The following is a 115,343-nucleotide window of genomic DNA, read 5'->3' as shown; positions in this document are numbered from 1 at the left end:
TACACGTCGGAGAGCGCGTTGGCGGCGGCGATCCGACCCCAGTCGTACGCGTCGTCGACCACCGGAGTGAAGAAGTCGGCGGTGCTCACCAGGCCGGTCCGCTCGTCCAGGCGCACCACCGCCGCGTCGTCGCCGTGATCCAACCCGACAAGCAACTCCGCGGTGCCGGTCGCCGGGCCGAGACCGGCCACCATGATCTCCAGCTCGCCCGGCGGGATCTTGCAGGCGCAGCCACCGCCGCGGGCGTACTTGGTCAACCGTACGGGTTCGGTCATCCACCCATGATCTCGACAACGCGCCACGATCGCCACCGTCGACGCCAATACCGTGACCGAAATCGGACGCCCGAGAACGATCGTGACCGGTGTTACCGCTCCGTGACCCGCTGGGTTGCGTTCTGCCACATCAGGCCGCCTACAGTGGCCGCACCGGGGGTCAACCGACCCCGATCCGGGAGACGACAGGGGACGGTGGACGACGTGACGACGGGCGAACCGCTCATCGTGCTGGACGCGGTCAACAAGTGGTTCGGGCCGCTGCACGTGCTGGACGACGTCTCACTGTCGGTGGGTCGGGGCGAGGTGGTCGTGGTGATCGGCCCGTCCGGCTCCGGCAAGTCGACGCTGTGCCGCACGATCAACCGACTGGAACCGATCAACTCGGGCACCATCACCTTCGATGGTCAGCCGCTGCCGGCCGAGGGCAAGCCCCTCGCGAAGCTGCGCAGCGAGGTGGGCATGGTCTTCCAGTCCTTCAACCTCTTCGCGCACAAGACCATCCTGGAGAACGTCACCCTCGGCCCGATCAAGGTCCGCAAGGAGAAACCGGCCGCTGCCCGCGAGCGCGGCCTGGCCCTGCTCGACCGGGTCGGCATCGCCAACCAGGCGGACAAGTTCCCGGCCCAGCTCTCCGGCGGTCAGCAGCAGCGGGCGGCGATCGCCCGGGCGCTGGCCATGCAGCCCAAGGCGATGCTCTTCGACGAGCCGACGAGCGCCCTGGACCCGGAGATGGTCGGCGAGGTGCTCGACGTGATGACCTCACTGGCCAGCGACGGCATGACGATGGTCGTGGTGACCCACGAGATGGGCTTCGCCCGGCATGCGGCGAACCGGGTCATCTTCATGGCCGACGGGCAACTGGTCGAGGACGCCCCACCTGCGGAGTTCTTCGCGAACCCGCGCAGCGAGCGGGCCCGAGACTTCCTCTCCAAGATCCTCACGCACTAGGCGTCCGTAGTGGAGCGCGCCGCACTCGGTGGGCTCCGTTGAAGAAGGAGAAGAGTATGCGTATCACGCGCGTTGCGGCAGTCGCCGCGGTCGCCGCTCTGGCGCTCGGCCTCACCGCCTGCGGTGGCGACGACGGCGGGGAGGGCACCGGCGCCGGCAGCAAGTCCTTCACCGCCGGCACCACCATGGAGAAGCTGAACAAGGCCCAGAAGATCAAGGTCGGCACCAAGTTCGACCAGCCCGGCTTCGGCCTGAAGGGCCTGTCGGGCAAGCCGGAGGGCTTCGACGTCGAGATCGCGAAGATCATCGTCAAGGAGCTCGGCATCCCCGAGGACAAGATCGAGTGGGTTGAGGCCCCCTCGAAGGTCCGCGAGGACGTGATCGTCAACGGCACCGTCGACTTGGTCGCCGCTACCTACACGATCAACGACAAGCGCAAGGAGCGGATCGCCTTCGCAGGCCCGTACTACGAGGCCGGCCAGAACATCCTGGTCAAGAAGGACGACACGACCATCACCGGTCCGGACTCGTTCAAGGACGGCACCAAGAAGGTCTGCTCCGTCACCGGCTCCACCCCGGCCGAGACGATCAAGCAGTACGTCAAGGACGTCGGCTCCCAGCTGGTGCTCTTCGACACCTACGACAAGTGCCGGGACGCCCTCAAGGGCGGCCAGGTCAACGCCGTGACCACCGACAACGTGATCCTGCTCGGCTACATCGCCAAGGACGAGGCGTCCTTCAAGCTCGCCGGCAGCAACTTCACCAAGGAGCCGTACGGCATCGGGGTGAAGAAGGAGGACGCGGACTTCCGCAGCTTCATCAACGACACGCTGGACAAGGCGGTCGCCGACGGCAGCTGGAAGAAGGCCTGGGACAGCACCGCCGGCAAGTTCGGCGCGGAACTGGGCTCGGCGCCCACCATCAACCGCTACTGATCTGATCCTTCGATCTGGAGGGTGGGGAGGAACACCGACCCGTGAACGTGCTCATCGACAAGTTCGACGTCTTTGCGGGTGGTTTCTGGCTCACCCTCCAGATCTGCATCCTCGCCGCGATCGGTGCCCTCGTCCTGGGCGCCATCGTGGCGGTGCTGCGCATCTCACCGGTCCCGCCGCTACGCGCACTCGGCACCAGCTACGTGAACGTCTTCCGCAACATGCCGCTGACCGTGGTGATGTTCTTCGCCGCGTTCGGCCTGCCGGCGCTCGGCTCCAACGCGGACTTCCTCCGCATCCCGGTGATCGACTCGCTGTTCACCCGGCTCGGCACCGATCTTCCGTACTTCCGGTTCGCGCTGATCGCCCTCGTGCTCTACACCGCCGCGTTCGTCTGCGAGGCGCTGCGCTCCGGGGTCAACGCGGTGCCGGCCGGGCAGGCTGAGGCGGCCCGGTCACTGGGCCTGACCTTCGGGCAGAACCTGCGCCACGTCGTGCTGCCGCAGTCCTGGAAGGCCTCGGTGGTGCCGCTCGGCTCGGTGATCATCGCGATGATCAAGAATTCGGCGCTGGCCGGCTTCTTCGGGGTGGTCGGCGACCTGTCGGCCAGTGCCGACCAGCTCACCGGGGCCGAGGGCTACGCGTTCGTCCCGGTCGCCATCGGCATCTCGCTCGGCTACCTGATCATGACGGTGCCGCTCGGCGCCCTGCTGGACCGGATCGAGAAGCGACAGGCGGTGGCCCGATGAGTCAGCAGACGAGCGTCCTCTACGACGTTCCCGGGCCCCGGCAGCGGCGGATCACGCTGATCAGCAGCATCGTCGCCGGAGTGGTCCTGGTCGTCGGGGCGTACTTCCTGATCTACCGCCCGCTGAACGACAAGGGCCAGCTCTCGATGGAGCTGTGGGGCCCGTTGCTCGACCCCTCCAACGAGAACTTCTCCCAGGTGTGGGACCGGATCGGCCTCGGCTTCAAGAACACCCTGATCGCGGCGGCTCTGGCCGTCGTCTCCTCACTGCTGCTGGGCACCCTGCTCGCCGTCCTGCGGATCCAGCTCAAGAGCCTGACCCGGCTCCGGTTCACCGGCCTGGCGACGCCGGTGGCCTACCTGCTGCGTGGCGTGAGCACGCTGCTGTCGGCGGTCACCCGGGTCTGCGTCGAGGTGTTCCGTGGCCTGCCCGTCGTGCTCACCATCTTCTTCGTGGCCCGGGGCTTCCCCGAGTTCGGTCTCTACCTCGACAACCTCTGGTACCTGGTCATCGGCCTCACCATCTACAACTCGGTGGTGATCGGCGAGATCCTCCGCTCCGGCATGGAGGGGCTGCCGGGCGGCCAGGCGGAGGCGGCCGCCGCCATCGGGCTGTCCCCGGCACAGACCACCCGGATGATCCTGCTGCCGCAGTCCTTCCGGATCATGCTGCCGGCACTGATCAGCCAGCTGGTCGTGGTGCTCAAGGACACCTCGCTGGGGTTCATCATCAGCTACGAGGAGACCCTGAACATCGGCAAGCAGATCATCGGCGTGCTGGGCAACCCGATCCAGGTCTACGTCGTGATCGCCGTGCTCTTCATCGTGGTGAACTACTCGCTGTCGAAGCTCGCCCAGTACGTCCAGCGGCGGCTCGCCAGGGGCCGCAAGACCGCCGGCACGCCAGCACAGAACCCGCCGCCGGCGGCCCTCGTGTCCCAGGCCGAGGGCGGCGGAGGCGGAGGCGGCGGAGGCGCCTGAGCCACGCCAGACCGATCAGAAGGCCAGAAGGCCGCCCCGACTTGCTCGGGGCGGCCTTCGGTCATCTGCCAGTGTTCGCCCGGCGAGGGCTGCCGGTCTGACTCAGCGGGCGATCTCGGTGACCCGGGACTCGCGGACCACCGTCACCCGGATCTGACCCGGGTAGGTCAGCTCCTCCTCGATCTGCTTGGCCACGTCGCGGGCCAGCACGGCCGCCCCGATGTCGTCCACGTCGTCCGGCTTGACCATCACCCGGATCTCCCGGCCGGCCTGCATGGCGAAGACCTTGTCCACGCCGAGCTTGCCGGCCGCGATCTCCTCGATCCGTTCCAGCCGCTTGACGTACGCCTCCAGGCTCTCCCGGCGTGCGCCCGGTCGACCGCCGGAACAGGCGTCGGAAGCCTGGGTGAGCACGGCCTCGATGGTCTGCGGCGGTACCTCGTTGTGGTGCGCCTCGATGGCGTGCACCACGTCCTCGTGCTCGCCGTACTTGCGGGCGAGGTCCGCGCCGATGATGGCGTGGCTGCCCTCCACCTCGTGGGTGAGCGCCTTGCCGATGTCGTGCAGGAACGCCGACCGCTTGATGATGGGCACGTCCAACCGCAGCTCGGCGGCCATGATGCCGGCGATGTGAGCGGTCTCGACCAGGTGCTTGAGCACGTTCTGCCCGTACGAGGTGCGGTAGCGCAGCCGGCCGAGCAGGGTCACCAGCTCCGGGTGGATCTCGGTGATGCCGACCTCGACCAGGGCGTCCTCGGCAGCGCGGAGGCAGAGCTGTTCCACCTCCTGCCGGGCCAGGTCGTAGACCTCCTCGATCCGGTGCGGGTGGATGCGCCCGTCCAGGACCAGCTTCTCCAGGGTCAGCCGGCCCACCTCCCGACGGACCGGGTCGAAGCAGGAGAGCAGCACCGCCTCGGGGGTGTCGTCGATGATCAGGTTGACGCCGGTCACCGACTCGAAGGCGCGGATGTTGCGCCCCTCCCGGCCGATGATCCGCCCCTTCATCTCGTCACCGGGCAGGTGCAGGACGCTGACCACGCTCTCCGCGGTCTGCTCGCTGGCGACCCGCTGGATCGCGTCCACCACGATGTGTCGGGCACGCTGCTCCGCCGTGTTGCGCGCGTCGGACTCGATGTCCCGCACGAGCAGCGCCGCTTCCCGCTTGGCCTGCGTCTCGATGGCGTCGACCAGCTCCAGTCGAGCGGAGTCGGCGGTGAGCCCGGCGACCCGCTCCAACTCCCGGCGGCGCAGCTCCTCCGACTCGGTCAGCTCGGTCTCCCGCTGGGCGAGCGTGGCCTCCCGGGCGGCGAGGGCGGCCTTCGCGGCGGTGAGCTGCCGCTCCCGCTCGGCGAACCGCTCCACCTCCTCGGTGTGCATCCGCTCCCGCTCGTCCATCCGAGCTGCCCGACGTTCCACCTCGGCAGCCTGCTCCCGGGTGGTGGCGGCGAGGACCGCGACCTCCCGCTCGCCGCTGCGCCGGGCCGCAGCCCGCAACTGCTCGGCGTCCGCCTCGGCCTGCTTGTGAGCGCGCTCCAGAACGGTGTCCGCCTCGGCCCGCGCGTCGTCGAGGACCCGACGCGCCTCGGCGCGGGCCGCCTTCGCCTCGGCCTTCGCCGCCGCCGCCTCGGTACGGGCTGCGGCGGCCGCGGACTTCGCCACGTCGATCGTGCTGTTCGCCTCGTCGGCCGCGCTCCGCAGGGCGGCCAGCGACTGCTCCTGGCGGTCCTTCTCCGCGATGAAGGCGGGATCCTCCGGAGCCGGCGCGGCGCCCATCCGGCGCAGTGTCCGGATGCCGACCAGCACGGCCCCGATCACCACCACCGCGAGGACGAGGACGGCCGCGAGGAGCACGACGTCGAACGCGTTCATGCCGGGACCCCGTCGGGTCTACCGATGAACCTGTGCCGCCGCCCCGCCATGGCCGCCTCCCCTAACGTCGAGACCGCAGCGACCGTGCCGGGGGCACACTCCTGCGGCTGTGGACGCCCGACCGGAGCGGCTGGCCGTGGGTAGCTTTCTCCGCCGGCGGTGCCCGGTGGGCAGCGTCGGCGACCGGGTGCAGTTGTCGCAGCGTTCCGGACCGGCCTGTCCGGAACTGCCGCCAAAGGCCGCGGAGTCGGCCAAAGTGATGCTGTCTTGTTACGCGATCTATGTTGTGCGCTTAGCCTGCGCTGGTCGGGCAATGTGAGCCTGTATGGCGAGGCTAGGTCGCCGGGGGTGCTCTGGTCAAGGACTCATGATCAAACCCCCCGAACGGAGAGAAGTTGCACAGTCACCGCGCGCTGATATCGCGCCGGACAGGAGGGGACAAACTCCGCGAGGTGCGCTGCTCCCTGGACGTGTCGGGCCTGCTCAGCCCCACCCAGCCGGTTGTCAGACAACGCCGACGGCCGAGCGAGGTGTGACCCAACCGTCTAACCAGACGTCAGTTGGCAGCCACTGCCACCGCTGCCGCGATCAACGCCGTTTTGTCCGCAACGGGTCGGCCGCGCCGGTCCCTACTCGACCAGACGGTTGTCGCGCTCCAACTCGCCCTCCGCCTCGGCGAGCGCGTCGGCGTCAATCTGCTCGGCGAACTCGGCCGCCTCGGCGCTCTGCGCGGCGAGCGCGTCCTTCACCGCCCGGATGGCCACGCCAGGCGGGTAACCCTTGCGGGCCAGCATGCCCACCAACCGGCGGAAGACCGCGTCCGGCTCACCTCGGGCGGTGCGCAGCTTGCGCTCCACGAGGCCCCGGGCGGTGTCCGCCTCGGTCTCCTCGTCCAACTCACCCAACGCCTCGGTGGCCACCTCGCCGTCCACACCCTTACGGCGCAGCTCGTTGGCGAGCGCCCGGCGAGCGAGGCCGCGCCCGGCGTGCCGGCTGGACACCCAGGCCCGGGCGAACGCGGCGTCGTCGATGATGCCGACCTCGTCGTACCGGTCGAGCACCTCGGCCGAGACCTCCTCGGAGATGCCCCGCTTGGCCAACGCCCCGGCCAACTCGGCCCGGGTGCGGGGCCGGACGGCGAGCTGGCGCAGGCAGATCTCGCGGGCCACCTCGGACTCGTCGCGAGGAGGGGCCGGAGACTCGACGGTGTCGGCCTCCTCGGACCCACCCCGGCGGCCTCTCCGAGGGCGGGGTGGATCGGTGGCGTCGCCCGTACGAGGCGGACTGGCATCCCAGCCCCGCCCCGTACGAGCGCGTCGTCCTGCCATGGGTCAGCGACCTGTCAGAAGTCGACAGGCGGCAGCTCCGGGCCACCGGCGGCGTCACCCGCGCCGACCCCGACGCCGAGCTTCTCCAGGATCTTCTTCTCGATCTCGGCGGCCACGTCCGGGTTCTCCTTCAGGAACTCCCGGGCCTTCTCCTTGCCCTGCCCGAGCTGGTCACCGTCGTACGTGTACCACGCTCCGGACTTGCGGATGATCGCCTGCTCCACGCCGACGTCGATCAGCGAGCCCTCGCGCGAGATGCCCTTGCCGTACATGATGTCGAACTCGGCCTGCTTGAACGGCGCGGCGACCTTGTTCTTCACGACCTTGACCCGGGTGCGGTTACCGACCACGTCGGTGCCGTCCTTGAGGCTCTCGATGCGTCGCACGTCGAGCCGGACCGAGGCGTAGAACTTCAGCGCCCGACCACCGGTGGTGGTCTCCGGGCTGCCGAACATGACGCCGATCTTTTCCCGCAGCTGGTTGATGAAGATCGCCGTGGTGCCGGTGTTGCTGAGCACACCGGTGATCTTCCGTAGTGCCTGGCTCATCAGCCGGGCCTGGAGGCCCACGTGGCTGTCGCCCATCTCGCCCTCGATCTCGGCGCGCGGCACCAGGGCCGCCACCGAGTCGATCACGATGATGTCCAGAGCGCCGGAGCGGATCAGCATGTCCGCGATCTCCAGCGCCTGCTCGCCGGTGTCCGGCTGGGAGACCAGCATCGCGTCGGTGTCGACACCGAGGGCCTTCGCGTACTCCGGGTCGAGCGCGTGCTCGGCGTCGATGAAGGCGGCGATGCCGCCGTTGCGCTGGGCGTTGGCCACCGCGTGCAGTGCCACAGTGGTCTTACCGCTGGACTCGGGGCCGTAGATCTCGACCACCCGGCCACGGGGCAGGCCGCCAATGCCGAGGGCCACATCGAGCGCGATGGAACCGGTCGGAATGATCGCGGTCTGGACGACCGGCCGGTCACCCAGCCGCATCACCGAGCCCTTGCCGAATTGCTTGTCAATCTGAGCGAGAGCAAGGTCGAGTGCCTTCTCCCGGTCAGGCCCTGCTGCCATGGTTGCCACCCCTGCCTTCGCCGGCGTCTTTGCTGAGCTTCGCGTCACGCGGACACGCTAGGCGCTAGGTCCGACAGAAAACCAGCCGACGGGCCGCGAGCTGTGGACGAGCACCCCGCTGTGGACAATAGCCGAACAGGTGTACGACTCGACAAGCGACACGCGGAACCGACGAAAAGGCTGCTCAGCGTAGTCGGGCGGGCACGCGGTCGGGGTACGCGGCACAGACCGCCCGCCACACCACGTGCGTCTGCTCCCCCGATGCCAGCGCCTGCTCGATGGTCCGTCCGCCGAGCTGGGACAGCACCTGATCGCGGGCGATGCTGGCCGCGTAGCCGGGCCCGAACGCCTCGTCCAGCCGCGTCCAGAAGTCGGTCAGCCGCACAGTGATCAGCCCTCCTCGTCCGGTGCCCCGGTCGGCACCGGGCGCAACGCTAGCGCCACCAGGGGCGCCGCCGCGACCGCCGCGAGCAGGGTGAGCACGGGATAACCGGCGAACTGCATGACAAACCCGCTGACCACGGCGGCCCCCGCCCCGGCCAGCCCCATGATCAGATCGGACAGCCCCTGGACGCTCGGCCGCACACCGGCCGGCACCGACTCGGACAGCAGCGTCGAACCGGCCACCATCGTCCCCGACCAGCCCAACCCGAGCAGGACCAGACCGACCGAGAGCCGCGGCGTGTGGTGCCCGGCGGTGCCGGCGACCGCGCAGGCGGCCAGCAGCAGCCCGACCCCACCGAGGATCACCGCCCGTCGACCGAGCCGGTCGGTGAGCCAACCGACCACCGGGGAGAACGCGTACATGCCGGCGATGTGCAGGCTCAGCACGATGCCGACCAGCCGCAACACGTCGGCGTCGGCGTGCGACTCACCGAGCCGGACCGGAGTCATCGCCATCACCGCCACCATCACCAGGTGACCCACCGCCACGGCGGCGATGCCGAGTCGGGCGGCGGGCTGTCCGCGTACCACCGACCAGGCCGCACGCATCCCGGCGCCGCGGGGCGCGCGCACCTCGACCGGCGTCGCACCGCCGCCCGCCGCCGGCGCCTCGGCCGCCACGGCGGTCGCCGACGCGGCGGCCGGCGGCAGATCGGCGGCCGGCGCGTCGGCCGCCGCGAGCCGCCGCGCGGTGAGCAGCGGGTCTGGCCGGAGCAACCCGAGGAGTACGACGGCAGCCAGCACGAACGCGGCCGCGCTGAACGCGAACGGGCCGGCCAGCGGGGGCAGCCCCCAGCCGGTGGTGACCCGGTCGGCCAGCGCGGCGAAGTTCGGCGCGGCCACCGCACCGATGGTGGTCGCCCAGACGATCAGGGAGAGCTGCCGCCCCCGGCGGGCCGGCTCGGCGAGATCCACGGCCGTGTAGCGGGCCTGCAGGTTCGCGGCGGTGCCCCCGCCGAAGAGCAGCATGCCGAGGAAGAGCAGCGGCACCCACCGGGTGGCCGCGGCCAGCACCACCAGCACGCCGCCGACCGCGCCGATCGCGTACGCCAGCACCAGGCCCGGCCGGCGACCGTGCCGCGCCATGATCCGGGTGACCGGGACGGCGAGCAGCGCGGCGCCGACCACCCCGGCGCTCTGCGCGACGCCGGCCACCGCGGTCCCGGCGATCCGGGCCGCGAGCAGCGCGCCCACGGCGATGCCGATGGTCACGCCGATCCCGCCGATGATCTGGGTGGTGAAGAGCAGCCGCAGGGTGCGCCGCTGGATCGACGTGACGTCGGGTCGGGCGGCGGTACGCGGCGCGGTCAGGTCGGTCGCCATCGGCGCTCCTGTCGGAAGGGGTGACCCATCCTCGCGCACCCGCCCCGACCAGCGGCAGTGGGTCTCGCGGCGCCTTTGCCGACCACCTCGGCCCCGGGCCGACCCCCGGGGTGCCCTGATCCGCGACGCACTGTCAATCTTGGACAGTTTCCGTCAGCGGCTGACGGAAACTGTCCAAGATCTGAACAGGTCACGGCGGCACGCAGGGTCGCTGGCTAGCCGGGCAGGGCGCGGGTGACGACGGTGAGGTCGGCAACCAGCCCCTCGTACGCCTTGTCCTGGTCGTCGGCCCGCAGCACGGCGGAGGGGTGGATGGTGGCCAGCAGCCGGGCCGGCGGCGCGTCGGCCCGCTTTCCGGCGTTGTCCACCGGCATCTGCTCGAAGTCCGCGGGGTGTTGGGCCGACTCCGGCCAGGGCAGCAGCTCGCCCCGCTGTCTGGTGACCCGGAAGGACGGGCCGAGCAGCGCCTTGGCGGCGGTCGCGCCGAGCACCACCACGATCTCCGGACGCAGCCGGGCGAACTCCGCGACCAGCCACGGGCGGCAGGCGGTGATGTGCGTCTGGTCCGGGGTCTGGTGGATCCGTCGCTTGCCGCGCAGCTCAAAACGAAAGTGCTTTACGGCATTTGTGAGGTAGAGGTAACCCGGGTCCAGCCCGGCGTCGTCGACCGCGCGACGCAGCAGGCGTCCGGCCGGGCCGACGAAGGGCAGTCCCTTCTGGTCCTCCATGTCGCCGGGCTGCTCGCCGACAAGCACCACCCGGGCGCTCTCGTCGCCCCGGCCGAAGACCGTCTGCGAGGCGTCCCGGTACAGCTCACAACCCCGGCAACCGCCAGCGGCGGTACGCAGGTCGTCGATGGTGTCGGCGTCGGGCGGGATGAACCGCTGGGCGCCCGGAGCGCTCCCGGTCTGCTCGGCCATGCCGACTGTTATATACCCGTTGGGTGCTCGCTGCCGGATACGCCCCGGCGCACCCGGGCGCTTCGCGTCAGTACCCGTTACCGCCTCCATCGCCGCCGGACGCGATCGCGATCAGCACGATGACGATGATGATGATCGCCACCGCCACCGCGATCCAAATCCCCTTACGAGCCCCACCAGAAGCCATGTCCCCCACCTCCAGGCGCCCGCATACCCGTCCCCGCCGTCCTGAATCCCCACGATCTCGCACTTTCTGTCCCGACGAATCAGCACAGTTCCGGCATTTCATCAACACAAACTGCAAGATCGCGACGAGAGGGTGGGGTGGGTGGGTCAGGTGGGGAAGCCCTGGGTGGGGGGTGGGTTTTCGGCTTGGGCCAGGGCTGCGGCAAGGGGGACCAGGTCGGTGGTGTCCAGGGAGCTGACGGTGATGCGCAGGGCTGGTGGGGCGGCGATCCGGTAGAGGGCGCCGGGGGCCACCGCCCAGCCGGCGTCGCGTAACGCGGTCACCGTGCTGGTCTCGTCCGCCACCGGCAGCCAGACGTTGATGCCGCTGCGACCGTGTGCGGTGAGGCCGCGCTCGGCCAGCGCGGCGAGCAGCCCCTCGCGCCGCTGCTCGTAGCTCTGCGCCGCCCGTTGCACCAACTCGGTGACCGCCGGGTCCCGCCACAGGGCGAGGACCAGGCGTTGCAGCACTGTGGAGACCCAGCCGGCGCCGACCCGGGTACGGCCGCTCACCCGGGCCACCGTCGTCTCGTCGCCGACCAGCACCGCGAGCCGCAGGTCCGGGCCGAACGGCTTGCTCACCGAGCGGAGGAAGGCCCAGCTCGCTGTCGCACCGGCAAGCGGGTGCAGGGGTACGCGGGCCAGTTCGGCTGCGTGGTCGTCCTCGATCAACAGCAGGTCCCGGCGGTCGGCGAGCAGCGCCCGCAGCGCCTCCGCACGGGCCGCGGAGACGGCAGCGCCGGTCGGATTCTGCGCCCGGCTGGTGATGATCAGTGCTCGCGCTCCGGCAGCGAGCGCCGCGGCCACCCCGGCGACCAGCGGCCCCTCGTCGTCGAGCGGTACGCCGATCGGGCGCAGGCCCAGCGCGGCGACCAGGTCGAGCAGGTTGGCCCAGCCCGGGTCCTCGACCGCCACCGCGTCGCCGGGGCGCAGGTGAGCGCCGAGCAGCCGCTCGATGCCGTCCAGCGCACCGCCGGTGAGAGTCAACTCCCCGGTCGGTACGCCGTCGGCGCGCAGCCGGGCGCGGGCCGCCTCGGCCAGTTCGGGCAGCACTCCGGCATCGGAGTAGCCGATTGACGGGCCACCGTCAGTCGCGAGCCTCGCCAGGTGTGGGCCCAGCGGAGGGAGCAGCCGGGGGTCGGGTTCGCCCCGGGACAGGTCCCGGGCGCCGGGCAAGGGTGGAGGGCGCAGCGCGGAGCGGCGGGCGGCCACCGGCGGGCGGGGGCGTACCCGGGTGCCGTGCCGACCGGCGGTGGCGAGCAGGCCGCGCTGGCGTAGCTCCTGGTAGGCGCGGGCGACGGTGGCGGGGCTGACCCCCAACTCCGCGGCGAGCGCCCGCACCGGCGGCAGGGCGGCCCCCGGTGGCAGGGCGCCGGTACGGATGCCCGACTCGATGCTTGCCGAAATCTCGACCGCTGTCGTACCGGTGAGCTGATAGTGTGCTGACACAAATACGGCATTGTACTAGAACAAAGGGGCGAGCGCATGTATCCACCCACCGCCCGGACCACACCCCACCGCTCCCGCGAGAAGATGAGCTACGACCAGGCCGCCGCCCACGCCGTGCTCGACGAGGCGTACGACTGCGCGCTCAGCTTCACCGTCGACGGCCAGCCACGTGTGCTGCCCACCCTGCACGTTCGCATCGGCGACACGCTCTACCTGCACGGCTCCACCGGCAGTCGCCCACTACTCGCCGCCCGGGGCGACGACGGGCTGCCGGTCTGTGTCGCGGTGACAGTGCTCGACGGGCTGGTCTACGCCCGCTCCCAGTTCCACCACAGCGCCAACTACCGCTCGGTCGTCGCGCACGGCACCGCCCGCCTGGTCACCGACGAGCGGGAGAAGCTCGCCATGCTCACCGCGCTGGTCGAGAAGGTCGGCGCGGGACGCAGCACCGCCACCCGCCCGCCGAGCCGCCGCGAACTGGCCGAGACCGCCGTCCTGGCGCTGCCACTGCGCGAGGTGTCCGTCCGGGCCCGCACCGGCGGGGTCCGCGAGGACGAGGCCGACCTGCACCTGCCGCACTGGGCCGGCGTGCTGCCGCTGCGACTGACCGCCGGGGCACCCGAGCCGGACGCCGGGGTCACCGCGCCCCTGCCGGCGTACCTGCGGACGCCCCGCACGCCCTGGCACGACCCGGCGCCGCTGCACGGTGAGCACGTCCGGCTGGAACCTTGGAGCTGGCGCACACCGACGAGCTGCACGCCGCCACCGCCGACCCGGAGGTCTGGCGGCACCTCACCGTCGCGCCGCCCACCGCGCCCGCCGAAACCGCCGAGGTGATCGGCACCGCCCTGGCCGCCCAGCACCGCGGCGAGCGGGTGGCCTGGGTGCAGCGGTGCGCGGCGACCGGGGCGGTGGTGGGCAGCACCTCCTACTACGACATCGACCCGGAGCGGCGGGCGGTGGCGATCGGGCACACCTTCCTCGGCCGACCCTGGTGGCGTACCGGGATCAACACCGAGGCGAAGCTGCTGCTGCTCAGCCGGGCCTTCGACGACCTGGGCGCGGTACGGGTCGCCTGGCACACCGACATCCGCAACGTTCGCTCCCAGGCGGCCATCGAACGGCTCGGCGCGACCAGGGAAGGGGTGCTGCGGATGCACAGGCAACGCCCCGACGGCTCCTGGCGGGACACCGTGCAGTACGCGATGACCGTCGACGAGTGGCCGAACGCACAGGCCAGGCTGCGAGAAAGACTTCTGCGGACGGCACCGGTGGCGTGATGATGGCGGGCGTGCTGGGGATCACCGACATCTGGACGTACGTGCTGGGCACCGTGGCCATCATCCTGCTGCCCGGGCCGAACTCACTCTTCGTGCTCTCCACCGCGGCCAAACGGGGCGTCGCGGTCGGCTACCGGGCCGCCGGTGGCGTGTTCGTCGGCGACGGGGTGCTGATGGTCCTCTCCGCCGCCGGGGTGGCGTCGCTGCTCAAGGCGTACCCGCCGTTGTTCATGGTGATCAAGTACGCCGGTGCCGCGTACCTCGGTTATGTCGGGGTGACCATGCTGCTCGGTGCCGCGCGGCGCTGGCGCGACCGCAACGACCCGAGCACGCCGCGGCTCATCGACGCCGCGGAGCCGGCGGCGATGCGCAGCCCGTTCCGCAAGGCACTGGTGATCAGCCTGCTGAACCCGAAGGCGATCCTGTTCTTCATCTCGTTCTTCATCCAGTTCGTCGACCCCGGTTACGCCTGGCCGGCGCTGTCGTTCCTGCTGCTCGGACTTATCGCGCAGGTGACAAGCGCGCTCTACCTGACCGCGTTGATCTTCGCGGGCACCTTCCTGGCCGCCCAGTTCCGCCAACGCCGACGCCTGGCGGCCGGCGGCACCACCGCCGTGGCAGCCCTGTTCCTGGCCTTCAGCCTCAAGCTGGCCACAGCCAGCGCCGGCTAACCCCCGCCCTACCCCGCCCTACCCGCCCTACCCGCCCTACCCGCCCGCCCGCCCCCGCGCCCCCGCCCGCGGCGATCTTGCACTTTCGGTCGTCGAAACGCGCACTCTGAGCCCGATCTGTCGCCGCAGAAACGGCAAGATCGCGGGGGTGAGAGGGCGGGACGGCGCGGGGTGTGGGGGGTGGGGTGGGGTCAGGTGCCGTCGCCGCCGGAGCCGCCGCCTCCTACGCCCGCGCCGCCGGCGGTGCCGCCCAGGCCGTAACCGGGTTGGATCGGCTCGTCGGGATGGCGGCTGACGTGGGCCGACCCCGCGATCTGCGCGGACCAGTCGGCGTGCGCGGCTGCGGCGGCGTGCCGGTTGATCGCCTGGCGGATCCAGCCGTCCACGGTGGCGACCCAGTCCCGCCGGTCGGCGTCCTCGTGCCAGATCCGGAACCGGCTGATGCTCTGGTGGGTGATTCCGGCCAGCGCCAGCCGGCGATCCATCCAGAGGATCGCCTCCAGGCCCGCCGAGTTGGTCACGAAGATCACCTCCAGCTCGGTGATCGGGCCGGCGTAGAGCGGCCCCACCCAGTAGCCCCAGCGCTGGTGCAACGGGAGGGTGTGCTCCACCCCCGGCAACCCGCCCTCCTGCAACCCGGACTGGCGGATCATGAAGCCCAGCGTGTCCAGCGCCGCCAGCACGTGCTGCTGGGTGGGGATCGGGTGCACGAAGACCGGCACCATGGCCCCCTGGTCGAGGTCCGGGTCGAGCGACACCTCGGTCCGCAGGCCCATCCGCAGGCTCAGCAGCGGCACCCCGCCGAAGATGGTCACCGGGGTCTCCCACGGCAGCGGGAGCGCGAAGTCGACAGCCCGCCGCCGACCGGCCGGTACGACGAACCGGCCGGCGATCGGCAGTTGGTGGAACTGCACGAGACGTCGGGCTGCGGCCGGGTCGTCCGGCTCGACAGTGGTGACGAGGCCGAGCCGGATGTGCCGCACGAGCACGTCGTCCGGGCCGGCCGCGAGGGTCACCCGCCCGGGCAGGCGCAGGCCCGGGCGGGTGCTCGGGTTGGGGAGCGTGGTCTGCACCGAGAGCCCGGTCCGACCGGACTCCGGGGACACTCCCGTCAGCCGCACCGCGCCCTCCGCCAGGTCAGGCTCAACAACCTCACCCCCGTGAGGTCACCTCAACTCTCGCCGACCGGAAGCGAGACCACCCCAAACATCCGCGGATCCGACGCGAGACCACCCCAAACATCCGCGGATCCGACGCGAGACCACCCCACCATCCGCGAATCCGGCACGAGGCCACCCCTCCATCCGCGAATCCGGCACGAGGCCACCCCAACGTCGACGAAGAGGGACCACCCCTCCGGTTTCATCTCATGCGCCGCCCGCGGGGCACCGTGTCGGTCTCGTCGTCGAACTCCCCGATGACCTCCTCCAGGAGGTCCTCCAGGGCCACGAAGCCGATCGGACGGGCCGGGCCGCCGCCGTTGCGCACCAACGCGAGCTGCGACTGCCGGGCCCGCATCGCCGCCACCGCCTCGGTGACCGAGGACGTCGCAGGCAGGGTGAACGCGGGCGTCATCAGCTCCCCGGCGGTGGCGATCCGGCCGGTGGTGACCACCCGTACCGCCTCCCGGACGTGCACGAGGCCACAGACGTCGCCGGCCTCGTCGAGCACCGCGAGTCGGGATCGGCCGCTGTCCCGGCTCACCTCCTCGATCCGTTCGGCCGGGTCGTCCCGGCGGACGGTGACCATGGTGGCGAACGGTTCCATCACCTGCGCCACCGACGTGCCCTGCAACTCCAGCATGCTGGTCAGCAGCTGGTGCTGCTCGGCACCGAGCAGCCCGTGCTCACGGGACTGCTCCAGCAGGATCCGCAGCTCGTCCGGGCCGTGCACCTGGGCGAGCTGGTCCTGCTGGTTGACGCCGAACAGCCGCAGGATCGCGTTGGCCAGGGCGTTCAGCGCGGAGAGCACCGGCCGGGAGACCCGGGCGAAGGCGCGGAACGGCAACGCGAGCAGCGTCGCCGAGCGTTCCGCGTCGGTGATCGCCCACGACTTGGGTGCCATCTCCCCCACCACGAGGTGCAGGAAGGTCACCACCCCGAGGGCGAAGATCAGCGCGATCAGGTGACTGGCCGCGTCCGGTAGGCCCACCGCGTGCAGCAGAGGGCTGAGCAGGTGCTCGATCGCCGGTTCGGCCAGCGCACCGAGACCCAGGGTGCACAGCGTGATGCCGAGCTGCGCGCCGGCCAGCATCAGCGACAGCTCGCGGACGCCGTCGAGCGCCGCCCGTGCCGCCCGACCACCGTTCGCCGCCGCCTGCTCCAGGCGGTAGCGCTTACTGGCCACCAGGGCGAACTCGGCGGCCACGAAGAACCCGTTCAGCGCCAGCAGGATCACCGAGCTGAACAGTGCGATGCCGGGGCTCATGCGGTCACCCCCGGTTTGGTCAGCTGCAACCGCACCGAGTCGGCCACGTGCCGGTCCACGGCCAGCACCTCGACCAGTGCCCGGGGCTCCGCCTCGTTGTCCTCGCCGTCCGCCCCCTCGGGTTGGAGGCTGATCTCCAGCCGGTCGCCGACCTCCGGCACCCGGCCCAGCTCCCGCATCACCAACCCGGAGAGGGTGTCGTACTCGGGGGCCTCGGGCAGGGCGATGCCGGTGCTGTCCGCGACCTCGTCGATCCGCCAGCGCGCCGGCACCACCCAGGACCCGTCGTCCTGCCGGGCCGGTGCCCGCTCCGGTGGGTCGTCCTCGTCGCGGATCGGGCCGACCAGTTCCTCGGCGATGTCCTCCAGCGTGATGACGCCGGCGAAGCCGCCGTACTCGTCGACCACGCACGCCATCTGCCGATGCCCGGACCGCAGGCGGTCGAGCACCGTGGGCAGGGGCAACGTCTCCGGTACGAGCAGCGGCGGCCCGGCCACCGCGCTCACCGGGGTGGTGGCCCGCTCCCCCGGGGGTACGCCGAGCACGTCGGCGATGCCGACGATGCCGAGCAGGTCGTCGACGCCCTCCGCGCCGCGTACCGGGAAGCGGGAGTGGCCGGTGTCCAGCAGCTCGACCACCCGGCTGACCGGCTCGTGCGCCCGTACGGTGTGCACGTCGACGCGGGGCACCATCGCCTCGCCGGCGGTCAGCTCGCGGAAGTCCAGACCTCGGTCGAGCAGCGTGGACATCTCGGCGTCGAGGCTGCCCTCCTCGCGGGACTCGGCGATGATCTGTTCGAGGTCCGCCGGGGTGGCGCCACTGGGCAGCTCCTCGATCGGCTCGATGCCGATGCGGCGCAGCAGACGGACCGATGCCCGGTCGAAGAGCCGGATGAGCGGCCCGGCGACGGCCAGGTAGATCAGTGTGGACCGGCTCAGCGCCCGGGCCAGTTGCTCGGCCCGCGCGATGGCCAGGTTCTTCGGGGCCAGCTCACCGAGGACCATCTGCACGATGGTGGCGATGACCAGGGCCAACGCCACCGACAGCGGCAGGCTGACCGCCTCGCTGACGCCGGCCACGCCGAGCAGGTCGGCGAGGCCACCGCCCAGGTACGGCTCGGCGACGTAGCCGACGAGCAGCGCGGTGACGGTGATGCCGAGTTGGGCGCCGGAGAGCATGAAGGAGAGCCGGCTGGTGACGGTCAGGGCCCGGGCGGCGGCCTGGTCGCCGTCATCGGCGAGCTGGCGCAGCTTGCCCCGGTCCACGGCGACGTAGCCGAACTCCTGCGCCACGAAGTAGCCGGTGGCGGCAGTGAGAACGATGATCAGAAGGAGACCAACGACGATCAACACGGGTCGCTCAGGGCTCCCGGGGTCGTTGGGGAGGGGATACGCCGGGCAGGACCCGGCTGGCTACTGCTGCCCTCCTGGGCAGAAGAGTCGATCATGCCGCTATTTTATCGGCGCTGGCTGGGACTCCGCTGGGGGTGGGCCGAAGGAGCGAATCGTCCGGTTCAGCGAGTGCCGCCGGTCGTCACGCCGGACCGGCCGACCCACCGCCTGGTCCGCGTTCGGCCAGCTCGTCGGCGTCGAGCAGGCCCCGGTCCAGCCGCCCCGACCGGTACGCGGCCCGCCCGATCATCTGCGCCGCCACCGGCGCGGTCGCCAACTGGAAGACCGCCACCAGCAGGACCATGCCGAGGTCCGCCGGGGACCGCAGCCGCAACGCGATGCCCAGCAGCAGCAGGAGCACCCCGAGCACCTGCGGCTTGGTGGCCGCGTGCATCCGGGACAGCGCGTCCGGGAAGCGCAGCACACCGATCGCGGCGGCCAGGCCCAGCAGCGCGCCGGCCACCAGACAAGCGGCGCCGAGCCAGTCCGCGATCGTCGCGATCACTGCTGCTCCCGGACGGCGAAGCGAACCAGCGACACCGAGCCCACGAAGCCGAGCAGGGAGAGCACCACAAGCACGGGCAGCGTGGTGGCGTGCCGGTTGACCGCCGCCTCGGCACCCACCGCCCCGATCATCGTGGCGAGCAGCATGTCCGCGGCGATCACCCGGTCCACCAACGACGGGCCACGGTAGAGGCGGGCCAGCGCGAGGAGCGCGGTGACCGACAGCAGTGCGGTGAGGACGACGGCCAGGAACGTGGTCACGGACGGGTTCCCTTCTCGGGTGGGGTGACGTCGAGGTGGCGCAGTTCGGCGGTGGAGCCGACCGCGCGGACGATTCGCCGCTCGACGGTGAGCGTGCGTTCCCGGGCCACGTCCAGGTCCCCCGGCCCGTGGGTGTCCAGGACGTGCAGGTAGAGCGTTCCGGAGTCCCGGTCCACCTCGAGGATGAGCGTGCCCGGCACCAACGAGACCGCCTCGGCGGTGAGAGCCAGGTTCAGGTCGGTGGACACCCGCAAGCGGACCGCGATGATCGCCCCGCGCGGCCGGTAGCCGGGCTGCACGGCGATCCGGGCGACGTGCAGGCTCGCGCTGACCAGCTCGACGGCGAACCGGCCCGCGAACACCAGCAGCGCCCACGGCCGCAGCCGGCCACCGAAGCTGACCGCCGGCAGCGGGAAGAACACCAGCACGGCCGCACCCACCACCAGGCCACCGACCAGGTTGGCCCAGTTGACGTCACCCCAGAGCAGACTCCAGACCACCACCAGCCACCCGAGCGCCACCGCCTGGTCCCGCCAGCGCCCGAGCCGGCCGCGCCCCACCACGGCAGGCCCGGGGGTGTCGGGAGCCGGCTCAGGGGAGCCGGTCACGGCACACCTCCGGGCAGCACGGCACGGACGTACGGGGTACGCAGGCGCAGGTCCGCCGCCGCGTCGGCGGTGACGTCGAAGAGCGGGCCGGCCAGCACGGTCAACGCCAGCCCCAGCGCGACCAGGGCCACGGTGGCCCCCACCATCAGCTTCGGCAGCCGGACGGCCGGCTCGCTGGTGGCCAGCCGGGGCGCGCGCCAGAAGGCGATGTTCCACACCCGGGACGCCACGTACAGGGTGAGCAGGCTGGTCAGCGTCCCGGCCGCGACCAGCAGACCGGGCAGCGGGCCCCCGGCCGCGACCCCGGCCTGGAGCAGCCCCAGCTTGCCGAGAAAGCCGGAGAACGGTGGCACTCCGGCGAGGTTCATGGCCGGGACGAAGAAGAGCACACCGAGCAGCGGCGCCACCCGGGCCAGCCCGCCGATGCGGCGCAGGTCGGTGCTGCCGGCGCGCTCCTCGACCAGCCCGGCGACGAGGAACAGCGTGGTCTGGATGGTGATGTGGTGCACCACGTAGAAGATCGCGCCGGAGAGCCCGGCGGCGGTGCTCAACGCCACCCCGAAGATCATGTAGCCGATGTGACTGACCAGGGTGAACGAGAAGAGTCGCTTCAGGTCGGACTGGGCCACCGCACCGAGGATGCCGATCACCATGGTCAACCCGGCGACGACCATGAGCAACACGTCGGCACGCCCACCGGGAAACAGCAACGTCTCGGTCCGGATGATCGCGTAGACGCCCACCTTGGTGAGCAGGCCCGCGAAGACGGCAGTGACCGGGGCCGGCGCGGTGGGGTAGCTGTCCGGCAGCCAGGCCGACAGCGGAAAGACCGCCGCCTTGATCGCGAACGCCAGCAGCAACATCAGCTCCAGGGCCAGCCGGACGCCGTCGGGCAGATCGTCGAGGCGCTGGGCGAGCTGGGCGAGGTTGAGCGTGCCGGTGGCCGCGTACACCAGACCCACCGACGTCAGGAAGATCATCGAGGAGAGGATGCTGACCACCACGTACGTCGACCCGGTCCGGATCCGGGTCTCGGTGCCACCCAGGGTGATCAGCACGAAGCTGGCGGCCAGCAGGATCTCGAACCCGACGAAGAGGTTGAACAGGTCACCCGCCAGGAACGCGTTGGTCACGCCGGCGGTGAGCACCAGGTACGTCGGGTGGAAGATCGACACCGGCGAGCTCTCGCTCGTCTCGCTGCGACCCTGGCCGATCGAGTACAGCAACACGCAGAGGGTCACCGCCGACGACACCACGAGCATCAGCGCGGCGAGCTGATCGGCCACCAGGACGATGCCCACTGGCGCCGGCCACGCCCCGACCGCCACCACCACCGGCCCGTACCGGTACGCCTGCACCAGCAGCAGCACCGCCACCGTGAGCGTGCCGCTCAGGCACAGCACGCTGATCGCGCGCTGGAGTCGGGGCTTCCCGGCCAGCAGCAGGGTCAGCGCCGCACCGAGCAGCGGCACCACCACCGGCAGTGGCACCAGGGTGCTCATCACGCGTCATCCCCGCGGCGCAGCCGTCGGCGGGCCGGCTCGGGATCGACCTGCTCCGGGTCACCGTTCGGCCCCTCCCCACCGAGGTCGACCGCGCCCACCTCGTTCCGCCCGGCCCGGCGGATGATCTGCCGGTCCTCCAGGTCGTCGGGCACCTCGTCGTCGCCGGAGAGATACCAGCTGCGGTACGCCACCGCGAGCAGGAACGCGGTGAACCCGAAGGTGATCACGATGGAGGTCAACACCATCGCCTGCGGCAGCGGGTCACTCATCCGCCCCACCGGCCCGGTGCCGACGATCGGCGCCCCGCCCGACCGTCCGCCCAACAGGATCAACAGGTTCACCCCGTTGCCGAGCAGGATCACCCCGAGCAGGATCCGGGTCAGGCTGCGCTCCAACAGCAGGATCACCCCGCACCCGACCAGCACCGCGACAGCCAGCACCAGCACCAACGTCGGCCCCGCACCGCTCGCCGTCATGGCGCCACCTCGGTTCGCGACTGCGGGGCTCGCAAACCCGGCCCACTCCTCACGCTCACGCCCGCTCTCCCTTGTCGACGGCCAACCCGCCGGTGGCCGCGCCGGTCGCCTCGATGTGCCGATCCACCTCGGCACCGAGGCTGCGCAGGATGTCCAGCACCAGCCCGATCACGACCAGGTAGACGCCGATGTCGAAGAAGAGCGACGTGACAAGGTGGGCGTCGCCGATCAGTGGCAGGGTCCGGTCGACCTTCGCGCTCTCCAGCACCGACCCACCGACCAGCAGCGCCACCACGCCGCTGCCCACCGCCACGGCCAGCCCGGCGCCGAGAATCGCGCCGGCGCCGATCGGGGCCGCCTCGGTCAACTCGTACCGGCCGCCGGCCAGATAACGGACCACCAGGGCGAGACCCGCCACCAGCCCGCCGGCGAACCCGCCGCCCGGCGCGTTGTGCCCGGAGAAGAGCAGGAACAGCGAGAACAGCACCACGGTGTGGAAGATCAGCCGGATGACCACCTCCAACACGATCGAGCGGCGCTCCTCGTAGAGGGTGGGGCCACCGCGCAGCCACACCGGCCGGCCGCGTCCAACCTGCTGGTCCGAACCCGGCCGGCGCGGCCGCGGCCCGGTGCGGGAGCGTTCGAAGATCAAGCTGGCCACCCCGGTCGCGGCCACCACCAGCACCGCCAGCTCGCCCATCGTGTCCCAGGCCCGGATGTCGACGAGGGTCACGTTGACCACGTTGCGGCCGTACCCGTGCGCCACCGCCAGATCCGGGAAGGCGGCGGAGATGTCCGGCGCCCGGCGGGCACCGACGGCGGTGAGGGCCAGCCCGGCCGCCACCACACCCGCCGCCACCCCGATCACCCGACGGACCCAGCGGGTACGGCGCAGCGGACGGGCCGAGAACCGCTCCGGCAGGCGACGCAGCACCAGCACGAAGACCGCGATCGTCGAGGTCTCCACCAGAAACTGGGTGAGCGCCAGGTCGGGCGCTCCGTGCAGCACGAACAGCATCGCCGTGCCGTAGCCGGTCATGCCCACCAGCAGCATCGCGGTCAACCGGCGACGGGCACCGACCGCCAGCACCGCCGCCACCGTGATCACCAGCACGACCACCGGTTGCAGCAGGCTGTCCCAGAGCGGAAGCCGCGCCCGCCAGGGGCTGGCGGAGAGCATCGCCGCGCCGGGCACCAGCACCAGGGTGATCAGGATGATGCCCAGGTACTGCGGCAGGGAGCCGCGCTGGGTAGCGCCTGTCACCTCGATGGCCAGCCGGTCGAACCGGCCCACGACCCACTCGTACCCCTGGTTGCCCCCCACCGGCGACCGGAGTCGGGCGAGCACCGGGGCGAGCGGCCCACGCACCGCGAAGAGCAGGCCACCGCCGACGAGCGCCAGCACCGACAGGCCGAGCGCCGGGGTCGGTCCGGCCCAGAGTGCCAGGTGCGCGTCGACCCCGCCGAGCAGATCGGCGTACGGGCGCAGCAGGTCGTCCAGCACGCTCGCGGCCGGGCCGGCGAGCAGACCGACACCGGCCAGCACCGCGGGCGGGACCAGCAGCGACGCGGCGATCGACCCCGGCGGGACCGGCGCCACCCCCGGCCGGTCGGCGAACGCGCCCCAGAGGAACCGGGCGCTGTACGCGACGGTGAGCACCGTCCCGGCGACCAGGCCGGTGAGGAGCACCGGGTGGTCGGTGAACGCCCCGAACACCGCCTCCTTCGCCACGAAACCGACGAGCGGCGGCACACCGGCCATCGACGCAGCGGCCAGCACGGCGACCACGAACAGCGGCCGGGACCAGTGCCGCAGCCCGGACAGCTCGCGCAGGTCACGGGTGCCGGCACCGTGGTCGATGATGCCGACGACCAGGAACAGCGCCGCCTTGAACAGGGCGTGTGCCAGCAGCATCGCGGTGCCGGCCAGAGCCGCGTCCGGGGTGCCCGAGCCGGTCACCGCGACCAGCAGACCGAGCTGACTGACCGTCCCGTACGCCAGCAGCAGCTTGAGGTCGGTCTGACGCAGCGCGGCCCAACCGCCGAGCAGCATTGTCGCCACGCCGGCGACCTGCACCAACGGCCGCCACGGGCCGACCGTGGCGAGCACCGGCGCGAGCAGCCCGACCAGGTAGACGCCGGCCTTGACCATGGCGGCGGCGTGCAGGTACGCGCTGACCGGTGTGGGTGCCGCCATCGCGACCGGCAGCCACGAGCTGAACGGCAGCACCGCCGACTTGGACAGCGCACCGGCCAGGATCAGCAACACCGCGCCCACCAGGTACCCGCCTCCGGGCAGCGGCTGCGCGCTGATCTCCGACCAGCGGTAGGTGCCGGCGTGCTCGCCCAGCATGATGAAGCCGACAAGCATGGCGAGCCCGCCCAGCGTGGTGACGGTCAACGCCTGCGCCGCCGCCCACCGGCTGGACCGCCGTTCGGTGCTGTGCCCGATCAGCAGGTACGAGAAGATCGTGGTCAGTTCCCAGCCGACGTAGAGCAGCAGCAGGTCGTCGGCGAAGACCAGGACGAGCATCGCGCCGGCGAAGGCGACCAGGACCGCGGCGAACTGCGCCAGCCCGGTCGAGCCGGCGCTGAAGTAGCGGGCGCTGTAGACCAGCACCAATGCGCCGACGCCACCGATCAGCAGCGTCATCAGCCAGGACAGCGTGGTGAGCCGGAACGCGATGTCGAGGCCCAACTGCCCGATCCACGGGTACGTCTCGACCACCGCACCGCCGTCGGCGACGGCCGGGGTGCGGGCCACCGCCCAGCAGAACGCCGCAGCCGGCGCGAGCGCCAGCGGGTAGCACGCGCGCGGACCCCACAGGCGGACGAGCAGGGGCGCGGCGAGGGCCGCCACGAGATGGAGGATGAGCAGTACCAGCACCTGCGCGCTCCCGATCGACATGGCCGACGCCCGTGGCAGCGGTGGCGCCTAGCAGCGATCAGACGACAGTTCATCCTCCGCCGGGCGGTTTTGCCAGAATTCGCCCGATCGTCGCCGCGCGATGCCTGTGGCCGGATGCCGTCAGGTCAACAGGGCGCTGTTGAGGGGTTGCGCGTCGTCGGGTGCGGGGCGGTCGCGGCGGAGCTCGGCCAGCAGGTCGGTACGGCCGAGTTGGCGGGCGACCCGGTCGACCACCCGCTCGGCGGCGGTCAACGACCGCACCGAGAGCAGGCGACCGCGGCTCTCGCGACGCAGCACGAAGTAGTGCACGGCGACACGGACCTGACCCCGGTCGGCGGCGCTGGCCTGGGCGGTGCAGAGGACCAACTCACGCAGGCAGCGGGCGAGACGTTCGGCGAGCTCGAGCTCGGGGCCGTGCAGGCCGGCGCGGAGCGCGGCGAGGTGGCTGTCGACCTTGCGAATCAGCACGTCGGTGCCCGGTTCGACGGTGCGCTGCTCGCCGGCCATCAAATCCCCTCACCCCGGGTCGCGTTGCGAGTGAAGTTACTTTATGTTGCTCCTCAGAAGCAAGCAGTTAAGTGAGACTTAACGTATTAAGCGCACGTTCCACGCTTTTTGCCGTTCCCGGGCTCATTCCGCCGTCAGCTCCTCGTGGATGTCGGACCGACGGGGCACGATGGACCGGTGACCGGGGCAGACGCAGACGCCGGCGCGGTGCTCGCCGGGTTCGGCCCGGCCACCCGCGCCTGGTTCGACAACGCCTTCGCCGCCCCGACCGCCGCACAGACCGGCGCCTGGCGGTCGGTCGCCGCCGGTCGTAACGCGCTCGTGGTGGCGCCCACCGGATCGGGCAAGACGCTCGCGGCCTTCCTCTGGTCCCTCGACCGCCTCGCCCGCGAGCCGGCACCGGCCGAGGCCCGCCAGCGGTGCCGCGTGCTCTACGTGAGCCCACTCAAGGCCCTCGCCGTCGACGTGGAGCGCAACCTGCGCGCCCCGCTGGCCGGCATCCGGCAGGCCGCCACCCGACTGGGCGTCGCACCGCCCGACATCACCGTCGGCATGCGCACCGGCGACACGCCCGCCGACGAGCGACGAGCCTTCGCCCGCACCCCGCCCGACATCCTCATCACCACGCCCGAGTCACTGTTCCTGCTGCTCACGTCCGCGGCTCGCGACTCGCTGCGCGGCATCCAGACGGTGATCGTCGACGAGGTGCACGCGGTGGCCGGCAGCAAACGCGGCGCCCACCTCGCCCTCTCCCTCGAACGCCTCGACGAGCTGCTGCCCGCCCCGGCGCAGCGCATCGGCCTCTCGGCCACCGTCCGGCCGATCGACGCCTGCGCGCAGTTCCTCGGCGGCGCCCGCCCGGTCGACGTGGTGCAACCGGCCACCCCGAAGACCATCGAGGTCAGCGTGCAGGTCCCGGTGGAGGACATGACCCGCCTGGACGAGCAGGAGCAGCCACCGGAGGACGACCTCGGCGGCCCCGGGCCACGTCGGGCGTCGATCTGGCCGGCCGTGGAGGAGCGGGTCTTCACCCTCATCGGGCAGCACCGCTCGACGATCGTCTTCACCAACTCCCGCCGCAGCGCCGAGCGCCTCTGCGCCCGGCTCAACGAGCTGGCCGCCGAGGCGGTGGCCGCATCCGCGTCGGGCGAGGACGCGATCGGCGTACCGGAGGGGTTGCCGGCGGGCGACGACCCGGCAGCCGACGACGGCCCGGCGGCCGGCGCGCAGCGTTGGGGTGGCCCCGCTGGTCCGGTGCGCAACCGGCCGCCGGCCGAGGTGATGGCCCAGTCCGGCGCGGCCACCGGCGCGGCACCCGTGATCGCCCGCGCCCACCACGGCAGTGTCTCCCGGGAGGAGCGCAAGCACATCGAGGAGGCGCTCAAGTCCGGCCAGCTCCCGGCGGTGGTGGCCACCTCCAGCCTGGAGCTGGGCATCGACATGGGCGCGGTCGACCTGGTGGTGCAGATCGAGGCGCCGCCGAGCGTGGCCGCCGGGCTGCAACGGGTCGGCCGGGCCGGGCACCAGGTGGGCGCCGTCTCCCGTGGGGTGGTCTTCCCCAAGCACCGCGGCGATCTGCTCTCCTGCGCGGTGGTCGCCGAGCGGATGACCGAGGGCGCGATCGAGGAGCTGCACTACCCACGCAACCCACTGGACGTGCTGGCCCAGCAGATCGTCGCGATGGTGGCGCTGGAGCCGTGGGCGCTCGGCGACCTGTCCGTGCTGGTCCGGCGGGCCGCGCCCTTCGCCGAGCTGCCCGACTCGGCGCTGCACGCCGTACTGGACATGCTCTCCGGCCGCTACCCGTCCACGGCCTTCGCCGAGCTGCGCCCACGACTGGTCTGGGACCGGGCCACCGACCAGCTCACCGGCCGACCCGGCGCGCAGCGACTCGCGGTGACCAGCGGCGGCACCATTCCGGACCGGGGCCTGTTCGGGGTCTTCCTGGCCGGGGCCGAGCGCGCCGCTCGGGTCGGCGAGCTGGACGAGGAGATGGTCTACGAGTCCCGGGTCGGCGACGTCTTCCTGCTCGGCTCCTCCTCCTGGCGGATCGAGGAGATCACCCCTGACCGGGTGCTGGTCTCGCCGGCACCGGGGCAGGCCGCGCGGATGCCGTTCTGGAAGGGCGACCAGCTGGGTCGGCCGGTTGAGTTGGGCCGGGCCATCGGCGCCCGGGTGCGCACCCTGCTGCGGCAGACCGACGAGGCGGCACTTTCGGCGCTGCGCGACGGCGGGCTGGACGACTGGGCCGCCGGCAACCTGATGGCCTACCTGCGCGAGCAGCGGGAGGCCACCCGCTCGCTGCCCGACGACCGCACCGTCGTGGTCGAGCGTTTCCGCGACGAGCTGGGTGACTGGCGGCTGGCCGTGCACAGCGTGCTCGGCGCCCGGGTGAACGGACCGTGGGCGCTCGCGGTGGGCCGCCGGCTGGCCGAACGGTACGGGGTGGACGCCCAGGTGATGCCCTCCGACGACGGCATAGTGGTGCGACTTCCGGACACCGCCGACGAACCCCCCGGCGCCGACGTGGTGGTCTTCGAGCCGGACGAGATCACCCAGCTCGTGGAGGAGTCGGTAGGCACCTCCGCCCTCTTCGCCGCCCGTTTCCGGGAGTGCGCCGCACGGTCGCTGCTGCTGCCGCGCCGCGACCCCCGCCGCCGCCAGCCGCTCTGGCAGCAACGGCAACGCGCCGCGCAACTGCTCGACGTCGCCCGCGAGTACGCGGACTTCCCGGTCACCCTGGAGGCCGCCCGGGAGTGCCTTCAGGACGTCTTCGACCAGCCGGCGCTGGCCGGGCTGATGCGCGACCTGGCCACCCGCAAGGTACGGCTGGTCGAGGTGGAGACCAGCGCGCCGTCCCCGTTCGCGCGGTCGCTGCTCTTCGGCTACGTCGGCGCGTTCCTCTACGAGGGTGACGCCCCGCTCGCCGAGCGCCGCGCCGCCGCGCTCGCCCTCGACTCCACGCTCCTCGGCGAGCTGCTCGGCCGGGTCGACCTGCGGGAGTTGCTCGACCCGGCGGTGCTCGCCGAGACCGACAGGCAGCTGCGGTGGCTGACCGAGCAGCGCCGCCCCCGCGACGCCGAGGACGTCGTCGAGCTGCTGCGGGTGCTCGGTGACCTCAGCGACGCCGAGTTGACCGAGCGGGGCGCACCGGAGTCGTGGCTCAGCGAGCTGGAGGCGACCCGCCGGGTGCTGCGCGTCCGGATCGCGGGCGAGCAGCGCTGGGTGGGCGTCGAGGACGCCGCCCGCCTGCGCGACGCCCTCGGCGTGGCGCTGCCGATGGGGGTGGCCGAGGCGTACCTCGCCCCGGTGGCCGATCCGCTCGGTGACCTGGTGGCCCGCTACGCCCGCACCCACGGGCCGTTCGCCGCGGCCAGCTGCGCGGCCCGCTTCGGGCTCGGGGTGTTCGTCGTCGAGCAGGCGCTGCGCCGGCTCGGCGCCACCGGGCGGGTGGTCTCCGGGGAGTTCACACCGGATTCGGCGGGTGCCCAGTGGTGCGACGCCGAGGTGCTGCGGATGCTGCGCCGCCGTTCGCTCGCGGCGCTGCGCCGCGAGATCGAGCCCGTGCCGCCCCGGGCGCTGGCGACGTTCCTGCCCCGCTGGCAGCAGGTCGGCTCGTCCGCCCGAGGTGTGGAGGCGCTCGCCGCCACTGTGGAGCAGTTGCAGGGCGCGGCGGTGCCGGCGTCCGCCCTGGAACGTCTGGTGCTGCCCGCACGGGTCGCGGACTACTCCCCCGCCCAGCTCGACGAGTTGTGCGCGAGCGGGGAGGTGCTCTGGGCGGGGTCCGGCGCGATCTCCGGAGGTGACGGCTGGGTCACCCTGGCGTACGCGGACGCCGCGCCACTGCTGCTCCCACCGCCCGACGAGGCGTTGACCCGCACTCCGCTGCACGACGCGGTGCTCGACGCGCTCGGCGACGGGCAGGCGCTGTTCTTCCGCCCACTGGCCGACCGGGTCGGCTCGACCGACGACGCCGCGCTGACCGGGGTGATCTGGGACCTGGTCTGGGCGGGGCACCTCAGCAACGACACCCTCGCCCCGCTGCGCGCGGTGCTCGGCGCCGGGGGCGCGCACCGCTCCCGGCCGTCAGCGCCCCGCACCCGTTACCGGCGGCCCGGTCGGGTGGCGCTGCCGACCCGGGGTGGCCCGCCGACGGTCGCCGGCCGCTGGTCACGCCTCCCGGAACGGGACCTCGACCCGACCCGGCGGGCCGCCGCACTCGCCGACCTGCTGCTGGAGCGGCACGGGGTGGTCACCCGGGGAGCGGTGATGGCCGAGCAGGTGGTCGGCGGCTTCTCGGCGGTCTACCCGGTGCTGTCGGCGCTGGAGGAGCGCGGTGCGGCCCGCCGGGGTTACTTCGTCGAAGGGCTCGGCGCGGCGCAGTTCGCCGTACCCGGTGCGGTGGACCGGCTGCGCGCGCTGGCCGAGCCGGCCGACGGCGCCCGGGGCCGGGGCGCGGCGGCCACCGTGCTCGCCGCGACCGACCCGGCCAACCCCTACGGCGCGGCGCTGCCCTGGCCGGAACGGGTGGTCGACTCCGGCGACGGGGCCGCCCCGGCGACCGGGCACCGGGCCGGTCGTAGGCGGGCGCCCTCGTGGTGCAGGTCGGCGGCGACCTCGTCCTCTACGTCGAGCGCGGCGGCCGGACGCTGCTCTCCTTCAACGACGACACCGACACGCTCGCCGCGGCCGGCAAGGCGCTCGCCGACGCCGTCCACTCCGGGGCGTTGGGCGCGATGTCGGTGGAGCGGGCCGACGGCGAGGCGGTGCACTCCTCGCCGCTGCGTGACGCGCTGACCGCCGCCGGCTTCCGGGCCACCCCCCGCGGCCTCCGCCTGCGTGGTTGACCAGCCCAGGGTCGTCGCGGGCACGGCTCGGTGCTCAGCGGAGGCCGTTGAGCACCTTCTCGTAGCGCGGGCGGTCGGCGGCCGGGGTCTTCGCCTCCAGGTAGTTCAGCACCACCGCGCCACGCTGGTACGACTGGCCGCCCCAGGTCTCCGCGATGTCACTGGCGCTTGTCTCGTCCGGGAACACGTAGACGGTGACGGCGTCGGTGGCCATCAGCTCGGAGCAGCCCAGGCCGAGGCCGTCCGGCCCGCAGTCGACCGAGCGGTCCTTCGGGCGCGGGACCTTCAGGCCGGCCGCCCGGAAGGCCTCGACGACCTGCTTCGCCCCGGGGGCGCTGGCCGGGCGCTTGGGCAGCACCACCGGCGGCGCGCTGGCCGGCCGCCGCTGCGTCGTGCCCTGCGCCCCCGCCGGCGGCGAGGTCGCTCCGTCGGCACTGGGCGAGGCCGGGGGCGTCGGCGGACCGGTCGGGGCCGCTTCGGACGAGACGGACGGGTTCGCGTTCGGGCTGCCGTCGTCGTCACTGCCACAGCCGGCGGTGAGGGCGACGGCGACCAGCAGGATTCCGACTGCGGGGAGGTTCCGAGTTGTCACCAGGGCAGTCTGCCCAACGCCATCCGGCGGCGGGAGGGGCCGGTCGGTTACTGCGCTGTCCCGTATCCGCCAGCACAGCCCAGTTCTACTAGCCTGCGGGCATGTCCGCCGTGCCCTGGATCTCGCTGACCACCGACTACGGCCTCACCGACGGCTTCGTAGCCGCCTGCCACGGGGTCGTCGCCCGGATCGCGCCGGCCGCCCGGGTGATCGACGTGACCCACCTGGTGCCGCCGGCGGATGTCCGGCGGGGCGCCGCCGTGTTGGCGCAGGCCGTGCCGTACCTGCCGGTGGGAGTGCACGTGGCGGTGGTCGATCCGGGCGTCGGCACCAGCCGACGGGGCATCGCACTGGCCACCCCGGGCGGGCTGCTGGTCGGCCCGGACAACGGGTTGCTGCTGGACGCGGCCGACGCGCTCGGTGGGGTGACCGCCGCGGTCGAGCTGACCGAGCCGCGCTGGCTGGCCACCCGGGTGTCCAGCACGTTCCACGGCCGGGACGTCTTCGCGCCGGTGGCGGCCCGGTTGGCGCTCGGCGCGCCGCTGGCGGAGGCGGGCCCACCTGTCGACCCGGCCGGGCTGGTACGGCTACCGACTCCGACGGTGACGCGGGACGCCGACGGGTTCACGGCCGAGGTGTTGACAGTGGACCACTTCGGCAACGTCCAACTGGCCGCACCGGCCGCGTTGCTCGAACCGCTGCCTGCCACGCTCCGGGTGGGTCCCCCGGGACCGGTACCGGCTCGTGCGGCGGTGCACGGACGGACCTTCGGCGACGCTCCGGCCGGCGACCTGGTGGCGTACGTCGACTCGGCCGGTCTGGTCGCGGTCGCGGTCAACAGCGGGCGGGCCGCGGACCTCCTCGCGGTGTCTCCGGGGGACCTCCTGCGGGTATCGGGCTGATGTTCGACTGTGGAATGCTTCTCCGGTGGGTGAGCATGTGGTTCCTGTGGGCTGTCCCTGTTGTGCATCCCAAACCGGCGGGGGGACCTGCCCCGTCTGTTTCTGGACCGACGACGGCCAGACCGACGCCGACGCCGATGCCGTCCGGGGTGGCCCCAACGGCGACCTGAGCCTCTCGCACGCCCGCCTCAACTACGCCGTCTACGGCGCCAGCCACCCCCGCTACCAGGACATGGTGCGGACGGCTCGCCCCGACGAGCGCCCCTGACGCTGACGCGGCGCCCGACGGGGTGAGCGTGGTTCAGCAGACCGGCACGCTGCCGCCGTACACGCTGGAGATGTACGCGTGGCTGACGTACTGGCCACTGGCCAGACGGTTCCAGCGGGTGGTGGTGCGGTAGGGGCCGGCGACCGACTGACCTGTCACGTAGCACTGGATCGGCACGTGGGCCAGCCGGGCGGCGAGGCCCCGCGTCGCGTACGACGTGCTGGCCCCGGTGCGGATGTTGAGCGGCCCGTCACCCACCACGCCGCGCGGCCCGCCTCCGGTCCACAGATAGGCGACGTCCACCCAGGCGTTCGTGGTCAGTCGTAGCCCGTCCCAGAACGTACCGTCGGCCAGGTCGATGCCGGCCGGGTTGAGTACGGTCCGCCCGAACTGGTCCCGTCCGCCGTTGTAGCCGGACTGGTACGCGGCCTGCGCCTCGGGCCGGCCCTGCGGCAGGTTCTTCCAGTTCTCCCGGACCGACGAGGGGTTCCAGTAGTCGTCGCGGGTGTTCCACGGCCCGACGTCCCAGACCGGGGCGTACTCGCAGCGGGAGCCGTTGGTGGTGCAGACCCGCACCGTGTAGTCGCCGGTGTTGATCGGGGAGAGACCCCGCCGCGACGGCAGCGCCGCGAAGTGGTCCCGGGGTTGCACGGTCCGGCCGTTGGCGGTCACCTCACCGACCAGCCCGATCCGGGTGGCGTACACCCGGTAGGTGCGGCCGGGCGTGGCGGCGGACACGGCGGCGTTCGCGTCGGCGGTGAGCTGCACGCCCCGTACCGTCGCCGTGGCGCCGCGGTCGGGGGCGGTGAGCACCACCCGGGTCTGTACCCGGGTGACCGGCCGGTCGAAGACCACGCCGGCGGTGGCCGTCCGCCACTCCGTCCAGCCTGCGGCCCGCCAACCGCGGACCTGCGCCTCCACTGTCGCCCCGGTCGGGACCGCGGCGTTGATCTCGGCGCGGACCCGGGTGGCCGGCCGGGCGAGGGTGCGGGGAGCGGTCAGCAGCATCCCCTCGGCGACCGCGCTGTGCGGGCTGCGGGCGCCGCGCCCGGTGGGCCGGACCTCCCGCAGTCGTAGGCCGGCGGCGGTGCGCCGGACGTTGACATCGTCGCGGTCGACGACGGTGATGTCGGCGCTCCACCGTTCGTCGTCGGGTGCGGCGGCGACGAAGGCGATCGGAGCGCCGCTGGATGCCGCCGGCACAGTGCCGGTGGCGGGCAGGAGCGCTGCGGTGAGCAGGAGCGTGAGGGTGGCGATGAGGGCGACGGATGGGATACGACAACGAGGTCGCGTCATGGGCATTCTCCTCAGAACCCCCTGACCTTCGCATGTCAGGAGATCATGAGGAACCTGTGTACAAATAGCGACACATGCGAATCTTGCTCGAAAGAGGGAGGATGGCAGGGTGCCCGAAGGCGACACCGTCTGGAACACCGCGCGCGTGCTGCACCGCGCGCTGGCCGGCACGCGGATCACTGGCAGTGACTTCCGGGTGCCGCAGCTGGCAACCACGGACCTCACCGGCTGGACCGTCCGCGAGTCGGCAAGCCGGGGCAAGCACCTGCTGCTGCGGCTCAACGCCCCGACCGGGGCGCACTGGACCCTGCACTCCCACCTGCGGATGGACGGCGCCTGGCGGGCGTACGCCCCGGGGGAACGCTGGACCGGCCGACCCGCGCACCTGATCCGGGTGGTGCTGCGCAGCCCCGGCGCTGTCGCTGTCGGTTACCACCTGCACGACCTGACCCTGGTGCCGACCGCCGAGGAGGACCAACTGGTCGGCCACCTCGGCCCCGACCTGCTCGGCCCGGACTGGGACCCGGCCGAGGCGGTCCGCCGGCTCGCCGACCACCCGGAGCAGACCATCGGCGAGGCGCTGCTCGACCAGCGCAACCTGGCCGGCGTGGGCAACCTCTACAAGTGCGAGGTGCTGTTCCTGCGCGGCGTGTCACCGTGGACCCCGGTGGGCGCGGTGCCCGACCTGCCGGGCCTGGTGGCCCTCGCCCAGCGGCTGCTCGCCGCCAACCGTGGTCGGTGGACGCAGAGCAGCACCGGCTCGCTGCACCGGGGGCAGACCAGCTACGTGTACGGCCGCCGCGCCCAGCCCTGCCGCCGCTGCGGCACCGCCATCCGCAAGGAGGAGTTGGGCGAACGGGTCACCTACTGGTGCCCGGTCTGCCAGCCCGAGCACCCGGATCCGCCGCCGTCCGGCTGACCAGGCTCGCGCAGAACGAGACCCAGCACAGAAACGGACGATTGGGTAATTCCTAACTGGCCGCCGGAGTCGCATGCTGCGGTTAAGCGCTCACCGACCGTCAGCAGAGTGCCGAGGTCCCCACGCCGGGGTGACGGACCTCGCGCCCCGAACCGGGGAGAGTCATGGCGATGTTCCGCAGACTCCGCTCCACCTTCTTCGAGCGGACCATCCGCGACACCGACGCCCCCGCCGACGGGCGGACGGCGTCCGTGCCGGCCGCGCGTACCGCCGAGGAGGCAGTTGCGACGCCGAGCCTGGACCCGGCCGTCGTGCCCCGCTACTTCGGTCCGGTGCCGAACTTCGCCCACAGCCCTCGCCCGACGCGTGACCCCGACGGGCGGGTGGCGGCCGGCACCGGGCTGCGCAAGTTCATCGACCCGCTGCCCGTCCCCGGCCAGCCGGGCCGCGGCGATCTCGGCAGCCACCTGCCGGTGGCAGCACCGGACACCATCAGCTATCCGGGCTGCGACTACTACGAGATAGGTCTCCAGGAGTACGCCCAGCGGCTGCACCGGGACCTCCCGGCCACCCGGCTGCGCGGCTACCGGCAGCTCAACCTGGGCACCGACCCGGCCGGACACAACACGGTGGCGCCTCCGGAGCGCCCCTGGCACCTCGGGCCGATGATCCTCGCCCGGCGGGGTCGACCGGTCCGGGTGAAGTTCATCAACCAGCTCCCCACCGGTCGGGCCGGCGAGCTGTTCCTGCCGGTCGACGACACCGTCGAGGGGGCCGGCCTCGGCCCACTGGACGGGCCGGCGCCGTACCCGCAGAACCGGGCCGTGCTGCACCTGGCCGGGGCGCAGACCGGCTGGACCAGCACCGGCAACCCGGGGCAGTGGATCACCCCGGCCGGGGAGATCACCCCGTACCCGACCGGGCCCGGCCTGGCCCACGTGCCGGACATGCCGGCGCCCGGCGCCGGGGCCACCACCCTCTACTTCCCGAACGAGCAGAGCGGCCGGCTGCTGTGGTTCCACGACAACACCCTCGGCCTGGCCCGGCTCACCGTCTACGGCGGACAGCTCGCGCTCTACCTGCTCACCGACCCGGCCGAGGACCAGCTCGTCGCCGACGCGGTGCTGCCGGCCGACCAGGTGCCGCTGGTGGTCGAGGACAAGACGTTCGTTCCGGACGACACCCAACTCGCCGCCGAGGACCCGACGTGGGACCGGGAGCGCTGGGGCGCCCGGGGCAGCCTCTGGCACCCGCACGTCTACCAACCCCGGCAGAACCCGTACTCCTCCGGCGGACGCAACCCCACCGGCCGGTGGGACTACGGCCCCTGGTCCCGCAACTCCGCCCCGGACGACGCCCGCACCGACGGCTGGGTGCCGAACCCGTACCACGACCCGGTCGGCGCGCCGGACGAGCCGCCGCTGAGCCCCGGCGTACCGCACCCGTCGGCCGTCCCCGGGGCGTACGGCGACACCCCGCTCGTCAACGGCGTCGCGTACCCGTACCTGGAGGTGCGACCGCGCGCGTACCGGTTCCGGATCCTCAACGCCTGCCTGGACCGCAGCCTCAACCTCCAGCTCTACCGCGCCTGCTCCGACACGGCGATGTGGACGGCCGACGGCGTGCTCGCCGACCCCGACGCCGGTGAGGTGCCGATGGTGCCGGCGGCGCGCGCGGCGGACCGTCCGGCGGGGTGGCCGACCGACGGACGCGACGGCGGTGTGCCGGACCCGCGCGCCGCCGGCCCGGAGTTCATCCAGATCGGCAACGAGGCAGGCCTCCTGCCCGCGCCGGTGGTGCTGCCGAACCGACCGATCGGCTACCGCTACGACCGGCTCGACCCGACAGTGCTGAACGTCGACGGGCACACTCTGCTGCTCGCCCCGGGCGAACGGGCCGACGTGCTCGTCGACTTCTCCGCCGTGCCGCCGGGCAGCACGCTGATCCTGTACAACGACGCCCCGGCCCCGCTGCCCGGCTTCGACAGCCGCTACGACCAGCACACCGACGCCCCGGACCGCAGCGCCGAGGGCGGCCCACCCCCGACCGAACCGGGGTACGGCCCGAACACCCGCACCCTGCTCCAGTTCCGGGTCACCGGGACGCCGGCGCCGCCGTACGACCTGAGCCGGCTGCGTGAGCGGCTGCCCCAGGCGTACGCGGCGAGCCAGCGCCCGCCGATCGTCCCGCAACCGGCGTACGACCCGGCGTTCGGGACCCGGACGGCGGCGCGGACGACGGTTCCGGTGCACGCCACCACTGTGACGTTCAACCCGACGGCCGGCGCCGGCCCGGTGACCCTGCCGATCGCGGTCAAGGCCGCACAGCAGATCTTCGAACCGGACCACGGCCGGCTGGCGGGCCGGCTCGGTGTCGGGCACCCGCACGCCGGGCCGCTCGACCCGATGACGCTGCCGCTCGGTGCGGCCGACCCGGTCACCGAGGTGCTCTTCGCCACCGACCCCGCCGTGCCGGTGGGCGCCCCCACCGACGGCACGCAGCTCTGGCGGATCAGCGGCAACGTGCGGCAGACCGAGCCGCTGCACATCGGCGGCTGCGACGTGCAGGTGATCAACCGGGTCGGCTGGGACGGCACAGTGCGACTCCCGCACGGCAGCGAGCTGGGCTGGAAGGGAATCATCCGGGTCAACCCTCGGGAGGACGTGCTGGTCGCGCTGCGCCCGGTCGCGCCGGCGCTGCCGTTCAAGCTGGGTGACAGCGTCCGTCTGCTCGACCCCTGTCGCCCCGCCGGTGCCCGGACCGGGTCGACGCCGGTCAGCCCGGCCGACGGGCGACCCGCCACGGTGGTCAACCAACTCGTCAACCTGGGCTGGGAGTACCGCTGGCACAGCCAACTCGCCGGCCACCGCGACGGCGGGATGACCCGACCGCTGGTACTGCGGGTGTCGCCGAAGGCACCGACCGGGCTGACCGCCACACCGGTGCCCGGCTCGGCCACCGCGCTACCCGCGATCGCCCTGGCCTGGACCAGCAACGGCGGGCGACCGCCCGCGACCAGCCACCTGCTGCAACGGGCCACCGACGCGACCTTCGGCGGCGAGGTCACCACGATCACCGTCGCGGCCGCCGCCACCCGCTACACCGACGCGACAGTCACCCCCGGGGTGACGTACCACTACCGGATCCGGGCCGAGAACGCGGTCAGCTACTCGTCCTGGTCGAACGGCGTGCCCGCCTCGGTGCACCTGGCCGCGCCGAGCGGTCTGGTCGCGACGCTCCCGCCGGCCGCGCCGCTACGCGTGGCGCTGCGCTGGATGAACCGGTCGTTCGCCACCGGCATCGACGTGCAACGGGCCACCAACCCGACGTTCACCAGCGGCCCGGGCACCACGGCGATCGGGGTCGGCGACAACCACCTGGACGCGACAGTCGCACCGGACACCACGTACTACTACCGGGTGCGGACCACCTACCTGGGCGCCGCCTCGGCGTGGTCGACTGTCGCCACGGTGACCTCACCACCCGCGCCGGGCACCCCCACCGGGGTGAGCGCCACCGCCACCGCACCGGGGCCGGACACCGCGACGGTGATCCTGGCCTGGGCGGCGAGCACACCCGGAGGCCCGGGGTCCGGGTTCACCGTGCAGCGGGCCCTCGACCCGGCCTTCGACAGCGAGGTGGCCACCTTCACGGTGACCGGCCGCGGCTTCACCAACACGGGGCTGTCCCGGGGCGTGACCTACCACTACCGGATCCGGTCGTTCAACGTCGTGGGCACCTCGCCGTACACCGGACCGGTCCTGGTGACGACACCACCGTGACCGGCCGCGCGGACTCGGCGCGGGGTCGCGGGGCGTACGCCGTGCGCGTGTCGGCGCGGGGTGTGGGCGTGCGCCGTCAGCGCGTCGGCGCGCGCAGCGGGGTGCCGACGGCGCGCAGCTCGGCAAGGGCCCCGGCGACCCCGTGCAGCAGATCGGTCGCCTCGGTGAGCCGGTCGGCGGCCGGGTGGGCGGTCTCCGGTCGGGAGTCCTCGGCCAGATAGCCGGCCGCGGCGACCACCAGCCGTTCGTACGCCGCCACCCCGCCCTCCAGTTGAGCGGTCAGCGCGGCGTGCGCCTCGGCCAGCGGCGGCCGGGCGTCGGCCGGGGCCAGCCGCAGCGCACGTTCGACGCTCGCCACCCGTGCGGCCAGGTCGCGCAGCGAGCGGTCGGCGGCGGCAGCCTCCAGCACCGCAGGTTCGGCCAGCCCGGTGAGTCGGGGGCCATTCCGGCCAGGGTGAGCGCCGCCCGGTCCAGTCGGGCCCACTGCTCCCCGGCGCTGGTGCCGCGCAGGGCGATCCGGGAACGGACCCGGCGCACCTCGGCGAGCACGCCCGGGCCGACCGGCAGCCGCTCGACGGCGGCGATCAACCTGGCCCGCGAACGGGCCGCCGCCTCGGCCGGGTCGAGCGCGGGGGCGCCGGCTGGGCGGCCAGGGCACGCACGTCGATCCAGCGCCAGGCGGCGAGCGCCACCGCACTGCCCGCAGCACCCGCCCAGGCCGCGTCGGGCAGACCAAGGCCGGCGTACGGAGTCAGCACCGCCGCCGCGCCGCCGAGCCCACCGGCCAGCACGCTCCACCGTCGGGCCGACCGGCGAAGCCGACCCAGCCTTCGGAAGTACCGTGTCCGCTCGTCTGCCACAGTGGCCCCCTCGGTCCGGTCGTTCAGCCGGCGGCGGTCGGGTCGCCGGTGCCCCGCTCGCGGGCCATGCTGGCGCGCAGCTCGTCCAACCGGGCGGCGGCCGTCGGGTCGTTGGCCGGGCCGGTCTTCTCGGCCTGCGGCACGGCCTGCCGCTGGGCCGCGCCGCCGAGCTGCTCCCCCGCCATGCTGGACCGGATCTGCTCCAGCCGGGCGGAGCCGGCCGAGTCGATGGTGGCCTTCTGGATTTCCAACATACGGCCCTCGACGGAGTTGCCGGCCAGTTCGGCGCGACCCATCGCGTTGGCGTACCGCCGCTCGATCCGGTCGCGCACCTCGTCCAGCGACGGGGTGTTGGTGGGCGCGGTGAGCGACGACATCGACTCCAGTGAGCGGGCCACCGTCTCCTGCATCTTGGCCTGCTCCAGCTGACTGAGCAGCTTGGTGCGCTCGGCGAGCTTCTGCTGGAGGATCATCGAGTTGTTCTCGACCGCTCGGCGGGCCTGGGCGGCGGCACCCAGCGCCTGGTCATGCAGGGTCTTCAGGTCCTCGGTGGCCTGCTCGGCGGAGACGAGCTGGCTGGCCAGCGTCTGCGCGGACTGCTCGAACCGCACCGCCTCGGCCTCGTCGCCCTTGGCCCGGGCCTGGTCGGACAGCACCAGGGCCTGCCGGGCGTTGCCCTGCAACCGCTCGACCTCGGTCATCTGCCGGGACAGCTTCATCTCCAGCTGACGCTGGTTGCCGATCACCGCGGCTGCCTGCTGGACCAGCGCCTGGTGCTGCCGCTGGGCATCCTCGATGGCCTGCTGGATCTGCACCTTGGGATCGGCATGCTCGTCGATCTTCGCACCGAAGAGCGCCATCAGGTAGTTCCAACCCTTGACGAACGGGTTCGCCATCTCCGTGGTATCCCCTCAGTAGCGTCGCTCCACCACGGCCGGGCCGGCTGAACCGACCGACCGTGACCGGCCGGTCTCCATCGTCCCAGCCGAACGCCAACGAGGCATCCGTACCGGGCGGTCGACAGCACCGGCGGCTCCTGCGAGCAACCCTACGCGGCCGGGGCCAGCCAGCCCATGGTCGAACGGATCGGCGGCTCAGGCGGCGCAGACCACGTCCCGGTCGCGCTCGGTCGGGCGGACCCGGGTGCTGCGCAGCGTGGCCTTCAGCGGCGAGTCCTGACGGACCGAGACAGCGACCTTGCCGTCGGAGGTGACCTGGCGGACCCCCCGGTTGGTGTTCTTGGCTGCGGCGTCGGCCGGCTCGTCCTGCATCGAGACGAGCACCTCGGGCATCTGCTCGGCGAGCGCCACGGTGTCGCTCACCTCCCGCAGCAGCTCGGACAGGCGGGCGCCGAGGGCGTCACAGATCGCGGCGAGCAACTCGCTCGACGGCTCCTTGTGCCCCCGCTCGATCTCGGAGAGGTAACCCAGGCTGACGTTGGCGGCGGTGGAGACCTCACGCAGCGTGCGCTGCTGGCCCTGCCGGCGCGCTCGCAGTGCGTCACCGATCACCCGGCGTAGCAGGATCATCGCACCTCCCCCTGAGGGATACCTCGCGCCCGGCGCTGGGCAGCCGGTCGCGGCGGACCGCGCCGACCCCGAACGTCGGAGCCTTCCCGCAACCGTACCCGTTGCGGGCCCGGGCGACATCCCGCCCCGCCCGTCGGTTCGCCGGGGGCGGGCCTCCCCGGGGCGCGCCGCCGCCCGTGTGGGGTCGGCTTGGGTGGCTCTGACCGCTTCGGCCCTGTCGATCACGATGTCGCGGTGGCCAGCCGCTCGGCGAGCAGCCGCAACGCCTCGATCACCGCCGCCGCGCGGACGTGGTCCCGCCCGCCGACCAGGTCGAGCTGGCGGACCGCACCGCCGTTCGGGCCGGCGACCGCGACGTAGACCAGGCCGACGGGTTTCCCGTCCTGCGGCTCGGGGCCGGCGACTCCGGTGGTGGCCAGCCCCCAGTCCGCGCCGCACCGCTGCCGGCCGCCCTCGGCGAGCGCCGCCGCCACCTCCGGGTCCACCGGCCCCCGCTCGGACAGCAGATCGACGGGTACGCCAGCCAAGGTCGCCTTCAACTCGGTGGCGTAGACCACGAGGCCGCCCCGGTAGACCGCGCTGACCCCGGCGATGTTCACGATCGAAGCGGCAAGCGACCCGCCGGTGAGCGACTCGACTGTGGCCAGGGTCTCGTGCCGCTCGGCCAACCGGTGCACGACCCCCGCCGCCGCACCGCCCACCTCAGCCCCGTCCGCCGACACCCCAACCAGTCCTTCCCCACCCACCGGTCCCCAACCCCCCACACGACCCAATCGCGTCGATCATGAAGTTAGCGTCACGACACGCCGCGCGGGATGGCAATAACCTCATGATCAACGGCGGTAAGGGGTGGGGGTTAGCGGGGGCGGCGGCGGAGGCGGACGGCCTGGGCTATGTAGTCGAAGCCGGTGGCGACCGTGACCAGGACCGCGGCGGCCATGATCCAGGGGCCGACGGCGGCCAGCGCGGCCGGCATCGGCCAGAGGTACCAGGCGATGGCCAGGATCTGGAGCGCGGTCTTGACCTTGCCGCCTCGGCTGGCAGCGATCACACCGTGCCGGATCACCCAGAACCGCAGCCCGGTGATGCCCAGCTCGCGGACGAGGATCAGCGCGGTCACCCACCAGGGCAGTTGGTCGTACCAGGAGAGCAGCACCAGCGCGGCGCCGGTGAGCGCCTTGTCGGCGATCGGGTCGGCCACCTTGCCGACCGAGGTGACCAGCCCGAATCGGCGGGCGATCCAGCCGTCCACCAGGTCGGTCGCCGAGGCCACCGCGAAGATCAGGCAGGCCGCCATCCGCCAACCGGCGTGGGTCATCCCGGACATGATCACCGAGGCGGCGAAGACCGGCACCAGCACCAGCCGCAGGGCGGTCAGCGCGTTGGCCGCGTTGACGACGGGCACCACGGCCACCACCCGGGCCGGCGTCGACTCCGTCGCCCCGGTCACCGCCGCACTCCGCTCGGGCCGCCGTGGCGTTCCCGGCACCGCACCACCTGGCTCCCCCGCTCCGCTCGGGCCCGCCGTCACCGTGCCGCGCCGGGCGCCGCCGAGATCATCTCATCCGGCACAGCGAGCAGGTCCACCCCTTCGGTGCCGGTCACCGTTGCGCGCACCAGATCACCCGGGCGCAGCGCGGCCAGGTCGACCCCACCCTCGGCCGGGGCGACCAGGGTGGTGGAACCGTCCACCTCCGGCGCCTGGTGGGCCGCCCGGCCCTCCACCACACCGTCCTCGATCGAGTCGACAAGCACCTCGACGGTCGAGCCGAGCCGGTCCTCGGCCCGCTGCGAGCAGAGTTCGTCGGCGAGGGCACTGAGCCGGTCGTAGCGCCGCTTGATCGTCGCGGCGGAGACCTTGCCGGGCAGGCCGGCGGCCTCGGTGCCGTCCTCGTCGCTGTAGTCGAACATGCCGATCGCGTCGAGCCGGGCCTCGGTCAGGAACCGGACCAGCTCGTCGACGTCGGCGCGGGTCTCGCCGGGGAAACCGACGATGAAGTTGCTCCGGGCGCCCGCGTCCGGGGCCAGGGCGCGGGCGCTCGCCAGCAGCTCCAGGAACCGGTCGGTGGAGCCGAAACGCCGCATCCGGCGCAGCACCGGCTCGCTGGAGTGCTGGAACGACAGGTCGAAGTACGGTGCCACGCCCGGGGTGGTGGCGATCGCCTCGACCAGCCCCGGCCGGGTCTCGGCCGGCTGCAGGTAGCTCGCCCGCACCCGGACGATGCCGGTCACCGCGGCGAGCTGCGGCAGCAGCTTCTCCAGAGCGCGCGGGTCACCCAGGTCCTTGCCGTACGAGGTGGAGTTCTCGCTGACCAGCACCAGCTCCCGTACGCCGGTCTTGGCCAGCCACTCCGCCTCGGCGAGCAGCTCGTCCGGCGTACGCGAGACGAAGGCACCCCGGAAGGCCGGGATGGCACAGAACGCACAGCGGCGGTCGCAGCCGCTGGCCAGCTTCAGCGAGGCCACCGGACCGGTGTCGAGCCGTCGGCGCAGCACCTGACGCAGGTGCGCCGGGGTGTGCTCGTCGGTGTCGACGACGGTGCGGGTCACCGTGCCGTGGCCGGGCAGCGACACCCCGCTGTCACGGCGCTGGACCGGGGTCAGCGGCAGCAGCTCGCGCCGGTCCCGTGGGGTGTGCGCGGTGATCTGCTCGCCGGCGACGACGGCGTTCAGCCGGGCGGCGATGTCGGGGTAGTCGTCGAAGCTCAGCACCGCCTGCGCCTCGGGCAGGCTGTCGGCCAACTCCCGGCCGTACCGCTCGGCCATGCAGCCCGCGGCGACCACCTTGGCGCCGGTGCCGGCGGCGGCGAGCAGGGTCTGGATCGAGTCCTGCTTGGCCTTCTCCACGAAACCGCAGGTGTTGACGACCACCACGTCGGCGCCCTCGCCGTCGGTGGTCACCTGCCAGCCGTCGGCGTGCAGGCGGGCGGCCAGCTCCTCCGAGTCGACCTCGTTGCGGGCACAGCCCAGGGTCAGCAGGGCGACGCGACGGCCCTCGGCGTGGTCAGCGGGAGAAGGAGAGGTGGCAGACACCATCCGAGGGTACCGGGCCAGCCGGGGAAGCCCACGCACGCGGGCGGCCGGCGGCCCGGTGGAGGTCGCTCAGCCCACACCGTCGGGCTGCGGCGCGGGCTCACTCGGCGGCGCGGGCTCGGGTGCGGCGCGCTGGAGGGTCACCCCCAGCACCCGCCGGGTCCACGGCCGGACCTGGGCGGTGATCACGTCACCGAGCCGGCACTCCCCGGCGATCTGCCTCGGCAGGATCCAGGCGCGGAGGCTCTCGGCGTGCCCGTCGTCGACGACCAGGTAGTGGTTGATGATCCGGCCGGGCCCGTCGTCCGACGCCTGCCGCTGCCACACCTCGTGCCAGAGCACCTCACCGCTGACAGTGGTGGGGGTGACCAGGTCGAGGAGCGCCCGGAGGAGGAGGTAGCCGGCGAGACCGAGCAGCGCGAGACCCAGCAGGACGATGCCGGGCGTCACCGGGTTCAGGTCGGCCAGCCGCGACCCGCCGGACGACGGCCGCGCCGCGGTGACCAACGACCCGCCGGCCAGCCGGACGAATGTCCAGCCCAGCACGGCGGCGATCAGCCCTTGGAAGACGATCCAGCCGAGCGCCCGACCGTACCGGGGGAGCCCGCTCGGATAGCTGACGTCGACCTGCCGCCACCCGCCCCCGTACGACGACCAGAGCCGCCGGCGGTCGGCCACCCCGAGGTCGATCACGTGCGAGGCCACGCGGGTGAGACCGAGCGCCGCGCCGTACGGCAGGCGACGGCCCCAGACCGCGACGGCGGCGGGCGGCTGGTCGCCGAAGCTCTCGTGCTGGGCGAGCGCGGCGCGTAGCCCCAGCCAGCGGGCGGCGGCAGCGTGACCGGCCGGGGTGTCCCGCTCACCCAGGTCCCGGCGCGCGAGGCTGACGAGCCCGGCCAGGGGGACGAAGAACGCGGCGACGACGCCGAAGGTGTCCTGGCCGACGCGATCCACGTAGTGCCAACTGCCCACACCCACCCCGGCGGCGACGACAGCACCGAGCATGGTGAGCAGCACGACGAGCGGGCGGGAGGACCGCGTGCGGGAGAGCCCGCGCCGCTGGGCGTCGGCCACGACGGCCTGGCGCAGCCGCCTGGACCACGCGGCGGACCGTCCCGCGTCGGCGAAACCCAGGGCGGTCAGCGGTACCACCCCGTCGACCGCGCGCTCGGCGACCCGGTCGAAGACCTGTTGCTCGTACGCGTTGAGATCGTCGGTGGCGCGGCCGGTCAGGTGCACCGTGGTGTGCCGGGGGTCCGGGTCGGCCTGGCGCAGCTCCAGGTAGCCGCGCGCGGCGAGGTCGAGCACTGTGCTGTCGGCGGCGTCCGGCGTGTACCGCCACCTGTTGACGAGCAGACTGACCACGGCCGGGGGTTCCGCGCCGGGGAGATCCATGGTGCCCGGGGCCGCGCGCACGACTGAGGGTCGGCTGGTCAGCAGGGTGAGCCCGTAGACCACTGCCCAGAGGGCGAGACCCGCGACCGGCAGGCCGATCTCGATGACCGGGTCGGGAAGGTCGATCAATCGAATGTCCAGTACCAGCCCGAGGACCATGGCACCTCACGTTCGGGTTGCTCCGCCAGCGGTCGCGACGGGCACCCTCATCATGATCGTTTCGCCGGACCGGCGACCCGCCCGGTCGCTCAGGCGGTGGTCCACTGTTCGGCCAGTCCCGCCGACCGGCGGGCGGTCAGCGGGCCGCCGCGGCCACCCTGGTCAGCGCGTCGAGCAGGAACACCTCGGTGCCGGCCAGGCCGGTGGAGCAGAAGACGGAGACCTGGTCCGCTGTGGTCCGGCCGGTGACCGCGCCGGCCAGGATGCCGCCCAGGTCGCGCAACCGCCCGGAGTACGGGGGTGTGGCCGCGAGCATCGGCGGCTGGTAGTCCGCCGCCTGGGCCGGCGAGTCGGTGACCAGCAGGTCGGCGGTGTCCAGCAGGTCGGTGCCGAACTCGCTGCGGTCGCGCTGCTTGAAGCCGACCGCGTTGACGTGGGTGCCGGGGCTGAGGTCGGCGGCGTGCAGCACCGGGGTCGGGCTGGTGGTCGCCAGGACCACCACGTCCCGCCCGGCGACGGCCGAGCCCGGGTCGGCAGTCGCGCGGGCCGGCACGCCCAGTTCGGCACGGACCCGGGCGGCGAAGGCCTCCCGGCGAGCGGCGGACCGGCTGTGCACCACCACCTCGCGCAACGGGCGGACAGCGGCGGCGGCCCAGACCTGGGTCCACGCCTGCCGGCCGGAGCCGATCACCGCGAGGGTGGCGGCGTCCGGACGGGCCAGCGCGTCGACCGCGAGGCCCCCCAACCCTCCGGTACGACGGGAGCCCAGCTCCTCGCCGACCGCGACCGCCCGGACCGCCCCGGTCCGGGCGTCGTGCAGCACCACCAACTGCTCGCCCTGCGGGTGCCCGAAGGTGTCGTACGAGCGGAAGCCGTACCACTCGCCGACCAGGTGCCCGGCGGTGAGGACCATCCGCCCGCCGTCCAGCGGTGCGGCGGCCCGGGGCGGCGCGATCAGGCGTCCCTCGTACGCGGCCAGGAGGGCGGCGCGCATGGCGTCGACCGTGGTGGCGGCGTCCAGCGCGGCGGCGACCTCGGGGTCGGCGTAGAGCATGGTCATGCTGCCGATACTGCAAGTTGAAGTCAGGTAGAGGTCAACGGGCGGTGGCGATGGTCACCGCCACGCCGCCCGGGTCGGTGCTAGCGTCGAGACCGGTGGCCCGGATGGTCGTGGCCGCTCCGGACGAGTGGTGGGCGTACCCGGTCAGGCCAAGACGCCCCGCGTGACGTGCAGACTCGACTCGTCCCGGCGCGGCAGCCCCGGGCGCTCCCGGTGAGGTGAACGATGGCCTGGCTCGTACTGGTGATCTCAGGACTGCTGGAGACGGCCTGGGCGATCGCCCTGGACCGCAGCGCCGGTTTCAGCCGGCTGATCCCGTCCGTGGTGTTCGCGGTGACCCTGCTCCTGAGCATGGCCGGGCTGTCGTACGCGCTCCGGGACATCCCCGTCGGCACCGGCTACGCGGTCTGGGTCGGCATCGGCGCGGTCGGCACCGCGCTGGTCGGGATGCTGGCGCTCGGCGAGTCGGCGAGCCTGCCCCGGATCCTCTGCCTCCTGCTGGTGGTCGCGGGCGTGATCGGTCTCAAGATCTTCCACTGAGGTGCCCCGTCGGCAGGCGTGACCAGCGCCCACAGTGGGTAGTGATCGATCTGTCACGACAGGCTCTCACCCGGAGGAAGACATGGCCGACATGCCGAGCACCGCCCGTCCCCGCAGCAACGCCGCCCGCATCCTCACCATCGTGGGCTTCGTCTTCGCGGTCCTGGCCCTGCTGCTCAACCCGATCATCTTCGGCGTGCTCGGCGTCATCGCGGGCGTCGTCGGCGCGGTGCTCGGTGACAAGCCGCTGGGTTGGTACGCCGCTGTTGCCAGCGTGGTAGCCGCGATCATCAGCCTGGTGATCATCGGCGCTCTGATCAACAACTGATCGCTTCCCACGTCACGGGCCCGCCGGAATCCGGCGGGCCCGTCGTGCGTCCGGGGTCGGCCGTCGGTCAGCCCTCGTCGCCGCGCAGACCCATCAGCACCTCGTCCAGCTCGTCCGGCTTGACCAGCACGTCGCGCGCCTTCGACCCCTCGGACGGCCCGACTACGCCGCGGGTCTCCATCAGGTCCATCAGGCGGCCCGCCTTGGCGAAACCGACACGCAGCTTGCGCTGCAGCATCGAGGTCGAACCGAACTGCGAGGTCACCACCAGCTCGACCGCCTGCACCAACAGGTCCAGGTCGTCGCCGATGTCCTCGTCGATCTTCTTCTTGCTCTCCTGAGCCGGGGCCAGCACGTCCTTGCGGAACTCCGGCTCACGCTGGTCCTTGCAGAACTTCACCACATCGGCGATCTCGCGCTCGGTGACCCAGGCGCCCTGGATGCGGACCGGCTTGGAGGCGCCCATCGGCAGGAAGAGCCCGTCACCACGGCCGAGCAGCTTCTCCGCGCCCGGCTGGTCGAGGATGACCCGGGAGTCCGCGAGGGACGACGTGGCGAACGCCAGCCGGGACGGCACGTTCGCCTTGATCAGACCGGTCACCACGTCGACCGAGGGGCGCTGGGTGGCCAGCACCAGGTGGATGCCTGCGGCTCGGGCCAGCTGGGTGATCCGGACGACCGAGTCCTCCACGTCGCGCGGCGCGACCATCATCAGGTCGGCCAGCTCGTCCACGATCACCAACAGGTACGGGTACGGACGCATCTCACGTTCGCTGCCCGGCGGAGCCTTGATCTCGCCGTTGCGGACCTTGCGGTTGAAGTCGTCGATGTGCCGGACCCCGTTGGCGGCGAGATCGTCGTAGCGCATGTCCATCTCGCGGACCACCCAGTCCAGCGAGTCGGCCGCCTTCTTGGCGTTGGTCACGATCGGGGTGACCAGGTGCGGGATGCCCTCGTAACCGGTCATCTCGACCCGCTTCGGGTCGATCAGCAGCAGCCGCACCTCGTCCGGGGTGGCCCGGGTGAGGATGGACACCAGCAGGGTGTTGAGGCAGCTCGACTTGCCCGCGCCGGTGGCGCCGGCGATCAGGATGTGCGGCATCTTGGCGAGGTTGGCCACCACGTAGCCGCCCTCGATGTCCTTGCCGAGCGCCACGACCATCGGGTGGTGATCGCTGGTCGCCGCCCGCGAACGCAGCACGTCACCGAGGGCGACGTTCTCCGGGTCGGTGTTCGGGATCTCCACGCCGACGGCGCTCTTGCCCGGGATCGGGCTGAGGATCCGTACGTCCGGCGACTTCACCGCGTACGCGATGTTGCGGGACAGCTGGGTGATCCGCTCGACCTTGACGCCGTGCCCCAGCTCCACCTCGTAACGGGTGACGGTCGGGCCACGGGTGAAGCCGGTGACCGCGGCGTCCACATCGAACTGGTCGAACACGCCGGTCAGGGCGGCGATCACCTCGTCGTTGGCCTTGCTTCGGGTCTTCGCGGCGGCCCCGGCGCTGAGCATGTTGGCCGGCGGCAGGGTGTAGTCCCCGGCCAGCCCGGTCAACGCGAGCTGCTCGGCCCGGGTCGGCGCGGGCGAGTGCTCGGGCGGCTCGGCCGGTGGCTTTCGGCTCGCCGGCACCTTCGCCGGCGACTTGCGCGGCAGCACCATGGTCTCCTGGAGGTCCGCGCCGTCCAGGTCCTCGAAGTCGTCCGGGTCCAGTGGCGGAGGCATCCGCTTCGCCTGTCGCCTGCGCGCCGGCTTGGCGGACGGCTCGTCCGCCTCCTCGCCGGTCTCCGGTGTGCTGACCAGGCCACCGGCGAGCAGCCCCAGCCGCTCGGGAATCTTGTTGATCGGCGTCGCGGTCACCACGAGCAGGCCGAAGAGCAGCAGCAGGATGAGCAGCGGCACCGCCACCCAGGCGGTCACCGCCCGCTCCAGCATCCCGCCGACGCCCGCGCCGACCAGGCCGCCCGCGAAGTCACGTTGCAGGGGGTCGGCCGGGTCCTGACCGATCTGGAGCAGCGCGGCGGTCGACACGAGCAGCGAGCCCCAGCCGATCAGCCCACGGCCCCGGTGCTCCGGATCCGCCGGCTGACGCATCAGCCGCCACGCCCCGATCATCAGCAGCACCGGGACGACCACCGAGATCGCGCCCAGGAACAGCCGGATCGTGTCGGCGAGTTGGGCGCCCACCGGCCCCGCCCCGGACAGCCAGAGCGCCACCGCGGAGAGCAGGGCGAGCCCGAACATGAGCAGACCCGCACCGTCTCGACGGTGCTCGGGGTCGAGGTCGCGGGCCGAGGCGGCCTGCCGGCCGGCGGCCCGCACCGCCCAGCCCATGCCGTGCGCCAGCCCCATCCACAGTGCGCCGACCGCGCGGCCGACGTAGACCGCCGGGCCGGGCCGGGGCGGCGTGGTGCGACGTCGGACCGGAGCCCGGGTGGTCTTCTTCGCCGGCTGACGGGCACGACTGTTGGTGCCACCGCGCGGCGACGCGCCGCGTCGCCGGCTCGCCTGAGAGGTACGGCCCGCCATAGAGTCACGGTAACGGTGGGGCCGGGCAGAACCCCGCTTTTCCGGGTCGTGTCCGCGCGTCGTAACACGAACCCCACCGCCGGTCGTGATATCCGCCTCAGAAGGGATGCCCCCATGGCGTCGCCGGAAATCGAGGGCGATCCGGACGATCCGCTGGCCGGGCACCCTGGCGCACTGCGTCCGCTGACCGGTGAACTGGTCGCCGCGGTGCTCGCTGCCCGCGGCCGGTCCGTCGGCCTGACCCTGGACGGCGACCTGGTGGGCCACTTCGACGACAACATGATCTGGTTCCTCCGCGTCGGCGGCGATGGGGAGCTGCTCCAGATCCGCACCATGGTCGATCCGACCTTCGGCATCGAACGGGTGCCCGACCTGTACGCGTTCTGCAACTCCTGGAACCATGACCGGCTCTGGCCGAAGGCGTTCGTGCACGTCGACGACGACGGCCGGGCCCGGGTGTACGGCGAAGTGATCACCGACCTGGAACGCGGGGTCAGCCCACACCAGCTCGACCAACTGCTCGACTGTGGCATCTCCACCGGCTGCCAACTGGCCGTGGCGGTCCGTCGACTGCCCGGCGCGGTGCCGTCGTGACCGGCCGGGACGAGTTCACCGGCAGCCGTACCGGCACGCCACCCACCGGCCCTGCTGACCGCCTCGCGCGGGGCCGCGTACCGGCGCTGGAGGCCGCGCTCGCCGACGCCCGGGACCTCCCCGACGGCCCGGCCCGGCAGGTGGCCCTGGAACGGCTCGCCGAGCGCGCCGACGCGGCCGGCGACGTCCGGTCCGGGATGGACGCGCGGTTCGCGCTGATCGAGGCGTACCTGCTGCACGGGGAGCGCTGGCGTCTGGTCGAGCCGGTACGGCGCTGCCGGGCCGCCGCCGACCACCGACCCGACCTGCTCACCGACACGGAGACCGGTCTGCTGCTGCGCTACCAGCGGTACGCGGTGGAGGCGCTGCTCGGCACCCCCCGGGTCGGGCTGGACCAGACCCGGTCCCTGCTGCACGACCTGGCCCACCGCGTCGGCGCGGATGGTCCGGACACCCCGACCGTCGCGGAGCTGCACTGCCGGATCGCCGACCACCTGGGCGACGAGCCCACCGCCCGGCACTGGTACGAGCGATGGTCCGGAAAACGGCCCGGCCCGGCCGGCGGCTGCCCGGGCTGCGCCTCGGCCCGGCGCGCCGAGCTGCTGGCCGGCTGGGGCGAGTGGACCGCCGCGCTCACCGAACTCGCCGAATCCGACGGCGACCCGCAGTCCTGCACCGACCAGCCGGAACGGGACCTGGTCGCCGGTCTGCTGCCCGAACTGCGCACCGGCGAGCCGGCGCGGGCGGCGGCGGCACACGTGCGGGCGTACCGCCGGCACCGGCGCGAGCGCGCGGCGTTCCCGCATCTCGCCGCGCACCTGCGGTTCTGCGCGCTGGGCGGGCACCTCGAACGCGGGCTGACCATTCTGGCCGAGCAGCTCCCCCGGTTGGACCGGCCGACCGACGACCTCGCCGCCATGGAGTTCGCCGCCGCCGGGGCACTTCTCTGCGGGCTGGCCGTGGAGGCCGGGCTGGGCGGGCGGACGATGCCCCGCCCGGCGTACGGCGAGCGGACTGCCACCGAGTTGGACGTCACCACGCTCGGGGCGCTGCTGCTGGGGGTGGCCAGCGAGTTGGCCGGCAGCTTCGACGCGCGCAACGGCACCGGGCACCACTCCGGACGGATGGCGGCCTGGTTGGCCGAGCGCCCGCTCGCGGCACCGGTTCCGTTGCCGACCGACGACGAACCTGACGCGCCCGACGAGCCCGACACCGACCGGTCAGAGGCCGAGGCTGAGCTGGGCGACCGCGAGTTGTCCGCGCTCTCCCTCCCCATGATCACCGCGGTCCTGGACGGGCGCGGCGACACGTACCTGGTGGACGAGGGCGAGACAGTGGTCGGCCACTGGGACGGTGTGGTGATCCAGTTCCGGCGGGCCGGTGAGCGCGGTGAGGTGCTGCACGCCCGCGCCATGGCCAACCGCCGGCTGCCAGCGGCCCGCCGTGCCGAGGCGTACGCCTTCTGCAACGCGTGGAACCACGACCGGCTGCTGCCCAAGGCGTACGCGCACGACCTCGGCGACGAGTTGGTCCTGGCCGGCGACGTGGCCACCGACCTGGCGCACGGGGTGGCCCCGGCGCAGTTGCGGGTCCTCATGGATGCCGCCATCGCCACCGGCGTCGCGTACGCCGAGGCGGTCTCCGCGCTGCCCTGATTCGCCAGGGGCGCAGAAGGTTGCGGTTGCCGCGCGACTGCACGACATCCGACAGCGCGCAACCGGGAGTACGGCACCGATGTGATACCGCCGTCAACCCACCGCAACCCCTCGGGAGTCGTCATGAACCGCCCGCTCCGGTCCGGCATTCTCGGTGCCGCCGTGCTCGCCCTGTCCGCCCTGTCCGCCCTCGCCGCCCCGACCGTCGCCGCTGCGGAGCCGACCGTCTCGCCGAGCACGACGGCCGGGACCACCGCGCCGACGATCCTGGCTTGGGCCGACATCGTCTTCCTCGGCGGCGACCCGTGGCACGCGTCGGGTCCGCTGGAGGTCAAGGTCGTCAACGAGGGAGGGACGGCCGCGAAGGGCTTCTTCGTGCTCCGCCTGCCACCGGATGCCGACCTGACCTCGCGGGGCGACTGCCGGGCCGTCGACGGTGCGACGAGGACCTGGGTCTGCGGCGGCGCGGAACTGCCCGCCGGGGGCGATCGGACGTACCGCCTGACGGTGACCTCATCGGCCGCGCAGCCGGTCTTCGGGGTGACCGGGTGGGGTTCCGTCGCCGGTCAGGACGCCGCTGGCCGCACCGACCGACCCACGGACTTCCGGATCAACTGGCCGGACCGCACGTCGCTGCGGCTACAGGCCACCGCCGGCCCGGTCGTGGACGGCGCCGCGACCATCCGGGTACGGGTCACGAACACCGGCACCTTCGACATCGGCGGGTACTCGTTGAACATCGCCACCCCGGACGGGGCGCGGGTGACCGCGCCGGGGTGCTCCGACAGCGGCCGGATGAACGGCGTGGGCTGCGAGATCCTGCGCGAGCGCCGCCTCGCGGACGGCGCCACGGACAGCTTCGACGTGCGGGTGTCGGCCACCGGCGGCACGACGAGCGTTCGGCTCTGGCTCGCGCCGACCAACAGGTACACCAACCGGGACACCTCGGTGACGCTCCGCCTGACCGGCGGCGGCTCCGGCGGCGGGGCCACCACCGCGCCATCGGCCGACCCGACCACGCCGCCGGCCACGCCCGGCCCGGTGGCCGACCCGACCACTCCGCCGGCCACGCCCGCCCCGGTGTCGGCGGAACTGCCGCGCACCGGCACGGACGCCGTCGCGTACAGCCTGATCGGCGTGTCACTGCTGACCCTCGGCGGCGGGCTGCTGCTCCTGCTGCGACGCCGACTCCAGCGCGGCTGACCCGCAACGGCGAGTCCGGCCGTGAGACAGCGACGCCCGCCCGCGCACGAGGTGCGGGCGGGCGTCGTGACGCGTGCGGTCAGACCTCGACCACGGTGGGCACGATCATCGGCCGACGACGGTACTTGTCGTTGACCCACCGCCCCACGGTCCGGCGGACGATCTGCTGGAGCTGGTGCGGGTCGGTGATGCCGTCCGCCGCCGCCCGGTTGAGCGCCTCGGTGACCAGCGGCACCACCGGGTTGAACGCCTCCGGGTCCTCGGAGAAGCCCTTCGCGGAGAGCGTCGGGCCGGCGACCACCTTGCCGGTGACCGAGTCGACGACAACCGTGGTGGCGATGAAACCGCCGTCACCGAGGATCCGCCGTTCGGTGAGCAGCGACTCGCTGACGTCACCGACGGCGAGGCCGTCCACGTAGACGTACCGGCTCTTCACATGCCCGACCAGGCTGGCGCGGCCCTCGACCAGGTCGACCACGTCGCCGTCCTCGCAGAGCACCACCCGGTCGGCGGCAACCCCGGATTCGATGCCGAGCCGGGCGTGGGCGCGCAGGTGACGCCACTCGCCGTGCACGGGCATCAGGTTGCTGGGCCGGACCACGTTGAGCAGGTAGAGAAGTTCCCCGGCGGGGGCGTGCCCGGAGACGTGCACCTTGGCCACGTCCTTGTGCACGACCACCGCGCCGGCCCGGGCCAGCCGGTTGATCACCCGGTAGACCGAGGTCTCGTTGCCGGGCACCAGTGACGAGGCCAGCACGACCGTGTCGCCGGGGGCGATGGTGATGTGCCGGTGGTCGCCGCTGGCCATCCGGCCCAGCGCGCTCATCGGCTCACCCTGAGACCCGGTGGACATCAACACGATCTGCTCCGGCGGCAGCGTGGTCGCCTCCTCGATCCCGATGACCAGGCCGGCCGGGATGTTGAGCAGGCCGAGGTCCCGGGCGATGCCCATGTTGCGGACCATGGACCGGCCGATCAGCGCGACCTTGCGGTCGTGCTCGGCGGCGGAGTCGAAGACCTGCTGCACGCGGTGCACGTGCGAGGCGAACGAGGCCACGATGATCCGACCCTTGGCCTTCGCGAAGATCGAGTCGAGCACCGGCCCGATCTCCCGCTCCGGGGTGACGAAACCGGGGATCTCCGCGTTGGTGGAGTCGGACAGCAGCAGGTCGACGCCTTCGGCGCCGAGCCGGGCGAAACCGGCCAGGTCGGTGATCCGACCGTCCAGCGGCAGCTGGTCCATCTTGAAGTCGCCGGTGTGCAGCACCAGGCCGGCGGGGGTGCGGATGGCCACCGCGAGGGCGTCCGGGATCGAGTGGTTGACCGCGAAGAACTCACACTCGAACGGGCCGAGCCGCTCGCGGCCGCCCTCCCGCACGGTCAGCGTGTACGGCTGGATCCGCCGCTCGGCCAACTTGGCCTCGACCAGGGCGAGGGTGAACTGTGAGCCGACCAGCGGGATGTCGGGCTTGTGGGCGAGCAGGTACGGCACCGCGCCGATGTGGTCCTCGTGACCGTGCGTCAGCACGATCGCCTGGACGTCGGCCAGCCGGTCCAGGATCGGACCGAAGTCGGGCAGGATCAGGTCAACACCCGGCTGCTCGACGTCGGGGAACAGGACCCCGCAGTCGACGATCAGCAACTTGCCGTCGTACTCGAAGACGGTCATGTTCCGACCGATGGCGCCGAGCCCGCCGAGCGGGATGATCCGCAGGCCGCCTTCCGGCAGCGGCGGGGGTAGTTCCGCCTCGATGTGCGCCTCGGTCACGCGTCCACCTCATTCTGCGACGCCGTCACTCGACGTCCATCGTGTCGTTCGTTCATTCGGGCAGCTCCAGGCCCGCTGCCGCGAAGTCCGCGCGCAGCTGGGCGATCTCGTCGTCGGTGGCGTCCACGAGCGGGGGTCGCACCGGGCCGGCCGGCAGGCCCAGCGACGCCAGGCCCGCCTTCACCAGGATGGTGCCCTGAGTGCGGAAGATGCCGGTGAACAGCGGCAGCAGCCGCCGGTGCAGGGCCAGCGCGGTGAGCATGTCCCCCGCGTCGTACGCCTCGATCATCTGTACGGTCAGCGCCCCGGTGAAGTGCGTCGAGGTGCCGACCACGCCCACGGAACCGACGGCCAGCGCCGGCAGGGTGAGGGCGTCCTCGCCGCTGTAGAAGGCGAGGGCGGTCCGGCTGGTGACCCAGCTGGTGGCGGTCAGGTCGCCCTTGGCGTCCTTGACCGCGACGATCCGGCCGTGTTCGGCGAGCCGGACCAACGTCTCGGTGTCGATCGGCACGCCGGAGCGGTGCGGAATGTCGTACAGCATCACCGGCAGGCCGGCGGCGTCGGCCACCTCGGTGAAGTGTCGCAGCAACCCGCTCTGCGGCGGCTTGTTGTAGTACGGGGTGACCACCAGCAGGCCGTGCGCACCCGCCTTCTCGGCGGCGGCGGCCAACTCGATGGTGTGCCGGGTGTCGTTGGTGCCGACGCCCGCGACCACCTTGGCGCGGTCACCGACGGCCTCCACCACGGCCCGGATCAGGTGCTCCTTCTCCGCGTCGGTGGTGGTCGGCGACTCGCCGGTGGTGCCGTTGACCACCAGCGCGTCGTTGCCCTGCTCGTCGACCAGGTAACTCGCCAGCCGGGCGGCGCCGTCGAGATCGAGGGAACCGTCGGGGGTGAGCGGGCTCACCATGGCTGTGAGCAGCCGGCCGAAGGGGCGGGACGCCGGTCGGGCCGCGGCGTCGAGGTGGTCGTGCGTCATACCCTCCAACCTAGCGGACGACCAGCCGGGGCCCGCCGGGGAAGGGCTCAGGACGCCTCGTGCGGGCTGGCCGCCACTTCGGTGCCGTCCGGCAGCGTCGAGATCACGAAGTCGGCGAACACGTTCGGGGCGACACCCTGGAGCTGGCGCAGGCACTCCACGGCCAGCTCACGGATCTCCACGTCGGCGTGCTCGGTGGCCCGCATCGCGATGAAGTGCCGCCAGGCCCGGTAGTTGCCGGAGACCACGATCCGGGTCTCGGTGGCGTTGGGCAGGACCGCCCGGGCGGCCTGCCGGGCCTGCTTACGGCGCAGCGTCGGGTTGGGCTCGTCGGAGAAGCGCTGCTCGAGGCCCTCCAACAACTCGGTGTACGCCCGGACGCTCGCCTCGGCGGCCTCCACGAACTTCTTGTGCAGCTCCGGGTCGTCGGCGATGACTGCCGGCTCGACCATTGCCGCGTCCCGCTCCGGGACGTAGCGCTGGGACAGCTGGGAGTACGAGAAGTGCCGGTGCCGGATCAGCTCGTGGGTGAAGGAGCGGGACACCCCGGTGAAGTAGAAGGTGACCGACCCGTGCTCCAGCACGCTCAGGTGGCCGACGTCGAGGATGTGCGCCAGGTAGCCGGCGTTGGTGGCGGTCGCCGGGTTCGGCTTCTTCCATGACTGGTAGCAGGCCCGGCCGGCGAACTCGGCGAGCGCCTGGCCACCCTCCGCGTCGGTCGACCACGGCACGTCGTCCGGGGCCGCGAATTGGGTCCACGCGATCAACTTGACCTGGGGCTGCACCATGTCCGGCATTCCTGGGACTGTAGTAGTGCGGTGCCTGCCGGCCCAACTCAGGCGCGCCCCCTGCAATGTCGATCACTCAGGCAGCGGCAGAGCCGACGACGCCCCCGGCGTGGGCCGGGGTTCCGCGCATCGTCGTCGAGGCCGGCGCGGACATTCCAGGCGGCGTCCTTTGGAGCTGAACCGTTTACGACATCAGCCCTGGCGGATGGGCCGCATCAGCCCTGGCGGATGGGCCGCATCAGCCCTGGCGGATGGGCCGCCCAGGCGACCCGAGCGACCCGAGCGACCCGAGCGACTCGTCACCCGGTCCCACCCGCGAGATCGCGCGCTCCCACCCGCAAGATCGCGCAACATCATGGATGTAGTGGCATCCGCCGCGCCCGACACCACTACATCCAGGATCGAGCACGATCTTGGGGCGAGGAGCGCCGGGCGAGGAGCGCCGAGGGCGAGGAGCGCCGGGCGAGGAGCGCCGAGGGCGGGGTGCGCCGGGCGAGGTGCGCCGAGGGCGGGCGGCGCGGCAGCAGGTCAGACGTAGAGCGAGGTGAACGGCGCCCAGGGCAGGTTGCGGAGCACCGAGAAGGCCAGCCACGCGGCCAGGAAACCGCCGATGACCTTCGAGCTGATCCGCAGCTCGGGCAGTCGCCAACCGAACGCCTGGCTTCCCGCCCAGGCCACGAAGAGGTACGCGAGGAACGGCAGCGCGAAGACGAACAGGAAGTGGTGCCGGGCGGCGGCCGGCAGGTCGCCGTGCAGCACGTACCAGAGTGCGCGGGTGCCGCCACAGCCCGGGCAGTCCAGCCCTGTGGTCAACTTGAGCAGACAGGTGGGTGCGGCGTCCGGGTCGGCGTGGGTCGGGTTGCTGAGCAGCGCGTAGCTCATGCCGATGGCGACGCAGCCGAGCGCGGCCAGCGGCACCGCCCAGCGCGGGGAACGTTCATAGAGCCGCAGCACGAACCGGGTGAGCCGATCCGGCTCAGGCGCCGCGTAACCACCCGGTGGGGTCGTCGGCCACACCTCCGGACCCGAGCCGCCGGGCCCGAAGCCGCCGGGGACAGCGCCACCGGAAACCGCGCCGCCAAAAACCGCGCCACCGGAAACCGCGCCGCCGGGCACAGCGCCGCCAAAAACAGCGCCGCCGGGACTCACGTCGCCGGGACCAGTGTCGGCCTGAGCCGTGTGGACCGCGCCGGGGGCGGGCTGCGGCTGGTCGACCGGTCCGGGAGCGCTCGTCACGCGCTCACGGTACACCGGACACGCCCGCCAACGCGGCGGTGAGCGGACCGGCCAGGTCGCCGGCCGCGGGCGGTGCCACCGCGTCCAGGCCGAGCCAGCCGGCGAGCCGGTACAGCTCTGCGGCGAGCGCCACGGCGGTCTCCCCCGGGTCGGCGCCGGGTTCGAGCCAGGCGGCCGGCACCAGCAGCACCCCGGCCTTGCGGTCGGCCTTCAGGTCGACCCGGGCGGTGAACCGGTCGCCCTGCAGGAACGGCAACACGTAGTAGCCGTAGACCCGCTGTGGCGCCGGGACGTAGATCTCGATCCGGTAGCTGAAGTCGAACAACCGCTCGGTACGGGCGCGTTCCCAGATCAGCGGATCGAAGGGGCTGACCAGTGTGTTGCCCCGCACCCAGCGGGGCAGCCGGGCGGAGGTGTGCAGCCACGCGGGCTGTCGCCAGCCCGGCACGGTGACCGGGAGCAGCTCACCGGCCTCGGCCAGCTCCGCGACGGCCTGCCGGGCGCCGGCCAGCGGCAACCGGAAGTAGTCGCGTAGCTCCGGCTCGGCGGCCACCCCGAGCGACCGCGCGGCGAGGGCCACCAGCGTGCGGTACGCCTCGGCGTCGGTCGGGGTGGGCGCGGCCAGCACCGCTGCGGGCAGCACCCGCTCGGGCAGGTCGTAGCGGCGGGCGAAGGAGGTGCTGCGCTCGGCGGCGACCACCTCCCCGGCCCAGAACAGGAACTCCAACGCCCGCTTGACCGCCGACCAGTTCCATCCCCAGTTGCCGGTCTCCCGGGGCGCGTCGTGCTCGATCTCGGCGGCGGTCAACGGCCCTCGGGCGGCCACCTCGTCGCGGACCCAGGCGACCAGCTCCGGCTGCTCCTGGGCGATCCGCCGCATGCCGCCCCAGGATTCGCTGTGGGCGCGGGCCATCCGCCAGCGCAGCATCGGGTGCAGCTCCACCGGGACCAGCGACGCCTCATGCCCCCAGTACTCGAACAGCTCCCGCGGGCGTCGGTAGGCGGCCTGGTCGAGCAGGGTGGTCGGGTAGGGACCGAGCCGGCTGTAGAGCGGCAGGTAGTGCGCGCGTTGCAGCACGTTTACCGAGTCCATCTGGATCAGCCCGACCCGGCCCAGCACCCGGCGCAGGTGCCGGCGGGTGGGCACGCCCGTCGGCGCGGGGTCGGCGAAGCCCTGGGCGGTGAGCGCCACGCGGCGGGCCTGGGCGAGCGAGAGTGATTCCGGTGCGGTCATCGTCGGCGACCTTAATTCATCGGTACGACGCCGGTGCGGGAAGCTGGACGTGACGACCAACGGGGCATAGAACGGTGCAATGCTGACCATCCGTCGGGAGGAGCCGGACGACGCCGAGGCGGTCGCCCGGGTGCACGTACACGGCTGGCAGGCGGGCTATGCCGGTTTCATGCCGGACGAGGTGCTCGGACGGCTCAACGTGGTGGCCTGGGCGCAGCGTCGTCGCGACGTCGGCACCGCCGACCCGGAGCACCCGTTCACCACTCTGCTCGGCGAGGTGGACGGGTTGGTCGTGGGCTTCACGACCTTCGGGCCGTACCGCCGCAACCAGGACCGGGACGACCTGGACCCGACGGTCGGCGAGGTGGTGGCGCTCTACGTGGAGCCGGCCCGCTGGGGTGACGGGACCGCCGCCGCGCTGCTCGACGCCGCCCGGAGCGGGCTCACCGAGCGGGGCTGGGCAGGCTACCGGGCGTGGGTGCTGGCGGACAACCAGCGGGCCCGCCGGTTCTGCGAGCGCGCCGGCCTGTCACCTGACGGTGAGCGGTCGACCTACCAGGTGCCGCTGGCCGGCGGGGGCCCGCCCGTCGGGCTGGTCGAGCTGCGGTACGCCGGACGCCTCGACCGCTGACCCACCCCGGGTCAGCCACCGGCGGATCGGCAGGAAGGCCAGCAGCGCCAGACTGATCCACACGTAGGCGTTGCTGCCCAGGAAGCCGTCGACGCCGCTGAAGTCCTTCTCCCAGAACCAGACGGTCCGGCTGATCAGCAGCGCGTACCCGATGGTCGCGGCGACCAGCAGGACCCGCCGTCGGCGGCCGGCCGGCGCGGCCATCGCGTTGTCGACAAGCAGGATCAACGCGGGCAGCAGCCAGACCAGGTGGTGCACCCAGGTGACCGGGCTGACCAGGCACATCACGGCGCCGGTCAGCGCCAGGCCGGTCGCCTCGTCACCTGCTGCGACGGCGGCCCGGGACCGCCAGGCCCAGAGCGCCAGGGTGCCGAGCACCAGCACGAGCCACAGCACTGTGCTCGGGTGCTGCGGGTCGAGCCGGGCGACCACCCCGCGCAGCGACTGGTTCGAGACGAAGGCCAGCTCGCCCACCCGCCCGGTGTTCCACAGCGCCTCGGTCCAGAACTCCCGGGACGCGTCCGGGAACAGCGCGGCGGCCAGCAGCGACACCCCGGCGGCCGTGCCGCTGGCGGTGAGCGCCGCCCGCCACCGCCCGGTCACCAGCAGGTAGACGATGAACACGCCAGGGGTCAGTTTGATCGCCGTGGCGAGGCCGATGCCCACCCCGGTCCACCTGTTGCCGGCCGGCAGCAGCCGCAGCAGGTCCACCGCCACCAGGAAGAGCAGCAGCGTGTTGACCTGCCCGAAGTTGACGGTCTCCCGCATCGGCTCGAACGCGGCGGCCAGGCACAGCGCCACGGCGAGGGCGAACCACCGGGTCCAGCCGGCGCGGCGGGCGATCGGGTCGACCAGCCACCAGATCAGCACCGTGGTGGTGGCCACGCTGGCGAGCACGCTCACCACGATCGCGGCCGACCACGGCAGGTACGCCATCGGCAGCATGACGAGCGCGGCGAACGGCGGATAGGTGAAGCCGTACTGGGTGCCCGGCTTCAGGTAGTCGTAGATCTCCCCGCCGTCGTGCACCCACCAGGTCAACGCGCCGTAGTAGACCTTCAGGTCGAAGAAACCGTGGCGGACGGCCGCGACGGCGAGGAACCCGGTGACCGCCGCGGCGAGCACCACCACCCCGACGACCTGCGTGGTCGTCCTGTTGGCACCCTGCGCCACCGTCGTCTCCCCCGCCCTGCGTAGGCTTCCGTCCCATGGCTCTCGGGTACGTCCGCCCGGCGCGTCCCGAGGACGCCGGCGAGATCGCACGCATCCAGCTCGCGACCTGGCGGGTCGCGTACCGCCGGATCCTGCCTCGGCATGTGCTCGACAACCTGGACGAGGCGTTCCTCGCCCGGCGGTGGAGCGCCGCGGTGCTGGAGCCGCCCTCCGGCGCGCACCGGGTGCTGGTCGCCGTCGAACAGGCCGAGCAATCGTATCTGGTGGGGTTCGCCGCCTCCGGCCCGGCCGACGGCGAGGCCCTCGCTCCGGGTGAGCCGGCCGACGCGCTCGGCCCGGACGTGGCCGCCGTGACCGACCTGCTGGTCGAGCCGCGTTGGGGCCGGCGCGGGCACGGCAGTCGGCTGCTCGCCGCCGCCGTGGACCTGTGGCGGGAGGACGGCATGAGCCGGGCGGTGGCCTGGGCGTTCGACGGCGACGAGGCGACCCGCAAGTTCCTCACCAGCACCGGGTGGGAGCTCGACGGCGCGGCCCGGGCGTTGGACGTCGACGACATGCTGGTGCCGCAGGTGCGCCTGCACGTGGGCGTGCCGACCGAGAAGGTTCCGGCCGAGTGAACCGGGTGTGGCGGCCCCGGTCGGGCCGCCACACCCTTCCGGTCAGCCCTTGTCCGAGCCGTCGTTGGCGTCGCGGACGAAATACCTCTGGAACACCACGAAGATGATCGCCACCGGGATGGTGGCCAGCAGCGCGGCGCCGAGCTTGAGCGGGTACTGGGTGCCCTTGCCGAGCGAGCCGCTGACCAGGTCCGCCAACCCGCGCGGCAGGGTGAACAGGTCCGGGTCCTGCACCGACACCAGGCTGTGCGGGAACTCGTTCCAGGAGCCCTGGAACGACAGGATGGTGAGGGTGATCAGCGCCGGTTTCGCCATCGGCAGCACCACCGACCAGAAGGTGCGGAAGATGCTCGCCCCGTCGATCCGGGCGGCCTCCTCGACACTCACCGGAATCGACTCGAAGAACTGCTTCATGATGAACACGCCCGCCGCGTCGGCCAGCAGCGGCACCACCAGACCGGCGTAGCTGTTGTAGAGCCCGAGCTGGTTGAGCACCAGGAACTTCGGGATCAGCAGCACCACCCCGGGCACCGCCATCACCGCGATGACGGCGGCGAACAGCCCGCCGCGGCCGCGGAACCGCAGCCGGGCCAGCGCGTACCCGGCGAGCGAGTCGAAGAAGACCCGGCCGATGGTGACCAGCACCGTCACCAGCAGCGAGTTACCCAGCCACAGCGGGAAGTTGGTGCCGGCGAAGATCCGTTCGAAACCGGCCAGCGTGAGCGGGTCCGGGAACGGCGACAGCGGGTTCGCCGCCGCGTCGGGCTCGGTCTTGAGCGCGTTGCCGATCTGGATGACGAACGGGTAGAGGAACACCAGCCCGAAGAAGACAAGCGTGGCGTACCCCAGGAAGCGGGTGGCCAGGGTGCGGGCCGCGCGCTCGTGGCGCCGCGCGGGCGCCGCCGCCGGGCGGTCGGTGAGCACGGCCATCTCAGGACCTCTCCGGTACGCGCCGACGCCACCAGCCGCGACGCGGCCGGTCGGTGTCCCGCTCGGCCAGCGCCCGGCGCTGGATCAGGGTGAGCACGATGATGATCAGGAACAGGACGAACGAGATCGCCGCGCCGGAGCCGTATTCGAAGTCCCGGAAGGCGGTCCGGTACGACAGGTACGCCGGGGTGAGCGTGGTCTTGGCCGGGTCGCCCTGGCTCATCACGTACACCTGGTCGAAGACCTGCCAGGAGCCGATCATGCCGAGGGTGAGCACCAGGAACGTGGTGGGCCTGATCATCGGCAGGGTGACGTACCGGAAGCGCTGCCAGCGGGACGCGCCGTCGAGGGTGCTCGCCTCGTCCAGCGTGACCGGCACGTTCTGCAGTCCGGCCAGGAACATCAGCATGAAGGTGCCGGAGGTGGTCCAGACGACCAACGTGATGATCGAGATCATCGCCACGCTCGGGCCGGCCAACCAGTCCCACCAGCTCAGCCCGAACGGGCCGCCATCGGTCAGCGCCGAAGGTGGCGAGTCGACGCCGACCACGCCGAACAGCAGGTGCAGGACGCCCCGGGAGTCGGCGAACCACTCCGGACCGTCGATCCCGAGGAAGCCGAGCAGCGCGTTCACCGCGCCGGAGTTGGCGAAGAGGAACAGGAACACCACGCTGATCGCTACCGAGCTGGTGACCGAGGGGAAGTAGAAGGCGCTGCGGAAGAAGCTCTTGCCCTTGAGCATCCGGTTGTTGACGATCAGCGCCAGTCCGAGCGCGAGCACTGTCTGCGTCGGCACCACGATCGCCACGTAGTAGATGTTGTTGCGGATGCTGGTCATGAAGTCGCGACGGGCCAGCCCGTCCTCGGTGAACAACTCGGTGTAGTTGTGTGCGCCGACGATCGGGACGTCGCCGGTGAACGGGCTGCCCTGGCCGTTCCAGTCGGTCAGGCTCACCCAGAACGCCATCAGGATCGGCAGCAGCAGGAACAACCCCAGAATGACGATCACCGGCGCGACGAAGAGCCAGCCGGCGAGGTTCTCGTTGCTCCGGATGCCGCCCTTGCGTCGGCGGGGGTCGGTCCCGCGCGCGGTCGCCACGGCGGTCAGTGTCTCGGTTGCCATCTTCCCTCCCTTCCTCTTCTCCGGCCGACGTGCGGCGGGGGCCCCGGTGGTCGCCGGAGCCCCCGCCAGCACCTCAGCTGCCGCCGAGCGCCGCCTTGGCGTTCTTGTCGAAGTTCTGCAGCACGGTCTTCGGGTCGCCGTTGGCCAGCCCCTGCAGACCGGTGTCGAGGTCCTTGAGGACGCTGTCCATCTTCGGTGCGTTGACCGGGCCCTGGGCGTACGCGACACCGTCGATGAACACCTTGTCCGCCGGGAAGGCGGCGGTGTACTGGTCGCGCGCCGACTGGCGGGACGGCATGACACCGAACGCCTTCGCGAAGGTCATCTGCTGCTCGCCGCTGGTCATCGCCTCGACGAACTCGATCGCCTGGTCCTTGTACTTGCTCTTCGCGGCAATGCCCCAGCACTGGGTGAAGGAGAGCGTGCCCTGCCCCTTGGCACCGGCCGGCAGCGCCACCACCTTGTACTTCACGTTCGGGAAGTCGTTCTGGAGGGCGCCCTTGATCCAGTTGCCCTCGATGGTCATCACGGCCTTGCCCTTGCCGAACGCCTCACCGGACCAGCCCGCGTCGAGCTGCTTCGGGTACTTGGCCAGGCCGGTGCTCAGCATGGTCTTGACGTACTGGAGGGCGGCGAGGTTCTCCGGGGTGTCGGCCGTCGGCTGCTTGCCGTCCTTGCTCACCAGCCAGCCGCCGTTCTGCACCAGGAAGGCGCCGATCCGGTCCCGGGTGTCGCCGAGGGCCAGCGGGACGTGTCCCTTGGCCTTGATCTTCTGGGCGACGGCGGTGAACTGCTCCCAGGTCGTCGGCACGTCGGCGTCGGTCAGCCCGGCCTTGGTCCACAGGTCCGTGTTGATCTGGAGGGCCAGCGTGGAGAAGTCCTTGGGCGCGCAGTAGAGCTTGCCGTCGTAGGTGAACGTGGTGCGCAGGCTCTCGTAGAAGTCACTCGAGTTGCTGACCTTGTCGCCGTACGGCTCCAGGGCGCCGACGCTCGCGTAGTTGGCGAACTGGGCCGCGTCCACGTAGAAGACGTCCGGCGGGGTGCCGCCGGCGAGGGCCTGACCGAGTTGCTGGGTGAGGTCCTGTGCCGGGGTGACCGTCGCGGTGTTGCCGGAGCTGGTGGCCCACTTCGCGGCGGCGTCCTGCACGGCCTTGGTCTCGGCCTCGCCGGACGAGCCGATCATGATCTGCAGGCTGGCCGGGCCGCTGGACTGGGTGGTGTCGCCGGACGAGTCGTCGAAACCGCTGCCGCAGGCGGCGGAGCCGAGGAGGGCGACGGCGGCGAGGCCGGCCACCGCTGCCCGGGTGATTGTTCGAGTTGCCATGGTTTCTCCTGGTGGGGGGTGGGACTACGCGGTGTGCCGCAGTGCCAACGAGGGCTGGAGCAGCACGGGGGTGGGGGTCTCGTGGTCGCCGTCGAGGACCCCGGTGAGCAGGTCCACGCAGCGGGCGGCGGCCTCGCCGAGCGGTTGGCTGACGCTGGTCAACCCGACCGCGGCGGCCACCGGGGTGTCGTCGAAGCCGATGACCGACACCGGCGGGTCGACGCCGCGGATCGCCTGGAGGGCGCCGAGGGCGAGTGAGTCGCTGGCGCAGACCACCGCGCTCGGCGCAACGGCGACGAGCAGGTCACGCATCAGACGTTCGCCCTCGGCGATGCCGTCCTCGGTCTCCCGGTGCAGCCCGGCGGGGTCGACGCCGGCCGCGCGCAGCGTGTCACGCCAGCCGGCACGCCTGTCGTCGCCGACGCCGGAGCCGACCGGCCAGCCGATGAATGCGATCCGCCGGTGGCCGGCGTCCAGCAGGCGTCGGGTGGCCTGGGCGGTGCCGGCGGCGCCGTCGACGTCCACCCAGGGGTGCGCGTCGAGCGCGTCCCACGGGCGTCCGAAGGTCACGAACGGCACGTCCCGGTCGGCGAGCCATGCGGTACGCGGGTCGCCGTACTTGGTGCCCACCAGCACGAACGCGTCCAACTCGTAGGTGCCGAGCAGGTCGCCGTAGGTGGCTATCTCCCGGTCGTCGTCGGTGGCGGTGTAGAGCAGCACCCGGTAGCCGGCGGCGTCGGCGGTCTCGGTGAGGCCGTGCAGGAAGCGGTCGAGTACGGAGCCGTTGATGCCGTCGCGGGTCGGGTCGATCCGGGCGGCGATGAGGCGGGACCGGCCGGTGCGCATCTGTCGGGCGGCCTGGTTGGCCCGGTAGCCGAGCGCGTTGATTGCGTCCTCGACCCGCTGACGGGTCTCCTGCCGCACGATGTGCGGGCTGTTGAGCACGTTGGACACCGTCTGCCGGCTGACTCGGGCGTGCCGGGCCACCGTCGCGATGGTCACCTTTTCGGCCACTTAATCCCTCTCGCCATCTTGAACGATCCAATTTGGATAAGGCAGTATTGGATCGTTCAAGTTTCTGGAATGTTTCGCACTTTGCACCGCCAGGGGCGCGTTGTCAAGATGTCCGCCCCGCACCCCGAGGATCTGGAGCCACACCGTGATCGAACGCCAGCTGCAACCCCTCCTGCACGAGTTGGTCGGGGTGGTCTTCGCCCCGACCAGCGCACTGGGGGACGCGACCGGGCAGATCCGCCCGACCGGCGTCCAGGGCGTCTTCCACGCCGATGCCCGGGTGCTCTCCCGCGCCGAACTGCGGGTCGACGAGCGGGAGCTCGAAGGGCTCACCCGCGGCGACGACGGCCCGCACGGCGCGCACTTCGTGAGCCTGGCCCGCTGGCTCGGCGACCCCACGCCCGACCCCACCGTCCGGGTCGACCGAATCCGCCGGGCCGCCCGCAACGGCCTCACCGAGGAGCTGCGGATCGTCTCCACCGCCACGGTCGGCGTACGGGCCACCGTCACCGTCGACCTCGGCTGCGACCTGGCACCCATCGAGGTGGTCAAGTCCGGCGGCGCCGCCGACGCGCTGGAGGCCAAAACCGGCCAGCCGGGCACGCTCACCTGGTCGGCCACCGGGATCACCGTCACCGTCACCGCGCCGGACGCCGACGTGCTCGCCGACGGCGAGTGGGCCACCGCGCCACGGCTGGTCTGGCCGGTCGACCTGCCCCCCGGCAGCGAGACCGTGCTGCGCTGGCGGGTGACAGTCGACGACCCCCGCGCCGTCGTCGTCGGACCGGCCGGCGAGCCCGAATGGTCCCGACCCGAGGTGACCGCCGACGACCGACGGCTGGTCCGACTCCTCGACCGCAGCCTGGACGACCTGCGTGGCCTCCGACTGGCCGAGACCGGCACACCCGGCGACGTGTTCCTCGGCGCCGGGGTGCCCTGGTTCCTCACCCTGTTCGGCCGGGACAGCCTCTGGGCCGCCCGGATGATGCTGCCGCTCGGCACCGACCTGGCCGCCGGTACCCTGCGCGTGCTCGCGCGTCGACAGGGCACCCGCACCGACCCGGCGACCGGCGAGGCCCCCGGCAAGATCCTGCACGAGCTGCGCCGCCACGCGTTCGCACTGCCCGACAACGGCCTGCGCCTTCCGCCGGCGTACTACGGCACCGTCGACGCCACAATGCTCTGGGTCAACCTGCTGCACGACGCGTGGCGGTGGGGAATGCCCGCCGAGCAGATCGAACCCCTGCTGCCGCACCTGGAGGCGGCGCTGCGCTGGCTCGGCGAGCACGCCGACCCGGACGGTGACGGCCTGGTCGAGTACGTCGACACCACCGGGCACGGGCTGTCCAACCAGGGGTGGAAGGACTCCGGCGACGCCGTCCGATTCCATGACGGCACGCTGGCCACCGCGCCGATCGTGCTGGCCGAGGTGCAGGGGTACGCGCACGAGGCGGCCGTGAACGGCGCCGCCCTGCTGGACGCCTTCGGCCGACCGGACGCCGACCGCTGGCGCGAGCACGCCGCCGCGCTGGTCGGCCGGTTCCGCAAGAGCTTCTGGGTCGACGGCCGCCACGGCCCGCAACCAGCGCTCGCCCTCGACCGCGACAAGCGCCCCGTTGACTCGCTGACCAGCAACATCGGCCATCTGCTCGGCACCGGCCTGCTCGACCGGGACGAGGAGGCCCAGGTCGCCCACCTGCTCACCACCGACACGATGGCCGCCGGTTTCGGGCTCCGCACCATGTCCAGCGACGACGCCGGCTTCAGCCCCCTGTCGTACCACTGTGGCTCGATCTGGACCCACGACACCGCGATCGTGCTCGGTGGGCTGGCCCGCGCCGGGCACCGCGAGGCCGCGCTCGGCCTGGCCGAAGGGCTGCTCAGCGCGGCCGAGGCGTTCGACTACCGGATGCCGGAGCTGTACGGCGGTGACGACCGGGCAGTGGTGAGCCGCCCGGTGCCGTACCCGGCCTCGTGCCGACCGCAGGCGTGGGCCGCGACAGGGGCGGTGCTGCTGCTCCAGGCAGCCACCGGGCTCTACCCGGACGTACCGGGCGGCACGGTCCGGCTGGCACCCCTGGCCGGAGCGGAACTCGGTGCCGTGGCGGTCAGCGGCCTCCGCGTGGCCAACACGCCGGTGCACGTCGCGGTCAACAACTCCGGCGATGCCACGGTCACCGGCCTCCCCACCGCACTGACCCCAACCCTCCCCACCCAACGCCAACCGGCAACCCAAACCCTCCCCCACTAACCCCCACGGGTGACCTGGGTGCCCCCGCCCCGGCGATCTTGCAGTTTCGGTTGGCGAACGGGCGGATTGCCACGGTACGTCTCGACAGAGAGTGCAAGATCCCGCGGAAGGAGGGGCGGGGGTTAGCGGGTTTGTTCGGCGATCACCTCGTCGTCGTCGAGGGCGCCGGTGGGGACGAAGCCCAGGGAGGCGTAGAGAGTCGCTGCCGGGGTGTTGTCGGGGTGGTACGAAAGGCGGACCGCCGGGTTGCCGTCCCGGGCCGCCAGCCAGGGCGCCAGCGTCTGCACGGTGGCCCGGCCGATCCCCTGGCCCTGCTCGGCGGCGTCGATGAGCATCCCGCCGATCCAGTGCGAGCCGTCGTCGTCCACGCCCCACATCACGTGGCCGACGACGGCCTCGTCGGCGTACACGGCGAGCGAGTTCCACACCTCGGAGCGCATGCTGAGCAGCAGGTAACGCGCGCCCAGCGCGGCCACGAACCGGCGCTGGTCGTCGCGCGGGGCGACGTCGGCCACCGCCCGCCAGTTGTCGTCGTCGACCGGCCGCAGCGTGACCCGCCGCCCGGCCCGGTCCAGGTGTCCCGCATTGATCATTTGGCGGATGCTACCCGCCGCACACGCCGAGATCTTGGACAGTTTCCGTCAGCGCTGAACGGAAACTGTCCAAGATCTGTGGTGCCGCGACGCGGGTCAGTCGAGCAGGGCGTCCAGGCCGACGGTGAGGCCGGGGCGGTTGCGTACCGCGCGGACGGCCAGCAGCACACCCGGCATGAACGACACCCGGTCGTACGAGTCGTGCCGGATGGTCAGCGTCTCGCCGGTGCCGCCGAACAGCACCTCCTGGTGGGCGACCAGGCCGGTGGCGCGCACCGCGTGGACGCGTACCCCGTCGATCTCCGCGCCGCGCGCACCCGGCACCTCGTCCTTGGTGGCGTCCGGCACCGGGCCGAGGCCGGCCTCGGCGCGGGCCTGGGCGATCTGCCGGGCGGTGTGGGTGGCGGTGCCGCTCGGGGCGTCCAGCTTGCGCGGGTGGTGCTGCTCGATGATCTCGACGGACTCGAAGTGTCGGGCGGCGCGCGCGGCGAACTGCATCATCAGCACCGCGCCGATGCCGAAGTTCGGGGCGATGACCACGCCCACCTCGGGCTTGTCGGCCAACCAGCCGCGCACCTGCTCCAGCCGCTGCTCGGTGAAGCCGGTCGTGCCGACCACCGCGCTGATGCCCTGCTCGATGCACCACTGGAGGTTGTCCATGACGACGTCCGGCGTGGTGAAGTCGACGACCACCTCGGCGGTGGCGACGGCGGCACGGCTGTCGCCCTGGTCGATCGACGCCGTCAGGGTGAGGTCGTCGGCGGCGTCGACGGCCTTGCAGACCTCGATGCCCATCCGGCCGCGCGCGCCAAACACACCGACCCGCAGCTGCTGGGCCGGGGTCTTCTCCTGCTCGTCAGTCACGGGGCACAACCTATCCCAATCGGGACGCGCCGCTGCGGCGGGACCGGCAGCGACAGCCCTCAGACCGTGAAGTCGCCAGCGCCGAACGGACCCACCACGGCCAGCGACATCGGTCGGCTGAGCAGCTCGGCGGCGAGGACGTTCACGTCCTCCACGGTGACCTCGTCGACCCGGCGGAGCAGCTCGTCGACGGGCATCAGGTCGCCGTAGAGCAGCTCGCCCTTGGCCAGCCGGCTCATCCGGGAACCGGTGTCCTCCAGGCCGAGCACGAAGGAGCCCTTGCTCATCCCCTTGCCCCGGGCCACCTCGGCCTCGGTCAACCCGTCGGCGGCCACCCGGGCCAGCTCGGCGCGGGTCAGGGCCAGCACCTCGTCCACCTTGCCCGGCGCACAGCCGGCGTAGACGGCGAACAGGCCGCTGTCGGCGTACTGGCTGGCGTAGGAGTAGACCGAGTACGCGAGGCCGCGCTGCTCGCGGATCTCCTGGAAGAGGCGGCTGGACATGCCGCCGCCGAGCACGTTGTTGAGCACCCCGAGGGCGAACCGCCGATCGTCGAGCCGGTCGATGCCGGGGCAGCCGATGATGACGTGCGCCTGCTCGGTCTCCTTCGGCTCCACCAGTGTGGTCGCCGGCTTGGTGCGTACCGCAGGGGTCGCCGCGCGGTGCGGCGCGGGGCTGGCCGGGTCGCTGTCCAGTGGGGTGTCACGCACTGCCTGACGGACCATCTTGACCACCGCGGCGTGGTCGAGGTTGCCGGCGGCGGCGATGACGATCTGCGGCGCGGTGTAGCGACCCCGGTAGAAGCTCTGGATCTGCCGACGGGTCATCGGGGTGACGGTCTCCGCGGTGCCGGAGATCAGCCGACCCAGCGGGTGATCGCCGTAGACGGCCTGGACGAAGAGGTCGTGCACCTCGTCACCCGGCTCGTCGTCGTGCATGGCGATCTCCTCCAGGATCACGCCACGTTCGGTCTCGACGTCGGCCGGCTCCAACAGCGAGTCGGCGACCAGGTCGCACATCACGTCGATCGCCAGCGGCAGGTCCTCGTCCAGCACGCGGGCGTAGTAGCAGGTGTATTCCTTCGTGGTGAAGGCGTTTGTCTCACCACCCACCGCCTCGATCTGCGAGGAGATCTCCAGTGCGGTGCGCTTGTGGGTGCCCTTGAAGAGCAGGTGCTCGAGGAAGTGCGCGGCACCGGCCTGCGGGCCGGTCTCGTCGCGCGAGCCGACCGCCACCCAGATGCCGAACGAGACGCTGCGCATCGCCGGGATCGCCTCGGTGAGGACGCGCAGGCCGCTGGGCAGCACGGTACGTCGTACCGTGCCGCCCAGCGGGTCGTCGCTGATCGTCCGGGTCACCGCGCGGGCGGTGCCGCCGGAGCGGCCCGCCCCGGTGTCCCGAGACGGGGCCACCCCCCGTCGATCCGGTGGAAACGGCGCGCTGATGGCCCGACTCACGTGGTGCTCCCGGTTCGACGAGGGGTGGGTGATGCGTGGTACGACGATCAGCTGTGCCGGGTCCGGCGGCGCGGACGCTCGCCGCCCTCGCCACCCTCGCCGCCGCCGTTGCCGCCCTCGCCGCCGCGCTCCGGGCCACGCCCGCCACGGTCGCCGCCGCGCTCACGGTCGCCACGGTCACGCGGAGCCCGGTCGCCACGGTCCCGACCAGCCGGCCGGTCGCCAGCGGCGGCGTCACCGGCGGCCGGAGCCTCGGTGCCCTCCGGGCGGACCTTGTCGAGGTAGATCTTGCCGCGGGCGTCGATGTCCGCGATCTCGACCTCGACCCGGTCACCGACGTTGAGGAAGTCCTCAACGCGCTCGACCCGCTTGCCGTCGCCCACCTTGGAGATGTGCAGCAGGCCGTCACGGCCCGGCAGGAGCGAGATGAACGCGCCGAACGCGGCGGTCTTGACCACCGTGCCGAGGAACCGCTCGCCCTGCTTCGGCAGCGTCGGGTTGGCGATGCCGTTGATCCGGTCGACGGCCGCCTGGGCCGACGGGCCGTTGGTGGCGCCGACGTAGATCGTGCCGTCGTCCTCGATGGAGATCTCGGCGCCGGTCTCGTCCTGGATCGCGTTGATGGTCTGCCCCTTCGGGCCGATCACCATGCCGATCTTGTCGACCGGGATCTTGACGGTGGTGACCCGCGGCGCGTAGTCGGACATCTCGGCCGGAGCCTCGATCGCCGCCTTCATGACACCGAGGATGACCTGCCGGGCCTCGTTCGCCTGCTGCAACGCGGCGGCGAGCACGTCCGACGGGATGCCGTTGAGCTTGGTGTCGAGCTGGAGCGCGGTGACGAACTCCGGCGTGCCGGCGACCTTGAAGTCCATGTCACCGAACGCGTCCTCGGCACCGAGGATGTCGGTGAGCGTCACGTACTGGGTCTTGCCGTCCACCTCGTCGGAGATGAGCCCCATCGCGATGCCGGCGACCGGCGCCTTCAGCGGGACACCCGCGGAGAGCAGGCCCAGCGTCGAGGCGCAGACCGAACCCATCGAGGTGGAGCCGTTGGAGCCCAGCGCCTCCGACACCTGCCGGATGGCGTACGGGAACTCCTCGCGCGACGGCAGCACCGGGATCAGCGCACGCTCGGCGAGAGCGCCGTGGCCGATCTCGCGACGCTTCGGCGAGCCGACCCGGCCGGTCTCACCCGTCGAGTACGGCGGGAAGTTGTAGTTGTGCATGTAGCGCTTGCGGTTCTCGGGGGACAGCGTGTCCACCATCTGCTCCATGCGGAGCATGTTCAGCGTGGTGACGCCCAGGATCTGGGTCTCGCCGCGCTCGAACAGCGCCGAACCGTGCACCCGGGGCAGCACGCCGACCTCGGCGGTCAGCGCCCGGATGTCGCGCGGGCCACGCCCGTCCATGCGGACCTGCTCGCGCAGCACGCGGTTGCGCACCTCGGACTTGGTCAACGACCGGAAGGCAGCGCTGAGCTCCTTCTCCCGACCCTCGAACCGGGCACCCAGCTCCTCGGCGACCCGGGCCTTGACCCGGTCCAGGGCCTCCTCGCGGTCGGCCTTGCCGGCGATGGTGATCGCCTCGGCCACGTCGGCGCGGGCCAGCTCGGCGACCGCGTCGTAGACGTCGTCCTGGTAGTCCAGGAAGACCGGGAACTCGGTGACCGGCTTGGCGGCGACCTCGGCCAGCTCGCTCTGCGCGCGGCACAGCTCACGGATCGCCGGCTTGGCGGCCTCCAGGCCGCTGGCGACGACCTCCTCGGTCGGGGCGGTGGCACCGGCCGAGATCAGGGCGACGGCGTTCGGGGTGGCCTCGGCCTCGACCATCATGATCGCGACGTCGCCGTCGTCGAGCGTGCGGCCGGCCACGACCATGTCGAAGGTGGCGCGGGCCAGCTCCTCCAGGGTCGGGAAGGCGACCCACTGGCCGTCGATGTGGGCGACGCGGGTCGCACCGATCGGGCCGGAGAACGGCAGGCCGGACAGCTTGGTCGACATCGAGGCGGCGTTGATCGCCACGACGTCGTACGGGTGCTGCGGGTCGAGCGCGAGGATCGTCTCGACGACCTGGACCTCGTTGCGCAGGCCCTTGACGAACGACGGGCGCAGCGGCCGGTCGATCAGCCGGCAGGTGAGGATCGCGTCCTCGCTGGGCCGACCCTCACGGCGGAAGAACGAGCCGGGGATGCGGCCCGCGGCGTACATCCGCTCCTCGACGTCGACGGTCAGCGGGAAGAAGTCGAACTGCTCCTTCGGGTGCTTACCGGCGGTCGTGGCGGAGAGAACCACCGTCTCGCCCAGCTGGGCGATGACGGAACCGGCGGCCTGGCGAGCCAGCCGACCGGTGGAGAAGGTGATCTCGCGGGTGCCGAAGGACCCGTTGTCGATCACGGCGGTGCGGGATTCGGTGCCGAGTTTGGTCTCGGTCATGTGCTGTCGTGCTCCTTCGCGTCGTGGGCCCACGACATCGGGGAGCTGCTCAGCCGGCCGGTCTTCGATCGAAGCGCCCGGGTGGCCGGCATGATGCCGGGGTTCCCGGGGGCCACTACCGGAGACCGGTACGCTGACCGGCTCCCTCTCGGGTGGTCGCGCGGCCCGTGTTTCCTCAGGTGGGACGCGGTACGGGGGAGCGGCCGTCCGGCCACTCCCCCGTCACGTCACCGGCGCAGACCGAGCCGCTCGATGAGCGACCGGTAGCGGGCAATGTCCTTCTTCTGGACGTAGTTGAGCAACCGACGGCGCCGGCCGACCAGCAGCAGCAGCCCACGGCGGCTGTGGTGGTCGTGCTTGTGCACCTTCAGGTGCTCGGTCAGCTCGGCGATCCGCTTGGTGAGGACCGCGACCTGGACCTCCGGCGAACCGGTGTCGCCCTCGGCGGTCGCGTACTCCGCGCGGATGCTGGCCTTGGCTTCCTGATCGAGCGCCATGTTCTCCCTGTTTCGGTGGGTTGATCAAGTGGGTGTCCGTCGTCCCGGTGGACCGGGAACGGACCGGTACCTCGCACCCGCGGCGTCGAGCAGGCACGCGAGGCCCCACGCCGGTCACCCGACGTCCCGGCAAGACTACCAGCACTCGCCGGTAACACCCGGCGAAGGGCCTCGGTGGCACCCCCTCACCCCACGTCGATCAGGCCAGGACGCGCCGGGTGCGCTCGACGTCCTGATTCATCTGGGCGATCAACGGCTCGATCGAGTCGTACCGGATCTGACCCCGCAGGTGCGCCACGAAGTCCAGGGCCAGCCGCTCGCCGTACAGGTCGCCGGAGAAGTCCAGCGCGTACGCCTCCACCCGCCGCTCCCGGCCGGAGAAGGTCGGGTTGGTGCCCACCGACACCGCCGCCAGCAGCGGCTCACGCTGGCCGCGGCGGATCAGCCGGGCCGCGTACACCCCGTCGGCGGGCACCGCCGCGTATTTGTGGCAGAGCAGGTTGGCGGTGGGGAAGCCCAGCTCCCGGCCGCGCTGGTCGCCGCGGACCACGACGCCCTCCACCCGGTGTGGGCGGCCCAGCGCGGCGGCCGCCGCGCCCACGTCGCCCGCGTCGACGCAGGACCGGATGTACGTGGAGGAGAAGACGGTGCCGTCCTCGGCGACCAACGGGCCGCCCTCGACGCCGAAGCCGAACGTCTGACCCAGCCGTTCCAGCAACGCCACGTCGCCGGCCGCCCGGTGCCCGAAGCGGAAGTTGCTGCCGACCACCACCAACGCCGCGTGCAGGTGCTCGACCAGCACGTCGTGCACGAACTGTTCGGCAGGGACCCGGGAGAACTCCGGGGTGAACGGCACCACGCAGAGCACGTCCACGCCGAGCGCCTCGATCAGCTCGGCCTTACGGGCCGGTTCGGTGAGCACCGCCGGGTGCGAACCGGGGCGGACCACCTCGGCCGGGTGCGGGTCGAAGGTGACCACCACCGACTGCACGCCCAACTCGCGGGCGCGGGCCACGGTGTGCCCGATGGTCGCCTGGTGCCCCTTGTGCACGCCGTCGAAGACGCCGATGGTGACCACCGAGCGTCCCCACCCGCCGGGCGCCGCGTCGTAGCCCCGCCACCGCTGCATGCCGTTCCTCTCTGCTGTCCCGCCGGCCGGCGGGTCGACACCGCCGGCTGCGGGCCGGCGGACCTGCGCCCGGCTGTCAGGCCGGGGCGAGCACGATCTCCGCCCGGGCCCGCCCGTCCCGCTCGCTGACGATAGCGATCAGGCCGCCGGCCGGCCCGAAGACGGCGTACGGCCCGGTGAGGCCGGCCGGGTCCAGTGGTCCGCCGTGGGCGAGCACCCGGGCCTCGTCGGGCGTGGCCTCCCGGCGTGCGAAGAACCGGTCGGCGGCCGCGTCCAGTGGCAGGTTCACCACGTCCGGGGCGCGCTGCTCCAACTCGTCGAGGGTCGCCGCCTCGGCGAGGGTGAAGCCACCCACCGCGGTGCGCCGCAGCGCGGTGAGGTGCCCGCCGACGCCGAGCGCCAGGCCGGCGTCCCGGGCGATGGCCCGGATGTACGTGCCGGAGGAGCAGGTCACGTCCACGTCCACGTCCACCACGTCCGGCTCGGTGCGGCGGATCGCCAGCACCTCCAACCGGGAGATGGTGACCCGCCGCGCCGGCAGCTCGACGCTCTCCCCGTCGCGGACCCGCTTGTACGCCCGCTGCCCGTCGATCTTGATGGCGCTGACCGCGCTCGGCACCTGGTCGACCTCGCCACTGAGCCCGGCCAGCGCCGACCGGATCGCGTCGTCGGTCACCTGCCCGGCCGACACGGTGGCGGTCACGTCGCCCTCGGCGTCGTCGGTGACCGTGGTCTGGCCGAGCCGGATGGTGCCGGTGTAGCTCTTGCCGGCGCCGATCACGTAGGTCAGCAGCCGGGTGGCCCGGCCGACACCGATCACCAGCACGCCAGTCGCCATCGGGTCGAGGGTGCCGCCGTGCCCGACCCGCCGGGTCTTCGCCAGTCGGCGGATGCGTGCCACCACGTCGTGCGACGTCATGCCGCCGGGCTTGTCGACCACGATCAGACCATCGGTGCTCACGTCCGCCAAGCCTGCCAGATGGCACCCACCCCGCAGTGCGTGGGCGGGCCCCGCGTGACCCGAGCCTCCGCGCCGAGGCTGCGCCGCTTTGCCGGGACGAGGCCTTCATTCGGCGGTTTGTCAGGTGCGGGCGGTCGGCCGACCTCCGCGATGCGAAGATCATCCGCCCGCTGACGTCGCCCAGATCAGGACCACCGATGACCTCCGACCGACTTCCCGGCCACGAGCACCGCGCTCGGGTCGACCTGCCGCAGTGGATGCGGCATCCGACGCCGAAACGGCGGACCCCCGCACGCTACGTCGACGACCTGGTAGAGGGCTTGCCGGCGCTACGGGCCGCCCGCCGGGCGGTGTGGCATTGGCGCGGCCGGACACGATGGACGGAGTCGCATCCGAACCTCGTCGCCGTGCTGTCGTTCGTCGTGGCCGCCGTCCTCGGGACCGCTTTGGTGACCGGCACCTACTACCTGCTCGCGCTGGCCACCAGCGGCGAATACTGACGGAGGGACCATGGAGAACACCTCGCCGAAGGAGCCGCTCGACCCGCCACCGCCGCCCGCCGCGGTAGCGCAGGTCAACCCGGTGCAGCTACCGGAGTGGCTACGGTCATCGCAGACCGAGCAGCAGCCCACCGGATGGGACCGGATCCGTTTCTTCTCGGCCCGGCACAACGGGGCGCTACTGCTCAGCCTCGGGCTGGTGCTGGCACTCCTGATGGTCGTCGGCGGGGTGGTGCTGGTCGGACGGGTCGCCGATGGTGTCCGTACGTCCGCCCCGGCGAGCCCCACGCCGAGCCCCACGCCGCCGCTGAGCAGGGTCGGCGAACCACGGGACCTGTTCGCCGGATCGCCGGCGGCCTCCTTCGCGCCAGCAGAGGAGGCCGTGCGGATGCCGGCGGCCAAGAGCACCGGGCCGTTCACCGCGGCCCAGGTGCGGACCGCGCTGGAGTCGGTGCGCAAGGCACTGATCGAAAGTCGGGTCGACGCCTCGATGTTCATGGGTGATCCGGAGCCGTTCCTCGCGCTGCTCGCCCCGGACGAACGCGAACGGAGCCGGGGAGACTTCACGAACGGCAGCTTCCTGCGGTACGCCACGAGGATGGCGTCGCCGTCGGAGTGGGAGTTCGGCGTCCGCGCAGACGGCCGGGTCAGTTACCGGGCCACCAGGGAGAACGGCGTCCGGCTGCTGGAGGTCTCCACGGAGTTCGTGTGGGCGTACCCGTTCGACGTGGACCTGCGGGCGCCCGCCGGCGCGGCCGTGGTGGCGCTGCGCGACCGGGTGGTGTGGCAGGTACCGCACCCGGACGACGTGCCGGCCTCCGCCCGCGGCCTCTGGATCACCTCGGCGGAGGCCGTGACCTGGAACGCGGACTGCGCCCAGCTCCGTGAGGGCTGGGTGCGGGAGCAGTTCTGGATGGCCGACGTGCATCGGGATCAGATACCCGCGGGCGACCCGGGCACGATCTTCGACCTCGACGCGGCCGCGCCGACCACCACGCGCTGCTGACCGGCTGGCCCGGCGACCGGTCAGCGGACCGCGCCGGTCACCGCCCAGCTGCCGTTGCGCAGTCGCAGCAGCAGGGCGACCAGCCGGATCACCACGAACAGGGTGAGCCCGGCCCAGATGCCGCCCAGCCCGAGGTTGAGCGCGTACGCCAGCCAGATGGCCGGCAGGAAGCCGCCGAGCGCCGCCACGATGGTGAGGTTGCGCAGGTAACGCACGTCGCCCGCGCCGATCAGCACGCCGTCGAGGGCGAACACCACCCCGGCCAGCGGCAGCATGACGACGAACCACGGCCAGGCCACCATGGCCTGCTCGCGTACCCCCTGATCGGAGCTGAACCACGACGGCACGACGCCGGCGCCGGCGGCGACGAGCAGCGCGAAGCCCACGCCGCAGACGCCGCCGAGCAGCCCGACCCGGCGGGCGAGCTCTCGCGCCCCCGCGTCGTCGCCGGCGCCGAGCGCGGCACCGACCAGGGACTGCGCGGCGATGGCCAGGGCGTCGAGCACCAGCGCGGTGAAGAACCAGAGTTGCAGGGCGATCTGGTGGGCGCCGACGGCGGCGGCGCCGAAGCGGGCGGCGACGGCGGTCGCGGACAGGAAGCTGGCCTGGAACGCCAGCCCACGGATCAGCAGGTCCCGGCTGAGCACCAGTTGCTGGCGGATCACCCGGGGCCGGGGCCGCAGCGACACCCGCTCACCGATCAGGGCGGCGGCGAAGAGCACCCCGCAGAGCGTCTGCGCGACGACGTTCGCCACCGCCGAGCCGACCAGACCCAGCCCGCCGGGGTAGACCAGCAGCGGGCAGAGCAGCGCGGAGAGCAGGTTGGGGCCGAGCACGAAGTACAGCGGGCGGCGGGTGTCCTGCACACCGCGCAGCCAGCCGTTGCCGGCGGCGGCGAGGAGCAGGCCAGGAGCGCCGAGGGCCGCGATCCGCAGCCACTGCGCGGCGGCGTCGGCCACCTCGCCGCCGCCACCGGCGAGGGTACGGGCGAGCGCGCCGCCGCCGACCTGCATGCCGATCGCGATCAGCAGACCGACACCGAACGCCAACCAGGACGACTGGACGCCCTCGGCGACCGCGGCTGCCCGGTCACCCGCGCCGAAGCGGCGGGCCGCGCGCCCGGTGGTGCCGTAGGCGACCACGGTGCCCACCCAGGCGGTGAGCGTCATGACCGTGCCACCGACGGCGAGCGCGGCGAGCGGCACCCGGCCGAGGTGACCGACCACGGCGGTGTCGACAAGCACGTAGAGCGGCTCGGCGGCGAGCACCACGAGAGCAGGCAGGGCGAGCGCGGCGATCCGCCGCGGCGAGGCGGGTCGGTGGGCGGTGGCGGTGTGGCTCATCGCCGCCGATCCTGGCACGGCTGCGGTAAGGATCGCAATCCCGTCGACTGCTTACCCCGGTCGGCGGGTGGCGTGCGGGCTCGTCGCGACCGCCCGCACGGTGCCTACCGCCGGACGGGTCGGATCACTGACGGGTGTCCATCGACGTCTGCAGCGCGCGGCGGGCCTGCTCGCGGGCGTCGTCGGTGGTGGTCTCGGGCTTGGGCTTGTTCGGCATGGTGGCGCTCCTCTTCCCAGGGCGGAGCCGCCGACACGCGGCGACCCTCACGGGCGGTCGTGCTGAGCGCCCCACGGCGGTCCGGGGTTACCGGAGCAGCCGACTGGGCAGCGTGAGCCCGGGTCGATCCGACCCTGGAGGGAGGCGGCGCGGGGTGTGGCACCACCGCCCATGACCTGCACCGCCAGGCGGCACCGGCCTTCTCCCAAGTTATCGTTCAGGTCCACATACTGCTTACGGTTCCCGCCATCTGGACAGTCGGCAACCCCGCTCAGCGGGCCAGGAAGTGCCAGCCCAGCCACCACCAGAACCCGAACAGACCGATCCGGCCCACCGGCACCGAACCGACCTCATAGCGCATCACGTACGCGCAGACCTCGCCCAGGGTGGGGATCCGGGACCCCTCCCGCCGGGCCATCCACTCGACCACCGCGAAGAGGGCCAGCGCGGTGAGGAAGCCGCCGATCGCGAGCGCTCGCATCATCGCCGCACCAGCCCCCAGAAGGCGGCCAACCAGGCGAACCAGACCGCCGACCGGGTCAGGTGATCCTCCAGGAGAGGGTCGGCCAACCGGGAGAACGTGGGGAAGTCATCGCCGGCAGCCAGCACGAACGTCGCGCCCTCGAAAACCCCGAAGACCACCACCGGCACCGCCCACCAGGCCGCCCCCGCGCCCAGCCGGCGCGGCGCGGGCCGGCGGGGCACCCGGTTGCTCAGACCGAGCCAGATCAGCACCCCACCCGTGCCGAGGGTGAACAGATTCGCCTCGGTGGAGAAGGACGCGAACCGGCCGCCGACGAGCGACAGGCAGACGAGGACGGGAACGGAGACGGCGGGCCGGTCCCAGGCGCGGGGGGCCTCCACGGTGAGGTCGTGCGGCTGCTCCATCCCGCGATTCTTCCCGGTATCACGGAGCGCGGGAAGACCAACACTCCCCGGAGCTGACCCTGATCTTCCGGACCGACCGATCGACGGCCACCGCCAGGCGGCGTCAGCCGATCAGTGCCGCGTCCAGCTGACCACGGATCGACTCGACCACCTGCTCGACGGTGCCCCGACCGGTGAACCCGGCCGCGAACGTGTGCCCACCACCGCCCAGCGCGACCGCGACCCGACTGACGTCCACCGCGCCCTTGCTGCGCATCGACACCGCCCACTCGGTGGGCCTGGTCTGCTTCACCACACAGCTCACGTCCGCCTCGGCGGTGCAGCGCACCGAGTCGATGAGCGCCTCCAGCACGTACGGCCGCTGATCGTGCCGAGCCAGGTCGTCCAGCGTGGCGAAGGTCCAGACCAGCCCCCGGCCCCCGGCGGCGGCCGGCTCCAACTGGGCCCGGCCGAGCACCTCACCGAAGAGGCGGACCGCGCCGAAGGGCCGGGTGTCGAAGACCCGCCGGGAGATGTCACCCGGCGAGATGCCGGTCGCCAGCAACCGGGCGGCCATCTGATGCACCGCCGGAGTGGTCGCCTCGAACCGGAACGAGCCGGTATCCGTGGTCAGCGCCACGTAGAGGCACTCGGCAATGGCCCGATCCACCACCACTCCGAGCCGGGTCAGGAGCTGTTCGGCCACGACCGACGTGGCCGCCGCACCCGGGTCGACCAGGTTGACAGTGCCGAAACCGGGGTTGGAGGCGTGGTGGTCGAGCACCAGCGCCGAACCCGCCGACGACAACCGCCCGGCCAGCTCGCCGAGGCGCGACTCGCTCGCCGCGTCGAAACAGATCACCAGATCGGGCGCCGGGTCGGCGGCGTCCGCCGGGACCAGCAGGCCCAGCCCGGGCAGCCCACGGAACGGCTCCGGCACCTCCGGCGGCCCGGGGAAGGTCGCCTGCACGTCGCGTACGCCGAGCTGTTGCAGGCCCAGACCGAAGCCGAGCATGCTGCCCAACGCGTCGCCGTCCGGGTTGATGTGGCAGATCAGCAGCACCCGGCCGGTCGGTGGGACAGCCCGCACCAACGCCTCGGCCGCGGCCCAGTCCGCCTCGGCGGGGCCAAGCCCGGCCGCCCCGGCGAGCGGGGCGCTGGCGGTGCTGGTCACCGCGTTTCCCCACCCCGCGGGGTCTCCTTGACGTCGGTGGCCTCGTCGGCCTCGTCCGTCTCGTCGTCCTCGTCGTCCACCCGGTACGGCTGGGCTTCGCCCGCGTACTTCGCCTGGGCGGCGAGCCGCTGCACCTCGGCGTCGGCGTTGCGGGCCGCGGCGAGCAGGTCGTCGATGTGCTTGACCTGGTCCTGAACGTCGTCGAGGACGAACGTGAGGGTCGGCGAGTGGCGCAACCCCAGCGCCTTGCCGACAGTGCTGCGCAGCAGCCCCTTGGCGCTCTCCAGCGCCGCCGCGGTGTCCGCCTGGGCCACCGAGTCACCGAGCACCGTGTAGAACACCGTCGCGTCACGCAGGTCAGCGGTAATCCGGGCATCGGTGATGGTGATCATCCCGAGCCGCGGGTCCTTGATCTGGCTCCGCACCACCGACGCGACCAGCTCACGCACCCGTTCCGCGTGCCGGCGTACCTTGGCCGGATCAGACATCTCGCCACCTCCACGGCGTCCTGCTCCCGGTCGACCCGGCGGCCCGGAGGCCGCCGGCCGACCGGCCAACATCTCGAACATTACCTTCGTGGCCGCTCCGGTCGCCCGGCACAGCCGGCACCATGGTCAGTCGTCGTCCACGCCGTAGAGCCGGCGCCGGACCGACAGCAACTCGACCTCGGGGCGACCGGCCACCAGGCGCTCACAGGAATCGAGCACCTCGCGGACGTGCGCCGTCTCGGCGGCCACCACGGCCACCGCCAGTTGCGCTCGACCGTGCAGGTCGAGCGCACCCACCTCGGCGGCCGAAACCTCGAAGCGGCGCAGGGCCGCCACGATCGGCCGTACATATGATCTCTTGGCCTTGAGCGACCTGGAGTCGCCCGGCAGCAGCAGGTCGAAGACCGCGGTTCCGGTGAACATCGCCCCGGACGATACCGCCAACCCGCCCCGCATGATCAAGGGGTTTACGCCGACTGGCGTAAACCCCTTGATCAGCGTGTCACTGCCGGATCAGGCGCGAACCTTCTCCCGCATCTCGAAGGTCTCGATGACGTCGCCGACCTGGACGTTGTTGTAACCACCCAGGGTCAGACCGCACTCGAAGCCCTCGCGGACCTCGGTGGCGTCGTCCTTGAACCGCTTGAGCGAGGTGATCGTGAGGTTGTCCGCCACGACCGTCCCGTCCCGAAGCAGGCGAGCCTTCGCGTTGCGTCGGAGAATGCCCGACCGGACGATGCAACCGGAGATGTTGCCGATCTTGGACGAGCGGAAGACATCGCGGATCTCCGCGCTGCCCAGCTCGGCCTCCTCGTACTCCGGCTTGAGCAGGCCCTTGAGCGCTGCCTCGATCTCCTCGATGGCCTGGTAGATGACGGTGTAGTACCGGATCTCCACGCCCTCGCGGTCGGCCATCTCACGGACCTTGTTCGAGGCCCGCACGTTGAAGCCGATGATCGTGACCGGCTCGGACGAGGCGCTCGCGAGCATGACGTTGCTCTCGGTGATCGCGCCGACGCCCCGGTCGAGGACCTTGAGCTGGACCTCCTCGGGGATGTCGAGGTTGAACAGCGCGTCCTCCAGGGCCTCCACCGAACCGGAGACATCGCCCTTGAGGATGAGGTTGAGCGAGGTCTTCTCGCCCTCCTTGAGCTGCTCCATGAGCGTCTCGAGGGTGGCCCGACCACGGGAGTTGGCGAATGCCGCCGCCCGCCGCCGTGCCTGTCGCTGCTCGGCGATCTGCCGCACCGTGCGGTCGTCCGCCGCGGCGAGGAACGTGTCACCCGCACCGGGCGGCGCGGTCAGACCCAGAACCATGACCGGACGCGCCGGCCCAGCCTCGGAGAGCTGGTTGCCGTTCTCGTCGAGCATGGCCCGGACCCGGCCGTGCGCCCCACCGGCGACGATCGAGTCGCCCGCCCGCAGGGTGCCCTTCTGCACCAGCACCGTCGCCACCGCACCGCGGCCCTTGTCCAGGTGCGCCTCGATGGCCACACCCTGCGCCGGCCCGTCGATCGGAGCGGTCAGCTCCAGCGACGCGTCGGCGGTCAGCAGGACGGCCTCGAGCAACTCCTCGATGCCGATGCCGGGCTTGGCGGCCACGTTGACGAACATGGTCTCGCCGCCGTACTCCTCGGCGACCAGGCCGTACTCGGTCAGCTGCTGGCGGACCTTGTCCGGGTTGGCCTCCGGCTTGTCGACCTTGTTGACCGCGACCACGATCGGCACGTCGGCCGCCTTGGCGTGGTTCAACGCCTCGATGGTCTGCGGCATCACGCCGTCGTCGGCCGCGACGACCAGGATCACGATGTCCGTCACCTGGGCACCACGAGCACGCATGGCGGTGAACGCCTCGTGACCCGGGGTGTCGATGAAGGTCACCGCGCGGTCCACACCATCGTGCGGAACGTGCACCTGGTACGCACCGATGTGCTGGGTGATGCCACCCGCCTCACCAGCGACGACGTTCGCCTTACGGATGGCGTCGAGCAGCTTGGTCTTACCGTGGTCGACGTGACCCATGACGGTCACCACCGGCGCACGGCTGACCAGACGCTCCTCGGCCACCTCCGCGTCGAGGTCGATGTTGAACTGCGCGAGCAGCTCGCGGTCCTCGTCCTCCGGGCTGACGATCTGGATGTCGAAGCCCAGGTGCTCACCCAGCAGCTGCAGGGTGTCGTCAGAACAGGACTGGGTCGCCGTGACCATCTCGCCCAGGTTGAACATCTCCTGGACCAGCGAACCCGGGTTGGCGTTGATCTTGTCGGCGAAGTCCGACAGCGAAGCGCCACGGGAGAGCCGGACGACCTGACCCTGACCCCGGGGAGCACCCGAGCTCATGGTCGGAGCCGACAGGTTGTCGAACTCCTGTCTGCGCTGCTTCTTGGACTTGCGACCGCGGGTCGGCCGGCCACCCGGACGCCCGAAGGCACCCGCGGCACCGCCGCCACGACCACGACCACCGGCACCCGGACGACCGCCGCCGCCGGCCGGAGCACCCGGACGGAAACCGCCACCGGGAGCACCGCCACCGCCACCGGGACCGCCGCGGTAGCCACCGCCACCGCCGGCACCCGCGCCGCCACCGGGGCCGCCGCGGTAACCGCCACCGCCACCGGCGCCACCGCCGGGACCGCCACGGAAGCCGCCGCCACCGCCACCGGGACGACCAGCGCCGCCACCGGGACGACCAGCGCCACCCGGGCCGGGACGACCGGCAGCCGGACGCTGGCTCGGCATGGACGCCGGGCTGGGCCGCGGCGGCATGGAGTTCGGGCTCGGCCGCGGCGGCATGCCCGCCGGGGTGTTGGGCCGAGGACCACCCGCACCGGCGGCCGGGGCCGCTGCTGCTGGCCACCCTGGATGCCGAACGGGTTGTTACCGGCACCGCGTGCCGGCGGACGACCGCCCGGCCGGGCACCTGGACCGGGAGCCGGCGTGCTCGGACGAGCTGCCGGCGAACCGGGACGGGGCGGCATCGCCGCGGGACCCGGCCGAGGGCCGGGGCGGTTGCCGTCTGCCGGAGGCTCCCGGCGAACGGGGTTGTCCCGCTGCTGCTGGCGGGCGGCCTGCGCGGCCTTGACCGCGGCCTCCTGCTCAGCCTTCAGCGCGGCGGCACGCGCCTCCGCGGCCGCCACCTCGATGTCGTGGGCACTCGCCGGCTTGGCGACCGGGGTCGCCGACTGCGGCGCACCGGGCACCGGACCCTTGGGCTTCGGACCGGGTGCCGGCGCGGCCGGCCGCCGAGGCGGCATCGGCCTGGCCGAGACCCGGGGCGCACCCGGGGTCGGGGTTGGCGTCGGGGTCGGGTTTGAAGCCGGCGTCGACGCGGGCGCCGACGGGGCGGCGGCCGGAGCCGGAGCACCGGCGGACGCGACGAATGCGTTGCGCAGCCGCCGGGCGACGGGCGCCTCGACGGTGCTGGACGCGGACTTCACGAACTCGCCCATTTCCTTCAGCTTGGCGAGAACGGTCTTACTCTCGACCCCGAGCTCTTTTGCAAGCTCGTGTACGCGGGCCTTGCCTGCCACTGCACTCCTCACTCCGAGGTCGTGCGGGCAGCACCCGCAGCGACCTCACTCGTGCACTTGAAGCCTGGTCATTTCAGGGACTTCATCGTGTGCTCATGTCGGTCGTCCTACCCTGCTAGCGACCCTCGCCCGGTCGGGCTGACCGGACGTAGTGGTTGGCGCATCGACGTGCTCCGCCAGCACACCGTGGTCGAGGACCTCGGTGCTGCGCAGCGCACGCCCAAAGGCGCGGCGCCGCACCGCCAGCGCGAAGCAGGCCGGATCCGGGTGCATGTTCGCTCCCCGACCCGGCAGCCTGCGGAGCGGATCAGGCCGGAGGCTGTGACCAGCCTCGTCCCTGACCGCGACGATCCGCAGCAATTCGCTGGCCGGCGCACGTTGCCGGCAACCCACACAGGTGCGCTCCGGCTGCGCGCGTCGTACCACTGGAGGAAGTCTACCCCTAGCTACCCGAGATCGCGCCGCCCGGCTCCCGCACGTGATCAGCAACCCCACGCGCGGCCGGCGCGGTCTGCTCCGCGTCGGAGCGAATGTCGATCCGCCAACCGGTCAATCGGGCAGCGAGTCGGGCATTCTGCCCCTCCCGACCGATCGCGAGCGAGAGCTGGAAGTCGGGAACTGTCACCCGGGCGGCCCGACCGGCCAGGTCGACCACCTCGACCCGCAGCGCCTTGGCCGGCGACAAAGCGTTACCGACGAAGGTGGCCGGGTCGTCCGACCAGTCGATGATGTCGATCTTCTCACCGTGCAGCTCGCTCATCACGGCTCGCACCCGCTGACCCATCGGGCCGATGCACGCGCCCTTGGCGTTCACCCCGGGGGTGGTGGAGCGGACGGCGATCTTCGTGCGATGGCCCGCCTCACGGGCGATCGCGCCGATCTCCACGGTGCCGTCGGCGATCTCCGGCACCTCCAGGGCGAACAGCTTCTTGACCAGAGCCGGGTGCGACCGGGACAGGGTGATCTGCGGCCCGCGCATGCCCTTGGCCACGTGCACCACGACACAGCGGACCCGCTCGCCGTGCGCGTACCGCTCACCGGGCACCTGCTCGGACTGCGGCAGCACGCCCTCCAGCTTGCCCAGGTCGACGCTGACGATGCCCTTCTCGGTACGCGTCTCGTGCGCCTGCACCACGCCGGTGACCAGGTCACCCTCGCGGCCCACGTACTCACCGAAGTGCACCTCGTCGGTGGCCTCCCGCAACCGCTGGAGGATCACCTGCTTGGCGGTCATGGCGGCGATCCGGCCGAAGTCGTGCGGGGTGTCGTCCCACTCCCGCACCAGGCTGCCGTCGGAGTCCATCTCCTGCGCGTACACCAGGGCGGCGCCCGACCTGCGGTCGATCTCCACCCGGGCGTGCGGTTCGGCCCCGTCGGTGTGCCGGTAGGCGGTCAGCAACGCGGTCTCGATCGCCGCGAGAATCGTGTCGAACGGGATCTCCCGCTCGCGCTCGAGTGCGCGCAGCGCCGCGAGGTCGATGTTCACCTCTCCTCGTCCTCCACATCATCTTCGTCGTCGATGTCGTCTGAATCGTCGATCTCGTCGGAATCGTCCGCGTCGTCGAACTCGTCGTCCGGCTCACCGAGCTCGGCGAGCCGGGTGAACTCGACCTGCACGCGGCCGGGGCCCAGCTGGGCGTACGCCCACGCGGCGCGGCCGTCGTCGGTCTCCAGGTGCACGCCCTCGTCGTCGGCCGCGACCACCCGGCCGGTCAGCTGACGGTCACCGGCGGGCTGCTCGCCACGCTGGCCGGGCAGCGCAGCCGCGCCCCGGACGGTGACCTTGACCAGTCGGCCCACGTTGCGCCGCCAGTGGCGGGGCAGGATGAGCGGCCGGTCGACGCCGGGCGAGCTGACTTCCAGCTGGTACTCGCCGGCGACGATGTCGCCACCGGTCTCCTCCGCGGCGTCCAGCGCGGCCGAGACCGCGCGGGAGACGTCCGCGACGGCGTCCAGGTCGATCCCGCCGTCGGTGTCCACCATCACCCGCACCACGTGCCGGCGGCCGGCCCGGGAGACCGACAGGTCCTCCAGGTCGTAGCCGGCGTCGTTGACCACCGGCTCGATCACGGCCCGCAGTCGGTCCCGCCGGGCGGCGAGGTCACCGCCGCGGGGGCCCGCAGCACCGCGGGGTCGACCCGTCGGCCTGGTGGCACGGCCACGCTGCGTCATCTCCGCACCCTCTCCCTGGTCGACGGTGACCGGTCGTCCCGCCATGCCGGCACGCCACCGGAGTGGACACGCCGGTGGTTGCGCAGAGCGTAACGCGCCTGCCCGGCGGCGGACCGGGCGGCGCACCGACGCCGGTGACCCCCGGACCGGCGCGCATGGTGTTGACTTGGCCGGTGGGGATCGGCAGAACGACACAGCGCGACCAAGCATCCGGTCATTCCCGGCGAAAGCTCCTGAGTGCCGGGGTGCTGCTGGTGCTCGGCGGCACCGTGACGCCGCTGACCGGCTGTGATCTTTTCGACCGCGATGACCAGCCAGCCCCACCGCCCGACCCGCTGCGGCCGATGGTGGACGAGTCACTGGCGCTGGCCGCCTCGTACCGGGCGAGCGCGACCGCGCACCCCGAGCTCGCCGACCGGCTCAACCCCATCGCCGAGACGCACACCGCCCACGCCACCGAGCTGGCCCGGGTGATCGGCGTGACAGTGCCGTCGGCCGCCTCCGCCGCCCCGACCGCCGCCCCGGCTGCCGATCCGAACGGCGCGCGCGCCGCCCTGCGCGCGCTGGAGAAGACCGCCCAGCAGTCGGCCACCGCCGCCTGCGCCGCGGCGCCCGCCGAGCGGGCGGCGCTGCTCGGGTCGATCGTCGCCGCCCGAGCCACTCACCAGGAGGCACTGAAGTGAGGCAGCCGTCCGCCGGGGAGGCGCTCGCCTCCGCCCTGTCCGCCGAGTACGCGGCCATCTACGCCTACGGACGGATCGGCGTCCGGCTCAGCGGATCGGCACGGGACGCGGCACGCCAGGCGGAGGCGGCCCACCGACGCCGGCGCGACGCCCTGGTGGTGCAGCTCACCACGGCCGGCGGCGTCGTCCCGCCGGACCGCGCCGGGTACGCCCTGCCGTTCCCGGTCACCGACCGGGCGAGCGCCCTGCGGCTCGCCGCCGAGGTCGAGGAGCGCACGGCCGCACACTGGCGGGCCGCCCTGGCGTCCACGACCGGGGCCGACCGGGACCAGGCGCTGGCGGCCCTGGTGGACTACGCCGTACGGGCCACCCGGTGGCGGAAGACCGCCGGGCTGACCCCGCTGACTGTCCCGTTTCCCGGTCGACCGACCTGAACCGTTCCGCTCCGGTTGCGGTACGCATACCAGGTATGCATACTCCGTTGCCATGTCCATCCGTCACGGGTTGCTCGCCCTGCTCGAACGCGGCCAGATGTACGGCTACCAGCTGCGCGCCGCGTTCGAGGAGTCGACCGGCTCGACCTGGCCGCTGAACATCGGGCAGGTCTACACCACGCTGTCCCGGCTGGAACGGGACGGTCTGGTGCGCCCGCTGCCGGAGAGCGAGGCCGGGCAGCGCCCGTACGAGATCACCGACGCCGGCCGGGCGGACCTCGCGCTGTGGTTCGCCACCCCGATCAGCCGTACCGACCGGCCCCGCGACGAGCTGGCGATCAAGCTGGCGCTGGCGCTGACCACCCCCGGGGTCGACGTCCGGTCGGTGGTGCAGGCCCAACGCAGCGCGACGATGCGGGCCCTGCAGGAGCTGACCCGGTTGAAGTACGGCAGCAACCGGCCGGAGGACCTCCCCTGGCGCCTCGTACTGGATTCGATGGTGTTCCAGGCCGAGGCCGAGGTGCGCTGGCTGGACCACTGCGAGACCAGTCTGGTTCGGCACCAGCCCAGCGGCCCGGCGCCTCCCGCTCCCCTACCCGGTGACGCCGACGCCCGGGACGCGGCTCGATGGGCCGGCGAGGAGGCACGACGGTGAGCGGGTCGGACGACGCGGTGCTGGAGCTACGCGCCGTCCACCGCACCCACGGCGTAGGGCCGGCGGCGGTGCACGCGCTGCGCGGCGTCAGCCTCGTCGTCCGGCCCGGCGAGTTGGTCGCCGTGATGGGGCCGTCCGGCTCCGGAAAATCGACACTGCTGGCTCTCGCCGGCGGGTTGGACCGCCCGACCGGCGGCGAGGTCCGGGTCGAGGGGTACCCGTTGGGGGCACTGGACCGCCGCGGGCTGGCCCAACTGCGCCGCCGCCGGATCGGCTACATCTTCCAGCAGCTCAACCTGCTGGGCAGTCTGAGCGCGTTGGAGAACGTGGCGCTCCCGTTGGAACTCGACGGGACCAGCGGACGTCGGGCCCGCGCACTGGCCATGGCCGCGCTCACCGAGGTGGGCCTGCCCGCGTTGGGTGACCGCTTCCCGGACCAGCTCTCCGGCGGCCAGCAGCAACGGGTGGCGATCGCCCGCGCGCTGGTGGGCGAGCGCCGGCTGGTGCTCGCCGACGAGCCCACCGGGGCGTTGGATTCCGAGACCGGTGAGGCGGTGCTGCACCTGCTGCGCCGCCGGATCGACGCGGGGGCCGCCGGAGTGCTGGTCACCCACGAGGCGCGGCACGCCGGCTGGGCCGATCGGGTGGTGTTCCTCCGCGACGGTGTCCTGGTCGACACGACGGCACCGCTGGGCAGTGTCGAGCAGTTGCTGTCCGGCAGCGACCGGTGAGCGTCCGCCGGCCGACGCGGACCCGCGGTCGGGCCGACACCTCGACGCCGCGGCCGGTCGCGCCACCCGCCCCGGTCGGCCGACGACGGTTCGCCGAGCTGACCGGCTCCTGGCGGGCGGCGCTGCGGATCGCCCGACGGGAGTCCCGCAGGTCCCGGCGGCGGACCGCCCTGGTGCTCGCGATGATCGCGATGCCGGTGGCGGCGCTTGCCTTCCTCGCGGCGAGCTACGACATGGCCGAGCTGACCCCGCGAGAACGCGTCGACCGCCGGCTCGGCGTTGCCGACGCGCAGCTGCAGTGGATCGCCAACTCCCCGGTGGGGCAGGACGAGTGGGGTGAGGGCTGGTACACCCGCGACGGCGAGCTCCCCGCGAAGGTCACCGCGGCCCAGCTGACCGCACTGCTCGGGCCGGGCAGCCGGGTGACCGAGGTTCGCCAGCGCGTCCCGCTGACACTGCGCGGCCCGCGCCGCGACGAGGTCGTGAACGGTCGGGTACTGGACCTCACCGACCCGTTGGCCCGCGGTCTGGTGCGGTTCCGGGCCGGTCGGGCGCCGCAGCAGCCCGGTGAGGTGGCGGTCAGTCCGGCGGCGCTGCGTAGCCTCGACCTGCGCCTCGGCCACGCCGTGGCCGCCGCGGACGGGAGCAGGGCGTACACGGTGGTGGGGGTGGTCGAGTTCCCCGACGACCTCGGGCCGGTCGTGGCGCTGCACCCGGGGGCCGCGCCGTCGACAGGCCAGGAGCCGGACAGCGTCTGGCTGGCGGACGTGCCGGGCACCGTCGACGCCGCGCTGGTGTCCCGACTCAACGACCAGGGAGTGGTGGTCACCGCCCGACACCCGGTCGGTTCAGCCATCACAGCGGACCGGACGTGGTTCGGGGCGATCAGGCAGAGCGATGCCAACGACCTGAGCACCGGGTTCCTCATCGCCGGCCTCGGGCTGCTGGAGGTCGTCCTGCTGGTCGGGCCGGCCTTCGCCGTCGGCGTCCGTCGCCGTCGGCGGGATCTGGCGCTGGTCGCGGTGGCGGGCGGGGACGCCGCCCAGCTTCGCCGGGTCGTACTTGCCGACGGTGTGGTGCTGGGTGTGCTGGGGGCCGCCGCCGGCCTGCTGGTCGGCGTCGGCGCGGCGTTCGCCGGTCGCCCGCTGATGGAGCAGTACGTCTTCAGCGCCCGCTTCGGCGGCTACCGCTGCTGGCCCACCGCGCTGGTGCTGCTCGGTGGCGTCGCGGTGCTGGCCGGAGTGCTCGCCGCGTTGGCACCTGCCTGGACCGCCGCCCGGCAGGACGTCAGCGCAGGGCTCGCCGGGCGACGCACCCCGGCGAAGTCCCAGGGCCGGTGGTTGGCGCTCGGGCTGGCGCTGGTGGCCGGCGGGGCGGGGCTGGCGGCGTTCGGGGCCACCCGGACCTCCCCGGCGGTGGTCCTCACCGGGCTGATCCTCGGCGAGTTGGGCCTGGTCTGCTGCACGCCCACGCTGCTCGGCGCGCTGGCCCGCCTGGGCCGGGTGTTGCCGCTGGCACCGCGGATCGCGCTCCGCGATGCCAGCCGCAACCGGGCCGCCGCGGCACCTGCCATCTGCGCCGTGATGGCAGCCGTCGCCAGCAGCGTCGCCCTCGGCGGATACCTGGCCAGCGACGGCGCCCGGGACGCGCGCGCCTACCGGCCGGTGCTGCCGACCGGCCACGTGCTGGTCAGCCCGATCGGATCGGCCGGGCAGCCCACGCTGGCCCAGATCACCGACGCGGCCCGGAATCAGCTCGGGGCCGGAGCGGTCGCCACCGTGCAGACGCCGAGCTGCGGGGCGGGGCGCACCGGCTACTGCGACATCGCACCAGTGCTCCCGCTGACCCGGGCCTGCCCCTGGCAGCCCGGCGTTCAACTCCCCGCGGCGCAGCGCGAGCAGGCCCGCGCCGACCCCCGCTGCCGGATCCGCGAGGCGGACGACCTGGGCGGCTACGTGGAGACCGGAGTCGATGACGGGACCGCACTCCCCCTGCTCACCGGCGCGGATCCGGCGACGACCGCCACTGCCACGGCCGTGTTACGCGCCGGCGGTGTGGTGGTGACCGACCCGCGCTACCTGCACGACGGCCTGGTGACCGTACGGGTCAGCGAGGTGGAGGCCGGCCCGGACCGGCCGACGAGCGCCCGCGACCTGCCGGGGTACGCGCTGCCCCGGGCGACCGGCCAGTCCCGTCTGCTGCTGTCCGCCGCCGCGGCCCGACAACTCGGCCTCAGCTGGTCCCCGACCGGCTGGGTGATCGGCACCACGACCCCGCCCGACGAGGAGCAGCAGGCACGGTTTGCCGCCGTCCTGCGGCCGTTCGGGACGCTCGCGCTGAGCGTGGAGTACGGCGGCGCGCCACGCGACGTCTCACCGCTGTTGCTGCTGCTCGCGGGGGCGGCCGGGCTGATCACGGTGGGTGCGGCCGGGTTCGCCACCGCGCTCGCCGCCGCCGAGGGACGCGCCGAGCTGACCACCCTCGCGGCCGTCGGCGCGGCCCCGGCGGTACGCCGGCTGCTGGCGATCTGCCAGGCCGGGGTCATCGCCGGTCTCGGTTCGGTGCTCGGCATCGTGGCCGGCCTCGGCACCGCCGCGATCGTGCTGGTCTCGGTGAACAGGCAGTACGCGAGCGACTGGCCGGTACCCGATCCGTACCCCTTTCTGGTGCCGTGGCCCGCGCTCGGGGTCCTGGTGCTGGTGCCGGTGGTGGCGATGCTCGGGGCCGGCCTGTTCACCAGGGCTCGGCTGCCGATCGAACGACCGTTGGACTGACTGATCCGCCGGCTGAGCGAAAGGAGCCCGCGCAGGGGTGCCGCCGGGGCCGGGCAGCCGGCAGACTGATCGGCGTGTCAGTGCTCAGAGATGCCGTCCGTCGAGTCGGTCACCATCGCTGGTTCGGCGCCACCGCGCGCCTGCTGGTTCCGGCCGATCGGATGGTCGGTCGACTCACCGGGGGCCGGGTGGTCGCGCTCGGCCTGCTCCCCTCCCTGCTGATCACCACAACGGGCCGCCGCTCCGGCAAGCCCCGCAGCAATCCGCTGCTCTACGTGCCGGACGCCGATGCGTACGTGGTGATCGGCTCCAACTGGGGGCAGACCCACCACCCTGGTTGGGCGATGAACCTGCTCGCCGATCCCGCCGCCGAGGTGGACGTGAAGGGCCGGCGGATCGCGGTGCGGGCCGAGCGGGCGTCCGGCGCCGAACGGGACCGGTTGTGGGAGCTGCTGGTCACCGCGTGGCCGGCGTACCGCACGTACGTGCAGCGGGCCGGCGGCCGGGAGATCCACATCTTCCGGCTGGCCCCGACCGGGCGCGGCGCGCCCGACGGTTCACCGTCGGCTGGCTAGGCTGACGCTCGGTAACCAGAGCGAGGTGGTCCCGTGAGCGCGAGGAGCGAGCAGGCCGGTGTCGACCGGGGCCTCGACGATCGACGGTGGACTGTCGCGGAGCGGGTCGCCGAGGCGATCCGGCGGCGCTTTCCGGCCGATACGCTCGCGATCGCGGTGCACGGTCCGCTGGCGCACGGTGACGACGACGGCGGCGGGGACCGTGAGGCGGGAATGCTGGTGGTCACCTACCGACCGGGGACGGGGCCGCCGCCGGCGACCCGGCGGGTGGACGGGGTGCTCGTCGATCTGACCGTGGCCGCCGCCGAGGACTACCTGGCCCAGGCCCGGGTGCTCTCGCCGCTCTGGCCGCTGACCGCCGACCGGTACGTCACCACGCAGGCGTTGCACGATCCGACGGGCTGGTTGCGGACGCTGCGCGACGAGCATCTGGGCCGGCTGGCTCGGGCCCGGCCGGCGGAGTTCAGCACCGCGGCCCGGCAGGCGTGGTACAGGGGCAGCGCGGCGCACTCCCGGGCTGCCCGGCTCGCCGAGTGGTACGAAACCGATCAGGCTCTGCTGATGCTCGGTGAGGCCCGGCTGGCGGCGGCCACGGTGACCGGTCTGCTGAGTCGCACCTACTTCCGTGACCCGGGGGACGCGGTGCGGCGCACGGGGTTGGCCGGCGCGGACATGACCGAGGTGGGTGTGGTGCTGGCCCGGCAGGCCGAGGAGCTGGCGGCCCGTGGTCGTGCGGTCGACGGCACTGTCGACGAGCTGCTCAGCACCTGAGGCGGGTCACAGCCCGCCCGGTACGCCGATCAGCGAGCCGATCAGGTAGGTGGCGCCGGCCGCCGCGGCACCCAGCAGGAGCTGACGCAGGCCGCTGGTCCACCAGGGACGGTTGGTGAAGCGGGCCACCACGGCACCGGCGGCGAACAGCCCGACCCCGCCGACGGCGAGCGCCAGCCACAGTGCGGTGGCGCCGAGCAGGTACGGCAACAGCGGGACCAGCGCGCCGATCGAGAAGAACAGGAACGACGAGATCGCCGCGGCCCACGGGCTGGGCTGGTCGTCGGGGTCGACGCCCAACTCCTCGCGGACGTGCACCCGCAGCGCCTCCTCCGGGTCGCGCCGCACCGCCTCGGCGACCTGGGTGGCGAGGTCCCGGGGCAGGCCCCGGGCCACCCACGCGTCGGCCAACTCCCGGGCCTCCGCCTCGGGGTGGCGTTCCAGTTCCCGTCGCTCCTTGGCCACCTCGGCGGCGACCTGCTCGTTGGCGGAGCGCACGCTCGTGTACTCGCCGAGCCCCATCGAGATCGCGCCGGCCACGAGGCCGGCGCTGCCGGTGAGCACGATGCTGCGGGGTGACACCCCGCCGCCGCCGACGCCGGCGATCAGGGCGATGTTGGTGACCAGGCCATCCATCGCGCCGAAGACGGCCGGGCGTAGCCAGCCGCCGGAGACGTCCGCGTGGTGCGCCTCGCGCAGCGCCGCTGGGGTGTCGGTCACGGCAGGGTCAGGATCTCGTGGCCGTCGTCGGTCACCACGATGGTGTGCTCGAACTGCGCCGTCCACTTCCGGTCCTTGGTGACCACGGTCCACCCGTCGTCCCACATGTCGTACTGGTAGGTGCCGAGGGTGATCATCGGCTCGATGGTGAACGTCATGCCCGGCTCCATGATCTCCGTGGGGCGCGGGTTGTCGTAGTGCGGCACGTAGAGGCCGCTGTGGAAGGCCTCGCCGATGCCGTGGCCGGTGAAGTCGCGGACCACGCCGTAGCCGAACCGCTTGGCGTACGACTCGATCACGCGGCCCACCACGTTGATCTGGCGACCCGGGGCGACCGCGCGGATGCCGCGCATCATCGCCTCGTGGGTCCGCTCGACCAGCAGCCGGGCCTCTTCGCTGACCTCACCGACACAGAAGGTGGCATCGGTGTCGCCGTGCACCCCACCGATGTACGCGGTCACGTCGACGTTGATGATGTCGCCGTCCTGCAGGACCGTGGAGTCCGGGATGCCGTGGCAGATGACCTCGTTGAGGCTGGTGCAGCTGGACTTCGGGAAGCCCTTGTAGCCGAGCGTCGACGGGTACGCGCCGTGGTCGCAGAGGAACTCGTGCACCACCTTGTCGATCTCGTCGGTCGTCACGCCGGGCTTGCAGTGCTCGCCGGCCAGCTGGGTCGCCTGGGCGGCGAGCCGGCTGGCGATCCGCATCTTCTCGATGGTCTCCGGCGTCTGCACGTGCGAGCCACGCCACTCCTTCGGGCGCGCCTTGCCGACGTACTCCGGTCGGGCGATCTGGGACGGCACCGGTCGCATCGGGGTGAGCGTGCCTGGTGTCAGCGGCGGACGGACGGTCATGCCCCAAGCCTATCGCCGGGACCGCTGGTGACCCGCGCCACGGCCGCCCGGTGGAGGTTGTTGCCCTGCCAGGGCGGCTGTGCCATGGTGTCAGCGTGGATCAAGGGGGAGCGCCGCCCGTCTTCTCCGCCAGCGCCGAGATCGACGGTGACCACCTCCACGTGGTGGTGGCCGGTGAGGTCGACATGGCGACCGCGGACACGATGCTCCAGACGGCGCTGCGTCAGCCCGCCCGGAAGATCACTCTCGACCTGAGCGCTGTCACCTTCTTCGATTCGGCCGCCATCCACGCCCTGGTCCGGCTCGCCCAGCAGTTCTCGGGCTCGCTCACCGTCCGCCCGTCCCAGCAGGTCCGCCGCGTGCTGGAGATCTCCGGTCTCGGCGAGCAGAGCTGGCTCGACCCGGCCTAGGTCCGCGGTCGACCGAGTCCAGCCCTGAGGGCCCCGGCCGCCGCCGGGCGCCCGGTCAGTCCCGCAACTGCCGGCGCAGCGTCACCTCGGTGCCCTCATCGGTACGCCGCACCGACAGGTCGCCCAGCGCTCTGATCAGGGCCAGGCCGCGGCCCCGGAAACCGGAGCCGGTCGACTCCCGCCACTGCCCGCTGTCACGCACCGTGGCCGTCACCGTCCGCCCCTCGATGGCCACCTCCACACTGATCATGGCCTCGGCGGGGTGGATCGGGTGCTCGATGGCGTTGGCGGCGGCCTCGGAGACGGCGACGGTCAGGTCGAACAGGTCGGTCTCGCCGACGGAGTGCGCGACCAGGAAGTCCTCCAGCCGCTTGCGCAGCACGCTCAGTCGGGTCGGGTCCGCCGGCAACCGCAGCGCGAAGCGGTTCAGCTCCACCGCCTCCAGGGCGAGGACCGCCACGTCGTCGCGGCGCGGCCGCCCGGTGACCCGCTCGACCACCGCGTCGATCAGGTCCACCACGTGCTCACTCGGGCTGGCCGCGTCGATGCGGAGCTGGGCCAGTGAGGCGTCGATACCGAACTGACGGTCCTCGATCAGCCCGTCGGTGTAGAGCAGCAGTCGCCCGCCGGCCGTCAACTCACCCTCGACCGACTCGTACGTCGCGTCGGGGAGGGCGCCGACCGGTGGACCGAGTGCCCGGTCGTGCAGGAACGCCACGTCGCCTCCGGTGATCAACAATGGGGACGGATGACCAGCGCTCGCGTACCGCAGCCGACCGGTACGGGGGTTGAACAGCAGGCAGACCACTGTCGCGAAGGACCGGCCCTCGGTGGAGCCGACCAACCGGTTGAGCCGGGTCAGCGACTCACCCGGATCGAAGCCCTCCAGGACGTACGCCCGCAGCGCGTTGCGCAGTTGCCCCATCGCCGCGGCGGCCCGGACGCCCTTGCCGACCACGTCGCCGATGACCAGCACCAGTTCGTCGCCGTTCAGCGCGATCGCGTCGTACCAGTCGCCACCGACCTCGACGTCGGCGCTGCCGGGCAGGTAACGACTGGCCAGCACCGCGCCGGGCAGTTGGGGCAGCGACCGGGGCAGCAGGCTGTGCTGCAGGGTGGTGGCGATGCGGTGTTCGGTTTCGTAGAGCTGGGCGTTCTCCAGCCGTACCCCGACGAGCCGGGCCAGCTGGGTCAGCGCCGCGTCGTCGGCCTGCGCCTCGTCGCCGGCCGCCCGCCAGACCCGCAGCTCACCGAGCTGCTTGCCGGCGGTGCCGGTCAGCTCCGCCACGAAGGACGGGTCGGTGGCGGTGGTGCCGCCGGCGTCCGCCTCGAAGCGCGCCTCGGCCGCGGTGACCACCACCCGAGCCGCCTCGGCGAGGTTCAACGCGTGCCGGGCGGCGACCTGGAGCACGTCGGCGGTGGATCGGGCGGTGTTCACCGCCACCGCCGCGTCGGCGAGCGCCCGGAGCCGGCGGATGATCTGCCCGCGCAGTTGGCCCAGCTCCACGTTGGCCCGCACCCGGGCGACCAGTTCCTGTGCGGAGAAGGGCTTGGTGAGGTAGTCGTCGGCGCCGACGGCGAGGCCGGCGACGGCCTCCGCGGAGCCGGCGCGGGCGGAGAGCAGCACGATCGGCACATGCCGGGTACGCGGGTCCGCGCGCAGCGCGCCCACCAGCCCGAACCCGTCCAGCCGGGGCATCATCACGTCGGTGAGCACCAGGTCGAACCCGCCCTCGCGGGCCAGCGGCAGGGCGTCGAGCCCGTCGTTAGCGGTGACCACGTCCCAGGTCGGGGAGAGCAGCCGACTGACGTGCTCCTGCAGGTCGGCGTTGTCGTCGACGACCAGGATCCGGCCGGCCGGGGTGCCCTTCGCCGGCTGACGGTCGGCCTCGGAGGTCGGCGCGACACCGGCCCACAGCGCGGTCTCCGCCATGAAGAGCCGGGCCTGCTCGGGCTCCCCCAGGGGCAGCGGGTCGAACGCCGCCACCCGCTCCGTCGGCAGGTGCGCCGAGCCGAACGGAACGGTCACCGTGAAGGTGCTGCCCTCGTCGACCTGGCTGGTCAACCCGACCTCGCCGCCGTGCATCTCGACCAGCTCACGGACCAGCGCGAGGCCGATGCCGGTGCCTTCGTGGGTGCGTGCCCGCACCCCGGCCACCCGGTGGAACCGTTCGAAGACGTGCGGCAGCTCGTCCGGCACGATGCCGATGCCGGTGTCCGTCACCTCCAGCCGGGCCGCGCCCTCCAGTGCCCGGACCCGCACCCGGATCTCACCGTCGAAGGTGAACTTGATCGCGTTCGACACCAGGTTGAGGACGACCTTCTCCCACATGTCCCGGTCGACGAAGACCGGCGTCGGCAGCGGCGGACAGTCCACCACCAGCCGCAACCCGGCCCGTTCGGTGGCCGAGCGGAAGGTGCTGGCCAGCCGGGCGGTGTATCCGGCGAGATCGGTGGGCTGGTAGCGGGCGGCGAGCCGACCAGACTCCAGTCGGGAGAAGTCCAGCACGGTGTTGACCAGCTTGAGCAGGCGCAACGCGTTGCGGTGCATCATGGTGAGCCGGTCGGTTTCGGTGGCCGGCAGCGCCGGGTCGGCAAGCATGTCCTCCAGCGGCCCGAGCACCAGGGTCAGTGGCGTGCGGAACTCGTGGCTGACGTTGGCGAAGAAGTTGGTCTTGGCCCGGTCCAGTGCGGCCAGCTCGGCGGCGCGGGCCCGTTCCTGCTCGTACGCCCGCTGCGTGCCGACCGCCCGGGAGATCTGGGCGGCGACCAGGTCGAGGAAGTCGCGGTAGTCGTCGCCGAGCGGCAACTGGCGGGCCACGCCGACGACAAGCGCGCCGACCGTCTGGTTGGTCGCCGTGAGCGGCAGCACGAGGGCCTGGTCGGCGGCGTCGACAGGCAACGCGTCGAGGAGAACGGCCACCTCGACCGTGGCCGGAGTGCCGTCGGCGGTCAACCGGGCCAGCAGCTGCGACGTGCCGTCGGCGGCGGGCGGGGTGGTGGCGGTGCTTCCGACCAGGGTCAGCTGGTCGCTCTCGTCAACCAGATAGATCAGGGCGAACGGCACGTCCGCCCGGTGCCGGCCGAGCACCCCGGCGGCGGTCCGGCCCAGTTCGGCGGCGCTGCCGATGTCGTTCAGCTCGGCGCCCAGCTCGGACAACGCTCGCAGCCGGCGCTCGCCGAGCACCCGCCCGGTGGTCTCGCTGACGATGCAGTAGACGCCACTGACCGAGCCGTCGCCGCCTCGGATCGGGTCGTACGAGACGTTGAAGTAGGTCTGTTCGACAAAACCGTGCCGGTTCAGCAGAAAGGGGTGGTCCTCGCCGCGATAGGAGCGTCCGGTGCTCCGGACGCCGTCCAGCAGTGGGCCGAGCACCGCCCAGGTCTCCGCCCAGTACGAGCGGGCCGGTTGGCCGATGACGTCCGGGTGTTTGTCGCCGATGGTCGGCCGGTAGGCGTCGTTGTAGAAGGCAAACTGCTCGTCGCCCCAGAACATGACGATCGGCGCGCTGGAGGCGAGCATCATCCCGACCGCTGTGGAGAGCGCCGGGGGCCACTGATCGGGCCCGCCCAGCGGGCCGGAGGACCAGTCGAAGGAGGCAAGCCGCTCGCCCATCTCGCCGCCGGCCGCGAACGCGGCCGCCAGCAACGGAGGGGTCTCGCGGCCGGACAGGGCGGGATGCCCGATGTCCGCGCCCCCCTGGGCCGAGCTCATGCAGCCTCCCCGCTCCGGCCGTACCCCTCGACCGTTGATCTTCACCCGCCGTGTTCCGACTTGTACCCCAGCGGACCAGCAACGTAACGCATTACCAGCGATGGACGCTGCTTACGTACGTCCCGGCCGTCGGGCACCGGACAGTGCGGAGGGACGCCGACGTCGCAGGGCGGTGGCGGAAGCGCCCTGACGAGTCAGAAGACCGGCAGCCCGTCGATGCTCGCCGCGTTCTTGGTGGCCCGGTAGACGACCAGATCGTCGGCGCTCCGGCGGGAGTGTGAGGTGAGTAACAGATCGCGTTCGGCCCGGAAGTCCATCAGCGGCACCGCGTATCCACAGGAGTCACTGACCCGCTCCACCTCGACAGTGATGACCGCCCGGACGGCGTGCACGTCCGGCGGCGCGGGAAAGTCGGCGAGCCGATCGGCGAAGGCGTCCTCGGTCACCGCGACACTGCTGCCCCGACCGTGCAACCGAACGATCTTCGGCGGGCCGTCGAAGGCACAGAACATCAACGTGATCCGGCCGTTGTCGCGCAGGTGGGCGATGGTCTCCGCGCCGCTGCCGTGATAGTCGAGGTAGGCCACCCGGTGCGGGCCGAGGATCACGAACGTGCCCCGCATGCCCTTGGGCGACACATTGACGTGCCCCTCGACACCGGACGGGGCGGTCGCCACGAAGAAGAGCGGCTGGGCCACGATGAAGTCACGCAGTCGACTGTCGATCTCCGGATAAACCTTGCCCATGCGTCGATCCTCCCACCGGCGCCGTCGACGGGCGGAGGCGATCTCAGTCACACCCGCTGGCCGGCGGCGGCCCGCACCAGCGCCGTGATCGGCCGGGGGTCCGACTCGTTCTCCGGATGCCACTGCACCCCGAGCACGAACGGCAGGGCCGGGTCCTCCACCGCCTCGACCACGCCGTCCTCCGCCCAACCCGTCACCGTGAGCCGGCCCGGATCGGCGACCGCCTGGTGGTGGTACGAGTTGACCTGGTCGACCCCCGCCAACACCGAGGCAGCCAGGCTCCCCGGCGCGAACCGCACCGCATGAGCCCCGTACACGGCGGGGGCCGGACGGTGCGCCTCGTGACCCACCACGTCGGGCAGGTGCTGGTGCAGAGCGCCGCCGTACGCGACCGCGAGCAACTGCATCCCCCGACACACACCCAGCACCGGCACCCCGGCGGCGAGCGCGGCGGCCAACAGGGTCAGCTCACCGGCGTCCCGGTCCGGCCGGTCCTCGGTACGCGGGTCGCGCGGCTGGCCGTACCGCCCCGGGCCGACGTCCGCGCCACCGGCCAACAGCAACCCGTCGAGGACCGCCACCACGTCCGCGTCCACGTCGTCAGGCGGCAGGACCACCGCCCGGCCACCCGCGGCCGTCACCGCCCTCGTGTACGCCTCCGGCACCAGCACCGCCCGCACGCCCCGCCACGCGGCCCAGTCGGCGGGTTCGACGTACGCGCTGACCCCGATCAGCGGCCTCCTGCGCAGGGATGGCACGGTTCGCGACTGCGGGGCTCGCAACCCCGGCTCACTCCTCGCGCTCACAGGGGAGTGACGTAGGCGCCCGTGATACCGCCGTCGACAACGAACTGCGCGGCGGTCATGAACGAGGCGTCGTCGCTGGCCAGGAACGCCACCGCGGCGGCGATCTCCTCCGGTTGCCCGAACCGGCCCATCGGCACGTGCACCAGCCGACGGGCGGCCCGCTCCGGGTCGGCCGCGAACAGCTCCAGCAGCAACGGGGTGGCCACCGGGCCGGGACAGAGCGCGTTGACCCGGATGCCCTCACGGGCAAACTGCACACCCAGCTCCCGGGTCATCGCGAGCACCCCGCCCTTGCTCGCGGTGTACGCGATCTGCGACGTCGCCGCACCCATCAACGCCACGAACGAGGCCGTGTTGATGATCGACCCCTTGCCCTGCCGACGCATGTGCGGAATGGCGTACTTGCAGCACAGGTAGACGCTCGTGGTGTTGACCCGCAACACCCGCTCCCACGCGTCCAGGCCGGTGTCCAGGATGGAGTCGTCGTCCGGCGGTGAGATGCCGGCGTTGTTGAACGCGATGTCCACCCGACCGTGCCGGTCGGCCACCCCGTCGAACAGGTCACGTACCGCCGACTCGTCGGCCACGTCGGTGGCCACGAACTCGCCGCCGCACTCCTCGGCGGCCTTCGTACCTGCCGCCACGTCGATGTCCACGCAGACCACCCGGGCCCCCTCGGCGGCGAACCGCCGCACGGTGGCCAACCCGATGCCGCTGCCCGCTCCGGTGACCACGGCCACCCGGTCCTGCAACCGACCCTGCACTGGCGTCACTCCTCTGTCGCGATGAACACGTTCTTGACGTCCGTGAAGGAGTGCAGCGCGTCCGGGCCCAGCTCACGGCCGAGCCCGGAACGCTTCATCCCGCCGAACGGGGTCCAGTAGCGCACCGAGGAGTGCGAGTTGACGCTGAGATTGCCCGAGTCGACGGCGCGGGCCAGGCGCAGGGCCCGGCCCACGTCCCGCGTCCAGATCGAGCCGGAGAGGCCGTACTCGGTGTCGTTGGCGAGGCGGACCGCGTCCGCCTCGTCGTCGAACGGCAGCACCGAGACCACCGGGCCGAAGATCTCCTCCCGCCAGTGCCGGTCGGCCGGCGAGTCGGCAAGCAGCACCGTGGGCGCGTGCCAGAACCCGGGGCCGTCGGGGCAGGAGCCGGTGAAGGCGATCTTCGCCCCGGCGAGGTAACCGGCGACCCGGTCCCGTTGGGCGGCGGAGATCAGCGGGCCCATCTCGGCGGTGTCCCGGGACGGATCCTCGACGCGTACCGCGCGTACCGCCGGTTCGAGCAGTTCGAGGAACCTGTCGTACACCGAACGCTGGACCAGGATGCGCGACCGTGCGCAGCAGTCCTGCCCTGCGTTGTCGAAGACCGCGCCCGGCGCGGTCGCGGTGGCGCGTTCCAGGTCGGCGTCGGCGAACACGATGTTCGCGCTCTTGCCACCAAGCTCCAGGGTGAGTCGCTTCACCTGGGCGGCGCAGCCGGCCATGATCCGGGTGCCGACCTCGGTGGAGCCGGTGAAGCAGATCTTGCGGACCGCCGGGTGGCTGACGAACCGCTCCCCCACCACCGAGCCCTCGCCCGGGATGACGGTGAGGACGCCGTCGGGCAGGCCCGCCTCGCGGGCCAGCTCGGCCAGGCGCAGCGCGGTGAGCGGGGTCAACTCGGCGGGCTTGAGCACCACCGTGTTGCCGGCGGCGAGCGCCGGGACGAACCCCCAGGCGGCGATCGGCATCGGGAAGTTCCAGGGCACGATCACGCCGACCACACCGAGTGGCTCGTGGAAGGTGACGTCCAGCCCGCCGGGCACCGGGATCTGCCGCCCGGTCAGCCGCTCGGGCGCGCCGGCGTAGTAGTCCAGGACGTCGCGGACGTTGCCGGCCTCCCAGCGGGCGTTGCCGATGGTGTGCCCGGAGTTGTGCACCTCCAGCAGGGCCAACTCGTCCAGATGGGCGTCGACAACTGCGGCGAACCGCCGCAACAACCGGGCCCGATCCCCGGCCCCCACCGCACGCCAGGTCGTAAAAGCGGCAGCGGCGGCAGCGATCGCCGCGTCCACGTCGTCCACGGAGGCCGCCGCAACCTCCCGAAACCCCACCCCGCTAGCGGGATCCACAAGAGCCGTCACACCCCACCCCTCCCCCCTGCGCGATCCTGCAGTTACTGCCCCGACAAGAGCCGTGAATCGCCACGAATCACCGACACGAAGTGCAAGATCGCGGGAGGCGGGCGGTTAGAGGCGTTCGAAGCCACGGGTCAGCTCCCAGTCCGTCACCGCTGCGTCGAAGGCGGCCAGTTCGACCCTCGCCTGGTTGGCGTAGTGGGCCACCACCTCGGGGCCGAACGCCTCCCGGGCCACAGTGGAGCCCTCCCAGAGGGCCAGGGCGTCGCGCAGGGTGCCGGGGACGCGCTCGGCCTCCGGGTCGTCGTACGCGTTGCCGGCGCACTCCTCGCCCAGCCCCAACTCACCGTCGATGCCGTGCAGCGCCCCGGCGACCAGCCCGGCGATCGCCAGGTACGGGTTGACGTCGGCGCCGGGCACCCGGTTCTCCACCCGCATGCCCTGCCCGTGCCCGACCACTCGCAGCGCGCAGGTGCGGTTGTCGACGCCCCAGCGCAGCGCTGTCGGGGCGAACGATCCCGGCTGGTAGCGCTTGTAGGAGTTGATGTTCGGGGCGAAGAGCAGGCTGAACTCCCGCATGGTGGCCAGCAGCCCGGCGAGCACCCGCTGCCCGGTCTGCGACAGGTGCGCCGGCCCGTCGCCGAGCATCGCCGACGAGCCGGACGAGTCCCGTAGTGAGAAGTGGATGTGGCAGGAGTTGCCCTCCCGCTCGTTCGGCTTGGCCATGAAGGTGATCGCCATCCCCTCCTGGGCGGCGATCTCCTTGGCGCCGTTCTTGTAGATCACGTGGTGGTCCGCGCAGGCCACCGCCTCGTCGTACCGGAAGGCGATCTCGTGCTGCCCGAGGTTGCACTCGCCCTTGGCGCTCTCCGGTGTGAGCCCGGCGCCTGCCATCTCGGTGCGGATCCGGCGCAGCAGCGGCTCCACCCGGGCGGTGCCCAGCAACGAGTAGTCGACGTTGTACTGATTGGCCGGGGTGAGGTCGCGGTAGCCACGCTGCCAGGCATCCTCGTACGAGTCGCGGAACAGCACGAACTCCAACTCGGTGCCGGCGTACGCGGTCAGCCCGTGCTCGGCCAGCCGGTCCAGTTGCCGGCGCAGGATCTGCCGGGGCGAGGCGACCACGTCACCGGAGCCGTCGAGCCAGGTCAGGTCGGCCAGCAGCAGCGCGGAGCCGGGCTGCCAGGGCATCCGGCGCAACGTGGCGAAGTCCGGCACCATCGCGAAGTCGCCGTAGCCGCGTTCCCAACTCGACATCGCGTACCCGTCGACGGTGTTCATGTCGACGTCCACGGCGAGCAGGTAGTTGCAGCCCTCGCTGCCGTTGGCCACCACCTGGTCGAGGAAGAACGGCGCGTGGAACCGCTTGCCCTGCAGCCGGCCCTGCATGTCGACGAGAGCCAGCACCACCGTGTCGATCTCGCCCTCGGCGACGGCGACCCGCAGTTGTTCCAGCGTGAGCGGAGCTTTCCTCATTCGCGGGCCTCCATCACCAAGGTCTACTGGCAAACCGGATCACCGTCAATGCCCCCGGCGGCACATGCCGCAAACCCGGCGGTCAGCCGGCGGGACGGCAGCACCGCCCGTCCCGCCGGTTGTGGATCAGACCGGGCCGTCGGCCGGCGCCGGGTCGGCCGCCACCGCCGGTTCCCCGACGGTACGAACCGGGCCGGTGAACCACTTACGGGCCGAGGCGTACCACCAGACGGCGACGACCAGCAGCACCCCGCCGACGGCGAGCGGCGCGTAGTTCACCGCTGACCAGGTGAACCCGTCGTTGCCGGGCACCCCGGCGGGCACGATCGGCAGCACGAAGTAGACGGCGATGATCGCGATCTCGATCACCGCGATCCAGCCGAGCAGCTTGTACTTGCGGCCGAGCGTCCACGGCCCGGGGACGAACCGGTCGCCCATCCGCAGCCGGAGCGCGATCGGGATGAGGAACGACAGGTACAGCCCGAGCACCGCGACCGAGACGACCGCGTAGAAGGCGATCGGGATTCCGGCGGAGCTCTCGTAGAGCGCCGGCAGGGTCAGCACCAGACCGGCCACCGTGGCGCCGATGATCGCGTTGACCGGGGTGCCGTTGCGGTCGACGGTCGACCACAGCCGCCAGCCGGGTACGGCCCGGTCGCGGCTGAACGCGTACGCCATGCGGCTCATCGAGGTCACGCAACTCATGCCGCAGAAGAACTGGCCGATGGTGGAGATGATGATGACGATCTTGAAGAAGACCGGGGTCAGCGCGGACTCGAAGATCGCGCCGGAGAAGCCGCCCGCGGCGTTGACCGCCTCGACGTCGGTGGCCGCGAAGAGGAACGCCAGCAGCAGGATCCAGCCGCCGACCGCCGAGTAGAAAATCGACTGCCAGAGCCCGCGGGCGGCGGCCTGCGACGCGCCCCGGGTCTCCTCGGAGACGTGCGCGCAGGCGTCGAAGCCGGTGATCGTGTACTGGGTCAGCAGGAATCCCAGCGGCAGCACGTAGAACCAGAACGTCAGCCCGCCGATGTCCCCGTCGCCGAAGCCGGAGTTGTTGAACCGCTCGGTGAACACGAACTGGAAGCTCTGGTGGTTGTCGGGGACGAAGACCAGGATGGCCACCACCACGGCGGCGCCGGCCACGTGCCACCAGACCGAGACGTTCTGGAGTACGTCGATGATCCGGTGCCCGAAGATGTTGATCAACCCGTGCAGCACCAGGATGATCACGAAGAGGACGAACGCCTGACGCAGCGTGCCGGCCCAACCGTCGAAGAGCGCCGACAGGGTGAGATTGAGGAACGTCGCGCAGCCGTAGTCGACCGAGGCGGTCACCGCCACCAGGCCGATCAGGTTCAGCCAGCCGGTGAACCAGCCGTGCACCGGGCGACCCATGGTGGCCGCCCACCAGTAGATCCCACCCGCGGTCGGGTACGCCGACACCAGCTCCGCCATGCAGAAGCCGATGATCAGGATGAACAGCGAGATCAGCGGCCAGCCCCAGGAGATGGCGACCGGCCCACCGTTGTTCCACGCCTGACCGAAGGTGGTGAAGCACCCGGCCAGGATCGAGATGATCGAGAAGGAGATGGCGAAGTTGGAGAAGCCGCTCCACTTTCGGCGCAACTCCTGTTTGTAACCGAGTTCAGCGAGCCGTCGGGCGTCGTCGTCCAAAGGTTGCTCGGCGGTCGGCACGGGCGTCGTGGCCACTGCACACCTCCCTGAGGTGGTTCCGCGTGCGAGTGGGCAAAGTGTCGTCCCGGCCGATCAAGGCGGTCAATACGTAGTCGGTGGGAATCTCACCGCCGTCGGGCTAATTGCGTTGCCGTCCGACCGCCCCGGACGGCATCCTGAACCCAGTGACCAGGCCCGATCAGGGCCCACCCCGGGCGCTCGGACCGCCCGACCACGGTGGCGCGGGGCACGCCTCTCTCTCACGTACGGCACTCCGCCGTACCCAAAAAGTGCCCCGCGCCCCCGCGCCCCCGCTCCAACGCCGCCCCACCGCGCCGATCTTGCAGTTTCGGTCGTCGATATCAGTGGGATGCCCCATGTGCCGGGACAGCAAGTGCAAGATCGCGGAGCAGGGGGGAGGGCAGGTCAGGTCAGGAGGAGGCCTGCTACCCAGAGGGCTGCCACCAGCAGGCCGGCCAGGAACTCCACGAGCATCGACAGGCCGGCGGCCTTCACGGCCTGCACCGTGGAGGGCCACGCCAGCTGGTTGCTGCGCAACCGCAGCCGTTCCGCCGCCCACACCCCGGCCACGAAGCCGAGCACCAACCCCACGACCGGCACCACGAAGAACCCGACGATGCCGAGCACCCCGCCGGCGAGCAGCGTGGACGTCGGCACACCTGTGCGCTTCAGGTTCCGGCCCGGCCACGCGTACTTGATCACGGTGCCACCCGCGGCGACCAGAGTGGCTGCCGCGAACACCGCCCAGCCGCCCAGGCCGGCACCGCCGAAGACCGCCCAGACCAGCACACCGCCCCAGCAGAGCGGCAGCGCCGGCAGGCCGGGCACCACCACGCCGGCCAACCCGGCCAGGATGGCCAGACCGGCCACCACCGTCACCGCCGTCTGCGAGTCCGTCAGGTCCACGCCCTCACCCTCCGTCGCTCAGCCGTGCGGTGATCGCGTCGGCCGGGGCCGGCGCGCCAAAGTACCGGCCCTGCCCGGTGTCGCAGCGCAGCGCCCGCAGCCGTTCGGCCTGGACGCCGGTCTCCACCGCCTCGGCCGTGACCCACAGCTCCAGGGCGTGCGCCAACCGGACCAACGCGTCGACGATCCGTTCGTCGCGGTGGTCGGCGGCCACGTCGACCCCGTCGGCCCCGTCCGCGCGGATGCCCTCGACGAACGGGCCGGCGAGCTTCAGGCAGTGGATCGGCAACCGGCGCAGGTACGCCAGGTTGGAGTACCCCGTGCCGAAGTCGTCCACAGCCAGCCGGACGCCGAGCGCGGCGAGCCGGTGCAGACTCCGCAGGGGTTCACCGGCGCTGCCCATCACGGCGCTCTCGGTCAGCTCCAGTTGGAGCAGCTCCGCGGGCAGCCCGCTGGTCCGCAACGCGTCGGCCACGGTGTCCACGATGGCCGGGTCGTCGGCCTGCCGGGCGGCCAGGTTGACGCTGACCACCAGCCGGGCCCCCGGGAACTCCCGCCACCACCGTTCGGCGTCCGCGCAGGCCCGCCGCAGCACCCACTCGCCGAGCCGGACGATCAGGCCGGTCTCCTCGGCCAGGCCGATGAACCGGTCCGGCCCGATCAGGCCCAGCTCCGGGTGCTCCCAACGGACCAGCGCCTCCACCGCGAGCATCTTGCCCTCCAGCAGGGACACGATCGGCTGGTAGTGCAGCACGAACTCGCCCCGGTCCAGTGCGGCGGGCAGCCCGGCGACCAGCGCCGAGCGGGCGATGTCCCGGGCGCCGCGCTCGGGGTCGTAGACCGCCCACCGGCCCCGGCCCGCCGCCTTGGCCCAGTAGAGCGTGGTGTCCGCGGCCTTCATCAGCTCCGACGCTGTGGTCTCCGAGGCGGGGCACTGCACGATGCCCACACTGGCCGAGACTGCCAACTGGTGCTCACCGACGTGGACCGGGGCCGCGACGGCCGCCAGCGCGGCCTCCGCGACGGCGACCGGGTCGTCGGCGTCGTCTTCTCCGTCGACGAGGATCACGAACTCGTCGCCCCCCATCCGGGCGACCAGGTGCCCGTGGTCGGCCACGCACGCGGCCAGCCTCCGGCCGATCATCACGAGCAGACGGTCACCGAGGTCGTGGCCGAGACTGTCGTTGATCGCCTTGAAGCCGTCCAGGTCGAGGAAGCACACCCCGACCCGCTGCCCGACGGCCGCGGTGTCGAGCACCCGCCCCAACGTCTCGAAGAACAACGTCCGGTTGGGCAGCCCGGTCAGCGGGTCGTGCAGCGCCTGGAAGCGCAGCCGCTGCTGGAGTTCGTACCGCTCGGTGATGTCTTCGATCATCGCGACGGTGAATCGCGGCCGGCCCTCGTGTCTGATCAGCGAGACGGCGAGATCCGTCCAGACCACGGTGCCGTCCTTGCGGTGATAGCGCTTCTCCACCCGGGCCGCGTCGTGCTTGCCCTCGATCAGCTCCTGGTACAGCTCCCACATCCCGGCGGCGTCGTCGGCGTGGAACAGCGCCGCCACGTTGATCTCGCGAAGCTCCTCGATCGAGTAGCCGAGCATGTCGGCGAACGCCTGGTTGACGTCGATGATCCGGCCGTCCACGCCGGCGATCCCGATACCGGTCGCCGCACCTGTGAACACCGCCCGGAACCGTGCCTCGCTCTCGCGCAGCGCCTGCTCGACCTCGTCGCGCGCCTGCCAGGCCGACCTGGCGATCCGCTCCTGCTGACTGAAGGTGCGGTCGCGCAGCGCGCGGGCGAACCCGGCGGCCAGGCCGCCCTGCACCGCCGCGATCCGGTCGGCGAAGTCGGGCGGCCGGCCGCCGTCGCCCAGGACCCGACGCCCGAAGGCCGCACCGAGCGCGTGCAGCGTCCACTCCAGGGCCTGCGGCTCGGTGAGGTGCGCCTCCACCAGGGCCCGTCCGACCTCCTCGGCCGGGCGGACGCTGAACGGCTCCGCCCGTACCGCCTGGGCCAGCCGGATCGTGTGCACGAGCAGCAGCCGCTCGGTCTCGGCCAGGCTGAGCGGCACGAAACCGAGACGGCGCACCGCGCGGGCCCAGTCGGCGGCGTACCCCTGGGCATCGGCCCGGCCGGCATCGACCCCGGCGGGGTCCCGGCCGGCATCGACGCTGGCAGAGGTCGGGCCGGCGGCGACCCCGGTGGGGTCCGGGACGGCGGCCACGAGATCAGCCGGCGGGGTGGTCGTACCGGGCGACGCCTCCGAAGGCGCCGAAGCGCTCCGGCCGCTCGTCTACATCGGATGGTGAGTCCGGGCGCCAGAGCGGCATGTGCACCACGCCCGGTTCCAGGACGGTCCAGTCGCCGAAGAAGCCGGTGACCTGTGCGCGGGAGCGCAGGGTGATCTCGGTGGCGGTGCGGGCGGAGAGGCGCTGGGCGTCCAGCATCTCCTGCGGCTGGTCCTCGAACGTGGAGTGCGAGATGACCAGGAAGCTGCCCGGCGCGGCGACGTCCCGCAGGGTGGCCAGGATCGCCTCGGGTCGGTCGGCGTCCGGGATGAAGTGCACCACCCCGGCCAGCAGGATGCCCATCGGTCGACTGAAGTCGATCAGCCCGAGCTGTCGGGTCTCGGCGAGGATCCGCTCCGGCTCACGCAGGTCGGCGTGGATGACCCCGGTGAACTCGTTGCCGGCGAGCAGCTCCCGACTGTGCGCGACGGCTACCGGGTCGATGTCGACGTACACCACGCGGGCCTTGGGGTTCAGCCCCTGCGCCACCTCGTGCACGTTGCCCACGGTGGGAATTCCGGAGCCGATGTCAAGAAACTGGTCGATGCCGGCGTCGAGCAGCACCCGGACGGCCCGGCGCAGGAACTCCCGCCCGGAACGCATGGTGGCGGCGAGATTCGGGGTCATGCTGGCGATCTGCTCGGCCAACTGCCTGTCGATCTCGAAGTTGTGCGCCCCACCCAGAAAGTAGTCGTACACCCGGGCCGCGCTCGGCCTGGTCAGATCGATCTCGGTCGGCAGTCCGTCCGGCATCAGTGCGCTCCCCAGTTCATCGCCGCGGCGCGGGACGGCACCGGCGAATGGGCGTGCCGCGAGCACCGGTCGACCCGCGGGTCGTGTGGTGTGGACCACTCTAGGCCGCTGACTCCAGCAACAGCGAGATGCCTTGACCAACGCCTATGCACATGGTGGCCAGAGCCCGGCGGCCGCCGCGACGGCGCAGCTCCAGGGCGGCGGTCAGCGCCAGCCGTGCGCCGCTGGCGCCGAGCGGGTGCCCGAGCGCGATGGCCCCGCCGTTCGGGTTGACGTGCTGGGCGTCGACGGGCAGCCCCAGCTCGCGCAGCACCGCCACGGACTGCGCGGCGAACGCCTCGTTCAGCTCCACCACGTCCACCGCGCCCAACTCGACACCGACGCGGTCGAGCAGCTTGCGGGTGGCCGGCACCGGGCCGATCCCCATGATCCGGGGCGGCACACCGGCCGCCGCCGCGCCGACGATCCGGGCCAGCGGGGTCAGGCCGTACCGGGAGACCGCCGCCTCGCTGGCCACCAGCAGCGCCACCGCGCCGTCGTTGACACCCGAGGAGTTGCCGGCGGTCACCGTGCCGCCGTCGCGGAACGGGGTGGGCAACGCGGCCAGCTTCTCCAGCGAGGTCTCCCGGGGGTGCTCGTCGACCTCGACGAGTCGGGTCTCGCGACGGCCGGCCGGCACCGACACCGCCACGATCTCCTCGGCGAACCGGCCGTCGGCCTGCGCCTTGGCCGCACGCTGCTGCGAGCGGTACGCGAAGGCATCCTGCTCGGCCCGGCTGACGCCGTACTCGGCGGCCACGTTCTCCGCCGTCTCCGGCATCGAGTCGACGCCCCACCCGTCGCGCATCAACGGGTTCACCAACCGCCAGCCGAGGGTGGTGTCGTACACCTCGGCCGAGCGGGAGTACGCCGACGTCGCCTTCGGCATGACGAACGGCGCCCGGCTCATGCTCTCCACCCCGCCAGCGATCACCAGGTCCGCGTCCCCGGCGACGATGGACCGGGCGGCGGTGGCGAGCGCGTCCAGCCCCGAGCCGCAGAGCCGGTTGACAGTGCTGCCCGGCACCTCCTCGGGGAGGCCGGCCAGCAGCGCCGCCATCCGGGCCACGTTGCGGTTGTCCTCGCCGGCCTGGTTGGCGCAGCCGAGCACGACGTCGTCCACCCGCGCCCAGTCCACCGACGGGTGGCGGGCGACCAACTCACGGATCACGTGCGCGGCCAGGTCGTCGGGGCGGACGCCGGCCAGCGCGCCCGCGTACCGGCCGATCGGGGTGCGGACACCGGCCACCAGGTATGCCACGGTCATCGCGAGTCCTTAGGGGGTGCAGACGGCGGGGGGTGGGGCACGCCCACCGGGTCACGAGGGCTGCCGGCCGCCAGGATATCCGCGCCGGCAGCGGATAGGTTGACGGCATGGCCCGGGCCCAGTTCAGCGCAGAGACCAGCGGCGGCGGCGCGTTCGTCCGCCAGCCGAACCGGTTCACCGGTCGGGTCACCGCCGACTCGACCTCCCCACCCGGCGGCGGCCCGGACGAGCAGGACCGTTGGCCCCTGGAGGCCGGCCGCTACCGGCTGATCTGGTGCCGCGCCTGCCCGTGGGCCCACCGGGCGCGGATCGTGCGCGGCCTGCTCGGGCTGGACGACGCGATCTCGCTGGGCACCGTCGACCCGATCCGGGACGAGCGGGGCTGGGCGTTCGCCCTCGACCCGGACGGCTTCGACCCGGTCCTCGGCGTGAGCTTCCTCTCCGAGGCGTACCTGGCCACCGACCCGGACTACACCGGCCGGGTGACAGTGCCGGCGCTCGTCGACACCCTGACCGGTCGGGTGGTCACCAACGACTACCCGCAGCTCACCCTCGACTTCTCCACGCAGTGGCGGTCGCTGCACCGCGCGGGGGCGCCGGACCTCTACCCGGAGGCGCTACGCCCCGAGATGGACGCGCTGATGGCCGAGATCCACACCGACGTGAACAACGGCGTCTACCGGTGCGGGTTCGCCACCTCCCAGGAGGCGTACGACGAGGCGTTCCGGGCTCTCTTCGCCCGGCTGGACACGCTCTCCGAGCGGCTGGCCGGGCAGCGTTACCTGCTGGGCGACGCGATCACCGAGGCGGACGTGCGGCTGTTCACCACGCTTGTCCGCTTCGACGCCGCCTACCACGGGCACTTCAAGTGCAACCGCAACAAGCTGACCGAGATGCCGGTGCTCTGGGCGTACGCCCGGGACCTGTTCCAGACGCCGGGCTTCGGCGAGACGGTGGACTTCGACCACATCAAGCGGCACTACTACGGCACACACCGGCAGATCAATCCCAGCGGCATCGTGCCACTCGGGCCGGACGAGTCCGGCTGGAGCACGCCACACGGGCGTGGCTGAGCCGGGTCGGTCCGCCGCCCCGCCCGTGCCGAGGGCCCGCGGCGACATCGCCCGTCGGGCCGCCGGGTCCGCCGCGGCCGGCTGCGCCCTGGCCGGTGCGGTGGCCGTGACGCTCGCCGTGGTCGCCGGTCCCGGTCCCGGGCTCACCGGGTACGTCCGTGAGGCGGGCATCGCCGGCAGCGCCCACGCCGCGACGTACCGGATCGGGATTCTGGCCCTTGCCGGCGCGTTGCTGCTGATCGGCGCGGCGCTGCCCCCCGGGGTGTGGGCGGCGGCACCGGCGCTGCTCGCCACCGGGGCCGTGTTCACCGCGGTGTCCGGGGCGGTGACCTGCTCCGACGGTTGCCCGCTGCCACCGTTCGAGCGGACGACGACGGCGGATCTGGTGCACGGTGGCGCGAGCATCGCGGCGACCGCGGCGGTGGTCTTCGCCATGATCACGATTGCCGTCTCCGGGCCGGTGGGCCGGACGGTGCGCCGGTTGGCCGCCGCGGCCGCCGTGCTGGCGCTGCCGCTCTGCGCCACTGTGGGGCTGGCGATGCTGGTGATCGGCCGAGGTCCCGTGGTGGGCGTGCTGGAACGGCTGATCCTCGCCCTGGCGGTGCTGTGGGGCCTGAGCACCGCCACCGCTCTGGCCCTCTGTAAGGAGCCTCACGCCCGCGAGTCCTTCCGATAAGCGGAAATCGGCGTAGCGTCGGCCAACGATGACCAACGTCTGGGGCCTCACTGTCCGCCTGTATGTCGATCTCCGACTGCAGGCCAGTGGCATCTGTCCGGGCTAGCCGCGTTCCTACGCCTGCCCCGATCGGACCGGACAATTGGATACATCCTCATGCCCTTCAGCCTGCGCAAAATTCCCTTCTCCGTGCAGATCCTGCTCGGCCTCGTGCTCGGCGTCGCGCTGGGCTTCCTGGCCCGCACCAACGACCTGAGCTGGCTGACCAGCACCCTGCACACCGTCGGTGGTCTCTTCGTCCAGCTGCTCAAGCTGGCCGTGCCGCCGCTGGTCTTCACCGCCATCGTGGTGAGCGTGGTCAGCCTGCGTGGCGTGGCCAACGCCGCCCGGCTCGCCCTCAAGACCCTGATGTGGTTCGGCATCACCGCGCTGATCTCGGTGAGCATCGGCATCGGCCTCGGCCTGCTCACCAACCCGGGTAAGGGCGTGACCCTCGACCTGGGCGGCGCGGCGCCGCCGAAGAACACCGGCTCGTGGACCGACTTCCTCACCGGCATCGTGCCCACCAACCCGGTCGGCGCGTTCGTCGAGGGCAACGTCCTCCAGATCGTCTTCCTCGCCGTCGTCGTCGGTGCCGCGGCTCTGCTGGTCGGCGAGGCCGCCGAGCCGTTCGTGGCGCTGAACCGCTCCCTGCTGGAGATCGTCCAGAAGGCGCTCTGGTGGATCATCCGCCTCGCCCCGATCGGCACCCTCGGCCTGATCGGCAACGCCGTCGCCTCGTACGGCTGGGACCTGCTGGCCCCCCTCGCGAAGTTCACCACAGCCGTCTACGTCGGCTGCGCCATCGTGCTGTTCGTGGTCTACCCGCTGGTGCTGATCCTCGCCGGCCGCCTCAACCCGCTGCGCTTCTTCGCCGGCGCCTGGCCGGCGATCGAGCTGGCCTTCGTGTCGCGCTCCTCGGTCGGCACCATGCCGGTGACCCAGCGCTCCGTCGAGCGTCTCGGCGTCCCCCGCGAGTACGCCTCGTTCGCGGTGCCCTTCGGCGCCACCACGAAGATGGACGGTTGCGCCGCCATCTACCCGGCCCTCGCCGCGATCTTCGTGGCCCAGGTGTTCGGCGTGCACCTCGGCATCGGCGACTACCTGCTGATCGCCTTCGTCTCGGTGGTCGGATCGGCGGCCACCGCCGGCCTGACCGGCGCGATCGTGATGCTCACCCTGACCCTCAGCACGCTGGGCCTGCCGCTGGCCGGCGCCGGTCTGCTGCTGGCCATCGACCCGATCCTGGACATGATCCGCACCGCCACCAACGTCGCGGGTCAGGCACTGGTGCCGACAGTGGTCGCCGCCCGCGAGGGCACTCTCGACCGCGCCGCGTACGAGTCCGCCGGCCGGCGTGACCTGACCGAGCCGGAGCCGGTCGCCGAGCCCCGGCCCGAGCTCAGCCCCGTTCCTGCCTGATCGGTTCACCAGCACGGCGGCGGGCCCCTCTCCCCGGGGGCCCGTTCGCCGTATCGGAGAGGATGACCCCATGAGTTCCCTGTTCACCCCCCTGGCCCTGCGCGGGGTCACACTGCCCAACCGGATCGCCATGGCACCCATGTGCCAGTACTCCGCCGGCCCCGACGGTCTGCCCACCGACTGGCACCTGATCCACCTCGGCAGTCGCGCGGTCGGCGGCGCCGGCCTGGTGCTGACCGAGGCGACCGCCGTACTCCCCGAGGGCCGGATCAGCCCACAGGACACCGGCCTCTGGTCGGGTGCGCACGTCGACGCCTGGCGGCCGGTGACCGCGTTCGTCGCCGCCCACGGCGCGGTGCCGGCCGTGCAGCTCGCGCACGCGGGCTTCAAGGCCTCCACCTACCGGCCGTGGGCGCCCGAGCGCGGTGGCGTGCCGGACGCCGAGGGCGGCTGGACTCCCGTCGCCCCCGGCTCGGCGCCGTTCACCGCCGACTACCGGACGCCGACCAGCCTCGACGAGGCCGGCATCGCCGGTGTGGTCGAGGCGTTCGCGGCCGGCGCCGTACGCGCGCTGGACGCCGGCTTCGCCGCCGTGGAGATCCACGCCGCCCACGGCTACCTGCTCAACGAGTTCCTCTCGCCGCTGACCAACCACCGCACCGACTCGTACGGCGGCGACCGGGCCGCCCGGATGCGACTCACCCTGGAGGTGGCCCGCGCGGTGCGTGCCGCGGTCGGCGAGGACGTGCCGGTGTTGACCCGGATCTCCGCCACCGACTGGGTCGAGGGCGGCTGGACGATCGAGGACAGCGTGGTGCTCGCCGGCGAGCTGGCCGGCATCGGCGTCGACCTGGTCGACGCGTCCTCCGGTGGGGT

98 protein-coding genes, 4 pseudogenes and 1 riboswitch (2 of these 103 cut by a window edge) are annotated in these 115,343 nt (G+C 72.4%); of the genes and pseudogenes, 33 read left to right on the top strand and 69 right to left on the bottom strand.

What is annotated here, in order from left to right:
• On the bottom strand, nucleotides 1-275 hold the 5' end (the start) of the coding sequence (gene selD / locus ACQP0U_RS07620) for a selenide, water dikinase SelD (RefSeq protein ID WP_425784468.1). 715 nt of this gene lie to the left of the window's left edge; the window shows 275 of its 990 coding nt (coding positions 1-275); its start codon is at nucleotides 273-275; the stop codon falls past the left edge of the window.
• Between the two features lie 195 nt (nucleotides 276-470).
• Here selD and ACQP0U_RS07615 point away from each other — a divergent pair, with 195 nt between their 5' ends.
• Genes ACQP0U_RS07615 through ACQP0U_RS07600 form a run of 4 tightly spaced genes read left to right on the top strand, consistent with a single transcriptional unit; the run spans nucleotide 471 to nucleotide 3,890 of the window.
• Nucleotides 471-1,226 carry an amino acid ABC transporter ATP-binding protein gene (locus ACQP0U_RS07615; protein ID WP_238660654.1) on the top strand — a complete coding sequence of 252 codons (756 nt, stop codon included), beginning with the start codon at nucleotides 471-473 and terminating at the stop codon, nucleotides 1,224-1,226.
• 56 nt (nucleotides 1,227-1,282) lie between these two features.
• On the top strand, nucleotides 1,283-2,161 hold the full coding sequence (locus ACQP0U_RS07610; protein WP_433316998.1) for a glutamate ABC transporter substrate-binding protein: 879 nt from the start codon (nucleotides 1,283-1,285) through the stop codon (nucleotides 2,159-2,161).
• Between the two features lie 41 nt (nucleotides 2,162-2,202).
• Nucleotides 2,203-2,910 (top strand): amino acid ABC transporter permease, encoded by a 708-nt coding sequence (locus ACQP0U_RS07605; protein ID WP_430500585.1) that lies wholly within the window; start codon nucleotides 2,203-2,205, stop codon nucleotides 2,908-2,910.
• On the top strand, nucleotides 2,907-3,890 hold the full coding sequence (locus ACQP0U_RS07600) for an amino acid ABC transporter permease (protein ID WP_433316996.1): 984 nt from the start codon (nucleotides 2,907-2,909) through the stop codon (nucleotides 3,888-3,890). Before ACQP0U_RS07605 ends, ACQP0U_RS07600 begins: the two co-directional genes overlap by 4 nt.
• Nucleotides 3,891-3,992: 102 nt before the next feature.
• On the opposite strand, the gene rny is transcribed toward ACQP0U_RS07600, so the two are convergent.
• The 7 genes from rny to ACQP0U_RS07565 form a co-directional block, all read right to left on the bottom strand.
• Complete coding sequence (rny, locus tag ACQP0U_RS07595; RefSeq protein WP_433316994.1) at nucleotides 3,993-5,759, bottom strand: ribonuclease Y; 1,767 nt, start codon at nucleotides 5,757-5,759, stop codon at nucleotides 3,993-3,995.
• A 629-nt stretch (nucleotides 5,760-6,388) separates the two neighbouring features.
• Nucleotides 6,389-7,087, bottom strand: coding sequence for a regulatory protein RecX (locus ACQP0U_RS07590; protein WP_433316992.1), 699 nt, complete (start codon nucleotides 7,085-7,087; stop codon nucleotides 6,389-6,391).
• A 14-nt stretch (nucleotides 7,088-7,101) separates the two neighbouring features.
• Nucleotides 7,102-8,148, bottom strand: coding sequence for a recombinase RecA (recA, locus tag ACQP0U_RS07585; RefSeq protein WP_007456801.1), 1,047 nt, complete (start codon nucleotides 8,146-8,148; stop codon nucleotides 7,102-7,104).
• Between the two features lie 184 nt (nucleotides 8,149-8,332).
• Nucleotides 8,333-8,533, bottom strand: a complete 201-nt coding sequence (locus ACQP0U_RS07580) for a DUF3046 domain-containing protein (protein WP_030489422.1) — start codon at nucleotides 8,531-8,533, stop codon at nucleotides 8,333-8,335.
• A 5-nt stretch (nucleotides 8,534-8,538) separates the two neighbouring features.
• Nucleotides 8,539-9,915 (bottom strand): MFS transporter, encoded by a 1,377-nt coding sequence (locus ACQP0U_RS07575; protein ID WP_433316990.1) that lies wholly within the window; start codon nucleotides 9,913-9,915, stop codon nucleotides 8,539-8,541.
• Nucleotides 9,916-10,130: 215 nt separating this feature from the next.
• On the bottom strand, nucleotides 10,131-10,835 hold the full coding sequence (locus ACQP0U_RS07570) for a UdgX family uracil-DNA binding protein (protein ID WP_433316988.1): 705 nt from the start codon (nucleotides 10,833-10,835) through the stop codon (nucleotides 10,131-10,133).
• A gap of 333 nt (nucleotides 10,836-11,168) precedes the next feature.
• On the bottom strand, nucleotides 11,169-12,509 hold the full coding sequence (locus ACQP0U_RS07565; protein ID WP_433316986.1) for an aminotransferase class I/II-fold pyridoxal phosphate-dependent enzyme: 1,341 nt from the start codon (nucleotides 12,507-12,509) through the stop codon (nucleotides 11,169-11,171).
• Between the two features lie 36 nt (nucleotides 12,510-12,545).
• On the opposite strand from ACQP0U_RS07565, the pseudogene ACQP0U_RS07560 reads away from it, so the two are divergent.
• Nucleotides 12,546-13,789: pseudogene (locus ACQP0U_RS07560) on the top strand (bifunctional pyridoxamine 5'-phosphate oxidase family protein/GNAT family N-acetyltransferase).
• Nucleotides 13,789-14,460, top strand: coding sequence for a leucine efflux protein LeuE (gene leuE / locus ACQP0U_RS07555; RefSeq protein ID WP_433316984.1), 672 nt, complete (start codon nucleotides 13,789-13,791; stop codon nucleotides 14,458-14,460). The pseudogene ACQP0U_RS07560 and the gene leuE overlap by 1 nt, the downstream one beginning before the upstream one ends.
• Nucleotides 14,461-14,651: 191 nt before the next feature.
• On the opposite strand, the gene ACQP0U_RS07550 is transcribed toward leuE, so the two are convergent.
• From ACQP0U_RS07550 to ACQP0U_RS07505, 10 genes are all read right to left on the bottom strand, one after another.
• Complete coding sequence (locus tag ACQP0U_RS07550; protein WP_433316982.1) at nucleotides 14,652-15,581, bottom strand: sporulation protein; 930 nt, start codon at nucleotides 15,579-15,581, stop codon at nucleotides 14,652-14,654.
• Between the two features lie 241 nt (nucleotides 15,582-15,822).
• On the bottom strand, nucleotides 15,823-16,887 hold the full coding sequence (locus tag ACQP0U_RS07545; protein WP_433316981.1) for a hemolysin family protein: 1,065 nt from the start codon (nucleotides 16,885-16,887) through the stop codon (nucleotides 15,823-15,825).
• Nucleotides 16,884-18,239, bottom strand: coding sequence for a hemolysin family protein (locus tag ACQP0U_RS07540; protein WP_433316980.1), 1,356 nt, complete (start codon nucleotides 18,237-18,239; stop codon nucleotides 16,884-16,886). The genes ACQP0U_RS07545 and ACQP0U_RS07540 overlap by 4 nt, the downstream gene beginning before the upstream one ends.
• Nucleotides 18,240-18,420: 181 nt before the next feature.
• Complete coding sequence (mnhG, locus tag ACQP0U_RS07535) at nucleotides 18,421-18,780, bottom strand: monovalent cation/H(+) antiporter subunit G (RefSeq protein ID WP_433320677.1); 360 nt, start codon at nucleotides 18,778-18,780, stop codon at nucleotides 18,421-18,423.
• Nucleotides 18,780-19,043 carry a monovalent cation/H+ antiporter complex subunit F gene (locus ACQP0U_RS07530; RefSeq protein ID WP_433316978.1) on the bottom strand — a complete coding sequence of 88 codons (264 nt, stop codon included), beginning with the start codon at nucleotides 19,041-19,043 and terminating at the stop codon, nucleotides 18,780-18,782. Before ACQP0U_RS07530 ends, mnhG begins: the two co-directional genes overlap by 1 nt.
• A complete protein-coding gene (locus ACQP0U_RS07525; protein WP_433316976.1) occupies nucleotides 19,040-19,651 on the bottom strand; it encodes a Na+/H+ antiporter subunit E in 612 nt (203 codons plus the stop codon). The genes ACQP0U_RS07530 and ACQP0U_RS07525 overlap by 4 nt, the downstream gene beginning before the upstream one ends.
• Nucleotides 19,648-21,153 (bottom strand): Na+/H+ antiporter subunit D, encoded by a 1,506-nt coding sequence (locus ACQP0U_RS07520; RefSeq protein ID WP_433316975.1) that lies wholly within the window; start codon nucleotides 21,151-21,153, stop codon nucleotides 19,648-19,650. Before ACQP0U_RS07520 ends, ACQP0U_RS07525 begins: the two co-directional genes overlap by 4 nt.
• Nucleotides 21,153-21,632, bottom strand: coding sequence for a Na(+)/H(+) antiporter subunit C (locus ACQP0U_RS07515; RefSeq protein ID WP_433316973.1), 480 nt, complete (start codon nucleotides 21,630-21,632; stop codon nucleotides 21,153-21,155). The genes ACQP0U_RS07520 and ACQP0U_RS07515 overlap by 1 nt, the downstream gene beginning before the upstream one ends.
• A 55-nt stretch (nucleotides 21,633-21,687) precedes the next feature.
• Nucleotides 21,688-24,519, bottom strand: coding sequence for a Na+/H+ antiporter subunit A (locus ACQP0U_RS07510; RefSeq protein WP_433320674.1), 2,832 nt, complete (start codon nucleotides 24,517-24,519; stop codon nucleotides 21,688-21,690).
• 141 nt (nucleotides 24,520-24,660) lie between these two features.
• Complete coding sequence (locus ACQP0U_RS07505; RefSeq protein WP_433316972.1) at nucleotides 24,661-25,047, bottom strand: hypothetical protein; 387 nt, start codon at nucleotides 25,045-25,047, stop codon at nucleotides 24,661-24,663.
• 177 nt (nucleotides 25,048-25,224) lie between these two features.
• Between ACQP0U_RS07505 and ACQP0U_RS07500 the strand changes: the two are divergent.
• Nucleotides 25,225-29,894: pseudogene (locus ACQP0U_RS07500) on the top strand (ATP-dependent helicase).
• Between the two features lie 34 nt (nucleotides 29,895-29,928).
• Here the strand turns inward: ACQP0U_RS07500 and ACQP0U_RS07495 are convergent.
• A complete protein-coding gene (locus tag ACQP0U_RS07495) occupies nucleotides 29,929-30,486 on the bottom strand; it encodes a hypothetical protein (RefSeq protein ID WP_433316970.1) in 558 nt (185 codons plus the stop codon).
• Between the two features lie 101 nt (nucleotides 30,487-30,587).
• On the opposite strand from ACQP0U_RS07495, the gene ACQP0U_RS07490 reads away from it, so the two are divergent.
• Both ACQP0U_RS07490 and ACQP0U_RS07485 read left to right on the top strand, forming a co-directional pair.
• Nucleotides 30,588-31,388 carry an SAM hydrolase/SAM-dependent halogenase family protein gene (locus ACQP0U_RS07490; RefSeq protein WP_433316968.1) on the top strand — a complete coding sequence of 267 codons (801 nt, stop codon included), beginning with the start codon at nucleotides 30,588-30,590 and terminating at the stop codon, nucleotides 31,386-31,388.
• 25 nt (nucleotides 31,389-31,413) lie between these two features.
• Nucleotides 31,414-31,656: a CPCC family cysteine-rich protein gene (locus ACQP0U_RS07485; protein ID WP_433316966.1), complete on the top strand. Its 243-nt coding sequence runs from the start codon at nucleotides 31,414-31,416 to the stop codon at nucleotides 31,654-31,656.
• 33 nt (nucleotides 31,657-31,689) lie between these two features.
• Here the strand turns inward: ACQP0U_RS07485 and ACQP0U_RS07480 are convergent, their stop codons facing one another.
• Complete coding sequence (locus tag ACQP0U_RS07480; protein ID WP_433316964.1) at nucleotides 31,690-32,952, bottom strand: hypothetical protein; 1,263 nt, start codon at nucleotides 32,950-32,952, stop codon at nucleotides 31,690-31,692.
• Between the two features lie 109 nt (nucleotides 32,953-33,061).
• Between ACQP0U_RS07480 and ACQP0U_RS07475 the strand changes: the two genes are divergently transcribed.
• The gene (locus ACQP0U_RS07475; RefSeq protein WP_433316962.1) at nucleotides 33,062-33,871 is read left to right on the top strand and encodes a DNA-formamidopyrimidine glycosylase family protein; all 810 of its coding nucleotides are present in this window, start codon (nucleotides 33,062-33,064) and stop codon (nucleotides 33,869-33,871) included.
• Nucleotides 33,872-34,035: 164 nt separating this feature from the next.
• The gene (locus ACQP0U_RS07470; RefSeq protein ID WP_433316960.1) at nucleotides 34,036-37,653 is read left to right on the top strand and encodes a hypothetical protein; all 3,618 of its coding nucleotides are present in this window, start codon (nucleotides 34,036-34,038) and stop codon (nucleotides 37,651-37,653) included.
• Between the two features lie 76 nt (nucleotides 37,654-37,729).
• Here ACQP0U_RS07470 and pspM read toward each other — a convergent pair.
• From pspM to ACQP0U_RS07430, 8 genes and pseudogenes are all read right to left on the bottom strand, one after another.
• Nucleotides 37,730-38,513 (bottom strand): annotated as a pseudogene (pspM, locus tag ACQP0U_RS07465) (phage shock envelope stress response protein PspM).
• Between the two features lie 23 nt (nucleotides 38,514-38,536).
• Entirely contained in the window at nucleotides 38,537-39,409 is an 873-nt protein-coding gene (locus tag ACQP0U_RS07460) for a PspA/IM30 family protein (protein WP_357765930.1), read from the bottom strand.
• Between the two features lie 198 nt (nucleotides 39,410-39,607).
• Complete coding sequence (locus ACQP0U_RS07455; RefSeq protein WP_433316957.1) at nucleotides 39,608-40,042, bottom strand: helix-turn-helix domain-containing protein; 435 nt, start codon at nucleotides 40,040-40,042, stop codon at nucleotides 39,608-39,610.
• 221 nt (nucleotides 40,043-40,263) lie between these two features.
• Entirely contained in the window at nucleotides 40,264-40,773 is a 510-nt protein-coding gene (locus ACQP0U_RS07450; protein ID WP_433320671.1) for a CinA family protein, read from the bottom strand.
• 125 nt (nucleotides 40,774-40,898) lie between these two features.
• A complete protein-coding gene (gene pgsA / locus ACQP0U_RS07445; protein WP_433316955.1) occupies nucleotides 40,899-41,492 on the bottom strand; it encodes a CDP-diacylglycerol--glycerol-3-phosphate 3-phosphatidyltransferase in 594 nt (197 codons plus the stop codon).
• Nucleotides 41,493-41,569: 77 nt separating this feature from the next.
• On the bottom strand, nucleotides 41,570-43,078 hold the full coding sequence (gene rimO / locus ACQP0U_RS07440; RefSeq protein WP_091402051.1) for a 30S ribosomal protein S12 methylthiotransferase RimO: 1,509 nt from the start codon (nucleotides 43,076-43,078) through the stop codon (nucleotides 41,570-41,572).
• A gap of 66 nt (nucleotides 43,079-43,144) precedes the next feature.
• Nucleotides 43,145-44,629 carry a DUF2207 family protein gene (locus tag ACQP0U_RS07435; RefSeq protein ID WP_433316953.1) on the bottom strand — a complete coding sequence of 495 codons (1,485 nt, stop codon included), beginning with the start codon at nucleotides 44,627-44,629 and terminating at the stop codon, nucleotides 43,145-43,147.
• Between the two features lie 136 nt (nucleotides 44,630-44,765).
• Entirely contained in the window at nucleotides 44,766-45,689 is a 924-nt protein-coding gene (locus tag ACQP0U_RS07430) for an ornithine cyclodeaminase family protein (protein WP_433316951.1), read from the bottom strand.
• Between the two features lie 92 nt (nucleotides 45,690-45,781).
• Nucleotides 45,782-45,853, top strand: a riboswitch (guanidine-III (ykkC-III) riboswitch).
• 61 nt (nucleotides 45,854-45,914) lie between these two features.
• Between ACQP0U_RS07430 and sugE the strand changes: the two genes are divergently transcribed.
• Both sugE and ACQP0U_RS07420 read left to right on the top strand, forming a co-directional pair.
• A complete protein-coding gene (gene sugE / locus ACQP0U_RS07425; RefSeq protein WP_124816787.1) occupies nucleotides 45,915-46,229 on the top strand; it encodes a quaternary ammonium compound efflux SMR transporter SugE in 315 nt (104 codons plus the stop codon).
• Nucleotides 46,230-46,311: 82 nt separating this feature from the next.
• Nucleotides 46,312-46,557 carry a hypothetical protein gene (locus ACQP0U_RS07420; protein WP_112586600.1) on the top strand — a complete coding sequence of 82 codons (246 nt, stop codon included), beginning with the start codon at nucleotides 46,312-46,314 and terminating at the stop codon, nucleotides 46,555-46,557.
• 67 nt (nucleotides 46,558-46,624) lie between these two features.
• Here ACQP0U_RS07420 and ACQP0U_RS07415 read toward each other — a convergent pair whose 3' ends face one another.
• Nucleotides 46,625-49,084 (bottom strand): DNA translocase FtsK, encoded by a 2,460-nt coding sequence (locus ACQP0U_RS07415; protein WP_433316949.1) that lies wholly within the window; start codon nucleotides 49,082-49,084, stop codon nucleotides 46,625-46,627.
• Between the two features lie 114 nt (nucleotides 49,085-49,198).
• Here ACQP0U_RS07415 and ACQP0U_RS07410 point away from each other — a divergent pair, with 114 nt between their 5' ends.
• The 3 genes from ACQP0U_RS07410 to ACQP0U_RS07400 all read left to right on the top strand — a co-directional run bounded on the left by ACQP0U_RS07410 (nucleotide 49,199) and on the right by ACQP0U_RS07400 (nucleotide 52,536).
• Nucleotides 49,199-49,678, top strand: a complete 480-nt coding sequence (locus tag ACQP0U_RS07410) for a YbjN domain-containing protein (protein WP_433316947.1) — start codon at nucleotides 49,199-49,201, stop codon at nucleotides 49,676-49,678.
• A complete protein-coding gene (locus ACQP0U_RS07405; RefSeq protein WP_433316945.1) occupies nucleotides 49,675-51,333 on the top strand; it encodes a YbjN domain-containing protein in 1,659 nt (552 codons plus the stop codon). The genes ACQP0U_RS07410 and ACQP0U_RS07405 overlap by 4 nt, the downstream gene beginning before the upstream one ends.
• 123 nt (nucleotides 51,334-51,456) lie before the next feature.
• Entirely contained in the window at nucleotides 51,457-52,536 is a 1,080-nt protein-coding gene (locus tag ACQP0U_RS07400; RefSeq protein WP_433316943.1) for an LPXTG cell wall anchor domain-containing protein, read from the top strand.
• 79 nt (nucleotides 52,537-52,615) lie between these two features.
• On the opposite strand, the gene ACQP0U_RS07395 is transcribed toward ACQP0U_RS07400, so the two are convergent.
• The 5 genes from ACQP0U_RS07395 to ACQP0U_RS07375 form a co-directional block, all read right to left on the bottom strand.
• Nucleotides 52,616-54,304, bottom strand: coding sequence for a ribonuclease J (locus ACQP0U_RS07395; RefSeq protein WP_433316941.1), 1,689 nt, complete (start codon nucleotides 54,302-54,304; stop codon nucleotides 52,616-52,618).
• Nucleotides 54,305-54,356: 52 nt separating this feature from the next.
• Nucleotides 54,357-55,283, bottom strand: a complete 927-nt coding sequence (gene dapA / locus ACQP0U_RS07390; RefSeq protein ID WP_433316939.1) for a 4-hydroxy-tetrahydrodipicolinate synthase — start codon at nucleotides 55,281-55,283, stop codon at nucleotides 54,357-54,359.
• A 47-nt stretch (nucleotides 55,284-55,330) separates the two neighbouring features.
• Complete coding sequence (thyX, locus tag ACQP0U_RS07385; RefSeq protein WP_184188768.1) at nucleotides 55,331-56,071, bottom strand: FAD-dependent thymidylate synthase; 741 nt, start codon at nucleotides 56,069-56,071, stop codon at nucleotides 55,331-55,333.
• Nucleotides 56,072-56,599: 528 nt separating this feature from the next.
• Nucleotides 56,600-57,307 carry a DUF2752 domain-containing protein gene (locus ACQP0U_RS07380; protein WP_433316938.1) on the bottom strand — a complete coding sequence of 236 codons (708 nt, stop codon included), beginning with the start codon at nucleotides 57,305-57,307 and terminating at the stop codon, nucleotides 56,600-56,602.
• Between the two features lie 4 nt (nucleotides 57,308-57,311).
• Nucleotides 57,312-58,541, bottom strand: a complete 1,230-nt coding sequence (locus ACQP0U_RS07375; protein ID WP_433316937.1) for a winged helix-turn-helix domain-containing protein — start codon at nucleotides 58,539-58,541, stop codon at nucleotides 57,312-57,314.
• Nucleotides 58,542-58,620: 79 nt separating this feature from the next.
• On the opposite strand from ACQP0U_RS07375, the gene ACQP0U_RS07370 reads away from it, so the two are divergent.
• A complete protein-coding gene (locus tag ACQP0U_RS07370) occupies nucleotides 58,621-59,172 on the top strand; it encodes an N-acetyltransferase family protein (RefSeq protein WP_433316935.1) in 552 nt (183 codons plus the stop codon).
• On the opposite strand, the gene ACQP0U_RS07365 is transcribed toward ACQP0U_RS07370, so the two are convergent.
• The gene (locus tag ACQP0U_RS07365; protein WP_433316933.1) at nucleotides 59,071-60,345 is read right to left on the bottom strand and encodes a glycosyltransferase 87 family protein; all 1,275 of its coding nucleotides are present in this window, start codon (nucleotides 60,343-60,345) and stop codon (nucleotides 59,071-59,073) included. The genes ACQP0U_RS07370 and ACQP0U_RS07365 overlap by 102 nt on opposite strands.
• A 35-nt stretch (nucleotides 60,346-60,380) precedes the next feature.
• On the opposite strand from ACQP0U_RS07365, the gene ACQP0U_RS07360 reads away from it, so the two are divergent.
• Nucleotides 60,381-60,962, top strand: a complete 582-nt coding sequence (locus tag ACQP0U_RS07360; protein WP_433316931.1) for an N-acetyltransferase family protein — start codon at nucleotides 60,381-60,383, stop codon at nucleotides 60,960-60,962.
• 42 nt (nucleotides 60,963-61,004) lie between these two features.
• Here the strand turns inward: ACQP0U_RS07360 and ACQP0U_RS07355 are convergent, their stop codons facing one another.
• The 4 genes from ACQP0U_RS07355 to ACQP0U_RS07340 form a co-directional block, all read right to left on the bottom strand.
• On the bottom strand, nucleotides 61,005-61,892 hold the full coding sequence (locus ACQP0U_RS07355) for a carbohydrate ABC transporter permease (protein ID WP_433316929.1): 888 nt from the start codon (nucleotides 61,890-61,892) through the stop codon (nucleotides 61,005-61,007).
• 1 nt (nucleotide 61,893) lies between these two features.
• Nucleotides 61,894-63,015 carry a carbohydrate ABC transporter permease gene (locus ACQP0U_RS07350; RefSeq protein ID WP_433316927.1) on the bottom strand — a complete coding sequence of 374 codons (1,122 nt, stop codon included), beginning with the start codon at nucleotides 63,013-63,015 and terminating at the stop codon, nucleotides 61,894-61,896.
• Nucleotides 63,016-63,088: 73 nt separating this feature from the next.
• Entirely contained in the window at nucleotides 63,089-64,339 is a 1,251-nt protein-coding gene (locus ACQP0U_RS07345; protein WP_433316925.1) for a sugar ABC transporter substrate-binding protein, read from the bottom strand.
• Nucleotides 64,340-64,363: 24 nt separating this feature from the next.
• On the bottom strand, nucleotides 64,364-65,341 hold the full coding sequence (locus ACQP0U_RS07340) for a LacI family DNA-binding transcriptional regulator (RefSeq protein ID WP_433316923.1): 978 nt from the start codon (nucleotides 65,339-65,341) through the stop codon (nucleotides 64,364-64,366).
• 157 nt (nucleotides 65,342-65,498) lie between these two features.
• On the opposite strand from ACQP0U_RS07340, the gene ACQP0U_RS07335 reads away from it, so the two are divergent.
• Nucleotides 65,499-67,604, top strand: a complete 2,106-nt coding sequence (locus tag ACQP0U_RS07335; RefSeq protein WP_433316921.1) for an amylo-alpha-1,6-glucosidase — start codon at nucleotides 65,499-65,501, stop codon at nucleotides 67,602-67,604.
• 122 nt (nucleotides 67,605-67,726) lie between these two features.
• Here the strand turns inward: ACQP0U_RS07335 and ACQP0U_RS07330 are convergent, their stop codons facing one another.
• The 7 genes from ACQP0U_RS07330 to truB all read right to left on the bottom strand — a co-directional run bounded on the left by ACQP0U_RS07330 (nucleotide 67,727) and on the right by truB (nucleotide 75,498).
• Nucleotides 67,727-68,197 (bottom strand): GNAT family N-acetyltransferase, encoded by a 471-nt coding sequence (locus ACQP0U_RS07330; protein ID WP_433316919.1) that lies wholly within the window; start codon nucleotides 68,195-68,197, stop codon nucleotides 67,727-67,729.
• 96 nt (nucleotides 68,198-68,293) lie between these two features.
• Complete coding sequence (gene dapB, locus ACQP0U_RS07325) at nucleotides 68,294-69,061, bottom strand: 4-hydroxy-tetrahydrodipicolinate reductase (RefSeq protein WP_433316917.1); 768 nt, start codon at nucleotides 69,059-69,061, stop codon at nucleotides 68,294-68,296.
• A 59-nt stretch (nucleotides 69,062-69,120) separates the two neighbouring features.
• Nucleotides 69,121-70,518, bottom strand: coding sequence for a M16 family metallopeptidase (locus ACQP0U_RS07320; protein WP_433316915.1), 1,398 nt, complete (start codon nucleotides 70,516-70,518; stop codon nucleotides 69,121-69,123).
• 47 nt (nucleotides 70,519-70,565) lie between these two features.
• The gene (locus tag ACQP0U_RS07315) at nucleotides 70,566-72,953 is read right to left on the bottom strand and encodes a polyribonucleotide nucleotidyltransferase (RefSeq protein WP_433316913.1); all 2,388 of its coding nucleotides are present in this window, start codon (nucleotides 72,951-72,953) and stop codon (nucleotides 70,566-70,568) included.
• A gap of 227 nt (nucleotides 72,954-73,180) precedes the next feature.
• Entirely contained in the window at nucleotides 73,181-73,450 is a 270-nt protein-coding gene (gene rpsO, locus ACQP0U_RS07310; protein WP_030337594.1) for a 30S ribosomal protein S15, read from the bottom strand.
• Between the two features lie 199 nt (nucleotides 73,451-73,649).
• A complete protein-coding gene (locus tag ACQP0U_RS07305; protein WP_433316911.1) occupies nucleotides 73,650-74,579 on the bottom strand; it encodes a bifunctional riboflavin kinase/FAD synthetase in 930 nt (309 codons plus the stop codon).
• Between the two features lie 76 nt (nucleotides 74,580-74,655).
• Nucleotides 74,656-75,498, bottom strand: coding sequence for a tRNA pseudouridine(55) synthase TruB (gene truB, locus ACQP0U_RS07300; protein ID WP_433320668.1), 843 nt, complete (start codon nucleotides 75,496-75,498; stop codon nucleotides 74,656-74,658).
• Nucleotides 75,499-75,737: 239 nt separating this feature from the next.
• Between truB and ACQP0U_RS07295 the strand changes: the two genes are divergently transcribed.
• Together ACQP0U_RS07295 and ACQP0U_RS07290 are read left to right on the top strand one after the other, a co-directional pair.
• On the top strand, nucleotides 75,738-76,040 hold the full coding sequence (locus ACQP0U_RS07295; RefSeq protein WP_433316909.1) for a hypothetical protein: 303 nt from the start codon (nucleotides 75,738-75,740) through the stop codon (nucleotides 76,038-76,040).
• 10 nt (nucleotides 76,041-76,050) lie between these two features.
• Nucleotides 76,051-77,046: a hypothetical protein gene (locus ACQP0U_RS07290; RefSeq protein WP_433316907.1), complete on the top strand. Its 996-nt coding sequence runs from the start codon at nucleotides 76,051-76,053 to the stop codon at nucleotides 77,044-77,046.
• 20 nt (nucleotides 77,047-77,066) lie between these two features.
• On the opposite strand, the gene ACQP0U_RS07285 is transcribed toward ACQP0U_RS07290, so the two are convergent.
• From ACQP0U_RS07285 to rimP, 10 genes and pseudogenes are all read right to left on the bottom strand, one after another.
• Nucleotides 77,067-78,389: an MATE family efflux transporter gene (locus ACQP0U_RS07285; RefSeq protein ID WP_433316905.1), complete on the bottom strand. Its 1,323-nt coding sequence runs from the start codon at nucleotides 78,387-78,389 to the stop codon at nucleotides 77,067-77,069.
• A gap of 488 nt (nucleotides 78,390-78,877) precedes the next feature.
• Entirely contained in the window at nucleotides 78,878-79,087 is a 210-nt protein-coding gene (locus ACQP0U_RS07280; protein WP_393375430.1) for a DUF6186 family protein, read from the bottom strand.
• Nucleotides 79,087-79,494 (bottom strand): hypothetical protein, encoded by a 408-nt coding sequence (locus ACQP0U_RS07275; protein ID WP_030489478.1) that lies wholly within the window; start codon nucleotides 79,492-79,494, stop codon nucleotides 79,087-79,089. The genes ACQP0U_RS07280 and ACQP0U_RS07275 overlap by 1 nt, the downstream gene beginning before the upstream one ends.
• A gap of 103 nt (nucleotides 79,495-79,597) precedes the next feature.
• The gene (locus ACQP0U_RS07270) at nucleotides 79,598-80,647 is read right to left on the bottom strand and encodes a DHH family phosphoesterase (RefSeq protein WP_433316903.1); all 1,050 of its coding nucleotides are present in this window, start codon (nucleotides 80,645-80,647) and stop codon (nucleotides 79,598-79,600) included.
• On the bottom strand, nucleotides 80,644-81,135 hold the full coding sequence (gene rbfA / locus ACQP0U_RS07265) for a 30S ribosome-binding factor RbfA (RefSeq protein WP_238661334.1): 492 nt from the start codon (nucleotides 81,133-81,135) through the stop codon (nucleotides 80,644-80,646). Before rbfA ends, ACQP0U_RS07270 begins: the two co-directional genes overlap by 4 nt.
• Before the next feature lie 126 nt (nucleotides 81,136-81,261).
• Nucleotides 81,262-81,558 carry a DUF503 domain-containing protein gene (locus ACQP0U_RS07260; protein ID WP_030489481.1) on the bottom strand — a complete coding sequence of 99 codons (297 nt, stop codon included), beginning with the start codon at nucleotides 81,556-81,558 and terminating at the stop codon, nucleotides 81,262-81,264.
• A gap of 90 nt (nucleotides 81,559-81,648) precedes the next feature.
• Nucleotides 81,649-84,665 (bottom strand): annotated as a pseudogene (gene infB / locus ACQP0U_RS07255) (translation initiation factor IF-2).
• 93 nt (nucleotides 84,666-84,758) lie between these two features.
• Nucleotides 84,759-85,091, bottom strand: coding sequence for a YlxR family protein (locus ACQP0U_RS07250; RefSeq protein WP_081884157.1), 333 nt, complete (start codon nucleotides 85,089-85,091; stop codon nucleotides 84,759-84,761).
• A 16-nt stretch (nucleotides 85,092-85,107) separates the two neighbouring features.
• A complete protein-coding gene (gene nusA / locus ACQP0U_RS07245; RefSeq protein ID WP_433316899.1) occupies nucleotides 85,108-86,151 on the bottom strand; it encodes a transcription termination factor NusA in 1,044 nt (347 codons plus the stop codon).
• Nucleotides 86,148-86,837: a ribosome maturation factor RimP gene (gene rimP / locus ACQP0U_RS07240; protein WP_433320664.1), complete on the bottom strand. Its 690-nt coding sequence runs from the start codon at nucleotides 86,835-86,837 to the stop codon at nucleotides 86,148-86,150. Before rimP ends, nusA begins: the two co-directional genes overlap by 4 nt.
• 155 nt (nucleotides 86,838-86,992) lie before the next feature.
• On the opposite strand from rimP, the gene ACQP0U_RS07235 reads away from it, so the two are divergent.
• The 7 genes from ACQP0U_RS07235 to ACQP0U_RS07205 all read left to right on the top strand — a co-directional run bounded on the left by ACQP0U_RS07235 (nucleotide 86,993) and on the right by ACQP0U_RS07205 (nucleotide 93,460).
• Nucleotides 86,993-87,520 (top strand): hypothetical protein, encoded by a 528-nt coding sequence (locus ACQP0U_RS07235; protein ID WP_433316897.1) that lies wholly within the window; start codon nucleotides 86,993-86,995, stop codon nucleotides 87,518-87,520.
• Nucleotides 87,517-87,954 (top strand): ferritin-like domain-containing protein, encoded by a 438-nt coding sequence (locus ACQP0U_RS07230; RefSeq protein ID WP_433316894.1) that lies wholly within the window; start codon nucleotides 87,517-87,519, stop codon nucleotides 87,952-87,954. The genes ACQP0U_RS07235 and ACQP0U_RS07230 overlap by 4 nt, the downstream gene beginning before the upstream one ends.
• Before the next feature lie 52 nt (nucleotides 87,955-88,006).
• A complete protein-coding gene (locus ACQP0U_RS07225; protein ID WP_433316893.1) occupies nucleotides 88,007-88,609 on the top strand; it encodes a PadR family transcriptional regulator in 603 nt (200 codons plus the stop codon).
• Nucleotides 88,606-89,340: an ABC transporter ATP-binding protein gene (locus ACQP0U_RS07220; protein ID WP_433316891.1), complete on the top strand. Its 735-nt coding sequence runs from the start codon at nucleotides 88,606-88,608 to the stop codon at nucleotides 89,338-89,340. Before ACQP0U_RS07225 ends, ACQP0U_RS07220 begins: the two co-directional genes overlap by 4 nt.
• The gene (locus ACQP0U_RS07215) at nucleotides 89,337-92,114 is read left to right on the top strand and encodes an FtsX-like permease family protein (RefSeq protein ID WP_433316889.1); all 2,778 of its coding nucleotides are present in this window, start codon (nucleotides 89,337-89,339) and stop codon (nucleotides 92,112-92,114) included. The genes ACQP0U_RS07220 and ACQP0U_RS07215 overlap by 4 nt, the downstream gene beginning before the upstream one ends.
• Before the next feature lie 74 nt (nucleotides 92,115-92,188).
• Nucleotides 92,189-92,689 (top strand): nitroreductase/quinone reductase family protein, encoded by a 501-nt coding sequence (locus tag ACQP0U_RS07210; protein WP_433316887.1) that lies wholly within the window; start codon nucleotides 92,189-92,191, stop codon nucleotides 92,687-92,689.
• A gap of 33 nt (nucleotides 92,690-92,722) precedes the next feature.
• The gene (locus ACQP0U_RS07205; protein WP_433316885.1) at nucleotides 92,723-93,460 is read left to right on the top strand and encodes a nucleotidyltransferase domain-containing protein; all 738 of its coding nucleotides are present in this window, start codon (nucleotides 92,723-92,725) and stop codon (nucleotides 93,458-93,460) included.
• 6 nt (nucleotides 93,461-93,466) lie between these two features.
• On the opposite strand, the gene ACQP0U_RS07200 is transcribed toward ACQP0U_RS07205, so the two are convergent.
• Both ACQP0U_RS07200 and map read right to left on the bottom strand, forming a co-directional pair.
• Entirely contained in the window at nucleotides 93,467-94,180 is a 714-nt protein-coding gene (locus tag ACQP0U_RS07200) for a VIT1/CCC1 transporter family protein (protein WP_433316883.1), read from the bottom strand.
• A complete protein-coding gene (map, locus tag ACQP0U_RS07195) occupies nucleotides 94,177-95,034 on the bottom strand; it encodes a type I methionyl aminopeptidase (RefSeq protein WP_433316881.1) in 858 nt (285 codons plus the stop codon). The genes ACQP0U_RS07200 and map overlap by 4 nt, the downstream gene beginning before the upstream one ends.
• A 95-nt stretch (nucleotides 95,035-95,129) precedes the next feature.
• Here map and ACQP0U_RS07190 point away from each other — a divergent pair, with 95 nt between their 5' ends.
• Nucleotides 95,130-95,444, top strand: coding sequence for an STAS domain-containing protein (locus ACQP0U_RS07190; protein WP_433316879.1), 315 nt, complete (start codon nucleotides 95,130-95,132; stop codon nucleotides 95,442-95,444).
• Nucleotides 95,445-95,499: 55 nt separating this feature from the next.
• On the opposite strand, the gene ACQP0U_RS07185 is transcribed toward ACQP0U_RS07190, so the two are convergent.
• The 11 genes from ACQP0U_RS07185 to pcaF form a co-directional block, all read right to left on the bottom strand.
• A complete protein-coding gene (locus tag ACQP0U_RS07185) occupies nucleotides 95,500-99,159 on the bottom strand; it encodes a SpoIIE family protein phosphatase (protein ID WP_433316877.1) in 3,660 nt (1,219 codons plus the stop codon).
• Nucleotides 99,160-99,353: 194 nt separating this feature from the next.
• Entirely contained in the window at nucleotides 99,354-99,905 is a 552-nt protein-coding gene (locus ACQP0U_RS07180) for a pyridoxamine 5'-phosphate oxidase family protein (RefSeq protein ID WP_433316875.1), read from the bottom strand.
• Nucleotides 99,906-99,952: 47 nt separating this feature from the next.
• On the bottom strand, nucleotides 99,953-100,663 hold the full coding sequence (locus ACQP0U_RS07175; protein ID WP_433316873.1) for a gamma-glutamyl-gamma-aminobutyrate hydrolase family protein: 711 nt from the start codon (nucleotides 100,661-100,663) through the stop codon (nucleotides 99,953-99,955).
• A gap of 44 nt (nucleotides 100,664-100,707) precedes the next feature.
• Entirely contained in the window at nucleotides 100,708-101,475 is a 768-nt protein-coding gene (locus ACQP0U_RS07170; RefSeq protein ID WP_355009583.1) for a 3-oxoacyl-ACP reductase, read from the bottom strand.
• A gap of 5 nt (nucleotides 101,476-101,480) precedes the next feature.
• On the bottom strand, nucleotides 101,481-102,776 hold the full coding sequence (locus ACQP0U_RS07165; RefSeq protein ID WP_433316871.1) for an aldehyde dehydrogenase family protein: 1,296 nt from the start codon (nucleotides 102,774-102,776) through the stop codon (nucleotides 101,481-101,483).
• Between the two features lie 165 nt (nucleotides 102,777-102,941).
• Nucleotides 102,942-104,306 carry a glutamine synthetase family protein gene (locus tag ACQP0U_RS07160; protein ID WP_433316869.1) on the bottom strand — a complete coding sequence of 455 codons (1,365 nt, stop codon included), beginning with the start codon at nucleotides 104,304-104,306 and terminating at the stop codon, nucleotides 102,942-102,944.
• Nucleotides 104,307-104,432: 126 nt separating this feature from the next.
• Nucleotides 104,433-106,019, bottom strand: a complete 1,587-nt coding sequence (locus tag ACQP0U_RS07155; protein WP_433316867.1) for an amino acid permease — start codon at nucleotides 106,017-106,019, stop codon at nucleotides 104,433-104,435.
• A gap of 390 nt (nucleotides 106,020-106,409) precedes the next feature.
• Nucleotides 106,410-106,910 (bottom strand): DUF456 domain-containing protein, encoded by a 501-nt coding sequence (locus ACQP0U_RS07150; protein WP_433316865.1) that lies wholly within the window; start codon nucleotides 106,908-106,910, stop codon nucleotides 106,410-106,412.
• 4 nt (nucleotides 106,911-106,914) lie between these two features.
• Nucleotides 106,915-109,134: a putative bifunctional diguanylate cyclase/phosphodiesterase gene (locus ACQP0U_RS07145; RefSeq protein WP_433316863.1), complete on the bottom strand. Its 2,220-nt coding sequence runs from the start codon at nucleotides 109,132-109,134 to the stop codon at nucleotides 106,915-106,917.
• Nucleotides 109,135-109,138: 4 nt separating this feature from the next.
• Nucleotides 109,139-109,951: an SAM-dependent methyltransferase gene (locus ACQP0U_RS07140; protein WP_433316861.1), complete on the bottom strand. Its 813-nt coding sequence runs from the start codon at nucleotides 109,949-109,951 to the stop codon at nucleotides 109,139-109,141.
• Nucleotides 109,952-110,051: 100 nt separating this feature from the next.
• Entirely contained in the window at nucleotides 110,052-111,257 is a 1,206-nt protein-coding gene (gene pcaF / locus ACQP0U_RS07135) for a 3-oxoadipyl-CoA thiolase (RefSeq protein ID WP_433316859.1), read from the bottom strand.
• Between the two features lie 107 nt (nucleotides 111,258-111,364).
• Here pcaF and ACQP0U_RS07130 point away from each other — a divergent pair, with 107 nt between their 5' ends.
• The 4 genes from ACQP0U_RS07130 to ACQP0U_RS07115 form a co-directional block, all read left to right on the top strand.
• A complete protein-coding gene (locus tag ACQP0U_RS07130) occupies nucleotides 111,365-112,330 on the top strand; it encodes a glutathione S-transferase family protein (RefSeq protein ID WP_433316857.1) in 966 nt (321 codons plus the stop codon).
• Nucleotides 112,323-113,006: a DUF998 domain-containing protein gene (locus tag ACQP0U_RS07125; protein ID WP_433316855.1), complete on the top strand. Its 684-nt coding sequence runs from the start codon at nucleotides 112,323-112,325 to the stop codon at nucleotides 113,004-113,006. The genes ACQP0U_RS07130 and ACQP0U_RS07125 overlap by 8 nt, the downstream gene beginning before the upstream one ends.
• A 168-nt stretch (nucleotides 113,007-113,174) precedes the next feature.
• Nucleotides 113,175-114,467: a dicarboxylate/amino acid:cation symporter gene (locus ACQP0U_RS07120; protein WP_433320661.1), complete on the top strand. Its 1,293-nt coding sequence runs from the start codon at nucleotides 113,175-113,177 to the stop codon at nucleotides 114,465-114,467.
• A gap of 70 nt (nucleotides 114,468-114,537) precedes the next feature.
• On the top strand, nucleotides 114,538-115,343 hold the 5' portion of the coding sequence (locus tag ACQP0U_RS07115) for an NADH:flavin oxidoreductase/NADH oxidase (RefSeq protein WP_433316853.1). 262 nt of this gene lie beyond the right edge of the window; the window shows 806 of its 1,068 coding nt (coding positions 1-806); its start codon is at nucleotides 114,538-114,540; its stop codon lies off the right edge, out of view.

It is taken from the genome of Micromonospora sp. CA-269861 (assembly GCF_050948505.1).
Classification (GTDB): Bacteria; Actinomycetota; Actinomycetes; order Mycobacteriales; family Micromonosporaceae; genus Micromonospora.
This window is presented reverse-complemented; position numbering and strand designations above follow the sequence as displayed.

Bases quoted from the DNA above. Each gene is read 5' to 3' on its own strand.
- ACQP0U_RS07610 (WP_433316998.1), top strand. From the start codon at position 1,283: ATGCGTATCACGCGCGTTGCGGCAGTCGCCGCGGTCGCCGCTCTGGCG.
- ACQP0U_RS07600 (WP_433316996.1), top strand. From the start codon at position 2,907: ATGAGTCAGCAGACGAGCGTCCTCTACGACGTTCCCGGGCCCCGGCAG.
- rny (WP_433316994.1), bottom strand. From the start codon at position 5,759: ATGAACGCGTTCGACGTCGTGCTCCTCGCGGCCGTCCTCGTCCTCGCG.
- ACQP0U_RS07590 (WP_433316992.1), bottom strand. From the start codon at position 7,087: ATGGCAGGACGACGCGCTCGTACGGGGCGGGGCTGGGATGCCAGTCCG.
- recA (WP_007456801.1), bottom strand. From the start codon at position 8,148: ATGGCAGCAGGGCCTGACCGGGAGAAGGCACTCGACCTTGCTCTCGCT.
- ACQP0U_RS07575 (WP_433316990.1), bottom strand. From the start codon at position 9,915: ATGGCGACCGACCTGACCGCGCCGCGTACCGCCGCCCGACCCGACGTC.
- ACQP0U_RS07570 (WP_433316988.1), bottom strand. From the start codon at position 10,835: ATGGCCGAGCAGACCGGGAGCGCTCCGGGCGCCCAGCGGTTCATCCCG.
- leuE (WP_433316984.1), top strand. From the start codon at position 13,789: ATGATGGCGGGCGTGCTGGGGATCACCGACATCTGGACGTACGTGCTG.
- ACQP0U_RS07545 (WP_433316981.1), bottom strand. From the start codon at position 16,887: ATGAGCCCCGGCATCGCACTGTTCAGCTCGGTGATCCTGCTGGCGCTG.
- ACQP0U_RS07520 (WP_433316975.1), bottom strand. From the start codon at position 21,153: ATGAGCACCCTGGTGCCACTGCCGGTGGTGGTGCCGCTGCTCGGTGCG.
- ACQP0U_RS07515 (WP_433316973.1), bottom strand. From the start codon at position 21,632: ATGACGGCGAGCGGTGCGGGGCCGACGTTGGTGCTGGTGCTGGCTGTC.
- ACQP0U_RS07505 (WP_433316972.1), bottom strand. From the start codon at position 25,047: ATGGCCGGCGAGCAGCGCACCGTCGAACCGGGCACCGACGTGCTGATT.
- ACQP0U_RS07490 (WP_433316968.1), top strand. From the start codon at position 30,588: ATGTCCGCCGTGCCCTGGATCTCGCTGACCACCGACTACGGCCTCACC.
- ACQP0U_RS07480 (WP_433316964.1), bottom strand. From the start codon at position 32,952: ATGACGCGACCTCGTTGTCGTATCCCATCCGTCGCCCTCATCGCCACC.
- ACQP0U_RS07470 (WP_433316960.1), top strand. From the start codon at position 34,036: ATGGCGATGTTCCGCAGACTCCGCTCCACCTTCTTCGAGCGGACCATC.
- ACQP0U_RS07460 (WP_357765930.1), bottom strand. From the start codon at position 39,409: ATGGCGAACCCGTTCGTCAAGGGTTGGAACTACCTGATGGCGCTCTTC.
- ACQP0U_RS07455 (WP_433316957.1), bottom strand. From the start codon at position 40,042: ATGATCCTGCTACGCCGGGTGATCGGTGACGCACTGCGAGCGCGCCGG.
- rimO (WP_091402051.1), bottom strand. From the start codon at position 43,078: ATGGTGTCTGCCACCTCTCCTTCTCCCGCTGACCACGCCGAGGGCCGT.
- ACQP0U_RS07435 (WP_433316953.1), bottom strand. From the start codon at position 44,629: ATGGTCCTCGGGCTGGTACTGGACATTCGATTGATCGACCTTCCCGAC.
- ACQP0U_RS07430 (WP_433316951.1), bottom strand. From the start codon at position 45,689: ATGACCATGCTCTACGCCGACCCCGAGGTCGCCGCCGCGCTGGACGCC.
- sugE (WP_124816787.1), top strand. From the start codon at position 45,915: ATGGCCTGGCTCGTACTGGTGATCTCAGGACTGCTGGAGACGGCCTGG.
- ACQP0U_RS07420 (WP_112586600.1), top strand. From the start codon at position 46,312: ATGGCCGACATGCCGAGCACCGCCCGTCCCCGCAGCAACGCCGCCCGC.
- ACQP0U_RS07415 (WP_433316949.1), bottom strand. From the start codon at position 49,084: ATGGCGGGCCGTACCTCTCAGGCGAGCCGGCGACGCGGCGCGTCGCCG.
- ACQP0U_RS07410 (WP_433316947.1), top strand. From the start codon at position 49,199: ATGGCGTCGCCGGAAATCGAGGGCGATCCGGACGATCCGCTGGCCGGG.
- ACQP0U_RS07400 (WP_433316943.1), top strand. From the start codon at position 51,457: ATGAACCGCCCGCTCCGGTCCGGCATTCTCGGTGCCGCCGTGCTCGCC.
- dapA (WP_433316939.1), bottom strand. From the start codon at position 55,283: ATGACGCACGACCACCTCGACGCCGCGGCCCGACCGGCGTCCCGCCCC.
- thyX (WP_184188768.1), bottom strand. From the start codon at position 56,071: ATGGTGCAGCCCCAGGTCAAGTTGATCGCGTGGACCCAATTCGCGGCC.
- ACQP0U_RS07375 (WP_433316937.1), bottom strand. From the start codon at position 58,541: ATGACCGCACCGGAATCACTCTCGCTCGCCCAGGCCCGCCGCGTGGCG.
- ACQP0U_RS07370 (WP_433316935.1), top strand. From the start codon at position 58,621: ATGCTGACCATCCGTCGGGAGGAGCCGGACGACGCCGAGGCGGTCGCC.
- ACQP0U_RS07360 (WP_433316931.1), top strand. From the start codon at position 60,381: ATGGCTCTCGGGTACGTCCGCCCGGCGCGTCCCGAGGACGCCGGCGAG.
- ACQP0U_RS07355 (WP_433316929.1), bottom strand. From the start codon at position 61,892: ATGGCCGTGCTCACCGACCGCCCGGCGGCGGCGCCCGCGCGGCGCCAC.
- ACQP0U_RS07350 (WP_433316927.1), bottom strand. From the start codon at position 63,015: ATGGCAACCGAGACACTGACCGCCGTGGCGACCGCGCGCGGGACCGAC.
- ACQP0U_RS07345 (WP_433316925.1), bottom strand. From the start codon at position 64,339: ATGGCAACTCGAACAATCACCCGGGCAGCGGTGGCCGGCCTCGCCGCC.
- ACQP0U_RS07330 (WP_433316919.1), bottom strand. From the start codon at position 68,197: ATGATCAATGCGGGACACCTGGACCGGGCCGGGCGGCGGGTCACGCTG.
- ACQP0U_RS07315 (WP_433316913.1), bottom strand. From the start codon at position 72,953: ATGACCGAGACCAAACTCGGCACCGAATCCCGCACCGCCGTGATCGAC.
- rpsO (WP_030337594.1), bottom strand. From the start codon at position 73,450: ATGGCGCTCGATCAGGAAGCCAAGGCCAGCATCCGCGCGGAGTACGCG.
- ACQP0U_RS07305 (WP_433316911.1), bottom strand. From the start codon at position 74,579: ATGCAGCGGTGGCGGGGCTACGACGCGGCGCCCGGCGGGTGGGGACGC.
- truB (WP_433320668.1), bottom strand. From the start codon at position 75,498: ATGACGTCGCACGACGTGGTGGCACGCATCCGCCGACTGGCGAAGACC.
- ACQP0U_RS07295 (WP_433316909.1), top strand. From the start codon at position 75,738: ATGACCTCCGACCGACTTCCCGGCCACGAGCACCGCGCTCGGGTCGAC.
- ACQP0U_RS07290 (WP_433316907.1), top strand. From the start codon at position 76,051: ATGGAGAACACCTCGCCGAAGGAGCCGCTCGACCCGCCACCGCCGCCC.
- ACQP0U_RS07285 (WP_433316905.1), bottom strand. From the start codon at position 78,389: ATGAGCCACACCGCCACCGCCCACCGACCCGCCTCGCCGCGGCGGATC.
- ACQP0U_RS07280 (WP_393375430.1), bottom strand. From the start codon at position 79,087: ATGCGAGCGCTCGCGATCGGCGGCTTCCTCACCGCGCTGGCCCTCTTC.
- ACQP0U_RS07275 (WP_030489478.1), bottom strand. From the start codon at position 79,494: ATGGAGCAGCCGCACGACCTCACCGTGGAGGCCCCCCGCGCCTGGGAC.
- rbfA (WP_238661334.1), bottom strand. From the start codon at position 81,135: ATGTCTGATCCGGCCAAGGTACGCCGGCACGCGGAACGGGTGCGTGAG.
- ACQP0U_RS07260 (WP_030489481.1), bottom strand. From the start codon at position 81,558: ATGTTCACCGGAACCGCGGTCTTCGACCTGCTGCTGCCGGGCGACTCC.
- rimP (WP_433320664.1), bottom strand. From the start codon at position 86,837: ATGACGCAGCGTGGCCGTGCCACCAGGCCGACGGGTCGACCCCGCGGT.
- ACQP0U_RS07235 (WP_433316897.1), top strand. From the start codon at position 86,993: ATGGTGTTGACTTGGCCGGTGGGGATCGGCAGAACGACACAGCGCGAC.
- ACQP0U_RS07225 (WP_433316893.1), top strand. From the start codon at position 88,007: ATGTCCATCCGTCACGGGTTGCTCGCCCTGCTCGAACGCGGCCAGATG.
- map (WP_433316881.1), bottom strand. From the start codon at position 95,034: ATGACCGTCCGTCCGCCGCTGACACCAGGCACGCTCACCCCGATGCGA.
- ACQP0U_RS07185 (WP_433316877.1), bottom strand. From the start codon at position 99,159: ATGAGCTCGGCCCAGGGGGGCGCGGACATCGGGCATCCCGCCCTGTCC.
- ACQP0U_RS07180 (WP_433316875.1), bottom strand. From the start codon at position 99,905: ATGGGCAAGGTTTATCCGGAGATCGACAGTCGACTGCGTGACTTCATC.
- ACQP0U_RS07160 (WP_433316869.1), bottom strand. From the start codon at position 104,306: ATGAGGAAAGCTCCGCTCACGCTGGAACAACTGCGGGTCGCCGTCGCC.
- ACQP0U_RS07140 (WP_433316861.1), bottom strand. From the start codon at position 109,951: ATGCCGGACGGACTGCCGACCGAGATCGATCTGACCAGGCCGAGCGCG.
- pcaF (WP_433316859.1), bottom strand. From the start codon at position 111,257: ATGACCGTGGCATACCTGGTGGCCGGTGTCCGCACCCCGATCGGCCGG.
- ACQP0U_RS07130 (WP_433316857.1), top strand. From the start codon at position 111,365: ATGGCCCGGGCCCAGTTCAGCGCAGAGACCAGCGGCGGCGGCGCGTTC.